The 114,994-nt window shown below is 73.3% G+C and carries 104 protein-coding genes, 2 tRNA genes and 1 pseudogene (2 of these 107 only partly in view); 41 read left to right on the plus strand and 66 right to left on the minus strand.

The window, feature by feature from the left end:
- The 4 genes from HNR68_RS01625 to HNR68_RS01640 all read left to right on the plus strand — a co-directional run.
- On the plus strand, positions 1-238 hold the end of the coding sequence (locus tag HNR68_RS01625) for a 2'-5' RNA ligase family protein (protein WP_179716909.1). 278 nt of this gene lie to the left of the window's left edge; only the last 238 of its 516 coding nucleotides appear in the window; the start codon falls outside the window, past its left edge; its stop codon occupies positions 236-238.
- A 139-nt stretch (positions 239-377) separates the two neighbouring features.
- A complete protein-coding gene (locus tag HNR68_RS01630; RefSeq protein WP_179716911.1) occupies positions 378-1,058 on the plus strand; it encodes an ATP-binding cassette domain-containing protein in 681 nt (226 codons plus the stop codon).
- Positions 1,055-2,995: a YhgE/Pip family protein gene (locus tag HNR68_RS01635; RefSeq protein WP_179716914.1), complete on the plus strand. Its 1,941-nt coding sequence runs from the start codon at positions 1,055-1,057 to the stop codon at positions 2,993-2,995. The genes HNR68_RS01630 and HNR68_RS01635 overlap by 4 nt, the downstream gene beginning before the upstream one ends.
- A gap of 45 nt (positions 2,996-3,040) precedes the next feature.
- Positions 3,041-3,349: an antibiotic biosynthesis monooxygenase family protein gene (locus HNR68_RS01640; protein WP_179716916.1), complete on the plus strand. Its 309-nt coding sequence runs from the start codon at positions 3,041-3,043 to the stop codon at positions 3,347-3,349.
- Positions 3,350-3,388: 39 nt separating this feature from the next.
- On the opposite strand, the gene HNR68_RS01645 is transcribed toward HNR68_RS01640, so the two are convergent.
- The 3 genes from HNR68_RS01645 to HNR68_RS01655 form a co-directional block, all read right to left on the minus strand.
- Positions 3,389-4,378 (minus strand): endonuclease/exonuclease/phosphatase family protein, encoded by a 990-nt coding sequence (locus tag HNR68_RS01645; protein ID WP_179716918.1) that lies wholly within the window; start codon positions 4,376-4,378, stop codon positions 3,389-3,391.
- Between the two features lie 126 nt (positions 4,379-4,504).
- A complete protein-coding gene (locus HNR68_RS01650; protein WP_179716920.1) occupies positions 4,505-5,395 on the minus strand; it encodes a prenyltransferase/squalene oxidase repeat-containing protein in 891 nt (296 codons plus the stop codon).
- Positions 5,392-6,078: a helix-turn-helix domain-containing protein gene (locus HNR68_RS01655; RefSeq protein WP_218888162.1), complete on the minus strand. Its 687-nt coding sequence runs from the start codon at positions 6,076-6,078 to the stop codon at positions 5,392-5,394. The genes HNR68_RS01650 and HNR68_RS01655 overlap by 4 nt, the downstream gene beginning before the upstream one ends.
- A gap of 161 nt (positions 6,079-6,239) precedes the next feature.
- Here HNR68_RS01655 and HNR68_RS01660 point away from each other — a divergent pair, with 161 nt between their 5' ends.
- Positions 6,240-7,049, plus strand: coding sequence for a DedA family protein (locus tag HNR68_RS01660; protein ID WP_343049877.1), 810 nt, complete (start codon positions 6,240-6,242; stop codon positions 7,047-7,049).
- Between the two features lie 171 nt (positions 7,050-7,220).
- On the opposite strand, the gene HNR68_RS01665 is transcribed toward HNR68_RS01660, so the two are convergent.
- From HNR68_RS01665 to HNR68_RS01725, 13 genes are all read right to left on the minus strand, one after another.
- On the minus strand, positions 7,221-9,770 hold the full coding sequence (locus HNR68_RS01665) for an ATP-dependent Clp protease ATP-binding subunit (protein ID WP_179716926.1): 2,550 nt from the start codon (positions 9,768-9,770) through the stop codon (positions 7,221-7,223).
- 246 nt (positions 9,771-10,016) lie between these two features.
- Complete coding sequence (locus HNR68_RS01670; RefSeq protein WP_179716928.1) at positions 10,017-10,874, minus strand: ABC transporter ATP-binding protein; 858 nt, start codon at positions 10,872-10,874, stop codon at positions 10,017-10,019.
- Positions 10,871-11,953, minus strand: a complete 1,083-nt coding sequence (locus HNR68_RS01675; protein ID WP_179716930.1) for an iron chelate uptake ABC transporter family permease subunit — start codon at positions 11,951-11,953, stop codon at positions 10,871-10,873. Before HNR68_RS01675 ends, HNR68_RS01670 begins: the two co-directional genes overlap by 4 nt.
- A complete protein-coding gene (locus HNR68_RS01680; RefSeq protein WP_179716932.1) occupies positions 11,950-13,020 on the minus strand; it encodes an iron chelate uptake ABC transporter family permease subunit in 1,071 nt (356 codons plus the stop codon). The genes HNR68_RS01675 and HNR68_RS01680 overlap by 4 nt, the downstream gene beginning before the upstream one ends.
- Positions 13,021-13,241: 221 nt before the next feature.
- On the minus strand, positions 13,242-13,601 hold the full coding sequence (locus HNR68_RS01685; protein ID WP_179716934.1) for a histone-like nucleoid-structuring protein Lsr2: 360 nt from the start codon (positions 13,599-13,601) through the stop codon (positions 13,242-13,244).
- A 184-nt stretch (positions 13,602-13,785) separates the two neighbouring features.
- Positions 13,786-15,240, minus strand: coding sequence for a lysine--tRNA ligase (gene lysS, locus HNR68_RS01690; protein ID WP_246330579.1), 1,455 nt, complete (start codon positions 15,238-15,240; stop codon positions 13,786-13,788).
- A gap of 144 nt (positions 15,241-15,384) precedes the next feature.
- On the minus strand, positions 15,385-16,188 hold the full coding sequence (locus HNR68_RS01695; protein ID WP_179716938.1) for a type III pantothenate kinase: 804 nt from the start codon (positions 16,186-16,188) through the stop codon (positions 15,385-15,387).
- Positions 16,189-16,209: 21 nt separating this feature from the next.
- Positions 16,210-16,686, minus strand: coding sequence for an aspartate 1-decarboxylase (panD, locus tag HNR68_RS01700; protein WP_179716940.1), 477 nt, complete (start codon positions 16,684-16,686; stop codon positions 16,210-16,212).
- Positions 16,687-16,778: 92 nt separating this feature from the next.
- Positions 16,779-17,657: a pantoate--beta-alanine ligase gene (panC, locus tag HNR68_RS01705; RefSeq protein WP_179716942.1), complete on the minus strand. Its 879-nt coding sequence runs from the start codon at positions 17,655-17,657 to the stop codon at positions 16,779-16,781.
- A gap of 26 nt (positions 17,658-17,683) precedes the next feature.
- Positions 17,684-18,583: a Rossmann-like and DUF2520 domain-containing protein gene (locus HNR68_RS01710; protein WP_179716944.1), complete on the minus strand. Its 900-nt coding sequence runs from the start codon at positions 18,581-18,583 to the stop codon at positions 17,684-17,686.
- Positions 18,584-18,721: 138 nt separating this feature from the next.
- A complete protein-coding gene (locus HNR68_RS01715; RefSeq protein WP_179716946.1) occupies positions 18,722-19,984 on the minus strand; it encodes a PrsW family glutamic-type intramembrane protease in 1,263 nt (420 codons plus the stop codon).
- A 50-nt stretch (positions 19,985-20,034) separates the two neighbouring features.
- The gene (locus HNR68_RS01720; RefSeq protein ID WP_179716948.1) at positions 20,035-20,886 is read right to left on the minus strand and encodes a DUF6779 domain-containing protein; all 852 of its coding nucleotides are present in this window, start codon (positions 20,884-20,886) and stop codon (positions 20,035-20,037) included.
- A gap of 185 nt (positions 20,887-21,071) precedes the next feature.
- Positions 21,072-21,563, minus strand: coding sequence for a DUF3180 family protein (locus HNR68_RS01725; protein ID WP_179716950.1), 492 nt, complete (start codon positions 21,561-21,563; stop codon positions 21,072-21,074).
- A gap of 97 nt (positions 21,564-21,660) precedes the next feature.
- Here HNR68_RS01725 and HNR68_RS01730 point away from each other — a divergent pair, with 97 nt between their 5' ends.
- Positions 21,661-22,602 (plus strand): MerR family transcriptional regulator, encoded by a 942-nt coding sequence (locus HNR68_RS01730; RefSeq protein WP_179716952.1) that lies wholly within the window; start codon positions 21,661-21,663, stop codon positions 22,600-22,602.
- A gap of 320 nt (positions 22,603-22,922) precedes the next feature.
- Here the strand turns inward: HNR68_RS01730 and folK are convergent, their stop codons facing one another.
- The 9 genes from folK to dacB all read right to left on the minus strand — a co-directional run bounded on the left by folK (position 22,923) and on the right by dacB (position 35,699).
- Positions 22,923-23,417 (minus strand): 2-amino-4-hydroxy-6-hydroxymethyldihydropteridine diphosphokinase, encoded by a 495-nt coding sequence (folK, locus tag HNR68_RS01735; RefSeq protein WP_179716954.1) that lies wholly within the window; start codon positions 23,415-23,417, stop codon positions 22,923-22,925.
- Between the two features lie 46 nt (positions 23,418-23,463).
- Positions 23,464-23,853, minus strand: coding sequence for a dihydroneopterin aldolase (folB, locus tag HNR68_RS01740; protein ID WP_179716956.1), 390 nt, complete (start codon positions 23,851-23,853; stop codon positions 23,464-23,466).
- Positions 23,846-24,694, minus strand: coding sequence for a dihydropteroate synthase (gene folP, locus HNR68_RS01745; RefSeq protein ID WP_179716958.1), 849 nt, complete (start codon positions 24,692-24,694; stop codon positions 23,846-23,848). The genes folB and folP overlap by 8 nt, the downstream gene beginning before the upstream one ends.
- Positions 24,694-25,308: a GTP cyclohydrolase I FolE gene (gene folE / locus HNR68_RS01750; protein ID WP_343050437.1), complete on the minus strand. Its 615-nt coding sequence runs from the start codon at positions 25,306-25,308 to the stop codon at positions 24,694-24,696. Before folE ends, folP begins: the two co-directional genes overlap by 1 nt.
- 69 nt (positions 25,309-25,377) lie before the next feature.
- On the minus strand, positions 25,378-27,714 hold the full coding sequence (gene ftsH / locus HNR68_RS01755) for an ATP-dependent zinc metalloprotease FtsH (RefSeq protein WP_179716962.1): 2,337 nt from the start codon (positions 27,712-27,714) through the stop codon (positions 25,378-25,380).
- A gap of 220 nt (positions 27,715-27,934) precedes the next feature.
- The gene (hpt, locus tag HNR68_RS01760) at positions 27,935-28,489 is read right to left on the minus strand and encodes a hypoxanthine phosphoribosyltransferase (RefSeq protein ID WP_179716964.1); all 555 of its coding nucleotides are present in this window, start codon (positions 28,487-28,489) and stop codon (positions 27,935-27,937) included.
- A gap of 68 nt (positions 28,490-28,557) precedes the next feature.
- A complete protein-coding gene (gene tilS, locus HNR68_RS01765) occupies positions 28,558-29,544 on the minus strand; it encodes a tRNA lysidine(34) synthetase TilS (protein ID WP_179716966.1) in 987 nt (328 codons plus the stop codon).
- A 46-nt stretch (positions 29,545-29,590) separates the two neighbouring features.
- Complete coding sequence (locus HNR68_RS01770; RefSeq protein ID WP_179716968.1) at positions 29,591-30,706, minus strand: zinc-dependent metalloprotease; 1,116 nt, start codon at positions 30,704-30,706, stop codon at positions 29,591-29,593.
- Between the two features lie 58 nt (positions 30,707-30,764).
- Positions 30,765-35,699 (minus strand): D-alanyl-D-alanine carboxypeptidase/D-alanyl-D-alanine endopeptidase, encoded by a 4,935-nt coding sequence (gene dacB / locus HNR68_RS27335; RefSeq protein WP_179716971.1) that lies wholly within the window; start codon positions 35,697-35,699, stop codon positions 30,765-30,767.
- 146 nt (positions 35,700-35,845) lie between these two features.
- On the opposite strand from dacB, the gene HNR68_RS01780 reads away from it, so the two are divergent.
- Positions 35,846-36,334 carry an inorganic diphosphatase gene (locus tag HNR68_RS01780; protein WP_179716973.1) on the plus strand — a complete coding sequence of 163 codons (489 nt, stop codon included), beginning with the start codon at positions 35,846-35,848 and terminating at the stop codon, positions 36,332-36,334.
- A gap of 273 nt (positions 36,335-36,607) precedes the next feature.
- On the opposite strand, the gene HNR68_RS01785 is transcribed toward HNR68_RS01780, so the two are convergent.
- The 5 genes from HNR68_RS01785 to HNR68_RS01805 form a co-directional block, all read right to left on the minus strand.
- On the minus strand, positions 36,608-38,221 hold the full coding sequence (locus tag HNR68_RS01785) for an MDR family MFS transporter (protein WP_179716975.1): 1,614 nt from the start codon (positions 38,219-38,221) through the stop codon (positions 36,608-36,610).
- A 147-nt stretch (positions 38,222-38,368) separates the two neighbouring features.
- On the minus strand, positions 38,369-38,521 hold the full coding sequence (locus HNR68_RS01790) for a hypothetical protein (protein WP_179716977.1): 153 nt from the start codon (positions 38,519-38,521) through the stop codon (positions 38,369-38,371).
- A gap of 264 nt (positions 38,522-38,785) precedes the next feature.
- Positions 38,786-39,421 (minus strand): hypothetical protein, encoded by a 636-nt coding sequence (locus HNR68_RS01795; RefSeq protein ID WP_179716979.1) that lies wholly within the window; start codon positions 39,419-39,421, stop codon positions 38,786-38,788.
- 163 nt (positions 39,422-39,584) lie between these two features.
- Positions 39,585-40,397 (minus strand): DUF4231 domain-containing protein, encoded by an 813-nt coding sequence (locus tag HNR68_RS01800; RefSeq protein WP_179716981.1) that lies wholly within the window; start codon positions 40,395-40,397, stop codon positions 39,585-39,587.
- 259 nt (positions 40,398-40,656) lie between these two features.
- Positions 40,657-41,262, minus strand: coding sequence for a M23 family metallopeptidase (locus HNR68_RS01805; RefSeq protein WP_179716983.1), 606 nt, complete (start codon positions 41,260-41,262; stop codon positions 40,657-40,659).
- Between the two features lie 589 nt (positions 41,263-41,851).
- Here HNR68_RS01805 and HNR68_RS01810 point away from each other — a divergent pair.
- Positions 41,852-43,000, plus strand: a complete 1,149-nt coding sequence (locus tag HNR68_RS01810) for a PLP-dependent transferase (protein ID WP_179716985.1) — start codon at positions 41,852-41,854, stop codon at positions 42,998-43,000.
- A 251-nt stretch (positions 43,001-43,251) separates the two neighbouring features.
- Here the strand turns inward: HNR68_RS01810 and HNR68_RS01815 are convergent.
- Positions 43,252-43,748 (minus strand): annotated as a pseudogene (locus tag HNR68_RS01815) (DinB family protein); the annotation flags it as partial.
- A 1,050-nt stretch (positions 43,749-44,798) separates the two neighbouring features.
- Positions 44,799-44,872, minus strand: a tRNA-Thr gene (locus HNR68_RS01820).
- Positions 44,873-45,144: 272 nt separating this feature from the next.
- On the opposite strand from HNR68_RS01820, the gene HNR68_RS01825 reads away from it, so the two are divergent.
- Positions 45,145-46,311 carry a hypothetical protein gene (locus HNR68_RS01825; RefSeq protein WP_343049878.1) on the plus strand — a complete coding sequence of 389 codons (1,167 nt, stop codon included), beginning with the start codon at positions 45,145-45,147 and terminating at the stop codon, positions 46,309-46,311.
- Here the strand turns inward: HNR68_RS01825 and HNR68_RS01830 are convergent.
- From HNR68_RS01830 to HNR68_RS01850, 5 genes are all read right to left on the minus strand, one after another.
- On the minus strand, positions 46,299-47,522 hold the full coding sequence (locus HNR68_RS01830) for a DNA polymerase III subunit delta' (protein ID WP_179716987.1): 1,224 nt from the start codon (positions 47,520-47,522) through the stop codon (positions 46,299-46,301). The genes HNR68_RS01825 and HNR68_RS01830 overlap by 13 nt on opposite strands.
- Before the next feature lie 108 nt (positions 47,523-47,630).
- A complete protein-coding gene (gene topA, locus HNR68_RS01835) occupies positions 47,631-50,456 on the minus strand; it encodes a type I DNA topoisomerase (protein ID WP_179716989.1) in 2,826 nt (941 codons plus the stop codon).
- A gap of 202 nt (positions 50,457-50,658) precedes the next feature.
- Positions 50,659-51,252, minus strand: a complete 594-nt coding sequence (locus tag HNR68_RS01840) for a hypothetical protein (protein ID WP_218888164.1) — start codon at positions 51,250-51,252, stop codon at positions 50,659-50,661.
- Positions 51,253-51,419: 167 nt separating this feature from the next.
- On the minus strand, positions 51,420-52,031 hold the full coding sequence (locus HNR68_RS01845; protein WP_179716993.1) for a hypothetical protein: 612 nt from the start codon (positions 52,029-52,031) through the stop codon (positions 51,420-51,422).
- Between the two features lie 161 nt (positions 52,032-52,192).
- Positions 52,193-54,502, minus strand: coding sequence for a sodium-translocating pyrophosphatase (locus tag HNR68_RS01850; RefSeq protein WP_218888522.1), 2,310 nt, complete (start codon positions 54,500-54,502; stop codon positions 52,193-52,195).
- Between the two features lie 508 nt (positions 54,503-55,010).
- Between HNR68_RS01850 and HNR68_RS01855 the strand changes: the two genes are divergently transcribed.
- On the plus strand, positions 55,011-57,389 hold the full coding sequence (locus tag HNR68_RS01855) for a DEAD/DEAH box helicase (RefSeq protein WP_179716997.1): 2,379 nt from the start codon (positions 55,011-55,013) through the stop codon (positions 57,387-57,389).
- Between the two features lie 97 nt (positions 57,390-57,486).
- On the opposite strand, the gene HNR68_RS01860 is transcribed toward HNR68_RS01855, so the two are convergent.
- The 8 genes from HNR68_RS01860 to ssd form a co-directional block, all read right to left on the minus strand.
- Positions 57,487-58,272, minus strand: coding sequence for a bifunctional DNA primase/polymerase (locus HNR68_RS01860; protein WP_343050438.1), 786 nt, complete (start codon positions 58,270-58,272; stop codon positions 57,487-57,489).
- 167 nt (positions 58,273-58,439) lie between these two features.
- Positions 58,440-58,787, minus strand: a complete 348-nt coding sequence (locus HNR68_RS01865; RefSeq protein WP_343049879.1) for an Rv3654c family TadE-like protein — start codon at positions 58,785-58,787, stop codon at positions 58,440-58,442.
- On the minus strand, positions 58,784-59,167 hold the full coding sequence (locus HNR68_RS01870) for a TadE family type IV pilus minor pilin (RefSeq protein WP_179717001.1): 384 nt from the start codon (positions 59,165-59,167) through the stop codon (positions 58,784-58,786). Before HNR68_RS01870 ends, HNR68_RS01865 begins: the two co-directional genes overlap by 4 nt.
- Entirely contained in the window at positions 59,167-59,376 is a 210-nt protein-coding gene (locus HNR68_RS01875; protein ID WP_179717003.1) for a DUF4244 domain-containing protein, read from the minus strand. Before HNR68_RS01875 ends, HNR68_RS01870 begins: the two co-directional genes overlap by 1 nt.
- 67 nt (positions 59,377-59,443) lie before the next feature.
- Positions 59,444-60,139 carry a type II secretion system F family protein gene (locus HNR68_RS01880; protein ID WP_343049880.1) on the minus strand — a complete coding sequence of 232 codons (696 nt, stop codon included), beginning with the start codon at positions 60,137-60,139 and terminating at the stop codon, positions 59,444-59,446.
- The gene (locus HNR68_RS01885; RefSeq protein WP_179717005.1) at positions 60,136-60,927 is read right to left on the minus strand and encodes a type II secretion system F family protein; all 792 of its coding nucleotides are present in this window, start codon (positions 60,925-60,927) and stop codon (positions 60,136-60,138) included. Before HNR68_RS01885 ends, HNR68_RS01880 begins: the two co-directional genes overlap by 4 nt.
- The gene (locus HNR68_RS01890) at positions 60,921-62,123 is read right to left on the minus strand and encodes a TadA family conjugal transfer-associated ATPase (RefSeq protein ID WP_179717007.1); all 1,203 of its coding nucleotides are present in this window, start codon (positions 62,121-62,123) and stop codon (positions 60,921-60,923) included. The genes HNR68_RS01885 and HNR68_RS01890 overlap by 7 nt, the downstream gene beginning before the upstream one ends.
- 30 nt (positions 62,124-62,153) lie before the next feature.
- On the minus strand, positions 62,154-63,245 hold the full coding sequence (gene ssd, locus HNR68_RS01895) for a septum site-determining protein Ssd (RefSeq protein ID WP_179717009.1): 1,092 nt from the start codon (positions 63,243-63,245) through the stop codon (positions 62,154-62,156).
- Between the two features lie 599 nt (positions 63,246-63,844).
- On the opposite strand from ssd, the gene HNR68_RS01900 reads away from it, so the two are divergent.
- From HNR68_RS01900 to HNR68_RS01915, 4 genes are all read left to right on the plus strand, one after another.
- Positions 63,845-64,684 carry an HAD family hydrolase gene (locus HNR68_RS01900; protein WP_179717011.1) on the plus strand — a complete coding sequence of 280 codons (840 nt, stop codon included), beginning with the start codon at positions 63,845-63,847 and terminating at the stop codon, positions 64,682-64,684.
- A 500-nt stretch (positions 64,685-65,184) separates the two neighbouring features.
- Positions 65,185-66,957 carry a glycoside hydrolase family 3 protein gene (locus HNR68_RS01905; RefSeq protein WP_343049882.1) on the plus strand — a complete coding sequence of 591 codons (1,773 nt, stop codon included), beginning with the start codon at positions 65,185-65,187 and terminating at the stop codon, positions 66,955-66,957.
- Between the two features lie 6 nt (positions 66,958-66,963).
- Positions 66,964-68,217 carry an exo-beta-N-acetylmuramidase NamZ family protein gene (locus tag HNR68_RS01910; RefSeq protein WP_179717013.1) on the plus strand — a complete coding sequence of 418 codons (1,254 nt, stop codon included), beginning with the start codon at positions 66,964-66,966 and terminating at the stop codon, positions 68,215-68,217.
- Between the two features lie 12 nt (positions 68,218-68,229).
- Complete coding sequence (locus tag HNR68_RS01915; protein ID WP_179717015.1) at positions 68,230-69,966, plus strand: serine hydrolase domain-containing protein; 1,737 nt, start codon at positions 68,230-68,232, stop codon at positions 69,964-69,966.
- Positions 69,967-69,969: 3 nt separating this feature from the next.
- On the opposite strand, the gene HNR68_RS01920 is transcribed toward HNR68_RS01915, so the two are convergent.
- A complete protein-coding gene (locus HNR68_RS01920; protein WP_343049883.1) occupies positions 69,970-70,821 on the minus strand; it encodes an MBL fold metallo-hydrolase in 852 nt (283 codons plus the stop codon).
- A gap of 63 nt (positions 70,822-70,884) precedes the next feature.
- Between HNR68_RS01920 and HNR68_RS01925 the strand changes: the two genes are divergently transcribed.
- The 4 genes from HNR68_RS01925 to murQ all read left to right on the plus strand — a co-directional run bounded on the left by HNR68_RS01925 (position 70,885) and on the right by murQ (position 73,880).
- Positions 70,885-71,298, plus strand: a complete 414-nt coding sequence (locus tag HNR68_RS01925; protein WP_179717017.1) for a MarR family transcriptional regulator — start codon at positions 70,885-70,887, stop codon at positions 71,296-71,298.
- Between the two features lie 78 nt (positions 71,299-71,376).
- Positions 71,377-71,769, plus strand: coding sequence for a PPOX class F420-dependent oxidoreductase (locus HNR68_RS01930; RefSeq protein ID WP_179717019.1), 393 nt, complete (start codon positions 71,377-71,379; stop codon positions 71,767-71,769).
- 279 nt (positions 71,770-72,048) lie between these two features.
- On the plus strand, positions 72,049-72,969 hold the full coding sequence (locus HNR68_RS01935; RefSeq protein ID WP_179717022.1) for a MurR/RpiR family transcriptional regulator: 921 nt from the start codon (positions 72,049-72,051) through the stop codon (positions 72,967-72,969).
- Positions 72,969-73,880 (plus strand): N-acetylmuramic acid 6-phosphate etherase, encoded by a 912-nt coding sequence (murQ, locus tag HNR68_RS01940; RefSeq protein ID WP_179717024.1) that lies wholly within the window; start codon positions 72,969-72,971, stop codon positions 73,878-73,880. The genes HNR68_RS01935 and murQ overlap by 1 nt, the downstream gene beginning before the upstream one ends.
- Position 73,881: 1 nt before the next feature.
- Here murQ and HNR68_RS01945 read toward each other — a convergent pair whose 3' ends face one another.
- Both HNR68_RS01945 and HNR68_RS01950 read right to left on the minus strand, forming a co-directional pair.
- Positions 73,882-74,817, minus strand: a complete 936-nt coding sequence (locus HNR68_RS01945; protein WP_179717026.1) for a nucleoside hydrolase — start codon at positions 74,815-74,817, stop codon at positions 73,882-73,884.
- Between the two features lie 65 nt (positions 74,818-74,882).
- Entirely contained in the window at positions 74,883-75,629 is a 747-nt protein-coding gene (locus tag HNR68_RS01950) for a Fic family protein (protein ID WP_179717029.1), read from the minus strand.
- Between the two features lie 215 nt (positions 75,630-75,844).
- On the opposite strand from HNR68_RS01950, the gene acs reads away from it, so the two are divergent.
- The 3 genes from acs to HNR68_RS01965 all read left to right on the plus strand — a co-directional run bounded on the left by acs (position 75,845) and on the right by HNR68_RS01965 (position 79,896).
- The gene (gene acs / locus HNR68_RS01955; protein WP_179717032.1) at positions 75,845-77,827 is read left to right on the plus strand and encodes an acetate--CoA ligase; all 1,983 of its coding nucleotides are present in this window, start codon (positions 75,845-75,847) and stop codon (positions 77,825-77,827) included.
- Positions 77,828-78,066: 239 nt separating this feature from the next.
- Positions 78,067-79,284: a Na+/H+ antiporter NhaA gene (gene nhaA, locus HNR68_RS01960; RefSeq protein WP_343049885.1), complete on the plus strand. Its 1,218-nt coding sequence runs from the start codon at positions 78,067-78,069 to the stop codon at positions 79,282-79,284.
- 114 nt (positions 79,285-79,398) lie between these two features.
- Positions 79,399-79,896, plus strand: coding sequence for a phage holin family protein (locus tag HNR68_RS01965; RefSeq protein WP_179717036.1), 498 nt, complete (start codon positions 79,399-79,401; stop codon positions 79,894-79,896).
- Between the two features lie 33 nt (positions 79,897-79,929).
- Here the strand turns inward: HNR68_RS01965 and HNR68_RS01970 are convergent, their stop codons facing one another.
- Genes HNR68_RS01970 through nth form a run of 4 tightly spaced genes read right to left on the minus strand, consistent with a single transcriptional unit; the run spans position 79,930 to position 83,226 of the window.
- A complete protein-coding gene (locus HNR68_RS01970; RefSeq protein ID WP_179717039.1) occupies positions 79,930-81,114 on the minus strand; it encodes a MarP family serine protease in 1,185 nt (394 codons plus the stop codon).
- A gap of 50 nt (positions 81,115-81,164) precedes the next feature.
- Positions 81,165-81,866 (minus strand): NUDIX hydrolase, encoded by a 702-nt coding sequence (locus HNR68_RS01975; protein ID WP_179717041.1) that lies wholly within the window; start codon positions 81,864-81,866, stop codon positions 81,165-81,167.
- Positions 81,863-82,492 carry a redoxin family protein gene (locus tag HNR68_RS01980; protein ID WP_179717043.1) on the minus strand — a complete coding sequence of 210 codons (630 nt, stop codon included), beginning with the start codon at positions 82,490-82,492 and terminating at the stop codon, positions 81,863-81,865. Before HNR68_RS01980 ends, HNR68_RS01975 begins: the two co-directional genes overlap by 4 nt.
- Positions 82,489-83,226 (minus strand): endonuclease III, encoded by a 738-nt coding sequence (nth, locus tag HNR68_RS01985; protein ID WP_179717045.1) that lies wholly within the window; start codon positions 83,224-83,226, stop codon positions 82,489-82,491. Before nth ends, HNR68_RS01980 begins: the two co-directional genes overlap by 4 nt.
- A gap of 196 nt (positions 83,227-83,422) precedes the next feature.
- On the opposite strand from nth, the gene HNR68_RS01990 reads away from it, so the two are divergent.
- The 3 genes from HNR68_RS01990 (at position 83,423) to HNR68_RS02000 (ending at position 86,273) form a co-directional block, all read left to right on the plus strand.
- Complete coding sequence (locus tag HNR68_RS01990) at positions 83,423-83,677, plus strand: hypothetical protein (protein WP_179724537.1); 255 nt, start codon at positions 83,423-83,425, stop codon at positions 83,675-83,677.
- 96 nt (positions 83,678-83,773) lie between these two features.
- Complete coding sequence (locus HNR68_RS01995; protein ID WP_179717047.1) at positions 83,774-84,448, plus strand: Crp/Fnr family transcriptional regulator; 675 nt, start codon at positions 83,774-83,776, stop codon at positions 84,446-84,448.
- A gap of 592 nt (positions 84,449-85,040) precedes the next feature.
- Positions 85,041-86,273, plus strand: a complete 1,233-nt coding sequence (locus tag HNR68_RS02000; RefSeq protein WP_179717048.1) for an MFS transporter — start codon at positions 85,041-85,043, stop codon at positions 86,271-86,273.
- 6 nt (positions 86,274-86,279) lie between these two features.
- Here HNR68_RS02000 and HNR68_RS02005 read toward each other — a convergent pair whose 3' ends face one another.
- Both HNR68_RS02005 and HNR68_RS02010 read right to left on the minus strand, forming a co-directional pair.
- Positions 86,280-87,068 carry an MBL fold metallo-hydrolase gene (locus HNR68_RS02005; protein WP_179717050.1) on the minus strand — a complete coding sequence of 263 codons (789 nt, stop codon included), beginning with the start codon at positions 87,066-87,068 and terminating at the stop codon, positions 86,280-86,282.
- On the minus strand, positions 87,065-87,895 hold the full coding sequence (locus HNR68_RS02010; protein WP_179717052.1) for an NUDIX hydrolase: 831 nt from the start codon (positions 87,893-87,895) through the stop codon (positions 87,065-87,067). The genes HNR68_RS02005 and HNR68_RS02010 overlap by 4 nt, the downstream gene beginning before the upstream one ends.
- 111 nt (positions 87,896-88,006) lie before the next feature.
- Here HNR68_RS02010 and HNR68_RS02015 point away from each other — a divergent pair, with 111 nt between their 5' ends.
- Entirely contained in the window at positions 88,007-88,894 is an 888-nt protein-coding gene (locus HNR68_RS02015; RefSeq protein WP_425502849.1) for a Gfo/Idh/MocA family protein, read from the plus strand.
- 8 nt (positions 88,895-88,902) lie between these two features.
- On the opposite strand, the gene HNR68_RS02020 is transcribed toward HNR68_RS02015, so the two are convergent.
- The 4 genes from HNR68_RS02020 to sp36 all read right to left on the minus strand — a co-directional run bounded on the left by HNR68_RS02020 (position 88,903) and on the right by sp36 (position 91,618).
- On the minus strand, positions 88,903-89,994 hold the full coding sequence (locus HNR68_RS02020; RefSeq protein WP_343049886.1) for a hypothetical protein: 1,092 nt from the start codon (positions 89,992-89,994) through the stop codon (positions 88,903-88,905).
- Positions 89,995-90,028: 34 nt separating this feature from the next.
- A complete protein-coding gene (locus HNR68_RS02025) occupies positions 90,029-90,607 on the minus strand; it encodes a hypothetical protein (protein ID WP_246330369.1) in 579 nt (192 codons plus the stop codon).
- Positions 90,608-90,999: 392 nt separating this feature from the next.
- A complete protein-coding gene (locus tag HNR68_RS02030; RefSeq protein ID WP_179717058.1) occupies positions 91,000-91,458 on the minus strand; it encodes an Atu1372/SO_1960 family protein in 459 nt (152 codons plus the stop codon).
- A 1-nt stretch (position 91,459) separates the two neighbouring features.
- A complete protein-coding gene (gene sp36 / locus HNR68_RS02035; protein WP_179717060.1) occupies positions 91,460-91,618 on the minus strand; it encodes a Sp36 family protein in 159 nt (52 codons plus the stop codon).
- A 182-nt stretch (positions 91,619-91,800) separates the two neighbouring features.
- Here sp36 and bagA point away from each other — a divergent pair, with 182 nt between their 5' ends.
- Positions 91,801-92,802, plus strand: coding sequence for an ATPase BagA (bagA, locus tag HNR68_RS02040; protein WP_179717063.1), 1,002 nt, complete (start codon positions 91,801-91,803; stop codon positions 92,800-92,802).
- The gene (gene bagB, locus HNR68_RS02045) at positions 92,799-93,938 is read left to right on the plus strand and encodes an ATPase BagB (protein WP_179717065.1); all 1,140 of its coding nucleotides are present in this window, start codon (positions 92,799-92,801) and stop codon (positions 93,936-93,938) included. Before bagA ends, bagB begins: the two co-directional genes overlap by 4 nt.
- A gap of 57 nt (positions 93,939-93,995) precedes the next feature.
- Here the strand turns inward: bagB and HNR68_RS02050 are convergent, their stop codons facing one another.
- A complete protein-coding gene (locus tag HNR68_RS02050) occupies positions 93,996-94,295 on the minus strand; it encodes a WhiB family transcriptional regulator (protein WP_179717067.1) in 300 nt (99 codons plus the stop codon).
- A gap of 243 nt (positions 94,296-94,538) precedes the next feature.
- Here HNR68_RS02050 and HNR68_RS02055 point away from each other — a divergent pair, with 243 nt between their 5' ends.
- Together HNR68_RS02055 and HNR68_RS02060 are read left to right on the plus strand one after the other, a co-directional pair.
- Entirely contained in the window at positions 94,539-96,947 is a 2,409-nt protein-coding gene (locus tag HNR68_RS02055) for a transglycosylase domain-containing protein (protein WP_179717069.1), read from the plus strand.
- A gap of 99 nt (positions 96,948-97,046) precedes the next feature.
- Positions 97,047-97,832 (plus strand): siderophore-interacting protein, encoded by a 786-nt coding sequence (locus HNR68_RS02060; protein WP_343049887.1) that lies wholly within the window; start codon positions 97,047-97,049, stop codon positions 97,830-97,832.
- Between the two features lie 12 nt (positions 97,833-97,844).
- Here HNR68_RS02060 and HNR68_RS02065 read toward each other — a convergent pair whose 3' ends face one another.
- Positions 97,845-98,315, minus strand: coding sequence for a GatB/YqeY domain-containing protein (locus tag HNR68_RS02065; protein WP_179717071.1), 471 nt, complete (start codon positions 98,313-98,315; stop codon positions 97,845-97,847).
- An 80-nt stretch (positions 98,316-98,395) separates the two neighbouring features.
- On the opposite strand from HNR68_RS02065, the gene HNR68_RS02070 reads away from it, so the two are divergent.
- Together HNR68_RS02070 and HNR68_RS02075 are read left to right on the plus strand one after the other, a co-directional pair.
- Positions 98,396-99,358 (plus strand): metallophosphoesterase, encoded by a 963-nt coding sequence (locus tag HNR68_RS02070; protein ID WP_179717073.1) that lies wholly within the window; start codon positions 98,396-98,398, stop codon positions 99,356-99,358.
- Positions 99,359-99,410: 52 nt separating this feature from the next.
- Positions 99,411-99,484, plus strand: a tRNA-Pro gene (locus tag HNR68_RS02075).
- Between the two features lie 808 nt (positions 99,485-100,292).
- On the opposite strand, the gene HNR68_RS02080 is transcribed toward HNR68_RS02075, so the two are convergent.
- Complete coding sequence (locus tag HNR68_RS02080; protein WP_179717075.1) at positions 100,293-100,514, minus strand: hypothetical protein; 222 nt, start codon at positions 100,512-100,514, stop codon at positions 100,293-100,295.
- A gap of 756 nt (positions 100,515-101,270) precedes the next feature.
- On the opposite strand from HNR68_RS02080, the gene HNR68_RS02085 reads away from it, so the two are divergent.
- From HNR68_RS02085 to HNR68_RS02110, 6 genes are all read left to right on the plus strand, one after another.
- Complete coding sequence (locus HNR68_RS02085) at positions 101,271-101,729, plus strand: carboxymuconolactone decarboxylase family protein (protein WP_179717077.1); 459 nt, start codon at positions 101,271-101,273, stop codon at positions 101,727-101,729.
- A 212-nt stretch (positions 101,730-101,941) separates the two neighbouring features.
- The gene (locus tag HNR68_RS02090; protein ID WP_218888166.1) at positions 101,942-102,310 is read left to right on the plus strand and encodes a DUF1203 domain-containing protein; all 369 of its coding nucleotides are present in this window, start codon (positions 101,942-101,944) and stop codon (positions 102,308-102,310) included.
- 176 nt (positions 102,311-102,486) lie between these two features.
- Entirely contained in the window at positions 102,487-103,644 is a 1,158-nt protein-coding gene (locus tag HNR68_RS02095; protein ID WP_179717079.1) for an ABC transporter permease, read from the plus strand.
- Positions 103,641-104,357 (plus strand): ABC transporter ATP-binding protein, encoded by a 717-nt coding sequence (locus tag HNR68_RS02100; protein ID WP_179717081.1) that lies wholly within the window; start codon positions 103,641-103,643, stop codon positions 104,355-104,357. Before HNR68_RS02095 ends, HNR68_RS02100 begins: the two co-directional genes overlap by 4 nt.
- Positions 104,358-104,412: 55 nt before the next feature.
- Positions 104,413-105,003: a TetR/AcrR family transcriptional regulator gene (locus HNR68_RS02105; protein ID WP_179717083.1), complete on the plus strand. Its 591-nt coding sequence runs from the start codon at positions 104,413-104,415 to the stop codon at positions 105,001-105,003.
- A gap of 85 nt (positions 105,004-105,088) precedes the next feature.
- On the plus strand, positions 105,089-106,927 hold the full coding sequence (locus HNR68_RS02110) for a prolyl oligopeptidase family serine peptidase (RefSeq protein ID WP_179717085.1): 1,839 nt from the start codon (positions 105,089-105,091) through the stop codon (positions 106,925-106,927).
- A gap of 31 nt (positions 106,928-106,958) precedes the next feature.
- Here the strand turns inward: HNR68_RS02110 and HNR68_RS02115 are convergent, their stop codons facing one another.
- A complete protein-coding gene (locus HNR68_RS02115; protein ID WP_179717087.1) occupies positions 106,959-107,612 on the minus strand; it encodes a class I SAM-dependent methyltransferase in 654 nt (217 codons plus the stop codon).
- A 56-nt stretch (positions 107,613-107,668) separates the two neighbouring features.
- Entirely contained in the window at positions 107,669-108,181 is a 513-nt protein-coding gene (locus tag HNR68_RS02120; RefSeq protein WP_179717089.1) for a GNAT family N-acetyltransferase, read from the minus strand.
- A gap of 73 nt (positions 108,182-108,254) precedes the next feature.
- Between HNR68_RS02120 and HNR68_RS02125 the strand changes: the two genes are divergently transcribed.
- The 3 genes from HNR68_RS02125 (at position 108,255) to HNR68_RS02135 (ending at position 110,591) form a co-directional block, all read left to right on the plus strand.
- Positions 108,255-108,776, plus strand: coding sequence for a TetR/AcrR family transcriptional regulator (locus HNR68_RS02125; RefSeq protein ID WP_179717091.1), 522 nt, complete (start codon positions 108,255-108,257; stop codon positions 108,774-108,776).
- A gap of 51 nt (positions 108,777-108,827) precedes the next feature.
- Positions 108,828-109,892, plus strand: a complete 1,065-nt coding sequence (locus HNR68_RS02130; RefSeq protein ID WP_179717094.1) for an oxidoreductase — start codon at positions 108,828-108,830, stop codon at positions 109,890-109,892.
- A gap of 165 nt (positions 109,893-110,057) precedes the next feature.
- Complete coding sequence (locus tag HNR68_RS02135) at positions 110,058-110,591, plus strand: DUF3558 family protein (protein WP_179717096.1); 534 nt, start codon at positions 110,058-110,060, stop codon at positions 110,589-110,591.
- Positions 110,592-110,674: 83 nt separating this feature from the next.
- Here HNR68_RS02135 and HNR68_RS02140 read toward each other — a convergent pair whose 3' ends face one another.
- The gene (locus tag HNR68_RS02140) at positions 110,675-111,157 is read right to left on the minus strand and encodes a Dps family protein (protein ID WP_179717098.1); all 483 of its coding nucleotides are present in this window, start codon (positions 111,155-111,157) and stop codon (positions 110,675-110,677) included.
- Positions 111,158-111,284: 127 nt separating this feature from the next.
- A complete protein-coding gene (locus HNR68_RS02145; RefSeq protein ID WP_179717100.1) occupies positions 111,285-111,839 on the minus strand; it encodes an NADPH-dependent FMN reductase in 555 nt (184 codons plus the stop codon).
- Between the two features lie 152 nt (positions 111,840-111,991).
- On the opposite strand from HNR68_RS02145, the gene HNR68_RS02150 reads away from it, so the two are divergent.
- The gene (locus tag HNR68_RS02150; protein ID WP_179717102.1) at positions 111,992-113,062 is read left to right on the plus strand and encodes an alpha/beta hydrolase; all 1,071 of its coding nucleotides are present in this window, start codon (positions 111,992-111,994) and stop codon (positions 113,060-113,062) included.
- A 38-nt stretch (positions 113,063-113,100) separates the two neighbouring features.
- Here HNR68_RS02150 and HNR68_RS02155 read toward each other — a convergent pair whose 3' ends face one another.
- A protein-coding gene (locus HNR68_RS02155) for a helix-turn-helix transcriptional regulator (protein WP_343049888.1) crosses the window boundary here: on the minus strand, positions 113,101-114,994 show its 3' portion. The gene runs 545 nt beyond the window's last position; only the last 1,894 of its 2,439 coding nucleotides appear in the window; its start codon lies off the right edge, out of view; the stop codon is at positions 113,101-113,103.

The raw sequence follows: 114,994 nt of genomic DNA on the forward strand, positions 1-114,994 counted from the left end.
GCTCGCGGTGCACTCCGCGGTGCACGACGCGCTGGCGGGCCGGGTGCAGAACCCGTCGGCCTACCACTTCCCGGGCGCGTGGATCCCGCACTGCACCCTCGCCCAGGGCCTCTCCGACGACCAGCTCGCCGCGGGTTTCCGCGCCCTGCAACCGCCGGACGCGGTGCGCGCGGCGATCAGCGAGGTGGCCGTCCTCGACACCCGCAGCGGAGGCCTCGAGACCGTCCTCGCCCGCTGACGTCACCGGGTGGTGCGTCCCGCTGCGCTGGGCGCGTTCTCGTCAGTCCACCGTGGAGGGTCGGCGCCGACCACGACTTGCCGAGCGCCGGGCGAGCCGCCACTTTTGGATCGGCACCCCGCGCACGGCAGGAGGAGGCATGGACGTCGACGGCGTGAGCATCCTCGCCCGCGGGATCGCGGCCAAGGGGCCGGAAGGCGTCGTGTTCAGCAACCTCGACCTGCAGGTCTCCGCCGGGGCGCTGGCCGTGGTGGCCGGTCCCGGCGGGTCCGGGCGGACCTCGCTGCTGCTCGCGCTGTCCGGCCGCCTCCCGCTCATCACCGGCTACCTGGACGTCTCCGGGTACGTGCTGCCGGAGAGCGCCCGGGTGGTGCGCAAGCTCATCCGCCCGGCCCGGGTGCGACCGGGCTGCGAGCTGGAGCCCAAGCACCGCGTCAAGGAGGCGATCTTCGAGCGGCGCCTGATCAGCCGCGTCTCCGCCGGCGCCGTCGAGGACGCGCTCGACCTGGTCGGCCTCGACCCCGACCGGTCCGCGCTGGTCGGCGACCTGCACCCGGCGGACCAGCTGCTGCTCGCGGTGGCGCTGACGATCGCCGGCGGGCCCGCCGGGATCCTCGTCGACGACGTCGACGTCGGCCTGCCGCTGGCCGCGCAGTCGCGGGTGTGGTCGGCGCTGCACGAGGTGGCCCGGACCGGGACGACGGTGCTGGCCAGCGCCGCGGAGGCCCCCGCCGGTGACGTCGAGATCATCCCCCTCCCCCCGCGCGAGCGGGACTGGTCCACCGACGTGTTCGACCTGCTGGAGGAGGACGCGCCGTGAAAGCCCTCGCGCTGGCCTGGCTGGAGCTGCGGCGCTTCCGCGGCCCCCTGCGCCGCTACGTGCCCCTGGTGCTGGTGCTGGTGCCCCTGCTGTACGGCGCGCTGTACCTGTGGTCGAACTGGGACCCCTACGGCAGGCTGCGCCAGGTCCCGGTGGCGGTGGTCAACGCCGACGTGCCGGTGGACGCCCGCGGCGAGCACCTCGACGCCGGCGAGCAGTTCGTGCAGCAGCTCAAGGCCACCGACACCTTCGACTGGCACTTCGTGGACGCCGGGGAGGCCCGGCGGGGCCTGGAGTCGGGCCGCTACTACTTCACCGTGGAGGTGCCGCCGGACTTCAGCGCCCGGCTGGCCAGCGCGGCCGAACGCACCCCGGAACGCGCGGCGCTGCGCATCGTCAAGGACGACGCCAACGGCTACATCGTCGGCGTCATGGCCGACACGGTGAAGACCGAGCTGCAGAACCAGGTCAACGCCGCCGCGCACGCGACCTACGCCCGCGCGCTCTACGGCGAGCTGGGCCAGGCGCGGGAGAAGCTGCAGACGGCGTCGGAGGCGTCGAAGAAGCTGGTCGACGGCACCGAGCTGCACAAGCAGGGCACCGACGCGCTCACCCGCGGGCTCGGCGGGGTGCGGGACGGCGCCGGCCAGGTCGCGCGCGGCGTGCAGACCGTCTCGGACGCCAGCGCCCAGCTTGACCAGCAGCTGGGCGGCATCACCGACTTCACCGCCGAGCGGCTGCCCGGCGCGGTCAACGCGCTGGTCGACGCCAGCGGCGTCGCGGTCGAGCAGCTGAGCGCGATCGCGGCCACCACCGGGTCGCTCAACCAGCGGGCCGCGGAGGGCCGCACGGCCGTCGAGGAGCTCGGCGCGGCGCGCCCGGAGCTCGCCGAGGACCCCGCCTACCAGCGCGCGGTGGACCTCGCCCGGCAGCTCGCCGAAGCCGCGACGAGCGCGGACGGGTCCGCCCAGGGGGCGTTGACCGCCGCGCAGGACGCCCAGCAGCGGGCGCTGGGGCTGCAGGACGAGGTCGGCCCGCTGCAGGAGCAGGTCCGCGCGATCAGCGGCCCGGCCGACACGCTGCGCGCGGGCGCGGCGGAGCTGTCCGGCGGCAGCGACGGCATCACCCACGGGCTGAGCACGCTGGTCACCAGCAGCGGCGTGCTGCACACCGGGGCCGGGCAGCTCAACGACGGCGCCAAGTCCCTCCAGCAGCTGGTGGACGACACGCTGGGCAAGATCCCGCCGACCAACCCGACCGAGGTCGCCCGCGCCGCCGAGGTGCTGGGCTCGCCGACCGAGATCCACACCGAGAACGTCCACCCCGCCCACGTCTACGGGCGCGGGCTGGCGCCGTTCTTCTTCGCCATCGCGCTGTGGGTGTTCGGGCTGTTCGCCTACCTGCTGCTCAAGCCGGTGAACCAGCGGGCGGTGGCGGACCGGGTCAACGCGTGGACGATCGCGCTGGCCGGGTTCCTGCCCGCGGCCGCGCTGGGCGTGCTCGGCGGGTTGGTGCTGCTCGCGGTGGTCACCTTCGGGCTGGGCCTGGACCCGGTGCACCCGTGGTGGACCGCTGGGCTGGTGTCGCTGGCCGCGCTCGCGTTCGTGGCGGTCGTGCACTTCCTGCGCACCGCGCTGGGCGCGGTCGGTGACCTGCTGTCGCTGGTGCTGCTCATCGTCCAGCTCACCGCCTCCGGCGGGCTGTACCCGATGGAGACCACGCCGGTGCCGTTCCAGGCGGTGCACCCGTTCCTGCCGATGAGCTACCTGGTGCACGGGCTGCGGGTGACGATCTCCGGCGGCGACGTGCAGCGGCTGCTGCAGGACGTCACGGTGCTGTCCGGGACGCTGGTGGTCGTCCTGCTGCTGACCACCCTGGTCGTCCAGCGCCAGCGCACCTGGACGGTGGCCCGCCTGCACCCCCAGGTGGAGCTGTAGCGGCGACCACGCTCCCCCGCGGCCCGGCGCGAGTAGCCTGGCCACATGGCTGTTGTGAAGATCAACGCGATCGAGGTCCCGGAAGGCGCCGGCCCGGAGCTGGAGAAGCGGTTCGCCTCGCGGCACGGCTCGGTGGACGACGCGCCCGGCTTCCTCGGGTTCGAGCTGCTGCGCCCGGTGAAGGGCGACAACCGCTACTTCGTGTACACCAAGTGGGAGTCCGAGGAGGCCTTCCAGGCCTGGGCGAACGGCCCGGCCAAGGCCGCGCACGCCGGTGAGGCGAAGAACCCGGTGGCCACCGGCTCCAGCTTGCTGGAGTTCGAGCTGGTCCAGGAGTCCAAGCCGGAGCGGTGAGCAGGCAGCGGGCGCTCCGCCGGTGCGCGGGGCACCCGCTCAACCGACCACCAGCGTCGCCAGCACCGCGCGGTGGTCGGCGCCCGGCACCGGGAAGACCTCGAAGGCCTGGGGGGTGATCCCCGCCGTGGTGAGGACGTGGTCGAGCACCACCGGCGGCGGGAACCAGCCCGCGGGCCACGTGGCGTCCAGCCCCGCGCCGGTGGCCGCGGCGGCGTCGGTGTAGCCGCGCCCGAGCAGGTCACCGAGGCCGGTGTGGTCGAGCGTCGCGTTGAAGTCGCCCGCCAGCACGCGCGGCGTGCCGGTCAGCGGCACCTGGCCGAGGTCGCCCAGCTCGCGCCGCCACACGTCGTGCGTGTCGCTGCCCATCGGGTACAGCGTGTGCACCGCGACGACCTCGACGGGACGGCTGCCCGGTCGTTCCAGCAGCGCCGACGGCTGGGCCAGCGTCGAGTCCGGCACCAGGTCGAGCTCGCGCAGCGGGTAGCGCGCCGCGATGCCGGAGCCCTCGGCTTTCGGGCCCGCGTGGAACACCCGGTGCGGCAGCTCCGCGGCCAGCCCCGCGGCGTCCAACCGCGCGACCAGCTCCGGGGTGAGCTCCTGCAGGCTGAGCACGTCGACGTCGTGGCGCCGCACCAGGTCCACGACCCGCGCCGCGTCCGCCTGGCCGAAGTAGGCGTTGACCGACAGCACCCGCAGCTCGCCGCCCCGCGCCGGGGGCGCGCTGGACACCGCCCGCGGCGCGACGCCGACCGCGAGCAGCACCGTCACCAGCCCCACCAGCAGGGCCGTCGGCCACTGGCGCAGCAGCAGACCGGCGAGCGCGAGGACCGCCCCCACCAGCACCCCGTACGGCGTCAGCGCCACCAGCGCCACGGTGTAGCGGTCGACGTCCCACCCGAGCAGCGGCAGCGCCGCCCACGCCGCGAACCCGACGCCCACCACGGCCAGCACGACGGAGAGCACCCGTCGACCCCGCCCGCGGGCCCCGGTCTGCTGCTCCGGCTCCTCGACCAACGTCCGAACCACTGCGACCCCCTGTCCGTCCGGTCTCACCCAGCGTGGCAGCGCGCGGTGCGCGGCCTGTCAGCACCCCTGCGGAGCGCGGCTGTGCGAGGCGGCGGAGGAGATCCGGGGCCGAGGGGCCGGTCGCGGTCAGCGCCCGTTCCGCCGCAGCACGGAGACGGCCCGGACCGTGGTGTACCCGCGCCACTCCAGGGCGGCGGCGGGCGAGTGGCTGGTGAAGTCGACCGCCCACCCGCCGTCGGCGAGCTGGCCCTGCTCCAGCCGGTCGAGGTCCGCGGCCACCGCCTCGGGGGCGAGCAGGGCGCGGACCGGGCGGTCCGGTTCGGGCGCGTGGTCGAGGGGGCGGAGCGCCTCGCCCTCCGCACCACCGACGACCGCGAGCACCCCGTCCGGTGGGACGAACTGCGCGAGGTGGTCGAGCAGCTCGCGCGCCTCCGGGTGGGTGTCGGCGGTGGCGTCGAGGAGCTGGAGGGCGAAGGACAGGACGTGCGCGGAGGGGGCGCGGTCGGTCCGGCGGACGGCGTCGAAGCAGTACCAGGTGGCCTTCTCCAGCCACGGGTGCTCGCGGACGGACTCGTCCCAGCGCGCCAGGCGGTGCGCCTGCGCGGCCACGGCGGCGGTGATCTGTAGCGACGACTCCGTCGGGTCCGCCTGGACCCAGAACGGCGCGCACGCCGTGGGGTCGCTGACCGGCAGCGCGAACGGGAGGCCCCCGTCGGGGAGCGTCTCCGCCGCCAGCCAGTCGAGCAGTGCCTCGGTGTGCGGGGCGTGGCGCGCCCGGGCGTCGGCGAGGGCTTCGAAGGCGTGCAGCGCGGCGGCCGGCTGGCTCTCCGGCGCGCGGAGGTCCGGTTCGAGCCCCCACCCGTAGCCGCCGTCGGGGTTGCGGTAGGCGTCGAGCGCGGTGACGACCGCGTGCCGCGCGGCGTCGTCACCGGTGGTGGCGGCCTCGAAGCGCCGCCGGTCGAGGGTGCGCGCGTGCGAGGTCAGGAAGGCCCTCGCCCGTTCCACGTCGATGCTCATGCCCGCACCTCACCACGCGCGGGGGCGGCCTGGCTTGGACGAATCGGCCACGACCCGGTGAGCTCGGCCGGGGTCCGCCCCGCGAGCCGCGTGGTCTCGCGGGTGAAGTGCGCCTGGTCCACGTAGCCCGCGGTCGCGGCGGCCTCGGCCAGCGACAGCCCGGACCGCGCCAGGTGCAGCGCGCGCTGGAAGCGGTGGATCCGCGCGAGCGTCTTCAGGCCGTAGCCGAAGACCCGCGTGCTGACCCTGCGCAACGAGCGTTCCGAGAGGCCGTGGCGCTGCGCCGTCTCGCGCACGCCCAGGCCGTCGCGGGCCGCGCGGTCGAGGGAGGCCGCCAGGCGCAGGGCCGCCCGGTCGGGGTCGGCTCGCGTCCACAGGTCGAGGAAGACCTGCTCCAGGGCACCGGCCGGGTCGTCGTCGAACGAGCGCGCGGGGAGGGCGACGAGCTCGGACAGCGCGACCCGCCGGTCGGTCAGCTCATCGGCGGGCACGCCCAGCAGCGCGTGGGCCACGCCCGGGGGCATGCGCAGGCCCCAGGTCACCTCCTCAGGAGCGGTGTGCACCGCCATCGCCCGGGTGTCGGGTCCCGCGACGACCAAGCGGTGCTGGAACCACATCAGGTCCAGCACCCCGTCCGGGACGACGTGGTGGTGACCGCTGGACCGCACGCGCCACAGCGTCACGCCGGTCCTGGGACCGCGTCGCGCCGCGTAGCTCACCTGCCCCACCTCCCTCCGGTCAGCGTAGGAGCGCCGACGACGGCGTGCGCTAGATCACCGACCGGGTGAAGGGAGTCGCCCGAACGGCTGGAATCATGGAGGAAACGGACGCAACCGTCCCGCTCGTGCTGCGGCAGAGCCACCCCGAGCCCCCGACCCCGGAGCCCGCTCGCATGACCTCGTTGACCTCGGCCGCCACCGCCCCCGAACCGACCGGCTTCACCGGCTGGGCCATCTCGGTGATGGAAGCGCTCGGCGGCCCCGGTGCCGGCACCATCATCGCGCTGGAGAACCTGTTCCCGCCGATCCCCTCGGAGGTCATCCTCCCGCTGGCCGGGTTCACCGCCAGCCAGGGCAGCATGTCGGTGGTCGGCGCGGTGCTGTGGACCACGCTCGGGTCGCTGGTCGGTGCCCTGGCGCTCTACGGCATCGGCGCCACCCTGGGCCGCGAGCGCACCCGCGCCATCGCGGCGAAGCTGCCGCTGGTCAAGCTCTCCGACATCGACCGGACCGAGGCGTGGTTCGCCCAGCACGGCGTCAAGGCGGTCTTCTTCGGCCGCATGATCCCGCTGTTCCGCAGCTTCATCTCGCTGCCCGCCGGGGTCGAGCGGATGCCCCTGGGCACGTTCGCGCTGTTCACCGCCCTGGGCAGCCTGGTCTGGAACACGATCTTCGTGGTGGCGGGCTACCTGCTGGGGGAGAGCTGGTACCTCGTCGAGCAGTACGCGGGCATGTTCTCCAAGGCGGTCCTGGTCGTGGCGGTGGTGGCCGTGGTGGCGTTCGTCGTGGTGCGCCTCCGCGCCCGGGACCGCGAACCCGCGCCCGACGACGTGCCGACGGTGCAGTTCGCGCGCGTCCCCGCCGAGACCCCCACGGTCCAGTTCACCCGCGTCCCCGCCGAGGCCCCCACCGAAGAGATCCGCCGCGTCCGCTGACCTCCACCGTCGTTCCCCCGGCCGGGGCACGCGACTGCCCCCGGAGGTGCAGGTCCGATGCCAACGGAGGCCGCGGACCACCGCGCCGCGGGTGACCGGGAGCGGTGCGACTGTGCCCGGACACGCGGAAGGCCCCGCTCCCGGAGGAGCGGGGCCTTCGCGCGGATCGGGTCAGGACTCGGAGTCCCCGCCCTCCTGCTTGTCGTCGGAGCTCGCCGAGACACCGACCGGCGGGGCGTCCGGGACCAGCGACGGCTTGGTCTCGCCGCGGAACGTGAAGTGCGCCTTGTCGTCCGGGCCTTCGCCGTCCCAGCCCTCGACGTCCACGATCACGATCTGGCCCGGCTGGAGCTCGCCGAACAGGATCTTCTCGGACAGCTTGTCTTCGATCTCCCGCTGGATCGTCCGGCGCAGCGGCCGCGCACCCAGCACCGGGTCGAACCCGCGCTTGGCCAGCAGCTTCTTCGCCTTGTCGGTGAGCTCCAGGGCCATGTCCTTGCCCTTGAGGGCCTTCTCCACCCGGGTCGACAGCAGGTCGACCATCTGGATGATCTCGGCCTCGGTGAGCTGGTGGAAGACGATGACGTCGTCGATCCGGTTGAGGAACTCGGGTCGGAAGTGCTTCTTCATCTCCTCGTGGACCTTGGACTTCATCCGCTCGTAGTTGGACTCAGCCCCCTGGCCACTGGAGAAGCCCAGCCCCACGGCCTTGGAGATGTCCTGCGTGCCGAGGTTCGAGGTGAAGATCAGCACCGTGTTCTTGAAGTCCACCGTGCGGCCCTGGCCGTCGGTGAGACGACCGTCCTCCAACACCTGCAGCAGCGTGTTGTAGATCTCCTGGTGGGCCTTCTCGATCTCGTCGAACAGGACCACGGAGAACGGCTTCCGGCGGACCTTCTCGGTGAGCTGGCCGCCCTCCTCGTAGCCGACGTACCCGGGCGGGGCACCGAACAGCCGCGAGGCGGTGTAGCGGTCGTGGAACTCACCCATGTCGATCTGCACGAGCGCGTCGTCGTCGCCGAACAGGAACTCCGCCAGCGCCTTGGACAGCTCGGTCTTCCCGACACCGGACGGGCCGGCGAAGATGAACGAACCGGACGGGCGCTTCGGGTCCTTCAGGCCCGCACGCGTGCGGCGGATCGCCTGGGAGACGGCCTTGACCGCGTCCTCCTGGCCGATGATCCGCTTGTGCAGCTCCTCCTCCATGCGGAGCAGCCGGGTGGTCTCCTCCTCGGTGAGCTTGAAGACCGGGATGCCGGTCCAGTTCGCCAGCACCTCGGCGATCTGCTCGTCGTCGACCTCGGCGACCACGTCGAGGTCACCGGCCTTCCACTGCTTCTCCCGCTCCTCCTTCTGGCCGAGGAGCTGCTTCTCCTCGTCCCGCAGGCGGGCGGCCCGCTCGAAGTCCTGCGCGTCGATCGCGGACTCCTTCTCGCGGCGGACCTCGGCGATCTTCTCGTCGAACTCGCGCAGGTCCGGCGGCGCGGTCATGCGGCGGATGCGCATCCGGGCCCCGGCCTCGTCGATGAGGTCGATCGCCTTGTCCGGCAGGAAGCGGTCGTTGATGTAGCGGTCGGCCAGGCTCGCCGCGGCCACCAGCGCGGAGTCGGTGATGGACACGCGGTGGTGCGCCTCGTAGCGGTCCCGCAGGCCCTTGAGGATCTCGACGGTGTGCTCCAGCGACGGCTCACCGACCTGGATCGGCTGGAACCGGCGCTCCAGGGCCGGGTCCTTCTCGACGTACTTGCGGTACTCCTCGAGCGTCGTGGCGCCGATGGTCTGCAGCTCGCCGCGGGCCAGCATCGGCTTGAGGATGCTCGCCGCGTCGATCGCGCCCTCGGCGGCACCCGCACCGACCAGGGTGTGGATCTCGTCGATGAACAGGATGATGTCGCCGCGGGTCTTGATCTCCTTGAGGACCTTCTTCAGGCGTTCCTCGAAGTCACCGCGGTAGCGGGAGCCCGCGACCAGCGAGCCCAGGTCCAGGGTGTAGAGCTGCTTGTCCTTCAGCGTCTCGGGCACCTCGCCCTTGACGACCTTCTGGGCCAGGCCCTCCACCACGGCCGTCTTGCCGACGCCCGCCTCGCCGATGAGCACCGGGTTGTTCTTGGTGCGCCGCGAGAGGACCTGCATGATCCGCTCGATCTCCTTCTCCCGGCCGATGACCGGGTCGAGCTTGCCCTCGCGCGCGCTCTGCGTCAGGTTGCGGCCGAACTGGTCCAGCACCAGCGACGACGACGGGGTGCCCTCGCCGCGGCCACCGGCCTCCGCCGGCTCCTTGCCCTGGTAGCCGGACAGCAGCTGCAGGACCTGCTGGCGCACCCGGTTGAGGTCCGCGCCGAGCTTGACCAGCACCTGGGCGGCCACACCCTCGCCCTCGCGGATCAAGCCGAGCAGGATGTGCTCGGTGCCGATGTAGTTGTGGCCGAGCTGCAGCGCCTCCCGCAGCGACAGCTCCAGCACCTTCTTGGCCCGCGGGGTGAACGGGATGTGCCCGCTCGGAGCCTGCTGCCCCTGGCCGATGATCTCCTCGACCTGTTGGCGCACGCCCTCAAGCGCGATACCCAGCGACTCCAGCGCCTTGGCGGCGACACCCTCACCCTCGTGGATCAAGCCCAGGAGAATGTGCTCGGTGCCGATGTAGTTGTGGTTGAGCATCCGGGCCTCTTCCTGGGCCAGGACGACCACCCGCCTCGCGCGGTCGGTGAACCTCTCGAACATTCGCACTCCCTGACTGCTGCGCCGGCGGTCTCGTTGGCGGGACACGGCTCCTGCTTCGCCGATGCCCACGACGGGTTCAGCACTCTTGGGGACCACTGTAGTAGCCCCACCCGGTCGCGGTCCGTGCCCGCTACGGCCTGCTGCCCACATTCTTGTCCGGCTACCCAGACCAACGGGCCGCTGGCCTGCGGGATTCCGGACCCGCACCGATCGGTTGGCCCTTTCCGCTGAGCGCGAACACGACCGCTAGCTGCGCTGATCGTCCTTCTTGACCGCACGTCCACCGATCGGCACCACCATCGGGGTACCCGCCACGGGATCAGCAATCACCCGCGCTTCCAGCCCGAACACACCGGCCAGCAGGGGCTCGGTGAGCACCTCGGCGGGTTCACCCTCGGCGACCACGGCCCCGTCCTTCATCGCCACCAGGCGGTCGGCGTAGCGGGCCGCGAGGTTGAGGTCGTGGAGCACCATCACCACCGTACGACCGCTCTCGTCGTGCAGTCGCCCGATGAGCTCCAGGACGTCCACCTGGTGGGACAGGTCGAGATAGGTGGTCGGCTCGTCCAGCAGCAGCAGGTTCGTGCCCTGGGCCAACGCCATGGACAGCCAGGCGCGCTGCCGCTGGCCGCCGGAGAGCTCGTCCAGGGTGCGGTCGGCCAGGTCGGCGATGCCGGTCATCGCCAGCGCCTCGGCGACCGCGGCCTCGTCGTCGGAGGACCACTGCCGGTACCAGGCCTGGTGCGGGTGCCTGCCGCGCGCGACCAGGTCGGCCACGGTGAGGCCCTCGGGCGCCACCGGCGACTGCGGCAGCAGGCCGAGCACCTTGGCGACCTCCCGGGTGGGCATCTTGTGGATCTGCTTGCCGTCCAGCAGCACGCTGCCGCGCTGCGGCTGCAGCAGGCGCCCGAGGGCGCGCAGCAGGGTGGACTTGCCGCAGCCGTTCGGGCCGATCACCGCGGTGATCGTGCCGTCGACGACGTCGAAGTCCAGGCCGTCGGCGATCACGCGGTCGCCGTAGGCCAGCGTGAGGTCGCTGGCGTGCAGCCGCTGCCGGGAGGCGGTGGCCCCGGCCTTCTCGCTGGACGTGGCGGACGCGGTCATGCGCGGACCTCCCGGTACCGACGGACGAGCAGGTAGATCAGGTACGGGGCGCCGAGCACCGCGGTGACGATGCCGACGGGCAGCTCCAGGCCGCCGAACGCGGTGCGCGAGATGACGTCCGCGCCGACCACCAACGCGGCCCCGAACACCATGGACGCGACCAGCGGCGGGCGCCAGGCGCGCGCCAGCCGCAGCGCGATCTGCGGGGTGGCCAGCGCGACGAACTGGATCGGTCCAGCCGCCGCGGTCGCGATGGACGCCAGCACCACCGCGGCCAGCAGCAGCAGGGCACGGGACAGGTCGACGCGCACGCCGAGCCCGCGCACCGTGTCGTCGTCGAACTGGAGCGCCCCGAGCACGTGCGAGCCCACGAGGGTCAGCGGCACCAGCACGCAGAGCGCGACGGCGGTGGGGACCACGTGCTCCCAGCCGCGCGCGTTGAGGCTGCCGGTCAACCACACCAGCGCCCGGCCCGCCTCGTTGACGTCGCCGACGGTGAGCAGCCAGTAGGTGGCGTTGCCGGCCAGGGCGCTGACCCCGACGCCGACCAGCACCAACCGGTAGGAGTCCACCCCGCCCTGGTGGGCCAGGGCGTAGACCGCGACCCCGGTGAGCAGCCCGCCCAGCAGCGCGACGATCGGCAGGCCCACGTCGGCCAGGGCACCGGCCAGGCTGCCCGCGGTGCCGCCGAGCACGATCACCGTGGTCGCCGCGGTGCCCGCGCCCCAGGTGATGCCGAGCATGTCCGGGCTGGCCAACGGGTTGCGCGCGAGGGTCTGCGTGATCGCGCCGGACAGGCCGAGCGCGGCGCCGACCAGCAGCGCGGTCAGCGACCGGGGCATCCGCAGCTCCCAGACGATGACCTGCTGCGCCCGGTCACCGGCGCCGACGAGCGTCTGCAGCACCTCCTCCGGGCTGATCGGGTACTCGCCGAGGCCGACGTCGGCCACGAAGACGGCCAGCAGCAGCGCCAGGCCGCCGAGCAGCGCCAGCAGTGGGCGCAGGCGCAGCACCCCGGAGAACGGGCCGAGCCGCGCCGGTCGCCGCCCGGCGACCTCCCCTCGCAGCACCTGGGTCACAACCGCACCAACTTCCTGCGGCGCACGAGCGCGATGAAGAACGGGGCGCCGACCATCGCCAGCATCACCCCGACCTGCACCTCGGACGGCCGCGCCACGAGGCGCCCGAGCACGTCGGCCAGCAGCACCAGCGACGCGCCGAGCAGCCCGGAGAACGGCAGCAGCCACCGGTGGTCGGCGCCGGTGAAGAACCGCGCCACGTGCGGCACCACCAGCCCCACGAAGCCGATCGGCCCGCAGATCGCGACCGCGCTGCCCACCAGGACCGCGATCGCGGCGATGCCGGCCCGCCGCGACCACTCCACCCGGTGGCCCAGCGAGCGGGCCACGTCCTCGCCCAGCGACAGCGCGTTGAGCCCGCTGGCGTTGGTCAGCGCCAGCACGATCCCGACCAGCACGAACGGCAGCACCTGCGGGATCACCGCGGGGTCGGTGACCGCGACCGAGCCGACCTTCCAGAACCGGTAGGCGTCCATCGTCTGCTGGTCGGTGAGCACGAGCGCCGAGGTGATGGCCTGCAGCAGGAAGCTGATCGCGGTGCCGGCCAGCGCCAGGGTCACCGGGGTCGGGCCGCCGCGGCCGAGGGACCCGATGGCGAACACCGCGAGCGCGCCCAGCACCGCCCCGGCGAAGCCGAACCAGATGTAGCCGAGCAGCGTCGTGACGCCGAAGGTGTAGATGGCCAGGACGACGGCCAGCGCCGCGCCCTGGGTGATGCCGAGGATGCCGGGGTCGGCGATGGGGTTGCGGGTGTGGCCCTGCATCAGCGCCCCGGCCAGGCCGAGCCCCGCCCCGGCCAGCACGCCGACGACGGTGCGCGGCAGCCGCAGCTCGCGGACGATCAGGTCGTTCTCGCTGCCGCTCGGGGCGACAAGCCCGTGCCACACCTCGGCCAGCGGGATGGTCTTGGCGCCCACCACGACGCTGAGCACGCAGCTGACCAGCAGCACGACCAGCAGGACGGCGATGCCGACGAGCCGTCGGCGGCGGCGCGCGCGCAGCCGGGACCCCCCGGTGGCGGCCTGGTCGGGTGCGCGTGGACCGTCGACGGCCAGGCTGCCACTCACGTCCCACTCCCTCTGCCGGTTCACCCGATCGAAACCGTACTTAGGTTAGGACGACCTAAGCAGACAGCCCAGAGCGGGGCGCGATGGTCAGCATCACACTCCGGACAGCACCGGAGACGACGAGGGGCGTCCGCCCGGCACCCAGCCGGGCGGACGCCCCCGCGCAGCCGACCGGCGCGTCCGTCAGGGACGCTCCGCCGACGTCGAACGAGACGCCTCGTTCAGTTCTTCGCCTTGTGGTACTGCTCCACGATGTCGGCCGGGATCCGCCCGCGGTCCGACACCTTCAGGCCGCGCTTGCGCGCCCATTCCCGAATGGCCTGGTTCTGTTCCCGATCGGCGCTCGTGGAGCCGCCGCCGGAACGGCCACCACCCGAGCCCGGACGCGGCCCCGGCTTCTTCCGCCCGCCCGCCCGGCGGGCGTGGGAGACGTAGTTGGCCAGCGCTTCCCGCAACTCGTTCGCATTCTCGGCGGAGAGGTCGATCTGGTACGAGACGCCGTCCAATCCGAACTCGACGGTTTCGTCCGCCTGGCCGCCGTCCAGATCGTCGACAAGGGTGACAGTGACCTTCTGCGCCATCTTCGAAGTCCTCCCCGGAGAGCAAGAATCTGCCAGAACGGGACAGCACCGAAACCCTGGGAGCGGAACCCCCCGCGAGTACTCCAACAGCCGTCACCGAAACATTCTGCGCTCAGGTTAGCGCAGCAACTCCGGCAATGCACTCACCACGGCCGGAAAATTCGGCGGCGCCGCCCTGATCGGGTCATTCGGGCCGGACCAGCGGGAACAGGATCGTCTCCCGGATACCGAGACCGGTCAACGCCATCAACAACCGGTCGATACCCATTCCGACCCCGCCGGTGGGCGGCATTCCGTACTCGAGCGCACGCAGGAAGTCCTCGTCGATGGGCATGGCCTCGTCGTCCCCGGCCGCCCCGAGCGCCGCCTGCTGCTCCAGCCGGGCGCGCTCCACCACCGGGTCCACCAGCTCCGAGTAGCCGGTGGCCAGCTCGAAGCCGCGGATGTAGAGGTCCCACTTCTCCGCCAGGCCCGGCTGCTCGCGGTGCTGCCGGGTCAGCGGCGAGGTCTCCACCGGGAAATCGCGCACGAAGGTCGGCTCGGTCAAATGGTCCCCGACCAAGTGCTCCCACAGCTCCTCGACGAGCTTTCCGTGCCCGTGCGCCGGATCCACCTGCAATCCGCGCGAGTCGGCGTGCTTGCGCAGCACGTCCACCGGCGTTTCCGGGGTGATCTCCGAATCGAGCGCTTCGGACAGCGACTCGTACATCCGGATGGTCGTCCACTCGCCGGACAGGTCGTACTCGGTTCCGTCGAACCAGGTCACGACCTGCGAGCCGGTGACGTTCTCGGCCGCCTCCTGGATCAACGTCCTGGTCAGCTCGGCCATGTCGTTGTAATCGGCGTAGGCCTGGTAGAACTCCAACATGGCGAACTCCGGGGAGTGGGAAGAATCACTCCCCTCGTTGCGGAAGTTCCTGTTGATCTCGAAAACCTTCTCGATCCCGCCGACCACGCAGCGCTTGAGGTACAACTCCGGCGCGATGCGCAGGAACAGATCGATGTCGAAGGCGTTCGAATGCGTCACGAACGGTCGCGCCGCGGCCCCGCCCTGCAGCGTCTGCAGCATCGGGGTCTCCACCTCGATGAAGCCGCGCCGCTCGAACGAACCCCGCAGCGACCGCTGCACCGCGGCCCGGGTGCGCACCGTCTGCGCGGCCTGCTTGCGCACGATGAGGTCGACGTAGCGCTGCCGGACGCGCATCTCCTCGCCGAGCTCCTTGTGCATGACCGGCAGCGGGCGCAGCGCCTTGGCCGCCATCCGCCACTCGTCGGCCATCACGGACAGCTCGCCGCGGCGGGAGGTGATCACCTCACCGTGCACGAAGACGTGGTCACCGAGGTCGACGTCGCTCTTCCAACTGGCCAGCGCGTCCTCGCCGACCTGCTTGAGGCTGAGCATCGCCTGGAGCTCGGTGCCGTCGCCCGCGCGCAGCGTGGCGAAGCAGAGCTTGCCGGTGTTGCGCAGGAACATCACGCGTCCGGCCACGCCGACGTGCTCACCGGTGGCGGTGTCCGGCTCCAGCCCCTCGTGGGCGGCGCGGACCTCGGCGAGGCTGTGGGTGATCGGCAGGGTCACCGGGTACGGGTCGACTCCGGCCTCGAGCAGGCGCTCCCGCTTCTCCCGCCGGACCCGCATCTGCTCCGGCAGGTCGTCGACGCCGTCATCGCTGGTTGCCGGGGGATTGGAACGGTCCTCAGTCACGGGAACCAAGGGTACGGTTCGGCTCCGGTCACGGGATGAGCAGGGCTCTCCCCGCGCGGCGGTCCGCTCCCGGTCGGCTCAGGCGGCCTTGAAGTTGCGGTCGTAGACCAGGCGGAGGCCCAGCAGGGTGAGGTCGGGGACGTGGTGGGTGATCGTCGTCGACTCCGTCACCACCAGGGGAGCCAGGCCGCCGGTGGCCAGCACCGTGGTGGGGCCGCCGTGGGTGGCCTCCAGCTCCGACACGATGCGGCGGACCAACCCGTCCACCTGCCCGGCGAAGCCGAACAGGATGCCGGACTGCAGGCACTCCACGGTGTTCTTGCCGATCACCGAGCGCGGGCGGACCAGCTCCACCTTGCGCAGCTGCGCGGCGCGAGCGGCCAGCGCGTCCAGCGAGATCTCGATGCCGGGCGCGAACGCCCCGCCCAGGAACTCGCCCTTCGCCGAGATCACGTCGATGTTGGTGGAGGTGCCGAAGTCGACCACCACGCAGTTCGTGACGTGCAGGTGGTGGGCGGCGAGCGTGTTGATCACCCGGTCCGCCCCGACCTCCTTCGGGTTGTCCACCAGCAGCGGGACCCCGGTCCGCACGCCCGGCTCGACCACCACGCGCGGCACGTCGGCCCAGTACCGGCCGAGCATGACGCGCAGCTCGCGCAGCAGCGCCGGCACCGTGGACAGCGCCGAGATGCCGGTGATCCGGTCGGCGTGCTCGCCGAGCAGCCCGCGCATGGTCAGCGCCATCTCGTCGGCGGTCATCCGCGGCTCGGTCCGCATCCGCCAGTCGTGCAGCAGGGTCGCGGCGACGTCGGGGCTGTCCGACTCGTCGTCGTAGAGGCCCAGCACGATGTTGGTGTTCCCGACGTCGATGGCCAGCAGCACCGTTCCAGTCCGTCCTTCCGCTCAGTGCTCGGGCTGCTGCAGCAGGGCGTCGAGCTTCGCCGCGTCGTCGGTCTCGGCGGGCGTGCCCGCGATGACCGCGGCGCTGGTCAGCCCCGACCCCTCCGGCGCGACGCCCGGCTGGTCACCGGCCTCCACGACCTTGTTCTCGGCGTCCACGAAGACCACCTTCGGGCGCACCGACCGCGCCTCCAGCTCGTCCATCACGCCGTAGGACAGCAGGATCACGGTGTCACCGGGCTGGACGAGGTGCGCCGCGGCGCCGTTGACGCCGATCACGCCGGAGCCGCGCTCGCCGGTGATCACGTAGGTCTCCAGGCGGGCGCCGTTGGTGACGTCCACGATCGCCACCTGTTCGCCCTCGAGCAGGTCCGCTGCGTCCATCAGGTCGGCGTCCACCGTCACCGACCCGACGTAGTGCAGGTCCGCCTGGGTCACCGTGGCGCGGTGGATCTTGGACTTCAGCATGGTGCGGAACATCGCAGACCTCCTCCTGCTGGTACCGCAGCTCCTCCGACGTATCTTCCGCGATGCCGCGGCGGCTCCCCGCAGCACCCGCGCGGTTGGCCCGATCAGCGCTGCTCAGGGCCGGCGAGCAGCACCTTGGCGTTGTCGATCAGCCGGGTCGTGCCCACCCGCGCCGCCACCAGCAGCCGCGCCTCGCCCGCGGCCGGTGCCGGCCCGAGCTCGGGGTCCCGCAGCTCCAGGTAGTCGACCTCCACCGACGGTTCGGTGGCCAGCACCTCGCGCGCCGCCGCCAGCACCGCGTCGGCGCCGCCCGCCCCGGCGTGCGTCCCGGCGGCCAGGGCCGCCGAGAGCGCCAGCGCGGCGCGGCGCTGCTCGTCGCTGAGGTAGGCGTTGCGCGAGGACAGCGCCAGCCCGTCGGCCTCCCGGATGGTGGGGATGCCCTGGATGCGCGCGTCCAGGTCGAGGTCGCGGGCCATGCGCCGGATCAGCACCAGCTGCTGGTAGTCCTTCTCGCCGAAGAACGCCAGGTCCGGGCGCACGATGTTGAGCAGCTTGAGCACCACGGTGAGCACGCCGTCGAAGTGGCCCGGCCGGGCGGCGCCCTCGAGCTCGTCGCCGAGCGGTCCGGCGTGGACGGTGACCTGCGGGTCGTCGCCGTACATCTGCTCGACCGACGGCGCGAAGACCAGCTCCACCCCGGCCTCCCGGCACAGCTCGAGGTCCGACTCGAAGCTGCGCGGGTAGCGGTCGAAGTCCTCGTCCGGCCCGAACTGCAGCGGGTTGACGAAGATCGACACGACCACCACGGCGTTGACGTCGCGGCGGGCGCGCTTGATCAGCTCCAGGTGACCGCGGTGCAGCGCGCCCATGGTGGGCACCAGGTGGACCGTGCGCCCGGTGGCCCGCAGCGCGCGGGTCACCCGCGCCAGCTCGGCGGGCTCGCGGTGCACGGTCAGGGCACCGCGCTGGAAGGGTCGGTTCATCACGACTCCCGTGTCCTGCGCCGTGGTCACGACGGCTCTTCCTCCAGTGCTCGGCGGACCTCCGCGGCGCCGTCGGCGCGCAGGACGCCCGTGCGCTCGGCCCGGTCGGCCGTGCGCCTGGCCAGTTCCCGGTACCCGGGGACGACGCCCGGTCCGGCCTCGCGCAGGGCGGCGAGGTGCGCGCGGACCGTGCCGGCGTCGCCGCGCATCACCGGGCCGGTGATCGCGCGGTCGCCGAAGCGCAGCGCGTTGTCCAGCGAGGCGGACAGGATCGGTGCCATCACCCGGTCGGCGTTGGCGACGCCGGCGTCGCGCAGCAGCTCCGCGCACTCGTTGACCAGGGTGATCAGGTGGTTCGCGCCGTGGGTGAGCGCGGCGTGGTAGAGTCGGCGGGACTCCTCGGGCACGCGCACCGGCTCCATCCCGAGCTCCAGCGCCAGCGCTTCCGCCACGCTCCAGCCGGTCTCGTCCTCGGTGGCCGCGGTGACGGCCATGCACGCGTTGCCGAGCCGCTCGACGTCCTCGGCGCGCCCGGTGAAGGTCATCGCCGGGTGCAGCGCCAGTCGGAGCACCCCGCTCTCGGCCGCCGGGCTCAGCGCGGACACGCCGTGCGCGCCCGAGGTGTGCACCAGGATCTGCCCGGGCCGCAACGACCCGGTGGCGACCAGGCCGCGGACCAGCCCGGTGATCGCGTCGTCCGGGACCGCCAGCAGCACCAGGTCGGCCTGCACGGCGACCTCGTCCGGCGGCAGCACCGCGACCCCGGGGAGCAGCTCCTCCGCGCGCCGCAGCGAGGCCTCGGACACCGCGGAGACCGCGACCACCTGGTGCCCAGCCCGCTGCAACGCCGCGCCCAGCACAGCACCCACCCGGCCCGCGGAGACCACTCCCACGCGCAGCCGAGGGCCCGTGCGACCAGCAGACATCGCCACGTCGTCCTCCACACCGGTCCAGTCCCGACCACCGGGTACCGGCCAGCGACGCGAGAGTAGCCCCACCGACCGCCCGGCGACGCCCCCAGGTGGCGAGCGCCACGCGAGCGTCCCACGCCGGGGCGCGCGCGGTCAGTCGCGGGTGCGCTGGCCCTTCGGCAGCGGCCGCTTCATGTTGTGCCGGGTCAGCTCGTTGATCTTGATGCGGGCGGTCTGGATCGCCTGCTGGGTGCCCGCGGCCGAGCGCCGGGCCTGCTTGAGCTCCTCGATCAGCTTCTCCCGGCGGGCCCGGCGGGCCGCGCTCGTGGTGCGCCCCTCGGCCGCCCGGTGCTGCAGGAACGCCAGCTCGGTGACCGCGATCTGGTAGTCCCGCACCGCCTTGGCCGCCTCGGACCCGGCGCTGCGGCGGACCTTGCGCAACCAGCCCTTGCGGCCGGCGAGGGTGGCCAGCATCTCCATCTCGCTGCGCACGATCAGCCCGGCCCGCTCCAGCACCGGCAGCTGCTGGATGACGATCCGCTGCTCGCGCTTGCGCTGCCACACCACCAGCCAGAAGGTGCCCAGGAAGACCGGCACCATGATCAGGAAGTAGACGTTGAGGAACTCCGCCCCGCCCAGCAGCGTCGCCGCGTTCCACACCGCGTGCAGCAGGAACGCCGCCGCGAAGCCGCCGAGCAGGTAGCCCAGCCGCCGCTGCTTGTGGTCGGTGCGCGCGGCCATCCCGATGCCGATGCCGAACATCGCGCTGAACAGCGGGTGCGAGAACGGCGCCAGCACGCCGCGCATGATGAACACCGCCAGCACGCCGCCGGCCGGGCCGCCGAAGCCGTCCACCGAGAACGCCTTGCCGAAGTACAGGATGTTCTCGGTGAACGCGAAGCCCGCCGCGGTCAGCGCCGCGTAGACGATGCCGTCCACCATGCCGTTGAACTCCGACCGGCGCTTGAACCACAGCGCGACCACGAACAGGGCCTTCGCCGCCTCCTCCACCAGCGGGCCCATCACCGCGGTCAGGAAGAACTTCTGGTCGCCCGCGCCGGCCACGGCGTCGGCGAGCTGGAGGACGGTGTCGTTGAGCAGCAGCGAGCAGGCGGTCGCCCCGCCCGCACCCCACAGGAACGCGCCGAGCAGCAGCATCGGCGGTTCCGGCTCCCACCGGTCGATCCAGACGATCGCGGCGAACACCACGCCGACCGGCAGCAGCGCGGCGAGCGCACCGACGAAGGCGGGCAGCGCGCCGACCCGCGACGTGGTGACACCGACCATCACCAGTCCGCAGATCCCGAGCACGATGAGGCCGGCGACCGGCCAACCGACGGCGTGGTGCTTCCGGGTCTGGAGCCTCCGCGCGCCGGACAGGTCGGCGGCGGGCCCCTGGAGATCAGGACTCGACACGGGGAAAACCCTATTGAAGTGCGGACAGCGACGCCCGGACAGTCACCTCGTCAGGCGCGTCGCCGCCGTCGGCGGGGCGTGTCCGGGGCAGCGCCGTAGGCCGCGATCAGGTCGTTGACCGAGGTCCCCTCGCTGTGCGCTCCCGCCGGGTCGGGTGCGGGCGGGTGCTCCGGCGTCGCCTTCGGGGGTTCCGGGGCGCGCTGCGGCGGTTCGTGGTGCACCGCCTCCGGGCGGCGCACGGGGGCCGGACGCGGCGGGTGCGCCTGGGCCGCCCGCGGTGCGAGGCGCGGGTGCGCCTTCGGGCGGTGCTCCGGCTGCTCACCGGACAACCGGCTCATCAGGTCGGTGTTCTGCGCGGCGGGCGGGGACAGCTCCCGGCCCCGCGCGGGCTGGGCGAACGCGTTCGCCACGTTCTGCACCTTCTGGCCGCCCTCGTTCAGCGACCGCACCCGGGTGGACTCCGCGCGCAGCGCGACCCGCTCGAACAGCACGTCGCCGCCGACCACCTGCTCCAGGCTCGACCGCAGCTTCTGCAGTTCCTCCTGCAGGTGCTTCAGCTCGCCGGTGGTCTCCGCAGCCGCCTTCCGACGCGCCTCGGCCTCGGCCTCCAGCTCGAACTCGCGGCGGGCCGCGATCTCCCGCTCCAGCTCCAGCTCGTAGATCCGCTTCCGGTCCTCGACGGCCTTCTCGCCCTGCGCGACCCGGTGGCGCAACCGGGCCACCCCGAAGGCCCCGATCAGCGCCGACCACAGCGCGGCGACCAGGCCCAGCCGCAACAGGCGGGCGTCGTCACTGACCACCAGCACTGCGGTGGCGGCCGCGGCGAGCACGAGCGCGCCGACCCACAGGGCGGTCGAGCCACCAGCGCGGGTTCCGGTCTCGGTACTCCCACGGTCGGACATGCCACCACGGTACCGGGCGTTTATCAGTTCGAGACCTGAAGGCGAGCAACGCGACCCCAGTTTGCCCCTGGTGGCCCACACCGCGCACACCCGAACGGCCGCTCCCCGCCTGCTCTCCGGCGCGGCCGACGCCGAAAACGCTTGCCGCGCAAGGAGGTCCAGCGAGCCCTCACGCGATCGGGCGGTCAGCTCTCGTCTTCGTCGCGGGGCTCGTCCGGCTCGTCCGGGTTGCGCAGGCAGTGCTCCAGCCAGAGGCCCGCCGCGATGAGCGCCGCCGCGCTGACCAACCCGATCACCGACGCGGTGATGTCGGACTGCGCCGCGAGCACGGTCCCCGCGATCGGCAGCAGGTAGGCGCCGAGGCCGATCCACACCCCGGCCATGATCGCGCCCGCCATCGACGAGGCCTTGGCCAGCGCGACCGCGCGCGCCGCCGTCGGCCCGTCCAGCGGCTCGGTGCCCGGCTTGCGCTTCACCCGCGGGCGCACGAGGAGCGCGAGGACCAGGTCCACGACCGCGATGAGCAGCAGCGTCGCCCCGGCCAGCAGCGGCAGCTGCGGCAGGTCACCGTAGCTGACCCGGACCAGCAGGAAGACCACGACCGCCGCGGCCACGCCACCGGTGATCAGCTGGCGGGGCTTGGTGAAGGAGAGGTGCTCTGCTTGTCGCGGTGCCACAGGTCCAGGATCGCACCCGGGTTCGCGGCGGCGAGTTCCGGGCGCGCCGCACGCGGGTCTTGAGTCTCCCCCGACGGGAAGGTCGAAGGTGGTCGACGTGGACGACACCCGCTACACGATCGGCGAACTGGCCCGCCGCACGGGCCTGAGCGTGAAGACGATCCGGTTCTACTCCGACACCGGCGTGGTGCCGCCCACCGACCGCACCGCGGCCGGGTACCGCTTGTACGACGTCACGGCGGTCAGCCGCCTGGAACTGGTGCGCACGCTCCGGGAGCTGGGGGCCGGGCTGGACGAGGTCAAGCGGGTGCTGGCCCGCGAGATGACGCTCGCGCAGCTGGCCGGCACCCACCTGGAGCTGCTGGAGCAGCAGATGCGCGTGCTGCGCACCCGGCGAGCCGTGCTGCGGGCGGTCGTGAAGGCCGACCGTTCGACCGAAGAGGTGAGACTGATGCAGGAACTGGCGACGATGTCCGACGAGGAGCGCAACCGGCTCATCGACGAGTTCTGGGACGAGGTCAGCGCGGACCTGGCGGTGACCCCGGGCTTCACCGAGTGGATGCGCTCGGCGAAGCCGAACCTGCCCGACGACCCGAGCACCGAGCAGCTGCAGGCCTGGATCGAGCTCGCCGAACTGGTGCAGGACCAGGACTTCCGCCGCGCGGTGCGGGCGCTGTACGAGGAGCACGCGCGGCGCCGCGAGGCCGGTGAGCAGATGGTCGGCCCGGAGACCGCGCCGAAGTGGTGGGCGATCACCGACGAGGCGAAGAGCGCTGCCGAGTCGGGTCTGGCGCCGGACGGCCCCGAGGGCGCCGCCCTGGCGGACCGGGTGATGGCGCTGGCCGGCGAGGAGTGGGGGCGGCCGGACTCGCCGGAGTTCCGCCGCGAGATGGCCGACCACTACGCCGAGGGGACCGACGAGCGGATGTCCCGCTACTGGGAACTGCTGGCGATCATGAACGACTGGCCGCGGCACCCGGTCACCACCGAGTCGGCCCGCTGGCTCGCCGAAGCCCTCCGCGCCTCCACCCACTCGTGAGCGCAGAAACCGCCCACAACCGGCTCCTCCACGCACGACCCCACTGAACGGCCCGGGGACCGGTCGTGAGTGCGAAAACCGGCTGGAACCGGCCTCCCCACTCACGACCCCGGTGACCAGGTCAGGGACCGGTCGTGAGTGCAGAAACCGCCCAGAACCGGCATTCGCACTCACAACCACGCTGAGCGGGTCCGATCCGGTCGTGAGTGCAGAAACCGGCTGGAACCGGCCTCCCCACTCACGACTGCGGTGAGCGGGTCGGGGGTGGTCGTGAGTGCGGAGGCCGGTTGGGACCGGTTTTCGCGCTCACGACCGCGGGGTCAGGTGAGGGTGAGGTCGGGGCGGAGGTGGACGTCGGCGATGTCGGCCGGGGGCAGGGCCTCCAGGAGGTCGGCCACCCGGCCGTGGCCGGGGAGCTCGGCGTCGGGGTCGATGGCCAGCCACGGGACGAGCACCGTCGCCCGGCTCGGCGTGCCCGGGTGCGGGAGCAGCAGCTCCGGGTCCTCGCTGCGGACGTCGTCCACGGTGACCACGTCGACGTCCAGGGTGCGCGGGCCCCAGCGCTGCTCGCGCACCCGCTCCGCCTGCTGCTCCAGCCGCTGCCCGCGGCGCAGCCAGCCCCACGCGTCCACGTCCGGGGACTCGACGACGATCACCGCGTTGAGGAAGTCCGGCTGGTCGGTGACGCCCCACGGTGCGGTCTCGTACACCGGCGACGCCGCGACCAGCACGTCGGCGAACCCGGACACGGCGAGCCGGAGGTGGCCGAGCCGGTCCCCGAGGTTGGACCCCAGCGACAGCACCGCCCTGCTCATCTCGCCTCCTCAGCCCGGCCCCACGACGGGGGCTGCCACTTGCGACCTACGCCGGGACCGCCTTGCCGCGGCCACCGCGGCGGGACCGGCGGATGGTCACCGCCACGTCCGCGAACTCCAGCGGGATCGGCGCGTTCGGCTTGTGGATGGTGACCTCGGCGGCGTGCACCCGCTCGTCGGTCATCACGTCGTCGGCGATCTCGCCCGCCACGGCCTCGATGAGGTCCTTCGGCGGCCCGGCCACGATCGCCGCCGCGCGCTCGGCCAGCTCCCCGTAGTGCAGGGTCTTGGCCAGGTCGTCGCTGGTCGCGGCCTCGCCGAGGTCGATCCAGACGGTGATGTCGACGAGGAAGTCCTGGCCGTCGCGCTTCTCGTGGTCGAAGACGCCGTGGTGGCCGCGCACCTTCAGGCCGGTCAGCGTGATCCGGTCAGCCACCGAACTCCCCTCCGCTGCGCCACGCCGCGGTGACCGCGACGGCGTCCAACGACCGCCGCACGTCGTGCACCCGGACTCCCCACGCCCCGCGGTCGGCGGCCAGCGCCGAGACCACCGCGGTGGCCGTCTCGCGCCCGGCGGGCGGGCGCGGGTCGCCCTCGCCGTCGGCCAGCAGCCGGCCGAGGAAGCGCTTGCGCGAGGCGCCGACCAGCACCGGGAAGCCCAGGTCGACGAAGACGTCCAGCCGTTGCAGCAGCTGCCAGTCGTGCCGCCCGGTCTTGGCGAAGCCCAGCCCCGGGTCCAGCACGACGGCGTCCTCCGCGACCCCGGCCCGCAGCGCCACGTCGACCTGCCGCAGCAGCTCGTCGCGCACCTCCGCCACCACGTCGGAGTACGTGGCGAGGCTGTTCATGTCCTTGCTGTGACCGCGCCAGTGCATCAGCACCCACGGCAGCCCGGTGTCGGCGGCCACGTGCACCATGTCCGGGTCGGCCAGCCCGCCGGACACGTCGTTGATCACCGCCGCCCCGGCCTCCGCGGTGGCCGCGGCGACCTTCGCGCGGGTGGTGTCCACGCTGACCGGCACGCCCGCCGCGACGAGCTCGCGGACCACGGGCAGCACCCGGGCGATCTCGGTGCCGGCGTCGACGCGGTCCGCGCCCGGCCGGGTCGACTCCCCGCCGACGTCGATGATGTCCGCGCCCATCCGGTGCATCTCCACGCCGTGCGCGATGGCCGCGTCGCGGTCCAGGTAGCGCCCGCCGTCGGAGAACGAGTCCGGCGTCACGTTCAGCACGCCCATCACCGCGCAGCGCGGCGGGTTCGGCAACCGCGGGTGCATCAGCGTCCCCTGATCAGCGACAACGCCTCGGCGCGCGAGGACGCCGAGCTGCGGAACAGGCCGCGCACGGCCGACGTCGTGGTGGTGGACCCGGCCTTGCGCACCCCGCGCATGCCCATGCACAGGTGCTCGGCCTCGATCACCACGATCACCCCGCGCGGCTCCAGCCGGCGCACCAGGGCGTCGGCGACCTGCGAGGTCAGCCGCTCCTGCACCTGCGGCCGCCGGGCGTACAGGTCGACCAGCCGCGCGAGCTTGGACAGGCCGGTCACCCGGCCCTGCTCGTTCGGGATGTAGCCGACGTGCGCGATGCCGTGGAACGGCAGCAGGTGGTGCTCGCACTGCGAGTACACCGGGATGTCGCGGACCAGGACGAGCTCCTCGTGGGCCTCGTCGAAGGTCTTGTCCAGGACCTCGTCCGGGTTGGTGTAGAGCCCGGCGAACAGCTCGCGGTAGGCGCGGGCGACGCGCGCCGGGGTGTCCCGCAGGCCTTCGCGCTCCGGGTCCTCACCGGCGGCGAGCAGGAGCTCCCGCACCGCGTTCTCGGCGCGCTCCTGGTCGAACTGGGGCACGTGGGGAGAGCCGTCGGGGCGGGCGTCGACTCCCGCCCCGATCGGCTCGTCGACCGGACTGGTCAATTCGTCGTTCCTCCACTGGCTGGGTCGCCCTGCGGCGAACCAGCATCAGCGGCTCTGGTTGCCGCTGCCGTTGTCCTGCGCGGAGTCCGGGCCCTCCGGCCGGTCCTCGGACTGCTGCTCGCCGTGCTCCGGCGTCGTCGGGTGCTCGGCCTGCTGCGGGCCGCGCTCCCAGGACGGCGTCCAGTTGTACTGGCCGCCGGAGTACTGCGAGGAGCCCGACGGCGTGGTCGCCGGGGTCCAGCCGGGCGGGGCGCCGTAGTTCGGCGGCACCGCCTGCGGCGCCTGGCTGGACTGGCCGTACTGGCCGGGCTGCTGCTGCGGCTGCTGGATCTGCACCGTGCCCTGGCCGGCACCGGCGCCGGCCGGCTCCTGCTGGCCGTAGCCCGGCGCAGCGCCGTTCTGGTTGGCCACCGGGGTCGGCGTCGGGGTCGGCTCCTCCTTGACCGGGGGCCACGGCTCGCCGCGCTCCTTGGCCAGCTCACCGGGGGTCTTGATCGGCGGCTTGTCCGACGGCGTGCGCCCACCGAAGTCGTTGAACGCGGTGATCCTGGGCCGCTTCTCCACGCGGGCGAAGATCCGCTCCAGGTCCTTGCGGTTCAGCGTCTCCTTCTCGATGAGCTCCAGCACGAGGTCGTCGAGCACGTCGCGGTAGGTGTTGAGCACCTCCCACGCCTCGGTGTGCGCGGCCTCGATGAGGCGCCGCACCTCCTCGTCGATCTCGTGCGCGACCTCCAGCGAGTAGTTCGGCTGCTGGCCGGCGGTGCGACCGAGGAACGGGTCGCCCTCCTCCTTGCCGTACTTGACCGCGCCGAGGCGGGCGGTCATGCCGTACTCGGTGACCATCGCGCGGGCGATCTTGGTGGCCTGCTCGATGTCGCTGGAGGCGCCGGTGGTCGGCTCGTGGAAGACCAGCTCCTCGGCGGAGCGACCGCCCAGCGCGAACACCAGCCGGGCGATCATCTCCGAGCGGGTCATCATGTCCTTGTCGTCCTCGGGGACGACGAGCGCGTGCCCGCCGGTGCGGCCGCGCGGCAGGATCGTGAGCTTGTAGACCGGCTCCAGGTCGGGCATCGCCCACGCGGCGAGGGCGTGGCCGCCCTCGTGGTAGGCGGTGATCTTCTTGTCCCGCTCCGAGATGATCTTGCTCTTCCGGCGCGGGCCGCCGACCACCCGGTCGACCGCCTCCTCCAGCGCCGCGGCGGTGATCAGCTGGCCGTTCTCGCGCGCGGTGAGCAGCGCGGCCTCGTTGATCACGTTCTCCAGGTCGGCGCCGGAGAAGCCGACGGTGCGCTTGGCCAGGCTCTCCAGGTCGACGTCCTGGGCCAGCGGCTTGCCCTTGGAGTGCACGCCCAGGATCGCGCGGCGGCCGCGCAGGTCGGGCGCGGACACCGGGATCTGCCGGTCGAAGCGGCCCGGGCGCAGCAGCGCCGGGTCGAGGATGTCCGGGCGGTTGGTGGCGGCGATGAGGATGATGCCGCCGCGGGAGTCGAAGCCGTCCATCTCGACCAGCAGCTGGTTGAGGGTCTGCTCCCGCTCGTCGTGCCCGCCGCCGAGGCCGGCGCCGCGCTGGCGGCCGACCGCGTCGATCTCGTCGACGAAGATGATGCACGGCGCGTTCTGCTTGGCCTGCTCGAACAGATCGCGCACGCGGGAGGCGCCGACACCGACGAACATCTCGACGAAGTCGGAACCGGAGATCGAGTAGAACGGCACCCCGGCCTCACCGGCGACCGCGCGCGCCAGCAGCGTCTTGCCGGTGCCGGGTGGGCCGTAGAGCAGCACGCCCTTGGGGATCTTCGCCCCGAGCGCCTGGTAGCGGCCGGGGTTCTGCAGGAAGTCCTTGATCTCGTGCAGCTCCTCGACGGCCTCGTCGGCGCCCGCGACGTCGGCGAACAACGTCTTGGGCATGTCCTTGGTCAGCTGCTTGGCCTTGGACTTGCCGAAGTTCAGGACGCGGTTGCCGCCGCCCTGGACGTTGTTCATCATCCACATCAGCAGCAGCACGAGCAGACCGATGGGCACCAGGTAGAACAGCATCTGCACCCAGAACGAGTCCTGGGAGACCTTGGTGTTCCAGGTCGGCACGTGGGCGTTGCGGATCTCGTCGACCACCTGGTCGGTGGCCCCCGCCGGGTACTGCGCGATCAGCTGGTTGCTGCCGTCGAAGCTCTGGCCGTCGTTCAGGGTCAGGCGGACCCGCTGCTCCTTGTCCTCGATGGTCGCTTCTTTGACCTTGCCCTGAGCGATCTGCTCGAGTGCCTGCGACGTGGAGACCTCGCGGTACGCGCGCGTCTCGTCGAAGAGCACGTTGAAGGACATGATCAGCAGAAATGCGACGAGGATCCACAGCAGCGGATTCCGGAGCAGGCGCTTTCGGTCCATTCACTTGCGGCCGACGGGCGGCCTCGACCCTCCCTGACTGTCACTTCGGGCGACGGCTGTTCGGCAGACACACTTCATCGTCGCCGTCAACCCCTTCAGACCAGCGTACCGGCCGACGTGCGGGCCCGACCACGCCGAGCCCGGCACAGGGCGACCAGCGTATCCGGTCGGCCCGCCGCCATGGGGCTGGAGGGTCGAACCGGACACCGCCCGGGGCACCTCAGACGCCCGAGGTGTAGACCTTGGGGTCCAGCGTGCCGATGTAGGGCAGATCACGGTACCGCTCGGCGTAGTCCAGGCCGTAGCCGACCACGAACTCGTTCGGGATGTCGAAGCCGACGTACTTCACCGGCACCTCGACCTGCACCGCGTCCGGCTTGCGCAGCAGCGTGCACACCTCCAGCGAGGCCGGGTTGCGCGAGCTGAGGTTCTTCAGCAGCCAGGACAGCGTCAGGCCCGAGTCGATGATGTCCTCGACGATGAGCACGTGCCGGTCGGCGATGTCGCGGTCCAGGTCCTTGAGGATGCGCACCACACCGGAGGAGGAGGTCGACGAGCCGTACGAGCTGACCGCCATGAACTCCAGCTGCGCGGGCTGCGGCAAGGCCCGCGCGAAATCGGTCATGAACATGACCGCACCCTTGAGCACACCCACCAGCAAGAGGTCCCCGGCAGCCTGCTGGTAGTCCTCGTCGACCTGCTTGGCCAGCTCGGTGACCTTGTCCTTGATCTGCTGCTCGCTGATGAGCACGGATGCGATGTCGCCGTCGTACACGGCCCGGATTCCCCTCTTCGTCGGATCGGTTTCCCCCCGGGTGCTGCGCGCGCCCCAGCCTCGACAAGTCAGCCGTTCGGCGGCTTGCGACCCGCCGCTTCGACTTGCAGCGTGCCATGCGCGCGGCGGAGCACAAAGTCACCCGGCAACGCCGGGCCGCCCTGCCCGCGCCAGTCCGACAGCAGCGCATCGGCCGCGCGCAGGTGCGCGTCGGTGAGCTCCGGAACGCCCCGCTCGAGCAGCCAGTCCTTCACCACCCGCCGCCGCAGCGCCGCCGGTTTTTCCCGCAGTGCCAAGGCATCCAGCCCTTCCCCGACCTCGACCCGGCGACGTTCCGCCGCAGCCAGCTCGTCCAGCGCGTCGGCGTCCTCCCGCAGCTGCTGGGCAGTCCGGGCCAACGCCTCGTGAACGCCACCTTGCAGCACGTCTTCCATCAGCGGAAGAACTTGTGTGCGCAACCGCACACGGGTGAAGCGCTCGTCGGCGTTGTGCGGGTCCCGCCAGGGTTCGAGGCCGAGCTCGCGGCACGCCGCCTCGGTGGTCGCCCGGCGCACGTCCAGGAACGGCCGGGCCCACGGCGGGTCCAGCGGCCGCATGCCCGCGATCGACCGCGCGCCGGAGCCGCGGCCGAGCCCGAGCAGCACGGTCTCGGCCTGGTCGTCGAGGGTGTGGCCGAGCAGGACCAGGGAGCCGGGCGGCCGGCGTTCGCGCAGCGCCCGGTAGCGCGCGCGACGCGCGGCGGCCTCCAGACCACCGGAGCCCTCGACCCGGACCCGGACCACCTCGGCGTCGGCCCCGAGCGCGGCGAGCTGGTCCGCGGCGCGCGCGGCGACCTCGGCGGAGGTGTCCTGCAGCCCGTGGTCCACCACCAGTCCGCGCAGCTCGACGCCGGTGCGGCGGGCGACGTGCGCGGCGGCCGCGGCGAGCGCCAGGGAGTCGGCGCCGCCGGAGCACGCGACGACCAGCGGAGCGCCCCGGAACGGCGCGGCCTCCGGGGAGCTGAGCAGGCGCCGGACGGCGCTGCGCACAGCACTGACGGCGGGAGGCGGCGGCACCCCGCCATTCTCCCCGCACGCGCACGCGCGGAGGACGGCACCTCGGTCAGCCGTGGACGCGGCGGATCCAGCGGGCGGGGTCGGAGATCTCGGCGCGGGTCGGCAGGTTCTCGGGGGCGGCCCAGACGGCGTTGAAGCCGGTCATGCCCACCTCGTCCACCACGCGGCGGGTGAACGCCGCGCCCTGCGCGTACTGCCGGATCTTGGCGTCCACGCCCAGCAGGCTGCGGAGCAGGCGGTCGAGCAGGCCGCCGCCCTTGCGGCGCTCGGTGAAGCGGCTGCGGATCGTCGCCACGCTCGGCACCACCTGCGGGCCCACCGCGTCCATCACGTGGTCGGCGTGGCCCTCCAGCAGGGTGGAGATCGCGATGATCCGGTCCAGCGCGTGCCGTTGCTCGGGCGTCTGCAGCAGCTCGATCACGCCGAGCACGCCGGGGCTGGAGTCCTCGGAGCGGGACCGGGCCTCGCGCAGCACGGCGGGGAACCGGCCCAGCAGCTCACCGGTGGTGCCCTCCATCTCCGACAGGAGGACGCCGAGGCTCTCGGTGAAGTGCTCGCGCAGCCACGGCACCGCGTTGAACTGCAGGCGGTGGGTGGACTCGTGCAGGCACACCCACATCGCGAAGTCCTCGGCGGGCACGCCCAGGGAGCGCTGCGCCGCGACGATGTTCGGCGCCACCAGCAGCAGGCGACCGCGCTGGCCGGCGACCCCGGAGTCGCCGTACGGGTCGAACTGGCCCAGCACCTTGCCCCCGAGGTAGGCGAGCACGAGCCCGGCCTGCACCCCGGCGCCGCGCGCGGTGAGCCCGCCGAAGAGGTCGTCGACGCGCTGCGTCCGGGCGTCCGCCGAGGTCAGCGCGGCCTCGGTCAGGGCAGCGAGGCCGTCGGCCGCGCCGCGCACCCAGGACGGCCGGTCCACGACGTCGCCCGCGATGATCGGCAGGTCCTGGCCGAGGCCGGTGAGCTCTCGGACGTGGGTCTCGGCTTCGACGCTGAACTGCCGCAGGGCGCGGACCGCCTGCTCGGCCTCGGCGCGTGGCACGTCGGGACCCGGCTTCATCAGCCGGACGGCGGTGGCGACGGCGATGTTCCAGTCCAGCGCCCGATGCTCCCCGGCCGTGCCCCGGACCGGGGCCGGCAGGGTGGAAGGTCGGGCGTTCACACGAACGACCGTACCCGCTGCCCCCCGCCCTGTCTCTGCGCTCGTCCCGCTGGACCGGTCAGCGGCAGCCGCAGCCGCGCAGGGCTTCGGTGACCGCGTCCAGCGCCTTGCGGCCCTCCTCCGCCGAGCTCGGGCCGTTCGACATCAGCGCGAACACCAGCAACCGGCCGTCCTTCGTCACGACCGTGCCCGCGAGGCTGTTGACGCCGTCCAGGGTGCCGGTCTTGGCCCGGACCCAGCCGCGGCCCGCGTTGTCGTCGTAGCGGTCCTGCAGGCTGCCGGTCCCGCCGGCCACCGGCAGGCCGGTGAGCAGCCCGCGCAGCTTGGCCGCGTCCGGCTCCAGCCCGCCCTCCGGGCTGGCCGGGGTGGAGCCCTTGCTCAGCAGCTGGGCGAGCAGCTTCGGGGTGGCCCGGTCGTCCACGGACAACCCGCTGCCGTCGGACATGGTGGTCCCGGTGAGGTCGAAGCCGTGCTTGGCCAGCACGCCGCGGACCGCCTTCCACGACCCCGCGAAGGACGGGTCCCCGCCGGTGGCGATGGCGACCTCGCGCGCGAGGACCTCGGCGAGCATGTTGTCCGAGTGCAGCATCGCGGTGTCCACCATCTGCTGCACCGTCGGCCCCTGGACCTGGCCCAGCACCTGCGCGCCCGGCGGCGCGGTGCCCTTCGAGACGTGCGTGGCGCCGAGCCCGGCGGCGAGCCGCTGCGCGGCCTGCAGCGCCGGTTCGGTGGTCCGCGGGCTGTAGTCGACCTTCGGGTCGTTCCGGCCGCCGTTGAGCATGACCGGCTCCATCGGCGCCATCATCCCGGCGCCGACGTCCGACGGCAGCCAGCCCGGCGCGAGGGTCGGCCCGGTGTACCGGCTGGTGTCGACCTGCACCGAGGTGACGGTCCCGCCGGTCGCGGCCCGCACCTGGGCGACCAGGTCGTCGAACCGGGCGGCCCCCGGGTACACCGACTCCTCGCCGGGCGGCAGCGTGGACAGCGTCACGTCGCCGCCACCGACCAGGACCACGCTGCCCGGCTCGCGACCGCGCACCACCTTGGTGGTCAGCCGGTGGTCGTGGTCGAGCACCAGCAGCGCGGCGCTCATCGCGAGCAGCTTGCCGGTCGAGGCCGGGACCAGCGGTTGCGTGGCGCCCTGCTCCCACAGCACCTCGCCGGTCCGCGGGTCCTGCACGATCCCGGCGAGGGTGCCCAGCGCGGGGTTGCTGAGCGGCCCGGCGAGGGCCGCGTCGAGCCCGGCCCGGGTGGGTTGCGGCGCGTTCGGGGCCAGCGGCTTGATCGCCGGGGTGAGCCGGACGGGCGGCGGCGGGTCGGCGACCTGCGCCTGCACGATCGCGTCGACCAGCTTCGGCCCGAGGCCGATGCCCGCGCCGAGCAGCACCACGACCACCGCCGCGAGCGCGACGAGCGACGTGCGGCTGCGCTTCGGCGGCGCGGGCCGGTCGGTGCCCGGCGGGATGTGCTGCGGCTCCGCCCGCTCCGGGGCGGCGAACCGCCCCGGTGGGGCGCCGGCCGGCTCGATGCGCTGGGGCTGCGCCCGCGTCGTGGTGAGCCCGGCGAAGTCCTCCGGGGAGGCGGTGGGCGGGCCGGAGCGCCGCGGCGGCGCGCCCTGGTCCGCCGGAGTGCCCAGCCCGGCGAAGTCGGCCGGGGACGCGGCGGGCGGGGGCGCGTCCTGGCCCGTCGGGGACGCCGGCGGAGCGCCCAGCCCCGCGAAGTCCGCCGGAGCGGCCGGGGCGGTCATCCCCACGAAGTCGGCGGCGGTCGCCGGGCGCGGGCCGTCGAAGTCCGGGCGCGCGAACTGCTGGGTCTCCTCGGCGGGCTCGGTCGGCGGCACCACCGGGATCTGCTGCGTCGCCGGCCCCGAGTCGGTGTCCGGTCCGGAGCCGGTGGCGGCCCGGAGCTCGGAGAGGTCGATCCGGGTGGTCTTCTCGACCTCCTCCTCAGCAGGCACCTCCTGCCGGGTGGCCTCGACCGCCTGCTCCGCGGGGTCCGCCGGGATCCGCGGGATCTGCTGGGTGGCGTCGATCCGCTGCTCCGGCAGCACGGCACCGTCGCCCGCCGGCGGCACGTCGGTGATCGGCCGGAACTGCTGCGTCTGCTCCACCGCGGTCGGCGGCGGAGCCACCTGCCCCTCGGGCGCGGACGGCTGCGCACCGGCGGTCTCCGGCGCGTCCTCGGCTGCCGGGGCACCACCGTCGTCCGCGCGCTCGGCGGCGGGCTCCTCAGCCGCGGTCGGCTCGGCGGCGGTCGGCTCGGTCGAGGTGGGCTCGGCAGCGGGCGCCGGCTCCGCCGAGGTGGGCTTCTCAGCCGGGGTCGACTCCGCTGCGGTTCGCTCCGGGGTGGGCTCCCCCGCGGCCCGCTCGGCCGGAGTCGGCGCGGCCGGTGCTGGCTCCCCCTCGGCGGTCGGCTCCGCCTCGGCCGCCTCAGTGGGGGTCGGCTCAGCGGGGGCCGACTCGACCGAGCTGGACTCGGCCGAGGCCTGCTCCTCCGCGGCGGGAGCCGTCTCGCCCTCGGCCGGCGTCGGCTCGGTCCTGATGGGCTTGGTCGGTGCTGCCTCACCCTTGGCCGGCTCGGCTGGGGTCGGCCGCGCCTCGACCGGCTCGGTCGCCGCCGACTCAGCCGCAGTCCGCTCGGCCGGAGCGGACTCGGGCTGGGTGGGTCCAGCCTGCGCCGACTCAGCCGGAGCCGGCCCGGCCTGGCTCGGCTCGACCTGGGGCGGCTCGGTCGGTGCCTCACCCGGTCCGGCTGGAGCCTCGGCCTGGGCCGCTCCGGCCGGAGCTGACCGCCCCTCGACCGAGGACGGATCCTCCTCGACCTGGGGCGACTCGGCCGAGGCTCGCTCGACCTGGGGCGACTCAGCCGGGCTCGGCTCGGCGGACGGCTGCGGCGCGGGCTGCTCGCCGCTCGGCGCCGCCTGCTCCTCCGGCGCGGCCGCTCCGGCCGGGGTCTCCTGCTCAGCGGCGTCGGCAGCGCTCGACTCCGGCGCAGCCTGCTGCTCCTCGGAAGCGCTGGGAGCAGGGGCCTGCTCAGCGGGTCCCGCTTCCGCCGACCGATCCGCCTCGTCGGCGGCCTGCGCAGCTGCACTGGCAGGCGCGGCGGAGGGCTCGTCCTCGCCCTCCGAGCTGTCGGAGGCCCGCTCGGCTCCGACCTGTCCGTCGCCGTGGTCGTCGCCCTGCGCCGGAGCCTGGTCGCGGTCCTGCTCCGCACCGGCGGCCTGGTCCTGCGCTGCTCCGGAGGCCCGGTCCTCGGCGGCCCCCTCCTCGTCGGCCCGGGTCAGGCGCTGCTGCGCAGCAGGGTCGCGGTCGACGGTGCCCCGTGCGGACGCCCCGGTCTCCGCAGCCTCCGCGGGCGCGCTGGGCGTCCCGCCTCCGGAGCTCTCCGCCCCGTCCCGCTCGACCGAGCCTCCCGAGGCCGCAGACCCGTCGGCTCGCGCACCAGCGGCGTCACCGTCCTGCGCGGCGGCAGCCGCACCGCCGCCACCAGCGACGGCAGCACCTCCGCCCTGGTCACCCGGGGCTTCCCCAGCCCCGGCCTGCGGCTGCGCGCCAGGGCCACCGCTGGTGCCAGCCGCGCGCTCCCCGACAGGCTCGCTCGACGGGGCCTCCGTCCCGGAGCGAGCCGGGGCCTGGTCTCCAGAGCCGGAGCCGCTGCCCGCCCCAGCCTCGCGCTCGTCGGCCTGGCTGCTCGACGCAGCCTCGGCCCCGGAGGCAGCCTGCGCCTGCGCGCCGGAACCGGCGTCACCGCTGGTGCCAGTCGGGCGCTCCTCGGCCTGGCCGCTCGACGCAGCCTCGGCTCCGGCCCGTGCCTGCGCGCCGGAGCGGGAGTCGCCGCCGGCCCCAGCCGCGCGCTCTCCTCCCTGACCAGCGGCGGTCTCGGGCTCGGACGCGGCCTGCGCCTGCCCGTCGGAACGGGAGTCGCTGCCGGCCGCAGCCGCGCGCTCCGCTCCCTGGTCGTCCGATCCGGCTTCGCTGCTCGACCCGGCCGCGTGACCTCCGGCCTGACCTTCGTCCGCCGACGCGGTGTCGGGCTCGTTCGCGGCGGCCGCCTGCTCGGTGTCCGAGGTCGTCCGCTGGTCCTCCTGGCTGCCGCTGCTCGCGGACGTCGAGGGTTCGCCCTGGTCGGCAGCACTGTCGGCGGCCTCGCCTGCCGCCGCGCCACCGTCCTGCGCGGACTCCGGCGCAGCGCTCTCCGCCGGGTCGGCAGTGCCGTCTGCGGTCCCGCTCCCAGCAGCCGCCGGAGCGCTGCCGCCCTCCGCTGCTGAGCCGCCGTCGTTGGTGCCCGCCGCAGCCGAGGCCTCGGCTGCGCGTGCGTCCACCTCGGCCGCGCCGGCCTCCGTCGACGCGGAGTCCCGGGCCGCAGTGCCCGCACCGGAAGCCGGGCCCCCAGCGGCCTTCTTGGCCGGGGCCGAGCTCCCCTCGGCCGCGACCGCACCTCCAGCGGAGCTCTCGGCCGGGTCCTCCCCAGCACTCCCGGCCGGGGGTGTCTCCGCGGCACCGTCCTCGGCCGGGGCCGAGCCGGCGGCCTCGCCGACTTCGGACGACACGGCGTCGGCCCCCGCCTGACCGTCCCCGGCCGGGGCCGAGTCCTGCACCAGGCTGCCCGCGACGCGCTTCGAGGCGCTGGCGCCGCTGCCCTGCTCCGCGCGGTCGGCGGTCTGCGACCGGGCCGTCTCCGCGTCCCCGGCGCCGTCGCTGTGCGCCTCCGGGTCGCGCAGCGCGCCCGACACGCGCTTCGTCACCGAGCCCGTGCGCGCGGTCCCCGCGCCGTCGACCGCACCGGGCTGCGCAGCGCTGTCCTCCGTCGCTGCGTCGGCGTCCGCGGTGCGGTCGGTCTCGGGTGGGGTGGCGTCCGATGCCTCCGGGGCGGGGGCGTCCGCAGGCCGGTTCGGTGCCGACGCAGCGGTCCGGCTGGCGCTCTCGCTGTCCGGCGACACCGCCCGAGCGCCGGTTTCGACCACCTCACCCCGGTTGTTCTGGGGTTCGGGCACGTGCTCCTCCTCGACAGATCGCCAGCCTGCCAGATTGCGAGCTCCCGCACTGCGGTGGGGCTCGGTGCGCTGCCGTGGTCCACACTAGACGTGGCCGCGCGCCGGAGCGGGCGGCTGCATCCGACGCAAGACGAGTGAGGAACCGCGTGGACTTCGACGTCACGATCGAGATCCCCAAGGGGAACCGGAACAAGTACGAGGTGGACCACGAGACGGGGCGCATCCGTCTCGACCGGACGCTGTTCACCGCCACCCAGTACCCGGCCGACTACGGGTTCATCGAGGACACCCTCGGCGAGGACGGCGACCCGTTGGACGCGCTGGTGCTGGTCCAGGAGCCGACCTTCCCCGGCTGCCTGATCAAGTCGCGGGCCATCGGCATGTTCCGGATGCGGGACGAGAAGGGCGGCGACGACAAGGTCATCTGCGTGCCCTCGGACGACCCGCGGCAGGAGCACCTGCGCGACATCCACCACCTCGCCGAGTTCTACAAGCTCGAGATCCAGCACTTCTTCGAGGTGTACAAGGACTTGGAGCCCGGCAAGAGCGTGGAGGGTGCGACGTGGGTCGGCCGCACCGAGGCCGAAGCGGAGATCGAGCGCTCGTACCAGCGGGCCAAGGAGCAGGGCCACTGACGCCCAGCACCGAGAGCGAGCCCTCCCCGCGACCGCGCGAGGGAGGGCTTTGTCTTCCCCCAGCGCCCAGTTGTCCACAGACTTGGGGACAACTGGGCGTTCCTGTGGACAACCCTGTGGACAGCACCACGGGCCGGTGGGTGCGCGGCAGCGGCTGGACCACCGCCGCGCCCCACCCACGCCCGGCCGGCGGACGACAGCTCCTGGACCGCCGCTGGTGCCGAGAGTCCTGCCTGCGACCGGGTGCGCCCCGGGTGACGCGCCTGCCCCGGGTCAGTCGAGGCGGACGTTGCGGAGCAGCCAGGTCAGCGCGAAGGCGACCACCATCACGCAGCCCCCGGTGATGAACACGGTGCTCATCGAGTCCGCGAAGCCCTCCAGGACCGGGTGGGCCAGGCGCGGGTCCAGGTGGTGCAGGAACGACGTGTCGTTGAGGTCCATCGGCTGCCCGTCGCGCACCGCCTCCAGGTAGGGCCGGGTCACCGGGTCGTTGCGCACCGCCGGGTCCTTGAGCGCCGCGAGGAACTCCGGCGAGGACGCCGCCGCGCGCATCGCGGTCCCGATGTTGTCGCCGACCGTGCTGAACAGGATGGACAGCAGGGTCGCCGCGCCCACCGTGCCGCCGGTCTGCCGGAACAGGTTCACCGACCCGGTCGCCACGCCCAGGTCGCCCTGGGAGGCGTCGGTCTGCACCACCAGGGTCAGGGTCTGCATGAGCATGCCGAGGCCGGCGCCCATCACGAACGTGATCAGCCCCAGCGTGACCAGCGAGCTGTCCACCCCGATCCGGCTCAGCAGGAACAGCGAGACCGCCATCAGCGCCGTGCCGATGATGGGGAACGGCTTCAGCCGACCGGTGCGGGCGACCACCTTGCCCACCATGCCGCTGGTCGAGCCGATCCCGAGGGACATCGGCAGCAGCATCAGGCCCGCCTGCGTCGGGTCCAGGCCCTTGACGATCTGCAGGTACAGCGGCACGGTCGTCAGCCCGCCGAACATGCCGATGCCGACCAGGAAGTTGAGCGTGTTGCCCAGCCGGAACGACGGCAGGCGGAACAGCCGCAGCGGCAGCAGCGCCTCCGCCCCCATCCGGCGCTCGGCGAGCAGGAACAGCACCAGGCCCAGTGCCCCGATGCCGTACATGGTCAGCGACAGCGTCGAGCCCCAGCCCCACTCGCGGCCCTGCTCGGCCACGGTCAGCAGCGGCACGAGCGTCACGACCAGCGCCGCCGCGCCCAGGTAGTCGACGCGGTGCTGCACCCGCTCGCTGACGACGTTGAGCACCTTCGCCACGACGGCGACCGCGACCAGCCCGAACGGCAGGTTCACCAGGAACACCCAGCGCCAGCCGTCGACGCCCAGGAAGGTGTCCATGCCCGCGAACAGCCCGCCGATCACCGGGCCGATCACGCTGGCGATGCCGAACACCGCCATGAAGTAGCCCTGGTAGCGGCCGCGCTCCCGGGGCGGGACCATGTCCGAGACGATCGTCAGGCCCAGCGACATCAGACCGCCGGCGCCGAGGCCCTGCACCGCGCGGAAGGCGGCGAGCTGGTAGATCGAGCCGGCCAGGCCGCACAGCAGCGACCCGGCCAGGAACAGCGAGATGGCGGTCAGGTACAGCGGTTTCCGGCCGTAGATGTCCGAGAGCTTGCCGTACAGCGGCGTCGAGATGGTCGACGTGATCAGGTACGCGGTGGTGATCCACGCCTGCGCGGTCTGCCCGTGCAGCTCGTCGGCGATGACCCGGATCGCGGAGCTGACGATGGTCTGGTCGAGGGCGCCCAGGAACAGCCCCATCAGGAGACCGACCAGCACGGTCATGATCTGGCGCTGGCTGAGCGCGGGCTCGTCTGCCCGCGTCGTCTGCACAGCCTCTTCCGACATTGCTTCTCCTCGCGTGGAGCTGGTGCACGAGCCCGGTGGTGCGCCGTTCTCCCCAGGAACCGTTGCAGCGGCGCAACTACTGCACGGGGACAACATCCATCCCTCGATCGGGCGGGGCAACGCGAGGGTGCTGTGCGCTGGGACACGTCATCGGCGCCGGTCAGGCCGCGGGCGCTGCTGGGCGAACCAGGCGAGCTCGGCCCGCGCGCGGGACACCGCCCGGCGCCGGAGCGCGTACCGCCGCACGCCGGGAGCGGCGAGCGCCGCACCGGTCACAGCGATGAGGACCGACCACAGCATCACGTCTCCTCCCTCCGCGAGAGGGAGAGCACACGGCTACCCGGCCGATGATGTCCACCGGGAGCACTGCACCCGTTCGGCCCAGTGCGATCACCCGTCCAGCGCAGCAGTGGTGCACGCGTCCGACCCCCGGACACGAGGATGGCCCCCGCGGTGTCACGGGGGCCATCGAGCCTGTCGTTCGGGGGCGCTGCCGGCGAGCGCTGCGGGGCACCCTCGGGCGGGGTGCGGCGGAGGCGGACGGCGTGCGGTCCGCCGCGGGGATCACCCGCCGAGCGGGCTGTGGGTGAGCAGGTCGTTGGCGGTGTCCAGCACGTCGGTCGGGGTCGCGGCCTCGCCGACAGGCAGGCCCTGGGTCAGGCCACCGGCCACGTCGGTGCTGCCGCCGGAGATGCCCAGCGGGCCATCGGTGCGGCCCAGCGTGGTGCTGTCGACGACGCCGTTGACCGTCTCGCCGACCAGGTCGACGTCGTGCGCGGGCAGGGTCGTGGGCTGGGGCTGCAGGTCGTCCAGGACCGGCGCGACACCGGTGGGCACCAGCTCCTCGGCGGCGTCCCCGGCGGCGGGCAGGACCTGCCCGACCGGGGCCACCTCGCGGACCACGCCGGTGGTGTCGACGTGCGTGCCGCCGACGGTGTCGAGCGCGTCGGTGGCGAGGCCGCTGACGCGGTCGCCGCTGCGACCGGTGAGGTGCTCCTCCAGCAGGACCACGTCGCCCACGGTCCGCTTCGCGGACTCCAGCGCGCCCGCTGCGTGGTACGCGGCCTGCGCGAGGGCGCTGTCCGCGGGCACATCGGTGGGCAGCTGCGGGGTCTCAGCGGCGTTCGCGGTGGCGGCGAAGCCGGCGGCACCGGCGCCGCCGACCAGCACAGCGGCCGCAGCCGTCAGGGTGCGCTTCATCGCAATGCTCCTCTCTGCACAGGCGGACTTCCTGTGCCGCGGCGGAGATTACGGAAGGATCACTCACCACTGTTCAGCGATCACCATGGTGGGAAATGTCGACGTTCAGTGACCGAATTCCGCGCCACGCCAATCACTTCCGGGCGACACGTCCCTCGCGCGACTACTGGCCGAGGGTGTCGATCACTGCCGTCGGCAACCGCCGCGCCTGCTCGGCCCGCAGCGCGTCCACCGCGTCGGCGAACTCCGCGTACGCCTCGCGCTCGTCGTCGAACCGCCGGTAGCGCCCGACCCGCAGCTCCACGGACTCGTACTCCCGCTCCAGGGCGTCCGCGGTGCGCTGCAGCTCGTGCGCGCGGTCCCGGTACTTCGCGTACCCCGCGAACGCCGCGGCCACCGCGACCAGCAGGCTCAGCACCACCGCGGGCCAGCGGGCGTCCACGACGGACACCGCGATCGCGGTGACCACCGCGGTCACCGCCGAGCCGCCGATGACCACCGTCTGCAGGGCGTTGTCCTTCCACCGGTCGCGGCGGGCCTCGTCGCGGTAGCGCTCGACGAGGTCCGGCAGCTGCGCCCGGTAGCGCTTGCGCGCCCCCAGCAGGTCCCCGTTCCCCAGTTCGTCCAGCAGGTGCTCGCGATACCCGTGCTCCAGCGCACGCAGTTCTGACTCCACCGCGCGGACCTTAAAGTGCTGGCCGTACAACAGCTTCGCCGACACGGCGGTGGAAGCGACCGCCAGCACGAAGATCACTCCGACAGGTATCGCGAGCCCCCATAACGCCAGCGAGAGCGCTCCCAGCCCGAGCAGCAGCAGGTTGCCCGGGACCGCCCACAGCAACCGCAACCGCTGGACCAGGCGGGCTCGGTAGAGCTGTTCAGAGCGTTCCGCGATCCGTCGTTCGCAGGTCTCCGGCCGGTTGCTCCCGGCCAGCACTCCGCCGCCGACGATCCCAGCCGTGTCCACTCGCTCCATCACTATCCTTCCAGCGCGTCGAGTGCGATCGAAGTAGCTCCCGGAGCACGACGACAATCGGCCAGGAGGGTGATGGCCCGCTCGGCTGCGCGACCCACGTCCTGCTGCGCCGAGTGATCGCCGCTGGTTCACCAGGTCGATCGCCGCGTGGTACTCCGCAGTGACAACAGCGGGTGGCGCGATCGCCGGCGGCGCGACCAGCTCCGGGCCTGACACTGTGGCAGCGCTGGGCGCGGGACGGTTCACCGGGTCCGGGGAGTCAGTCGACGAGTTCCGCGGACCGTTCGGCGTAGAACTGCACCGGGTCGACCGCTTCTCCGGAGACCTCGATCTGGAAGTGCAAGTGGGGGCCGGTGGATTCGCCGCGATCGCCCATCGTCGCGATCAGCTGTCCCGCGCGCACGTACTGGCCGACGCTGACGAACCCGTCGTCGATGTGGCCGTAGGTGGAAATGACGTCGCGCGGGTGCCGGATCCGGATCCACAGGCCGTACCCGCTGGCCGGTCCGAAATCGATGACGACTCCGTGCGACGCGGCTCGGATCGGGGTGCCCACGTCGTTGGCCACGTCGACGCCGCGGTGCACGGTCCCCCACCGCACGCCGAAACCGCTGCTGATCTCGCCCTCGGTCGGCGCGACCCACTCCGCGGCCCGCGCCGGGGCCGGCTCCGGGGTCGGCGTGGGGACCGGCGGCGGGGCCGGCGCGGCCCGCGGAGCAGCGACGTCGACGACGGAGCGGGCTGCGGGGGCGGGGTGCTCGGGACGCGCCGTGGTGGCGGCGGACAGATCGGCGCCCGCCCAGGCGAGGCTGGTCGCGACGAGGACGGCGAGACCGCCCAGCGCGGTCTTGCATCGAATTGCCATCAGATTTCCACTCCTCCCGCCTCCCGCCGCGGTGGACGGGTGGCCGGGCTGAATTCCGCAGGAGCGCCGCATTCCATTCGGCACGGCGCGTGCGCGGCTCGAAGCGATTCCAACCGAGCCCTTTCGCCGGTGCATTCCGGAATTGGTCCGATGGAATGAGCGGAACGGAATTCACGAAACCCCGCCGGAGTACTCGCGAAATCCGCCACACGGAATCGCGACGATCACGGAGAGTCCACAGTGGTCACGATTCTCGGTGAACCGAGACGGCGGGCGACGTGAATCCCCCTCCGTTCCTCACGGAGGGTGCTGCCCCTCCGATGCGCCGCCGATTCACCCCTCCGCTCCGCCGAAACTCACCCGTTCGAGCGATCTCTCGGGCGTCCCCGGGCGAGGCGAGAGCATCCCCCGGCCAACATCACTCGGACGAGGGGCCCGTCCGGGGCACGGCTACCGCGCGCGACCACCTGCTGCCCACCCCGCGCCCTGGGGCACGACCTCGCAGGTCGCGCCCCAGGGCCGTGCTCGTGCGCGGGTGGTCGCCGACTTAGGGTGGCGGCGGAATCGGTGACGCGGACGGGAGGTCGCGGTGGGCGGATCGCGGATCGAGACGGTGGCGGTGCACGGCGGTGAACGGCGACCGGGCCCGGAGGGCTCCGTGGTCTACCCCATCTACCAGAGCACCGTCTACTCGGTGCCGCCCGGGACCGAGTACCACGACCTCAGCTACATCCGGCTGAACTCCACGCCGTCGCAGACCTACCTGTACGACAAGCTCGCCGCGCTGGAGGGGACCGACGCGGCGCTGGCGACCACGTCCGGCATGGCCGCGATCTCCACGGCCCTGCACAGCGTGCTGCGTTCCGGCGACCACCTGCTCGCCGGCCACTGCCTCTACGGCGGCACGCACGACTTCCTCACCGAGCACGCCGCCGACTTCGGGTGGGAGGTCACCTTCATCGACCCGCAGCGCCCGGACACCTGGGAGGCCCGGCCGAACACGAAGGCGGTCCTGGTGGAGAGCATCGCCAACCCGCTCATGCGGGTCACCAGGCTCCGCGAGGTCGTCGAGTTCGCCCGGCGCCACGGCCTGGTCAGCCTGATCGACAACACCTTCGCCACGCCGGTGAACTTCCGCCCCGCCGAGGCCGGCTTCGACCTGGTGCTGCACAGCGCGACGAAGTACCTCAACGGGCACTCCGACATCGTCGCGGGCGTCATCGCGGGCCGCGCTGAGCTGGTGGAACGCGCCCGGACCACGGCCAACCACTTCGGCGGCAGCCTCGACCCGCACGCCGGCTTCCTGCTGGCGCGCGGGCTGAAGACGCTGGCGCTGCGCGTCCGCGCGCAGAACGCCAACGCCCAGGCCCTGGCCGAGTTCCTCGCCGCCCACCCGGGGGTCGTGGAGGTGAACTACCCGGGGCTGGCCTCGCACCCGGACCACGCGCACGCCGCCGAGCTGTTCACCGGGTTCGGCGGGATGCTCAGCATCCGGCTCGCGGGCGGCGAGGCCGCGGCCCGGGCGCTCATCGACGCGGTCCGGCTCCCCTTCAGCGCACCGAGCCTCGGCGGGGTGGAGTCGCTCATCACCCGCCCGGCCGCGACCTCGCACGCGGGCATGAGCAGGGCGGACCGCGAGGCCCTCGGCATCACCGACGACCTGGTGCGCATCAGCGTCGGCGTGGAGAACCCCGAGGACCTCGTCGAGGACTTCGCCCAGGCCCTGGCCACGCTCTGACCGGCTTCGGCCTCAGGCGGACGGGGGCGCTCGGCCGGCGGCGAGCGCGGCCAGCACCAGCACGGCCCCCAGCACGGCCGCCGCGGGCGGGGCGAGTGCGCCCGCCGAGCGAGATCGCGGTGCCGAACACCGTGACGAACAGCGCGGACACCGCCTCACGCGGGGCGCTGCCCTGGTCTGCGCCGCGCTCGTGGCTCACGTGCCGGCGGTGGGCGCCGTCGCCGCGACGGTCTGCGGGTCCTGAGGCCGCACACCCCGACGGTGCCGTCGATGGCTTCGCGGAGGAAGTCGGCGTGCCCGTTGTGGCGGGCGTACTCGATGATCACGTGGAGCACCACCGCGCGCAGCGAGGTGTCCTGCCCCCACCGGGCACTGTGGACGGTCATGTCCAGCGAGTCCGCTGCGCGGTCGATCCGCCGCGCGTGCTCGACCTCGGCCTGCCAGGCCGCGAACGCCTCCGCGCGGCCCTCGGGTCGTGGGCCCGGTGGAAGTCGCCGTCGTCCGACCAGACCAGCGGGAGGTCCTCGCCGGCGATGGTGCACCGGAACCACGCCCGCTCCACCTCGGCCATGTGCCGGACCAGGCCGAGCAGCGACAACGTCGACGGCGGGCAGGACCGCCGGCGCAACGCGTCGTCGTCCAGGACCGCGCACGTCATCGCCAGCGTGGCGCGGCGGAACTCCAGGTGGCCCCGCAGCACCTCCCGCTCGGTGCCGACGGTCGGCGGCGCGATCCGCTCCCCGACGATCCCCTGCCGTTCCACCGGGTGCACCCGGTGCTCGTCGTCGTGGTCGAGCGGCGGCGCGAGCGGTTCCCGGGCCGCGCACGGTGGAACGCCGGGGTCCTCCACCGTCCGGGGCCGGTTCAGCGAGGACGCAGTGCTGCGTCGCTCAGGCGGCCCGGCGGGCCGGCGCGGTCGCGCAGGGCTCCCGCCGGGGGTCGCGGTGCTTCGTGGTGGAGCGGATCGGGCGGGTCCCGGCGCGGCGCGAGATGCGGACGCCGGCTGTCGGAGCGGGTCGTCGAGCGATGCCGTCGTGGTGCATGGGTGCCTCGCTGGGTTGTGGGCGGGCGCCCCCGACAGTCGCCCGCCGCCGCGTGTCCCGGTGGCCGTGTAACCCACCTGGACGAGTACGAAGATCTTAACTGGGAAATCTGTGAGCGCCAGTGCTTTCTGCGACGACCGGGGCCGATCGGACGCGCGGGCGCCCAGGACGGTTCGCCGAGTCGGCCGATTCCCCGCAGCGCCCGCCCTTCGTAGACTGCGACGTCGGTCCTCCACCGACCCGCGACGTGGGGACGGCGGCCTGCCGGAGCCCGGCAGGCCCCTCCCCGAGCGCGCTCCCGGGGACACGAGCAGTCCTGGACCCCGAACGCCGGCAGTCCGCAGGTGCCGGCCCGGCAGGCCGAGGCCGCGGGTCCCTTCTGCGCACTGCCCCCGGTGCTCTCCTGGTCGCGTGAACCGGAGAACGCCGTGAGCCGCGCCGCGCCACCTCGCGCGAGCACGGTCTCGGGGCGCACCCGCTTCGCCACCTCCATCATCATCGGCCGTCTTGTTGTCGATCCCTCAGCACGGACGGCCTCGCCGTGCCCGCAGCGCGGGTGATGGTCAGGGGCCCAGGCGCACCGCGCGGCACAGCTGACGAGGGTCTCGACCGGAACTCGGTCACACTGCCCACGCGTGGCTGCCCGCGGGTGTGCCTCGGTGCGGTCGCAGTCGTGGGGGAACGACGGGGGACCCGAGCACCTGGAGACGACGAAGGCCCCGGTCCACGCGAGGGGGACCGGGGCCTTCCGGCGGAGCCGCCTGAGGGAATCGAACCCTCGACCTACGCATTACGAGTGCGTCGCTCTGGCCGACTGAGCTAAGGCGGCAGTGCGCGGTCAAGTGTAGCGGGCCCGCCCCGGGCGCTTCGCACGACCCCCGGGTGCCGCGGGCTCGGGCGTCACCCCCGAGCCCGGCGTGTCGTTGAGACGGCAGTGATGCTCGCCACAGGAGGTCCGATGCGCGCTGTTCGCCGGGTCGGGGTGTGCACCACCGTGTCGTTGGTCGTGGCCGGCCTCTCGCTGCCCGGGGCCGTCGCGCAGGGCTCACCGCGACCACCCCGATCCCCGCACCGGTCGACCCGAGCCAGCCTCCCGCGTCGGTGCCGATCCCGACGCCCGGGCCGGTCGTGGCCGGCGCCGGGACCATGGTCGGCATCGTGCGGGTCCTGCCGGGCACCGTCCCCGCCGACTCGATCTACGAGGACCCGGAGTTCGAGGACCAGCTGCCGAAGCAGTCCGTGGCCGAGGCCGGGTTGGGCCGGGCCGTCGCGCAGGCCAACTCCACCGCCTTCTTCGCGCACGAGCGGGCGATCGCCGAGGCCTCGCCCGCCGGGGTGGCGCTGTTCGGGAAGCTGCCACAGCTGCCGGTCGGGGTGGCGCAGGCCGCGCTGCCGGACCGGCCCGAGCCGGTGAGCACCCGCATCCAGCCGCCCAGTTCCCCGGCCGACCAGCTGGTCCGGCTCAGCGGGCTGGAGGGCACCGCCCACGCGCGCTGGGACCGGTACGCCGGACCGTGCGTGTCACCGATCGCCGACGCCCGGTACTCGCTCGGCAGCGCCTCCGCCGGCACCGCGCTCCCGGGCCGGCCGCTCGACGGCGGCCCGCTGCTGCAGGTGCCGGGCACCGCGCAGGCGCACTCCAGCGTGCGGCTCGTCGACGTGCCGGGCCAGGCCACCGAGGCCGTGCGGTCCACGTCGGACCTCTCGCTGGCCGGCGTCCGGCTCTTCGCCGGGACCCCGCACGAGGTCGCGGTCGACGTGGTCGGCACACCGCGGCTGACCGCGACCGCCACCGGCGACCCCGCGACGTCCACAGTGGAGCACGAGGCGCCGGTGCTGCGGGTCTCGCGCGGCGGTCAGGAGATCGGCGTGCTCGACCCGGCGCACCCGCGCCTGGACGTCCCGCTGCCCGCGCTCGACGCCGGGGTGCTGCGGCTGGCGCTCGGCGAGCTGGAGCAGCACGTGGCCGGCACCGAGGTCCGCGCCCAGGCGCGGCTGTTCGACCTCCAGGTCCTGCGGGGGCACGCGGTCGGCCTGCCGACCTCGCTGGTGCAGGCGTCCTTCGGCGAGCAAGCCGTCCAGGCCAGCGCACCCGAGGGCGGCGTGGACTGCACGACCGCACCCGCACCGGCGGCGCTGGCCGCCGCACCGCCGACGACGCCCCTGCCGCCCAGCAGCTCCGGCGTGGATCCGGCGCTCTGGACCAGCGCCGCGCTGCTGCTCCTGGGCGGCACCCTCGCCGTGCTGAGCAGGCGTCAGCCGGTGTAGAGGGTGGCCAGCATCGCCTCCACCGCGATGATCGGCTTCACGTTCTGGGTCAGCGCGACCCGGCACTCCAGCACCGCCTCGAGCCGGCGCAGCGCCGACTCCGAGGTCCACTCCTCCGCGGCCTTCCGGATCGACCGCTCGAAGTCCGGGTGGTTCAGCGGCGCGGACGAGCCCGCCCGGGTGACCAGGACGTCCCGGTAGAAGCCCGCCAGGTCGACCAGCGCCAGGTCGAGCGCGTCGCGCTGGGAGCGGGTGGCGCGCGACTTCTGCCGCTTCTCCAGCTCCTTCAGCGCCGCGTTGGCACCCCGGGTGGCCGCGGCCGTGCCCTTGCCGGTGCCGCCCGCGCCCATCGCGGTCTTGAGCTCTTCCTTCTCCGCCTCGTTGCGCTCCTCGTTCGCCGTGACCGCCTCGGTCTCGGCCAGCTTCACCAGGCCCGTCGCCGCGGTGAAGACGTCCGAGAACCGGCGCAGGCCCAGCGGGATGCGCAGCACCGACTCGCGCCGCTCGCGCGCCTCCTCGTCGGTGGCCAGCCGCCGCGCGCGGCCGATGTGCCCGCCGCACACCGAGGCCGCCCACCGCGCCAGCTCGGGCTCCACGCCGTCGCGCTCCTGCAGGACCTCGGCGATGGCGTCCGCCAGCGGGGTGCGCAGCTGCACCACGCGGCAGCGGGAACGGATGGTGACCGACACGTCCTCCGGGTGGTCCGACGGCGCGCAGAGCAGGAACACCGTGCGCGGCGGCGGCTCCTCCACCGCCTTGAGCAGCGCGTTCGACGCGCCCTCGGTGAGGCGGTCGGAGTCCTCGACGAGCACGATGCGCCAGTCGCCGGTGGTCGGCCGGCGGGCCGCCGCCTGCACCAGCGACCGCATCTCCGCGACCGAGATCGACAGGCCCTCCGGCACCACCAGGCGCACGTCGGCGTGGGTGCCGTGCAGGACGGTGCGGCAGGCCGTGCAGGTCCCGCAGCCCGCCACCTCGGGGTCGGTGCACTGCAGGGCCGCGGCGAAGGCGCGCGCCGCGATCGAGCGCCCGGAGCCGGGCGGGCCGGTGAACAGCCAGGCGTGCGTCATGGCCCCCGGCGGGACCGGTTCGCCCCGCACCTGGCTCCGGGCCGCGCGCACCGCCGCGTGCAGCGTGCGCACCGCCTCGGGCTGTCCGACGACCTCCGCCCACACCCCGGTGTGCGGCTGCTCCGGAGCGTCGGTCCGCATCGCGTGGCCTCCCGTGGGTCGTGAGTGCGTGAGCCGGTTGGAGGCGGCTTCCGCGCTCACGACTCTACGGGGCCGCCACGACGCCGGACGGGGGCCTCAGCGCGGCGCTCACGACGACTTCGACGAGGAACTGGCCTTCTTCTTGGTCGTCGTGCTCGTGGACTTCTTGGCCGCCGCGGTCTTCGTGCTGGTGGACTTCTTCGCGGTGCTGGTCGACTTCTTCGTCGAGGCCTTCTTCTTGGCCGGGGCCTTGGCCCGGCGCTCCGCGAGCAGCTCCACCGCGCGGTCCATGGTCAGCGACTCCACGTCGTCGCCCTTGCGCAGCGACGCGTTGGTCTCGCCGTCGGTGACGTACGGACCGAACCGCCCGTCCTTGATCACCACCGGCTTGCCGGTGTCCGGTGCCTCCCCGAGCTCCCGCAGCGGTGCCGCGGCCGCCCGCCGCCCGCGCTGCTTGGGCTGCTCGTAGATCTTCAGCGCTTCCTCGAGGGTGATCGAGAAGATCTGCTCCTCGGTCTCCAGCGACCGCGAGTCCGTGCCCTTCTTCAGGTACGGGCCGTAGCGGCCGTTCTGCGCGGTGATCTCGGTGCCGGTCTCCGGGTCGGTGCCCACCACGCGCGGCAGCGACAGCAGCTTCAGCGCGTCCTCGAGGGTGACGGTGTCCAGCGACATCGACTTGAACAGGCTGCCGGTGCGCGGCTTGCCCTTGCTGCCCTCGGGCAGGACCTCGGTGACGTACGGGCCGAACCGGCCCTCCTTGGCGACGATCTCGTGCCCCGTCTCCGGGTCGGTCCCCAGGCTGCGGCCCTCCATCGGAGTGGCGAAGAGCTTCTCCGCGATCTCCATGGTCAGCTCGTCCGGCGGCAGGTCGTCGGGCAGGTTCGCCCGCTGCGACGAGCCGTCCTCCAGGGTCCGCTCCAGGTAGGGCCCGTAGCGGCCGACGCGCACGTAGACGGTGCGGCCCTGGTCGTCGGTGAACATCGGGATCGAGTTGATCTCGCGCGGGTCGATCTCCTCGACGCCCGAGCCGACCAGCTTCTTGAGCCCGCCGGCGCGGCCGATCGAGTGGTCCGGGCCCACGTCACCGCCGAAGTAGAAGCCGTTCAGCCAGCTGGTGCGCTGCTCGCGCCCCTCGGCGATCCGGTCGAGCTCGTCCTCCAGCGTCGCGGTGAAGTCGTAGTCCACCAGCCGCTCGAAGTGCTTCTCCAGCAGCCCGACCACGGCGAAGGCGATCCACGACGGGACCAGGGCCGAGCCCTTCTTCCACACGTAGCCGCGCTCCTGCACGGTGCTGATGATCGAGGCGTAGGTCGACGGGCGGCCGATGCCCAGCTCCTCCATCGTCTTGACCAGGCTCGCCTCGGTGAAGCGCGGCGGCGGGTTGGTGCGGTGCCCGTCGGGCTGCAGCTCCGGCGCAGTGACCGGCTGGTCCTCCACCAGCTGCGGCAGCCGGGACTCGGCGTCGTCGGCGACCCCACCGGCCTCCGAGTCGACCGCCTCGACGTAGGCCTTGAGGAAGCCGGGGAAGGTGATGGTGCGACCGGACGCGGCGAACGTGCACTCCTCGCCGCTGGCCGCGGTGCCGGTGATGCGCACCGACAGCGTGGTGCCCTTGGCGTCGGCCATCTGCGAGGCGATGGTGCGCTGCCAGATCAGCTCGTACAGCTTGAACCCGTCGACGTCGTTGCCGAGCTCGGCCGCGACCGCGCCCGGGGTGCGGAAGCTCTCGCCCGCCGGGCGGATCGCCTCGTGCGCCTCCTGCGCGTTCTTGACCTTGCGGGTGTACTGGCGCGGCTGCGGCGACAGGTACTGCTCGCCGTAGAGGTCGCGGGCCTGGTTGCGGGCCGCCGCGATCGCCGTCTCGGACAGCGTCGTGGAGTCGGTCCGCATGTAGGTGATGTAGCCGTTCTCGTACAGCCGCTGCGCCGTGCGCATCGTGCGGTCCGCCGAGAAGCGCAGCTTGCGGCTGGCCTCCTGCTGCAGCGTGGAGGTCATGAACGGCGCGTAGGGCTTGCGCGTGTACGGCTTCTCCTCGGCGCTGGTGACGCGCAGCTGCACGTCGGTCAGCGCGGAGGCCAGCGCGCGGGCCTCGTCCTCGGACAGCACCCGCGCGTCGGCGTTCTTCAGCTGCCCGTCCGGGCCGAAGTCGCGCCCGGTGGCCAGCTTCGCGCCGTCCACCGCGACCAGGCGGGCGCCGAAGCGGCGCGGCGAGGCGTCCGGGCCGGCGTCCATCGTCGCCGAGATGTCCCAGTAGTCGGCAGGCACGAACTTGATCCGCTCGCGCTCGCGCTCGACCACGATCCGGGTCGCCACGGACTGCACGCGGCCCGCCGAGAGCTTCGGCATGACCTTCTTCCACAGCACCGGGCTGACCTCGTAGCCGTACAACCGGTCCAGGATGCGGCGGGTCTCCTGCGCGTCGACCAGGGCGTGGTCCAGGTCGCGCGGGTTGGCGGCGGCCGCCTGGATGGCCGACTCGGTGATCTCGTGGAACACCATCCGGCGCACCGGCACCTTCGGCTTGAGCGTCTCCAGCAGGTGCCAGGCGATCGCTTCGCCCTCGCGGTCACCGTCGGTGGCGAGGTAGAGCTCGTCGGCCTGCTTGAGCGCGTCCTTCAGCTCGGTGACGGTCGCCTTCTTGTCGGCGGAGACCAGGTAGAGCGGCTCGAAGTCGTTCTCGACGTCCACGCCCAGACGTGCCCAGGCCTGCCCCTTGTACTTCTCCGGCACGTCCTTGGCGTTCTTGGGCAGGTCGCGGATGTGGCCACGGGAGGACTCGACGATGAAGCCCGAGCCCAGGAACGAGGCGATCTTCTTGGCCTTCGCAGGCGACTCGACGATCACCAGGCGCCGACCCGCGGAGCCAGCCCCGTTGGAGGACCCCGAAGCCCGGCTGGCCCCGCCAGCCTTCTTCGTCCGTGTCGACCCAGCCACGCTTACCTGCTCTCTTCTCCCGGAAGCATCCTTCGCTACCCGACAAGTTCCTCAGTGTGCCCCGTGCGCAGTTCTGTGCGCCGCCCGGGAATGCACAGGGTTGCACACAACACGCCCAAGCACGTCGACGTCTCGCCCTGGGAACGTATCGGGTGACCGCGGTGTTCCGTTGCGTGACCTGGCGTGATGTGCATCAAAGCGGTCACGACACGAGCGGCCACGTTCGCTCGATCGCACCATCGGGCGTGGGGCCGACCAGCTCCGCGAGCCGGGCCAGACGGCGGCGCCCGGTGACGCGCAGCGCCGGGCCACCGGCGCGCGGTCCGACCGCCTTGGTCGGCAGTCCGCAGCCGAGCAGCGCCGCGGCCAGCGGCGCGTGCGTGCCGGGGGCGTGCGGGTCGAGCCCGAGGCGGTAGCCGCCGGGCTCGGCGGAGCCCGCGGTCAGCGCCCAGATCCGCAGGGCGGCGCCGTCCGGGACGTACCCGGGCGGGACGGACTTGACCGCACCCCGCAGCCACGTCGCGGCGAGGCCGGTGAGGTCGGCGCGGAACGCCGTGCGGACCAGCGGGTGCCCTTCGTCGGAGCGGCCGAGCTGGGCGTCCACCCCGCGCTCGGCGCAGGCCTCGACCAGCGCGCGGGCGCGCCACTCGGCGTCGACCACGACCGACAGCCGGGCAGCGGTGCCGCGACCGAAGCCGACCGCCTGTCCCGGCCCGCACAGCATGCCCGCCAGGTCGGCGATGGCGGGTTCCCGCGCCTCGGCCGAGTAGAAGGACAGCTGGTCCACGGCCCGCATGCTAGAACAGCCGTTCGAGCTCCGCCAAGCTTTCCACTCGTTCGAGCGAGCAGCGCCCACGGTGAGGAGGCGTGACGGGCACCTGTCGCCAGCGGGGTCGGCGCAAGGTGCCCGTCACGCGCTCAGGTCCCGGTACCCGCCCGCACGGGGGCGGGGCGCACCCCGGATCAGCGGGGTGGTTGTTGCTGCGGGGGCTGCGGGGGCTCGAAGAACGACGCGCACTCGGGGGCCTGGTGGACCGCCGCGTTCAGCTCCTGGTTCTGCTCCAACTGCGCGAGCTCGTCCTGCAGCTCGAGCTGACCGCCCTTGTCCAGCTCCTGCTGGACCGCGGTCATGCCGTCCTGGAAGCGCTGCTTGTCGGTCGGGTCGACCTGCTCGGCCTTCTCCCGCGCCCCGCGCAGCACGTCGCCGATCTGCGTGAAGCTCTGCTGGAACCCGGCGCCGAGCTGCTCAGCGCCCTCGACCGGCGGGGCGCCCAGGTCCTGCAGGCCGCGCGCCGTGTCGTCGGCGGAGCGCGCGGCGGCGTCGATGCGCTCGATCACCGACTCCTTCATCGCCGCGGTGTTGCTCCGGTCGACCGCCGGCAGGTTCTCCTGGCTCTCGCTGAACCCGGTGACCAGGTCGCACATCCCGCCGGCCCAGGCGACCGCCTCGGCGCTCGGCGCGGGCGGCTTCGGGGCGGGTTGCGGCGCGGCACCCTGGCCACCGCCCCCGGCACACCCGGCCAGCACGAGCGGGACGGCAGCCAGCGCCGCGAGGGACGTCGGACGGAAGTTCATGCGCACTCCTCGCACGGTTGCCTTCGGCGTGCGCCCCGACTCTCCCGCACGGCTCCCGCCGTCCCACAACCCGGGGTCCACCCCGCGCCGAAGCCCCAGCGCACGACGGAGGGCGCCTCCCCCGAGGGGGAAGACGCCCTCCGTGCGGACCGGCGCGCGCGTCAGGACGGAGCGCCGTTGATCGCCTTGTCGTCGGACGGGGACGACTCCGCGATCGCCGTCGAGCGGCGCTTGGAGATCACCACCGCGGCGACGATGACCGCGACCGCCACCACCGCGATGCCGATGCGCACCGCGGGGTTCGTGCCCGTCCCGACGGTGAAGGCCACCACGGCCGGCGCGATCAGCACCGACACCAGGTTCATCACCTTCAGCAGCGGGTTGATGGCCGGGCCCGCGGTGTCCTTGAACGGGTCACCGACGGTGTCACCGATGACCGTGGCGGCGTGCGCCTCGGAGCCCTTGCCGCCGTGGTGGCCGTCCTCGACCAGCTTCTTCGAGTTGTCCCACGCGCCACCCGAGTTGGCCAGGAAGATGGCCATCAGGGTGCCGGTGGCGATGGCACCGGCGAGGTAGCCGGCCAGCGGGCCGACGCCGAGGCCGAAGCCGACCGCGATCGGCGCCATCACCGCGAGCAGACCGGGGGTGGCCAGCTCGCGCAGCGAGTCGCGGGTGCAGATGTCGACCACCCGGCCGTACTCGGGGCGCTCCGAGCCGTCCATGATCCCGGGCTTGTCCTTGAACTGCCGGCGCACCTCGTAGACCACGGCGCCCGCGGCGCGGGAGACCGCGTTGATCGCCAGCCCGGAGAACAGGAACACCACGGAACCGCCGATGATCACGCCGACCAGCACGTCCGGCGCGTAGACGAAGAACTCCGTGGAGCTGAGCTCGCCCGCCACGTCCGCCAGCGCCGCGCCGATCGCGTCGGTGTAGGAGCCGAACAGCGCGGTCGCGGCCAGCACCGCGGTGGCGATCGCGATGCCCTTGGTGATCGCCTTGGTGGTGTTGCCGACCGCGTCGAGCTCGGTGAGGATCTGCGCGCCCTCGCCCTCGACGTCGCCGGACATCTCCGCGATGCCCTGGGCGTTGTCGCTGACCGGGCCGAAGGTGTCCATCGCGACGATCACGCCGACGGTGGTGAGCAGACCGCACCCGGCCAGGGCGATGGCGAACAGCGCCACCGGCAGCGACCCGGACAGCAGGAACGCGCCGAACACCGCCGCGCCGATGATCAGCGCGGTGAAGACGGCGGACTCGAAGCCGACCGACATGCCGGAGAGGATCACCGTCGCCGCACCGGTCAGCGACGACTTGCCGACGTCGCGCACCGGGCGGTGCTCGGTGCCGGTGAAGTACCCGGTCAGCTTGAGGATGACCACCGCCAGCAGGATGCCGATGACCACCGCGACCAGCGCGATGACCGCCGGGTTGCCGCTGGTGCCCTGCAGGGCGGGCGGCACCCCGGTGAGGTCGGAGAACGAGCTCGGCAGGTACAGCAGCGCGGCGACCGCGCACAGCACCGCCGAGATGCCCGCCGAGATGTAGAACGACCGGTTGATCGCCACGAGCGCGTTCTCCCCGGCGCGGGCCTTGGTGATGTAGACGCCGATCACCGCGGTGAGCACGCCGATGGCGGGCACGATCAGCGGGAACAGCAGGCCGTGCAGGCCGAACGCGGCGGTGCCGAGGATCAGCGAGGCCACCAGGGTCACCGCGTAGGACTCGAACAGGTCGGCCGCCATGCCGGCGCAGTCGCCGACGTTGTCACCCACGTTGTCGGCGATGGTGGCGGCGTTGCGCGGGTCGTCCTCGGGGATGTTCTGCTCGACCTTGCCGACCAGGTCGGCACCCACGTCGGCGGCCTTGGTGAAGATGCCGCCACCGACACGCATGAACATGGCCAGCAGGGCGGCGCCGAAGCCGAAGCCCTCCAGCACGCGCGGCGCGCCCCCGGCGTAGACCAGCACCACCAGCGCGGCGCCGAACAGGCCGAGGCCGACCGTGGTCATGCCGACCACGCCACCGGTGCGGAACGCGACGCGCATCGCCTTCTCGCGCCCCGAACCGGCTTCGCGGGCGGCCGCCGCGACGCGCACGTTGGCGCGGGTGGACAGCCACATGCCGAGGTAGCCGATGGCGGCGGAGAACGCGGCGCCGAACAGGAAGAAGATCGAGCGCCCGATCTGTTCGCCGACGGTCTCGGCGGGCAGCGCGAACAGCAGCAGGAACACGATGACCGCGAAGATCGCCAGGGTGCGGAACTGCCGGTTCAGGTAGGCCGAGGCGCCCTCCTGCACGCCCTTGGCGATGTCCTGCATCGCGGTGGTGCCCTGGCCTGCGGACAGCACCTCCCTGATCAGGACGTATCCGAAGGCCAACGCGGCCAGGGCGATCACCATGACCACGCCGACGACTGCGTAGTCGGCGCCGCCGAGTTCGATCCCGGTGACTTGTTGGGCGAGGTCCATCCGGGTGTGCGAGCTCGGTGGTGCAGCGCCCTGGGCCCAGCCGTGCTGGACCGGGGTGAGCAGGGACATCCGTCCTCCTGGGTTGTGCTCGGTTCAGCACCGGAGGCGGGCTCTCCGACCGGCTCCGGTGCGCGGTATGCGGCCCCGCCCGGTACGGCCCGTGATCGTGCGCTGGCCGTCCGTGGCGACGTCGTGGCTCGGGAGTCTATTCAGGCCTCAAGTGGCTTACCTCACGGTGTGATACGCACCTCTCTCCGACGTGGGAATTCGTTACGGGTTGATCGATTCACCACGGTGCTTGATCACCCGAACGGGCCGATCTTGATTTGGACCGATCGGGTGACATGAGGTATAGGCGCGTGCCCGCAGGATCCACTCGGCTCCGCCAGTCGTCAGCGGACCACCGGCCCCGCCGCCGGAGAACCATCCGATCGTGGGATACCGACACAGCTGCGCGGAACCGGAACTCGTGCGCAGCGATCGAATCGCCCTGTGCGAGGCTCGCGATGTGGGCGCAGCGGAACAGGACAAGGGCACGCGGCTGCTGGACCGCGTGCTGGCCGGGGTCCCGGCCGGTGAATCACCCGTCCGCCACGTCGCGCAGCTGCCGAACCGCCCGGCCCGCACCGCCGACTGGCCCGAGTGGGTGCCCGAGCGCCTGGTGGACGCCCTCCGGGAGCGCGGCGCCGAGCGGCCGTGGGTGCACCAGGTCGACGGAGCGGAAGCCGTGCGGGCCGGCGAGCACGTGGTCGTCGCGACCGGCACGGCGTCGGGCAAGTCGCTGGTCTACCAGCTGCCGGTGCTGACCCGGCTGCTGGAGCACCCCCGCGCGACCGCCCTCTACCTGGCGCCCACCAAGGCGCTGGGCGCCGACCAGCTGCGCACCGTCGAGGAGCTCGGCCTCAAGGAGGTCCGCGCGGCCGCCTTCGACGGCGACACCCCGCAGGTGGAGCGGGACTGGGTCCGCGCGCACGGGCGGTGGGTGTTCACCAACCCGGACATGCTGCACTACGGGATCCTGCCCGGGCACAGCCGGTGGGCCCGGTTCTTCCGGCAGCTCACGCACGTCGTGGTGGACGAGTGCCACACCTACCGCGGGGTGTTCGGCTCGCACGTCGCGCTGCTGCTGCGCCGGCTGCGCCGGGTCGCGCAGCACTACGGCGCGGACCCGGTGTTCGTGCTCGCCTCCGCCACCGTGTCCGCCCCCGAGGCGCTGGCCGAACGCCTCACCGGCACGCCCTGCCGCGCCATCACCGACGACGGCTCGCCGCGCGGGGCGCGGACCATCGCGCTCTGGGAACCTCCGCTGCTGGAGGAGGTCAGCGGCGAGAACGGCGCGCCGGTGCGCCGGGCGGCGGGCACCGAGGCCGCGCGGATCATGACGGACCTGGTCATCGAGGACGCCCGGACGCTGGCGTTCATCCAGTCCCGGCGCGGCGTCGAGCTGGCCGCGCTCACCGCGCAGCGCGCTCTGTCCGACGTGGACGGATCGCTGTCCGGCAAGGTCGCCCCCTACCGCGGCGGGTACCTGCCCGAGGAGCGGCGCGAGCTGGAGCGCTCGCTGCTCACCGGCGAACTGCGCGCGGTGGCCACCACCAACGCGCTGGAGCTGGGCGTGGACATCTCCGGGCTGGACGCCGTCGTGGTCGCCGGCTACCCGGGCACGCTGGCCTCGTTCTGGCAGCAGGCCGGCCGCGCCGGGCGGGACGGCGAGGGGGCGCTGGTGGTGTTCGTGGCCCGGGACGACCCGCTGGACACCTACCTGGTGCACCACCCGCCCGCGATGCTCGACCGGCCGGTCGAGGCGACCGTGCTCGACCCGACCAACCCGTACGTGCTCGAACCGCACCTGGCCTGCGCCGCCGCGGAGCTGCCGCTCGACGAGGAGTCGTTCGAGGTCTTCGGCGGTGACGCGGCGCGGCAGGCGGTGCAGGCGCTCACCGCGGAGGGAGTGCTGCGCAAGCGACCGCACGGCTGGTTCTGGACCTCCCGCGAACGCCCGCACCGCACCGTCGAGCTGCGCGGCGCCGGTGGTCACCCGGTCGCCGTGGTGGAGGGCGACTCCGGTCGGATGCTGGGCACCGTGGACCCGGACTCCGCCTGCGCCACCGTGCACCCGGGGGCGGTGTACCTGCACCGCGGCGAGTCCTTCGTGGTGGACGAACTGGACCTGGAGACCGGGATCGCGCTGGTGCACGAGGAGAGCCCGGACTGGACGACCTCGCCGCGCTCCGTCGTGGACATCTCGGTGCTGCGGACGATCGAGCGGTGGGACACCGGGCGAGGGGTGACGGTCTGCCTCGGCGAGGTGGAGGTGACCTCGCAGGTCGTCGGCTACCTCCGGAAGCGCCCGTCCGGCCAGGTGCTCAACCAGGTGGCGCTGGACCTGCCGGCGCAGACCCTGCTGACCCGCGCGGTCTGGTACACGGTCAGCGACGAACTGCTGGTGGGCAGCGCACCGGGGGGCGCCGGGCTGGAACCGGCGCGCATCCCCGGTGCGCTGCATGCCGCCGAGCACGCGGCGATCGGCCTGCTACCGCTGTTCGCGACCTGCGATCGTTGGGACATCGGCGGGGTGTCCACCGCGATGCACGCCGACACCGGGGAGGCAACGGTGTTCGTGCACGACGGGCATCCGGGAGGGGCCGGATTCGCCGATCGCGGTCATGCCGCATTGGTCCCGTGGTTGGCCGCAACGCGGGAAGCCATCGCTTCCTGCGAGTGCCCGGCTGGGTGCCCGTCCTGCGTTCAGTCGCCCAAGTGCGGGAACGGCAACGAACCGCTGGACAAGGCGGGGGCGGTGGCTGTGCTCGACGCGGTGTCGACCGTGCTCGGGGGAAGCACCGGTGGACCGGCTGGGCTCCACGACCGGTCACGGCAGGCCTGAGCACCGGAGGGGACGGGGTGTGCTCGGCCGGGTCCGGTCGTGTCGGGGGAGCCTGGTGCGCGGGCCGATCCACCCGGCGCCAGCACGGTCGACAGGTTCACTTGCCTGCCGCGACGAGTTCCGCCACGTCTGCGTTGTTGTCAAGCTCCTCGCGACCCGCGCGGATCGCGTCCTGCACGAAGTCCGGGGTGGGCAGCTGCCAGGCGCAGACCTCCGGCTTGACCCGCCAGTGCACCGCACCGCCCGGGTAGGCCGAGGGCGGCATGGGCACCCAGCTCCCCTGACCGTGCACGCGGATCCCCGGCACGTCGGCCAGGTCCGCGGCGAGCTCGCCGCCACTGGCCATGAGGAAGTACCAGCGACCCGCCGGGGTCGCCACGATCGGCACCGGGAAGCCCAGGGCGCGCAGCACCGAGGCAGCGGCGCGGCCGAGGACCGCGTCGACCTCGAGCGCGTCGACGGTGTGCCCGGTGGCGATCAGCAAGCTGTACGGGTGTTCGGCCCACCAGGCCGTGACCTCGTCCGGGTTGGTCCCCAGCCGCGTCTGCCAGTCGCGGTGCACCGGCATCGGGCCGCGCTCCTGGCGACCGTGCCGACCGATCCACCTGTCACCGTCGGGATGGGTTCCGGGAAGCACCGGCCAACCACGCGACGCGAATCCGATCGCCTGCACGCGCAGTTCGATCCGGCTGCTCGTCAACCCGGCCGGGTGGGCCGGGACGCCGCGGAAGGCGCCTTGCCACCTCTCCGCAGACCATTGCATCTGTTCCGCCTCCTTGCTCCACAGTGGGCGGTGGACCGGCGGTCTCGGGGGAACCACCTGTTCTCGACCTCGTTGTCGAAGAACCTTCGGTCTTCCGCTCACACCACCAATCAACGGCATGCCACCCCGATGAGTACAGCCCCCGTCGGCGACCGGTCGCTCAGCCGCGACGAACGTCCCTCGGCGCAACACCACCGCTGAAAGATCACCCGGCTGAGCGGCTCTCGGAGCGCGGTCGCCACGGAGGTCGCCGACCGTTCGTCGACCGTTCGTCGCCGCGGGACCGATCAGTCGCCGACCGGTCCCGCGTGCGCTCGTGCGCTGGCCTTCTGTCCCGGCAGCAGGCTGATCGGGAGATCAGCTTCCACGGTCACGCGGGCGTTCCACCCCTCGAGCCTGCAGTCGGTGACCGCCGTCCGCATGCCGTCGGCCACCTCCGTCGCGCGTGCGCACGCCGGCCCGGTCCCGCGCACGGCGTGCGCGGCCGCGGCCAGCGCCGCGAGGTCGGCCGCGCCTTCCGCGCGGTGCCGGGCGACGGTGGCCGCGCCGAGCTGGAGGACGAGCACGAGCAGCGCGAGCAGTGCCAGCGCCACGACCGCGGACGCCGCCGTGGCCGCGCCCCGGTCCCCGTTCACCGCACCTCCTGCCCGTCGACGCCCGGCTCCAGCACCGCGACCGCCCGCGCGTGCAACCAGCGCCCGGGCAGCTGCGCGGGGAGCGGCACGCTGACCTCGGTGCGGACGACGTCGCCGTCCACCTGCACCGCCAGTGCCGCGCCGGACGGCGCGAGCCGGCCGACCACCTCGTCGACGCGGGCCCGCTCGCCGCGCGCCACCAGCCGCGCGGCCGCCACCGCCGCGTCCGTGCAGCGGAGGTGGTCGACCAGCGCCCCGGTACCGGCGAGAGCGAGCGCGAACACGGCGATCACCGAGCAGATGCCCAGCGCGGCTTCGACCGTCACCGCCCCGCGGTCGGGTTCCTCCGCGGGGCGCGGCGCCGTTCGCGTCACGGGCATCAGAGACCACCGCTGTCCAGGCTGCGTTCGATGAGCCCGGCGAGCGCCTCCTTGATGGTGCCGCCAGTGACGATCTCGAACAGCAGCGAGGCGAACGCGACCGCCGCGACCGTGCCCATGGCGTACTCCGCGGTCGTCATCCCGCCATCACCGCGCAACAACGCGCGGAGCCGCTGGACCGTGAGCACCCACGTGTTCCGTTCCGCCATCTCTCTTCCCTCCACAGTGGATCGTTCGTGATTCCTGTTCGGACACCCGGGGTCCGTCCGCGTGTCTTCAGAGAACGGTCAGCCGCTGCAGCGCACCCAGGACCACGGGCGCCACCCCGAGGCACAGGAACGCGGGCAGGAAGCACAGGCCCAGCGGGCCGGCCATCCACACCGCGATCCGTTGCGCCCGCGCCTCGGCCTGCTCGGCGACCGTGCTGCGGGCGCGCTCGGCGAGCTCCGAGGCGACCTCGGCCAGGCCTTGACCGGTGCGCGCGGTCCGCCGCGCGGCGCGGGCCAGCTCGGCGGTGTCCGGATTGGACAGTGCCGGTTCCCAGCTGGTCACCGCGTCCGAACCGAGCGCGAGGTGGTCGGCGACCTCGCGCAGGGTCCGCCGCGCGGCTCCGGCCAGTTCCTCGGCCACCGCCTGCACGACGACCGGGACCGGCAGTCCCGCCCGCATGCCGGCGGCGAGCAGGTCCCACCCGGCGGCCAGCACCAGCGGATCGGTGCGCTCGCGCCGCCGTGCCGCCAGCACCGACCACCGACGCGCGGCGATCGCGGCTGCCACGCCGACCAGCACGCCGGCCACCGGCCCGAACAGCTGCACGGCGACCGATCCGGCGGCCAACGGCAGTGCCCAGGCGGTGACGGGAGGTCGCCGCCGCCGGGGCGGCGGGCGCAGCGACCGCAACCGCGCCCGCCCGGAAGCGACGGGGAAGACGAGCACCGCCACGGCCGCGAGCACCGGCGCGACCGCGCTCACGACTGCACCGCCTCGGTCAGCCGCAGCGTCCAGCTCGCCCCGGCCGCCAGCAGGCCCGCTCCGACCAGCACCAGCAGCTGCCCGACCAGCCCGTCGTCGAGCACCGCGAGCGGTGCCGACCCGATGGCCTCCCCGAACAGCAGGCCGCAGACCGGCAGTCCGGTGAGCACCGCCGCCGTCGAGCGCGGACCGGCCAGCTTCGCCTCGACACCGCGGCGGAAGGCGGTGCGCCGCTCGACGTCGCGGCGCACCGCGTCGAGCAGGTCGGCCAGCGCGACGCCGTGCCGCTCCGCCAGCGCCCACGCCCTGGACATCCGCTCCAGGGGTGCGCGCAGCTCGACGAGGTCGTGGCCGCGCAGGACGGCCGCCACGTCACCGCCGAGCCGGACGGTGGCCGCCATGTCCCGGAAGACCCCGGCGACCGCGGCACCGGCTTCGGCCGCCGCGCCCTCCGCCGCCGCGGCCGGGTGCGCCCCGGCGCGCAGCTGGGCCACCAGCAGCCGCAGGCCGGCGGTGAGTTCGTCGGCCCGCGCGAGCCGGGCCCGCCGCTCCCGCGCAGCCCGCCAGTGGTGGCCACCGAGCGCCGCCAACCCGGCCCCGGCGAGCGAGCCCGCCGGACCGGCGACGAGGAACCCGACCACCGCCGCCACCGGCACCACGAGCAGCCGCGCGCGGCGCACCGGCCCGAACGCGGGTCGCGCGGGCCGCGGGCGGAGGCGGTCGCGGGCACGGACCTCCGGCCAGCACAGCGCCGCGGCGGCCGCGGACACCAGCGCGGGGATCAGCACGGCAACGCACCTCCCCGAGCGGCCAGCAGCGCGGCCAGGTCGTCCCGGCCCGCCGCCCACCCGTCGTCGCACTGCCACGCCGGGACGACCTCGACCCGCTCGCCGACGCGCCGCAGCACGCCGATCCCGGCCAGGTGCCGTCCCCGCTGGGCGCTGCGCCGGACGTGCAGCACGACCTGCACCGCGGCGGCGAGCTGGCTGTGCAGCGCGCTGCGCGACAGGCCGCCCACCGCCGCCAGCGCTTCCAACCGGGCGGGCACTTCCCGCGGCGAGTTGGCGTGCAGCGTCCCGCCACCCCCGTCGTGGCCGGTGTTCAACGCCGCCAGCAGCTCCCGGACCTCTGCCCCGCGCACCTCGCCGACGACCAGCCGGTCCGGGCGCATCCGCAGGGCCTGCCGCACCAGGTCGCGGACCTGGATCTCGCCCACTCCCTCGACGTTCGGCGGCCGGGTGAGCAGCCGGACCACGTGCGGGTGCCTCGGGTGCAGCTCGGCCGCCTCCTCGACGCAGACGATCCGCTCCGACTCGGCGACCTCGCCGAGCATCGCCGCCAGCAGCGTGGTCTTGCCGCTGGCCGTGCCCCCGACCACCAGGAACGCCAGCCGCGCGGCGACGATCGCGCGCAGCACCGCGGCGGTCGGCCCGTCGAAGGCCCCCGAGGCCTGCAGGGCGGCGAGGTCGTGCGCGGCGGGGCGGAGGACGCGCAGCGAGATGCAGGTCCCGCCGCCCGCCACCGGCGGCAGCACGGCGTGCAACCGCACCGCGCCGGAGGCGCTGCCCTGCGGCAGCCAGGCGTCCACCCACGGTTGGGCGTCGTCGAGCCGCCGGCCGGTGGACATCGCGAGGCGCTGCGCCAGCCGCCGCACCGCGTCCTCGTCGGGGAAGCGCACCGCCGCCCGCCGCAGGCCGTCACCGCGGTCCACCCAGACCTCGTCCGGCGCGTTCACCAGCACGTCGCAGACCTCCGGGTCGCGCAGCAGCGGTTCGAGCACCCCGGCGCCGCGGAACTCCTGCTGCACCAAGCGGAGCGCGGCCAGCACGTCGGCGTCGGCGACCAGGCCGCCGGACTCCTCGCGGACCGCGGAGGCGACGGCGTCGGAGGTCAGCGCGGCACCGCTACCGACCAAGCGGTTGCGGACCCGCGCCAGCAGCTCGCGGTCCACCGCGTCGCACCCCGGGGCTCCGCTCGCAGGCATCGGGCTCACCTCTCCTCCTCAGACGACGACTCAGCGAGCAGCGGGGACAGCGGGGTCGATCCGGGCCAGCTCGGCCAGCACGCGCTGCGCCGCCTTCGCCACCGGGCCGCGGCGCCGCAGCCGGGCCGCCAGCCCGCCGCGGTCGAGGAGGGCCGGGAGCTGCGGCTCGGCCCGCACCGCGGCCAGCACCTCGGCACCGACCGCCCGCGCCACGTCGGCGGTGCGGAGCCCGCCGGGCGCGGGACCGCGCACCACCAGGCGGACCGGTCCCGCCGCGTGGTCGGCGACCGTGGCCACCACCCGCTCGGCCGCGGCGACCGCGCGGACCTCCGCGGGGACGACGACCACCGCGAGGTCGGCCTCCCGCAGCGCCGCGGTGGCCGGGTCGGGCAGCGCTCGCGGCACGTCGCACACCACGACGTCACCGGCGCGCCGACCGGCCGCCAGCACCGCGCGCACGCCTTCCGGCGTCAGCCCGCTGGACGGACCGTCGCGGTCGCAGGACAGCACCGCGACGGCACCGGAGCCGACCCGGCGTTCGGGCAGCGCCTCGTGCAGCGCGCTCGCACCGAGCCGACCGGCGCCGACGGCCAGTCCTGACCAGCGCAGCCCCTCGTCGGCCTCGGTGCCCACCGCGAGGTCGACACCGCCGCCCAACGGGTCGCAGTCGACCAGCAGCGCCCGCGCACCACCGCGGGCCGCCAGCACCGCGGCGGCGGTGGCGAGCACGGAGGCCCCGGCGCCGCCGCAGCCGCCGAGCACCGCGAGGACCCGCCCGTCCCGCGCCGGAGCGTCCGCGACGTCGGCCAGCAGCTCGATCAGCGCGGTCTCGTCGGCGGGCAGCGCGATCACCTGCTCCGCACCGACCTCGAACGCGGTCCGCCACAGCTCCGGGGTCGGGTCGCGGCAGAGCACGACGACCCCGGGTCTTCGCGGCAACCCCTCGGCCGCGCCCTCGGCGGCGGCCGCAGCGTCGAGCAGCACCACCGGCGCCGCGCGCCAGGCGGGTGCGGACACCGCGTGGGCTCGCGCGAGGTCTCCCCCGGCCGCGGCGGCCAGCCGAGCGGCCTCGTCGGCCAGGTCGGCGTCTCGGGCGACGAGGAGCGGACGTGCAGCAGCCATGACGGGACCGTCCTTCCAGCGGGTTCGGAATCGAGAGCGGAGCACCGAACGGCTCGCTCGACGAGACCACCGTGGACCGGGAGCCGAACGCCGCCAAGGAGGTTTCCGGAATCTGTGGACAAACCACGTCACTGTGGACGACTACGCCCACACGAAAGAGTTGGAGCGAATTCGAGTCCGCCCGCACACATCAGGGGAATTCGGTTCGGCAGACGGGGAGGAACACCCGGCGCGCGATCGGACCTCCGCGGCCGGGCGGCGGCACCGAGGAACGCCGGACCACCGGTCGTGGGAAGGGGACGACCCCCGCCAGGGGGGAGGGACGGGGGTCGTCGTCAGTTCAGCTCCGGGGGGTCGAGCTGAACCTGTCCGGCCGCGCCGGACTGCACCACTGTATCCCGGAGATCGCCCGCAATGCCCCCCGTCCATTTGAGGGAACGTTATTGCGCTCAGTGCGCGCTACGAGGTAGTGGCATTCTTTCGAGTCAAGCAAGTTTTCCCACTAGTCGGAAATTCCCAGGCAGAATTGCACGCAGCGTGAACGAACACTGGTCTGATCCAGTGCACACGCACAGCCGCCGCGGCCCACGACGGCTCGTATGCTGTGCGGCGTGACAGAGCCCGCGAACCCCGCGCCCCGCACCGGACACCGGGTGGCGGCGTTCTTCGACCTGGACAAGACGATCATCGCCAAGTCGAGCACGCTCGCCTTCAGCCGGCCGTTCTTCCAGGAGGGGCTGATCAACCGGCGGGCCGTGCTGAAGAGCGCGTACGCCCAGTTCGTGTTCATGCTGGCCGGCGCCGACAGCGACCAGATGGACCGGATGCGCGCGCACATCACCTCGCTGTGCACCGGGTGGGACGTCGAGCAGGTCAACGCGATCGTCGAGGAGACCCTGCACGACATCGTCGACCCGCTGGTCTACAAGGAAGCCACCCAGCTCATCGCCGAGCACAAGGAGCAGGGCCACGACATCGTCGTGCTGTCCGCCTCCGGCCAGGAGGTCGTCGCCCCGATCGCGAAGCTGCTCGGCGCCGACCACTGGTCGGGCACCCGGATGGTGGTGGCCGACGGCCGCTACACCGGCGAGGTCGAGTTCTACTGCTCGGCGGAGAACAAGGCGGTCGCCGCCCGCGACCTGGCCGAGGAGCACGGCTACGACCTGTCCCAGTGCCACGCCTACTCGGACTCGATCTCCGACCTGCCGCTGCTGGAAGCCGTCGGGCACCCCACCGTGATCAACCCGGACCGCGCGCTGCGCAAGGAGGCGGTGCAGCGCGGCTGGCCGTCGCTGGCCTTCGACCACCCGGTGTCGCTGCGCGCCCGGATCCCCACCCCCTCCCGCGCGGCGGTCACCGCGGCCGGGGTCGGGACGGCCGCGGTCGCCGCGGCCGGTGCCGCGTGGTGGGGGCTGCGCGCCTGGCGGCGCCGACGCTGAGCCGACGTGGCGTTTCCGCTGGTCGGACAGCACGGCCGGGGCGTCCGGGCCCACCGGCCAGAACCCTTGCAGTGACGGGCGTCACCGTCTACAAATGGAGGTGCGGACCCTGGTCGGCCAGGGACGTTACGGAGGAGAAGTAGCGTCCACCCTGATCAGGCTCCGCGCGCGAGGCCCGGAGCACCCACGCGTTGCCGCACACAAGGCTGGTCGTTCCACGGGGTTGCGTACCGGGACGCCGGACGCCTAGCCCAGACGTTACGACATGAGTGCACGCTTGGTAACCCGAGCGCTCGCGCGAGGGCGGCGCCCGCCGATCCGTTCGGCGGGCGCCGCCGTACGTCCGCACCCGCGCGCGGACCGCCTCCGCGGTGGCATCTTCCGCCCACGCCGGTCAACAGCGTTGACCCGCCGTAGTGATGTGAGTAACTTCCGAGATCGTCCGATTTCGTGGTGAACTTCTACCGCTTGGCGAAGATCCGCCCCGCAGGGAGGCGACCGTGTCCCCGAAGACCCGCACGCGCCGCGCCGCGACCGCGCTCAGCGCCCTCGCCGTCGGGGCGGTGGCGATCACCGCGACCGGTGGCGCCTCCGGACCGCAGCGGCCCGCCGACATCCTCCAGGACATGACGCTGGAGGAGAAGGTGGGGCAGCTCTTCGTCACCTACGCCTACGGTCGCACCGCCGACACCGCGCACCCGAAGAACCAGGAGGAGTTCGGGGTCGACACGCCCGCGCAGGTGGTGCAGAAGTACCACCTCGGCGGCATCATCCACTTCACCTGGACCGACAGCCTCCACGACCCGGTGCAGATCGCCGAGCTGTCCAACGGCCTGCAGGAGGCCGCGGTCGACTCCGGCGCCGGGGTGCCGCTGCTGATCTCCACCGACCAGGAGCAGGGCCAGGTCACCCGCATCGGCGAGCCCGCGACCCAGTTCCCCGGCAACATGGCGCTCGGCGCCGGCCGCAGCCCCGAGGACGCCGAGCGCGCCGCCGCGATCACCGGCCAGGAGCTGCGCGCGATGGGGCTGAACCTGGACTTCGCGCCCAGCGGCGACGTCAACGTCAACCCGTCGAACCCGGTGATCGGGGTCCGCTCCTTCTCCTCCGACCCGGCGCTGGCCGCGCAGCTCACCGCCGCGCAGGTCCGCGGCTACGAGGACTCCGCCGGGCCCGGCGAGACGGTGTCGGGCTCGGTCAAGCACTTCCCCGGGCACGGCGACACCAACCAGGACAGCCACACCTCGCTGCCGGTGATCGAGCACGACCGGCAGCAGTGGGAGCAGCTGGACGCCCCGCCGTTCCGGGAGGCCATCGGCGCCGGGACCGACGCGGTGATGAGCGCGCACATCGTGGTGCCGAAGCTGGACGACTCCGGTGAGCCCTCGACGCTGTCGCCGAACGTGCTCACCGGGATGCTCCGCGACGAGCTCGGCTTCCAGGGCGTCATCATCACCGACTCGCTGCAGATGGAAGGCGTGCGGCAGGAGCACCCGGACGCCGAGATCCCGGTGCTGGCGCTCAAGGCCGGGGCGGACCTGCTGCTCATGCCGAAGGACCTGCAGACCGCCATCGACGGGGTGATCGGGGCGGTGCGCAGCGGTGAGCTCAGCGAGCAGCGCATCGACGAGAGCGTGCAGCGGGTCCTGGCGCTGAAGGCCGCGCGGGGCGTGCTGGACGACCCGTTCGTCGACGTCTCCCGGGTGGACCAGGTCGTCGGCTCGCAGGAGCACCGCGACGCCGCGCAGGCGATCACCGACCGCACCACGACGCTGCTGCGCAACGACGGCGTGCTGCCGCTGCAGCCACCGGCCCGGATGTTCGTCACCGGGGCCGGGGACGAGGCCACCGCCGCGCTGGCCGAGCGGATCGGCGCGCGCGGGCCGCAGACCTCGGCGCTGGACACCGGCCTGCAGCCCACACCGGAGCAGATCGCCCAGGCCGTCGAGCAGGCGCAGCAGCACGACGTCACCGTGGTGCTCACCAACGCCGCGTGGAACGAGGACAACGCCGCGCAGCGAGACCTGGTCCGCGCCCTGCAGGAGACCGGCAAGCCGGTCGTCGCGGTCGCCGTCCGCGACCCCTACGACGCGGCCCACGTCGACGTGCCCGCCTGGATCGCCACCTACTCGGACAAGCCGGTGGCGATGGAGTCGCTGGCCAAGGTGCTCTTCGGCGAGACCACCCCGGTGGGCAAGCTGCCGGTCCCGGTGCCGGACCCGAACCGCCCGGGCACCGACGCCTACCCCTTCGGCCACGGCCTGGGCTGGTGAGGCCGCGTGGCTGAGTTCCGGCTCAACCGGCGCAGCCTGCTCACCGCGGCCGCGCTGGGGGCCCCTGCCGCCGCGGTGGCCTCCGCCTGCTCCGCGCCGCAGCAGGCGGACCTCGGCTTCGAGGTCCGCACCGGCGCGGACGTGCTCGCCGGGCGGGACTTCGACGACGTCCGGGGCCGGCGCATCGGGGTGGTGACCAACCCGACCGGCGTGCTGTCGTCGCTGGAGCACGTCGTCGACGCCATGCAGGCCAGCGGGGCGGTCGACGTCGTCGCAGTCTTCGGGCCCGAGCACGGGTTCCGCGGCACCTCGCAGGCGGGCGGGTCGGAGGGCGACCACCGCGACCCGCGCACCGGGCTGCCGGTGTACGACGCGTACGGGGCGGACGCGGCGAAGCTGGCGGAGATGTTCCGCAAGGCGCGCGTCGAGCAGGTGGTCTTCGACATCGCCGACGTGGGCGCCCGCTTCTACACCTACATCTGGACGATGTACACCGCGATGCAGGCCGCGCAGCAGGTCGGGGCCGGTTTCCTGGTGCTGGACCGGCCGAACCCGATCGGCGGGCTGGTCGCCGGGCCGCGGCTGGACCCGCGGTTCGCCTCCGGCGTCGGGGTGCTGCCGATCGTGCAGCAGCACGGGATGACCGTCGGCGAGCTGGCGCGGATGTTCGACCGCGTGTACTTGCCGGAACCGCTGCCGCAGCTCAACGTGGTGCGGGTGGAGGGCTGGAAGGGGCGTGCGGCGGACACCGGACTGCCTTGGGTGCCGCCCAGCCCGAACATGCCGACCCAGGACACCGCCAAGCTGTACCCCGGGACCGGCCTGTTCGAGGGCACGGTGCTCTCCGAGGGCCGCGGCACCACCCGGCCGTTCGAGATCATCGGGGCGCCGGGCATCGACTGGCGGTGGGCCGAGGACCTCAACGCGGCCGAGCTGCCCGGGGTGCGCTTCCGCGAGACCGCCTTCGTGCCGACCTTCTCCAAGCACGCGAACACCCTCTGCGGCGGGGTGCAGGTGCACCGGACCGGCGACGACGTCGACCCGATCCGCACCGCGGTCACCATGATCGTCACCGCGCGGCGCCGCTACCCGCAGGTGTTCGGCTGGCGACCCGACGACATGATCGACAAGCTGTCCGGCTCCGACCGGTTGCGCACGATGGTCGACCGCGGTGCCGACGCGGCCGAGATCGTCGATTCGTGGCAGGACGACGTCACCGACTTCCGACGACAACGCGAACCGCACCTGCTGTACCGCTGAGGGGGAAGCAGAATGGGCAGGACGATCTTGGCGGCCGTGGCGCTGCTGTCGGTCACCGCGCTGACCGGTTCCGCGACCGCGTCTCCCGAGGAGGCCGGCGGGCGCTTCGACCGCCCGCAGCAGGACTTCGCCCCCGCCTGGACCGTGCTGCGCGACGGCACCCCCGAAGAGGTGGGGCTCGACCCGGCCCCGATCGACGCGGCGCTGGAGCAGGTCGCGGCGTGGGTGGAGCGGACGCCGGACCTGGAGCACCCGATGTACGCGGGTGCGGTGAGCCTGCTGGTGCACGACGGCGTGGTGGTGCGGCGCGAGGCGGTCGGCGACGAGGTCCGCTACACCGACCGCGAGGGCACCGAACTGCCCGTCGAGCAGCGGGAGCCGGTGCGCACCGACACGATCTTCGACGTCGCCTCCGTCAGCAAGCTGTTCACCTCGATCGCGGCGCTGCAGCTGGTCGACGACGGCGAGCTGGACCTGGACGCCCCGGTGGCCCAGTACCTGCCCGAGTTCGGCGTCAACGGCAAGCAGGACATCACCGTCGAGCAGCTGCTCACGCACACCTCCGGCCTGCAGGCCCAGGCGCAGCTGTGGGAGCTGCCGCCGGAGCAGCGGATCCCGTGGATCATGCAGCTGACCCCGGAGCACGCGCCCGGCACGCACTACACCTACTCCGACCCGAACATGATCACGCTCGGCCTGGTGGTCGAGCGCCTCGCCGGGGAGCCGCTGGACCGGGTGGTGGCCGAGCGGATCACCGGGCCGCTGGGCATGCGCGACACCGGCTACAACCCGCCCGCCGACGAGCTGCACCGCATCGCGGCCACGGAGTTCCAGGTCGACCCGCCGCGCGGCATGGTGCGCGGCCAGGTGCACGACGAGAACGCCTGGTCGCTGGGCGGTGTCGCGGGGCAGGCCGGCGTCTTCTCCACCGCCGACGACCTGGCGACGCTGGGCCAGGCGCTGCTCAACGGCGGCACCTACGCGGGCAACCGCATCCTGTCCGAGGACAGCGTGCGGCGGATGCTGACCGACTACAACGACGCCTTCCCCGGCCACGCGCACGGCCTCGGCTTCGAGCTCGACCAGCGCTGGTACATGGCCGGGCTCAGCGCCCCGCACACCGCCGGGCACACCGGGTTCACCGGGACGTCGCTGGTGATCGACCCGCTGTCGCGGTCGGTCGCGGTGCTGCTGACCAACCGGGTGCACCCGTCGCGCGAGTGGGGGTCGAACAACCGGGCCCGGCAGGCGCTGGCCCAGGGCTTGGCGCAGGCGCTCGCGGTGCGGCCGGAGTTCGGCTCGCAGTCCTGGTACACCGACCGCGCGGGCACGTTGACCACCGACCCGCTGGGACCGGTCGCCGGACCGGTGCAGGTCTCGTTCAGCGCGTTCGTGGACACCCAGCGGGACAGCGACGGGACCGACCCGCTGCTGCTGGAGTCCAGCGTGGACGGCGGGGACTGGCGTCCGGTCCCGGTCTCGGCCGAGGGGCCCGGGGCGCCGGAGGACGACCAGCAGGAGCTGGCCGGGGCCGGGCACCGCAGTTGGTGGGAGGTCAGCGGGTCCGTCGAGGCGGAGCCGGGCCAGCGAGTGCAGCTGCGGTGGCGGTACGCGCCGGACGAGCAGTACGCCGGGCGCGGGGTGAACGTGGACGGCATCCTGGCCGCCGACCGGGACGCGACCCTGCTGGACGGCGAGCTCCAGGCCGACCGCCTGCACGCCGAGGGCTGGACCCAGACCGACCGCTGACCGTCACGGCAGCGGCTGCCAGCGGGTGGTCCCGGAGCCGGTGACCGCGCGCCCGAACTGGACGTCGGCGAAGTGCACGCCGAACCCGGTCGTGGCCGGTCGCTGGAGCTCGCGCACGAGGTCCCGACGGGTGCGGACCGCCTCCTCCCGGTCGACGTCGGCCCACACCGGCCAGCCGGGTTCGGCGATCTGCACCGCGCTGTGCAGCGCGTCGCCGAAGGCGATGAGCCGCTGCCCGCCCGAGGTGATCACGTAGCTCGCGTGGCCCGGGGTGTGGCCGGCGGAGTACCGCACCCGCACGCCCGGGAAGACCTCCTGGCCGTCGCGGACGGTGTCGAGCTGGGCCTCCAGCCCGGCGAGCACCGCGTCGGTGACGTCCGCGGCGCGCTGGTCGCGGCGCTGCCACTCCGGCTCCGCCACCAGCACCCGCGCGGTGGTGAAGACGCCCTCGTGCACCCAGCCGATGTGGTCGGTGTGCAGGTGGGTGATCGCGACCGCTTCGACGTCCTCCGGGGAGCGGCCCAGCGCCGCCAGGTCCTCCAGCAGCGCACCGCCACGGGTGGCGCCCACGGCCGGGTTCGCCGGGTCGTCGGGCCGGCTGCTCGGCCCGAACCCGGCGTCGACCAGCAGCGCGCGCGAGCCGCGCTCGACGAGCAGTCCCCCGATGCTGGCGACCAGCTGCCCCGTGCCGTCGAGGTGCTGGGCGCGGTCGCGCCAGTCGTCGTCCGTCGTCCCCGGGAACCAGCCGCGGGGCTTGAGCCCCACGACGCCGTCCGGGACGTAGCTGACCCGCAGGTCGCCCAGCTCGATCGACCGGAGACCGGCCACCGCGTTCCACCGCTGCTGCTCGTCCACGCCGAAGAACTTACAACTAGAAATGTTCGAATTGCAACAGCTCCAACTTGGTACTCTCGTCGCGTGGAACAGGCGGCCGACACCCGCGAGCTCTGCAGCCTGATCAGCGAACTCGCGCACACCATCGAGGACCACGTGCGCCGCTGCGTTGCGGACAGCGACCTCACCGCGTCCCAGGCGATCGCCCTGCGCGAGCTGACCGAACCGCTGAGCATGCGCGCGCTCGCCGAGCGCATGCACTGCGCGACCTCGAACGTCACCTTCGTCGTGGACCGCCTGGAGGGGCAGGGGCTGGTCACCCGCCGACCGCACCCGACCGACCGCCGCGCGAAGCTGATCGCGCTGACCGGCGAGGGCGAGCGGCAACGGGCGCAGCTCATCGAGCGGTTCGCGGTGGACACCCCGCTGGGCGGGCTCACCCCGGACGAGCAGCAAGCCCTGCACCGGCTCCTGCGGCGCGCCCTGGCCCGGCGCTGATCGGGGGTCGCCGAGTCGCGGCGACGACGGCCGACGGGCAGTGTCGAAGAGCCACCGCACCCGTCGGAAGGAGTCGAGATGTCGGTGATCCCGCAGGACCGCGAGGAGATCCTGCGCAAGCGGGCGTTCGGGCACGTGGCCACCATCGGCCCGAAGGGCGAGCCGCAGTGCAACCCGGTGTGGATCGACTGGGACGGCCGGTACCTGAAGTTCAGCCAGACCAAGACGCGGCAGAAGTACCGCAACCTGCAGCGTGAGCCGCGGCTGTCCGTCTCGGTGCACGACCCGGACGAGCCGCACCGCTACCTCGAGGTGCGCGGTCGGGTCGCCAAGATCGAGGAGGACCAGGACAACCGGTTCATCAACCAGATGTCCCAGAAGTACCTCGGGGAGGCCGAGTACCCGTGGCCGCAGCCCGGGGAGGAGCGGGTGGTCGTCTTCGTCGAGCCGGAGCACGTCACCCAGCAGTGACCGCGGGACCGACCGCCACCCGGACCGCCGCGCCGGGTGGCGGTCACGTGCGGACGTCACCACAGGGGTGAGCACGTGAGCCGCTCACGAACAGCTGTGCCCCGCGGGCCGCTCGGAGCGGATGTGGAGACCACGCTCCGCAGCGAGTAAACCTGACTATGGCCCCTTCCGGGCGGTCGGCGACGCGTGCAACCTGGGGGTGGACCCGGCCCGTCCTCACGTCGGAAACCCAGAAGAGGGCCATTGACCCCTACGAGCAACGGTTAGTAAGTTTCCCACATGGCCACTGACGACAGGTCCCACGAATCGGGCGAGGCGAGCCCCCTCGTCAAGATTCGTTCGTTGTTGCCCGGACTCGCCCGAGCCGAGCAACGGGTGGCCAACATCGTCCTCGCCGACCCGGCCTCGATCTCGCGGCGCAGCATCACCGAGGTCGCCGAGGCCGCCGGCACCAGCGAGACCACGGTGACCCGGTTCTGCAAGGCCATCGGCGTGGGCGGCTACCCGGACCTGCGCATCGCCCTGGCCGCCGACACCGCGCGCACCTCCACCCGCGACCGCGAGCTGGGCAGCGACATCGCGCCCGACGACGGCCTCGCGGAGATCATCGAGAAGGTCGGCTACGCCGACGCCAAGGCGGTCGAGGAGACCGCCGAGCAGCTCGACGCCGCGGTCCTGCAGCCCCTCGTCGAGGACGTGGCGCAGGCCCGCCGCATCGACGTCTACGGGGTCGGGGCCAGCGCGTTCGTCGCCCTCGACCTCCAGCAGAAGCTGCACCGCATCGGCCTGACCTGCTTCGCCTGGTCCGACACGCACAACGCGCTGACCTCGGCCGCGGTGCTGCGCGAGGGCGACGTCGCGATCGGCATCTCGCACACCGGCGCCACCGCCGAGACCGTCGAAGCGCTGCGCGAGGCGCGGCGGCGCGGGGCGACGACGGCCGCGCTGACCAACTTCGCCCGCTCGCCGATCACCGAGGTCGCCGACCACGTGCTGACCACCGCGGTCCGCGAGACCACCTACCGGTCCGGGGCCATGGCCAGCCGCATCGGCCAGCTCACCGTGATCGACTGCTTGTTCATCGGCGTCGCACAGCGCCACCTGGAGCAGACCCGGGCCGCGCTGGAAGCCACCTACGAAGCGGTGGGCGGCCATCGCCTCGAGAGCCGACCGGACCGCCGGCGGCAGAGGGAGGCGTGATGAGCCAGGACCGCGCTGTGCGGGTGGATGCTCCGACCGAGCGCAACAACCCGCGGACGCGGGACATCGACCTGCTGCCGACGCTGGACATCCTGCACGTGCTCAACGGCGAGGACCGGACGGTCCCGGTCGCGGTCGGCCGGGTGCTGCCGGAGCTGGCGCGCGCGGTGGACATGGCGGTGGACGCGCTGCGCGCGGGCGGCCGGGTGCACTACGTGGGCGCGGGGACGTCCGGCCGGCTCGCCGTGCTCGACGCGGCCGAGCTGATCCCGACCTTCAACGTGCCGCCGGACTGGATCGTCGCGCACCAGGCGGGCGGGGCCGCGGCGTTCCAGCGCGCCGTGGAGAACGCCGAGGACGACGTCGACGCCGGGGCCGCCGAGATCCGCGAGAGCGCCTCGTCCGACGACCTGGTGCTGGGCCTGGCGGCCTCCGGCCGCACCCCGTACGTGCTGGGCGCGCTGGCCGCGGCCCAGGAGCTCGGCGCCAGGACCGCGCTGGTCACCTCGAACCCGGACGTCGGGCAGGTGCCCGCGGACGTGGTGATCGCGGTGGACACCGGCCCGGAGCCGATCAGCGGGTCCACCCGGATGAAGGCGGGCACCGCGCAGAAGCTGGTGCTCACCTCGTTCTCCACCGCGGTGATGATCCGGATGGGCCGCACCTACTCGAACCTGATGGTCAGCATGCTGGCCACCAACGCGAAGCTGCGCGGCCGCACGATCAGCATCCTGCAGGAGGCCACCGACGCCTCCGAGGAGGAGTGCGAGGCGGCGCTGACGGCCGCCGACGGCGACCTGAAGACGGCGCTGGTGCACCTGCTGACCGGCGCCGACGTGGAGAGCTCGGCGGCCGCGCTGGCCGTCGCCGACGGCCACGTCCGGGAAGCCCTCCGCGCCCTCGGCGGGTGAGTCAGCCCGGCAGGCCCGCGGCGACGGCGCGGAAGGCGTCGCCGACCAGGCGCCAGAAGCCGTCGGTGTCCAGCCGGGTCGGGACGAGCGCGTTCTGCCTCTCGGCCGGGGCGCGGAAGTCGGTGACCGTCATGCCGGACGTGAAGCGGCCCTGCGTCTCCACCTCGACGCGGGCCGGGACCGCCTCGAACAGGCCGGGGTCGATCACGTAGGCCACCGCGCACGCGTCGTGGATCGCCGGGCCCTCGTCCTGGTAGTTGGCGTGGCCCCCGTAGAAGTCCAGGCAGGGCGTGAGCAGCTCCGCCTCCAGCCGGCCGAGACCGCGGAACCCGGCCCGCACCTCGGCGGTCGCGCGGGCCTGGTGGGTGAGGTCGAGGCCGACCATGACCGTCCGCCAGGGCGCGCCGAACACCACCGCGGCGGCCTCGGGGTCGGCGGAGACGTTGAACTCGGCGGCCGGGGTCGTGTTGCCCCGCGTGTAGGACCCGCCCATGACCACGAACTCGCGCGCCCACTCGGCGACGCGCGGTTCCTTGCGCAGGGCCAGCGCGATGTTGGTCAGCGGCCCGACCGCGGTCAGGCTGACCTCGCCGGGCGAGGCGGCCAGGGTGTCGATGATGAAGTCGACCGCGTGCCGCCCGCTGAGCTCCGACTTCGGCTCCGGCAGCACCACGCCGCCGAGGCCGGAGCTGCCGTGCACGTCCCGGGCGGTCCGCGGCTCGCGCACCAGCGGCCGCCCGGCACCCCGCGCGACCGGCGCGTCCATGCCGTAGTAGTCCCGCAGGCACAGGGCGTTGCGCGTGGTGTGCTCGAGATCGACGTTGCCGCCGACGGTGGTCACCCCCACGACGTCGAGCTCCGGGCTGCCGTGCGCCAGGGCCAGCGCCAGCGCGTCGTCGATGCCCGGGTCGCAGTCGATCAGGATCTTCTTCACCACGTCCTCGTCCTCCGCTCGACCGCAGTCCGCTCCCCCGGCTGCGGTCCGTCTCGGGTGTGCGGCGGTCAGCCTTCCTGGACCGCGTCGGCGATGGACCGGGCCTCGCGGGCGCCCGCCTCCAGCGCCCGGCAGCAGTGCACGATCCACTCCGCGACCTTCTCCGGGTCCCCGGTGGCGAACCCGAGCGCCCGCTCCGCGTACTCCTCCTGCCGCCGGAAGTACGCCACCTCCGGCACCACCAGGCCCTTCGGGTCCAGCCCGCTGCCGATCACGCTCAGCCGCGCGGCCGCGCGCGCGATCACGCCGTCGACCTGGCCGAACGGGCTCAGCGCGAGCAGCTCGCCGTGCACGACGGCGGCCAGCACCGGCCCCGGGCCCTGCGCCTGCGGGTCGGTGACGATCTCGGCGAGCAGGTCCAGCCGCTCGGCGATCTCCGGGTCCGCCTGCGGGCGGCCGAGCTGCTCCGGGTCGTCGACCAGGTCCGCGGCGGCGAGCACGTGCATCCGGGCCAGCGCCTGCCGCGGCGCGCGCTGCCAGGTCGGCAGCAGCGCGCCCATCGCCTCGGCGATCCGCAGCGACCCGGCCAGCAGCGGGTCGGTGACCTCGCCGGACTCGGGGATCTCCGTGGCGCCCCCGGCGATGGCCGCGGACGCGCGGGCGGCGCGCACCGACGCCTCCGCAGCGGTGGTCGGCCAGCCGCGGCGGTTGGCGGGGTGCCGGTGGACCTCGTCGATGGCCGCACGGGCGGCGGCCACGGCGTCGGCCACCCCCTCCAGCTCGGCCAGCGGGGCCAGCGATGGCGTGTCACTCACGCCCGGAGACGCTACCGGGCGGGTGTGCCCCCACCAGCGCCGCCGGATGCGAGGTGTGCCACAGTGGACATGCCACACGCCCTGAGTAGCGCTTCGGTTTCGGACCGTATGCCGGATTGGTCTGAACCATTTGCGCCATCCCTCTGTTGCAGTGAGTCCGATCGCATTACGGTGCGACCTAGCACTGCTACCCACGACCACGGAGGTTCTCGGCGATGAGCCAGCCCGAAGGGCAGCACAACGAGCTCAGCAACCTGCTGAACGAGAGCAGGACGTTCCCGCCTTCGGAGGAGTTCGCCGCGCAGGCGAACGCGTCTGCCGAGCTGTACGAGAAGGCGGATGCCGATCGGGAGGCGTTCTGGGCCGAGCAGGCCTCCCAGTTGCACTGGGAGACCGAGTGGGACCAGGTCCTGGACTGGTCCGGGGCGCCGTTCGCGAAGTGGTTCGTGGGCGGCCGGTTGAACGTGGCCTACAACTGCGTGGACCGGCACGTCGAAGCCGGCAACGGCGACCGGGTGGCGATCCACTGGGAGGGCGAGCCGGGGGACTCGCGGCGCATCACCTACGCCGAGCTGCAGCGGGAGGTGTGCCGGACCGCCAACGCGCTCGCTTCGCTGGGTGTGGGTGCGGGTGACCGGGTGGCGATCTACCTGCCGATGCTGCCGGAGGCGGTGTTCGCGATGCTGGCGTGCGCCCGGTTGGGTGCGATGCACAGCGTCGTCTTCGGCGGGTTCTCCGCGGAGGCGCTGCGCTCCCGGGTCAACGACGCCCAGGCCAAGGTGGTCATCACCTCCGACGGGCAGTACCGGCGCGGCAAGGCGCTGCCGCTGAAGGCCAACGTGGACGAGGCGGTCAAGGAGACCCCGAGCGTGGAGCACGTGATCGTGGTCCGCCGCACCGGCGGTGAGGTCTCCTGGGACGACTCCCGCGACAAGTGGTGGCACGACGTGGTGGAGGGCAAGCCGGAGACGCACACGCCGGAGGCCTTCGACTCCGAGCACCCGCTGTTCATCCTCTACACCTCGGGCACCACCGGCAAGCCCAAGGGCATCCTGCACACCTCCGGCGGGTACCTGACCCAGGCCGCCTACACCCACCGCACCGTGTTCGACCTCAAGCCCGAGAGCGACGTCTACTGGTGCACCGCTGACATCGGCTGGGTGACCGGCCACACCTACATCGTCTACGGGCCGCTGGCCAACGGCGCCACGCAGGTGATCTACGAGGGCACGCCGAACACCCCGCACGAGGGCCGCCACTGGGAGGTCGTGGCCAAGTACGGCGTCACGATCTACTACACCGCGCCGACCACGATCCGCACCTTCATGAAGTGGGGTGCGGAGATCCCCGCCCGCTACGACCTGTCCAGCCTGCGGGTGCTGGGCAGCGTGGGTGAGCCGATCAACCCCGAGGCCTGGATCTGGTACCGCAAGCACATCGGTGGCGACCGCACGCCGATCGTCGACACCTGGTGGCAGACCGAGACCGGCGCGATCATGATCTCGCCGCTGCCCGGTGTCACCTCCACCAAGCCGGGCTCGGCGCAGCGGCCGCTGCCGGGCATCTCGGCGAAGGTCGTCAACGAGGCCGGCGAGCAGGTGCCCCACGGCAGCGGCGGGCTGCTGGTGCTGGACAAGCCCTGGCCGTCGATGCTGCGCGGTATCTGGGGCGACGACGACCGCTACCGCGAGACCTACTGGTCGAAGTTCGCCGACCTCGGCTACTACTTCGCCGGTGACGGCGCCAAGTACGACGACGACGGCGACATCTGGCTGCTGGGCCGGGTCGACGACGTCATGAACGTCTCCGGGCACCGCATCTCCACCACCGAGGTCGAGTCCGCCCTGGTGTCGCACCCCAACGTCGCCGAGGCCGCGGTGGTCGGCGCCTCCGACCCCACCACCGGGCAGGGCATCGTCGCGTTCGTGATCCTGCGCGGCGGCGTCGACGACGCCGCTTCCGGCGAGGCCGCCCTCAAGGAGCTGCGCGAGCACGTCTCCCGCGAGATCGGCCCGATCGCCAAACCCCGCCAGATCATGGTCGTGCCCGAACTGCCCAAGACCCGATCCGGCAAGATCATGCGGCGCCTGCTCCGCGACGTCGCCGAGAACCGCGAGATCGGCGACGTCACCACGCTGGCCGACTCCAGCGTCATGGACCTCATCTCCAAAGGCCTGAAGAGCAGCAGCGACGACTGATCGCACCGTGTCCGCACAGGGGCGTCCTCCCGCGCGGGGGGCGCCCCTGCCGCTGTCAAGGCGAACGTGAAAAACCCAGCACGGATCGGCGCGAACAGCCTCCCTGACCTGCGACGACGCTCCGCGCGGGCGGTTCGCGCACGATGGCGGTGCGCCGATCGGGTGTTAGGGTCATCGCCAGGTGTGCCGGGAAGTCTGGTCGGCGATGCAAGTCCGTGCTGTCCGCGATCGGAGCCCACGTGTCCTCAGCCGACCACCACGACTCGCCCGCCAAGCCGTTCGACTTCGGCGCCTACCTGCGCACCGAGACCGTCGGCGGACTGGTGCTGCTGGCCGCCACCGCGCTCGCGCTGCTGCTGGCCAACTCCCCGCTGTCGGAGTTCTACCGGGCGGTCCGCGACTTCGAGCTGGGGCCGGAAGCGCTGCACCTGCACCTGAGCGTCGGCGAGTGGGCCAAGGACGGCCTGCTGGCGATCTTCTTCTTCGTCGCCGGGCTGGAGCTCAAGCGCGAGCTCGTCCTCGGTGAGCTGTCCGACCGCAAGCGCGCGGTGCTGCCCGTGATCGCCGCGCTCGGCGGCATGGTGGTCCCCGCCGTGCTCGCCTTCGCCATCGGCCACGGCACGCCCGGCGCGCACGCGGCCTGGGCCATCCCCATGGCCACCGACATCGCCTTCGCGCTGGGCGTGCTGGCGGTGACCGGGTCCTGGATGCCCACCGCCGCCCGGATCTTCCTGCTCAGCCTCGCCGTGGTCGACGACCTGGGCGCGATCGTGGTGATCGCGGTGGTGTTCACCGGTGGCCTGGACGTGCTCGCACTGCTCGCCGCCGTCCTGCTGTGCGCGGCGTACTGGTACCTGCAGCACAAGCGGGTCACCAGCCCGCTGCTGTACCTGCCGCTGGCGGTGGCGCTGTGGGTCGCGGTGCACACCAGCGGCATCCACGCCACCATCGCCGGGGTGGCGCTCGGCCTGCTCACCCGCGTCCACCGCGACCCCAACGAGGAGGCCTCGCCCTCGGAGCGCCTGGAGCACCGCCTGCAGCCCTGGTCGGCCGGGCTGGTCGTACCGGTGTTCGCGTTCTTCGCGGCCGGGGTGCCGGTGGACGGCGAGGCGCTGGCGGCCATCGGCGGGGACCGGATCGCGATCGGAGTCATCGTCGGTCTCGTGGCCGGCAAGCTGATCGGCATCTTCGGCAGCTCGTTCCTCGCGGTGAAGCTGGGGGTCGGGGCGAAGCCGACCGCGGTGCGCTGGAGCGACATGGCGTCGCTGGCGGTGCTCGGCGGCGTCGGGTTCACGGTGAGCCTGCTCATCGCCGACCTGTCGCTGGACGGGGCCGCGGCCGAGCGGGCCAAGGCCGCGGTGCTGATCGCCTCCGCGATCGCCTCGCTGGTCGCCTCCGCGACCCTGTACTGGCAGGGCCGCAAGAACCGGAACGCCACCGCGGACGCCGACTCCTGACCGAGACCCCGCCGCCGTGCGCTGGGCCACCCGCCCGGGCGAGGCGCCTCGCGAAGTCACTCACGGGTAACGCATCGCGAGTCGGCGGGTGGGCCCCTGATCGCGCGTGGCACGATGGGGCACGTGAACAGCGCCCAGAAGAGCACCAACGGCAGCCGTGACGGTGCGGGGTGGACCGCGGTCACGTCCATCCCGCTGTCCGAAGAGGGCACTGCTCCGGACGGGCAGTCCATCGGTTCCTTGGTCCGCGACGCCACGACGCACCTGTCCACTCTGGTCAGGTCCGAGGTGGAACTGGCCAAGACCGAGCTCGCCGGCGAGGTGAAGAAGGCTGTCAAGGGCAGCGTCTACTTCGTCCTCGCGCTGACCGTGCTCGCCTTCAGCATGTTCTTCCTGTTCTTCACGCTGGCCGAGGGCCTGGCCCAGCTCGGCCTGTGGCGGTGGGCCTCGTTCGGCATCGTGTTCCTGCTGATGCTGGTGGTCGCCGGTCTGTTCGCTCTCCTCGGCTACCGCCGGGTGCGCAAGATCCGCGCCCCGAAGCGGACCATCGACTCCCTCAAGGAGACCTCCCAGCTCACCAAGCGCCACAAGGACGAGACCGCCTCGGCGTGAGGTGACGCGCCCCCACCGGGGCGCAGGCCCCGGTCAGCTGGTGCAGCTGCCGGTGGAGACCGGGGTCGTCAGGCGGGGCGCCGCCGCCACCTCGTCGGCCACCTCGGCCGCGGTCAGCGCGAAGCCCGTCTCCGGGTCGTCGACCGCCGCGCCGAACACCACGCCGACCACCTTGCCGCTGGGGTCGATGAGCGGCCCCCCGGAGTTGCCGCTCTGCACCTTGCCGCGCACCGTGTACACGTCGCGGACCACGGTCTGCGCCTCGTAGATGTCCGGCCCGCGCAGCCGGATCCGCTCCCGGACGCGTCCCTCCGAGGCCGTGTAGGGCCCGTCCAGCGGGTAGCCCAGGGCGATCACGTCGCTGCCCGGCCCCACCTCGCCGTCCACGAACGTCATCGCGTCGGCGTCCAGGTCCGGCACCGCCAGGATCGCGATGTCCGTGTCCGGCTCGTACAGCACCACGTCGGCGTCGAACTGGCCGCGCCCGATCTCGATCGCCACCCGCTCGGTGCCCGCGACGACGTGCGCGTTGGTCATCACCCGGTGTGGCGCGACCACGAACCCGGTGCCCTCCAGGGCCCGCGCGCAGGAGGTCGCGCGGCCGCGGACCTTGACCACGCTCGTCCGGGCTTCGCGCACCGCCGGGCTGCCCGCCAGCGACGGGTCCGGGGGCGCGATCTCGGCGACCGGCGTCTGCGAGAACGGCTCCAGGGCCTGCGGGAAGCCGGAGACGCCGAGCATCTCGCGCAGGTCGTTCGGCAGCTGCCGCGCCGAGTCGGGCATCACCGAGTTCACCGTGCTGAGCACCTGCGACCGGCTGATCGCAGCCGCCAGCCCGGGCAGCGCGGACGCCGAGGTGAACGGCAACGCCACCAGCCACGCCACCACCAGCACCGCCGCGAACTGCAGCACCGAGCCGAGCGCGTTGTCGACGCCGGTCAGCCGGCGGGAGGTGATGCGGTCCCGCAGCTCGCGCCCGGCCCACATGCCGAAGGTCTCGCCGAAGGCGACCAGCAGCACCACGATCCCGACCCCGAAGCCGAGCCGGGCGACCGGGCTGTCCAGCCGGTCCAGCACCAGCGGCGCCACCTTGAGGCCGACCACGGCCCCGACGAACACGCCGAGGAACGAGAAGAACGCGGTGACCAGGCCGCTCCGCGCGCCCGACACTGCGGCGAGCAGTGCCAACAGCACCACCAGCAGGTCGACCCAGTTCACCCGCTCACCCTTCCACCCCGGCGATCAGACCGCACCACGGTCTCAGATGGTCAACTCCGCCCGAAACCGATGTCCTCGGCTTCCTCCGCAGCCCGCCACGCCTCGTCCAGTTCCCGCACGTCAGCGCGGTTCCAGCGGCGTGACCACCCAGCCAGGTCGAGCAGGCCGGACAGCAGCCCGGCGGTGAAGCCCCACACCAGCATCCCGGGCACCAGGAAGGCCGGGCCGGCGTGCCGCCCGGTCAGCTGCACCCGCAGCCGGTTGGCCGGGTCGGTCAGCCAGGAGATCGGCACCCGGGCCACCGCGGCGGTCTCCCCGGGGTCGACCGGTGCCACCGGCGAGGGCTCGACCCAGTGCGCGAGCACCGGGGTCACCCGGAAGCCGGAGTGCGGGACGTGCAGCTCGGGCAGGGTCACCAGCGGACGGACGCCCTCCGGCCGCAGCCCCACCTCCTCGACGGCCTCGCGGAGCGCGGCGTCGACCGGTCCACGATCGACATCGTCGAGGGAGCCGCCGGGGAAGGCAACCTGGCCCGGGTGCGAGTTCAGCCCGTCCGCGCGGCGCAGGAGCAGCACGTCCGGGCCGCTCTCGCCCTCGCCGAAGAGGACGAGCACGGCGGCGGGCCGGGCGTCGGCCGGCGGGTCGGCCCGCGGCCAGCCGAAGTGTCCCGGGTCGAGCTCGGCGGCGCGCTCGACCAGCGGCCGCAGCCATCCGGGCAGGTCAGCGGGGTCGACGAGCAGCTTCGAGCTCATGGCGCCCCCAAGGTGCGCTCGACGGCGGCCCGGACCTCGTCCGGCGTCTCGAACGCGACCGGCGGGTCGACGCGACGGAGCTCACCGGACCCGGTCACCACGTAGCTGATGGGGAGCACCGCGGGAGCGCCCAGCGCGGCGCGGACGCGGTTGTCGCCGTCGTGCACGGTGGGGAAGTGAACGCCGAGTTCGGTGAGCAGGTCAAGGCCGTCGGCGGGATCGCTGTCCACCTGCAACCCGATCACCCGGATCGCGCCCGGCTGCTGGGCGTAGGCCTGCAGCGCCGGCAGCTCGGTGCGGCACGGCCCGCACCAGGTGGCCCACACGTTGACCAGCGTCGGCCGGCCGGCCACGGCCGCGCCCACGTCGACCGGCCTGCCGTCGGCCTGGCAGGTGCCGGTGACCCCGGCGAGCTGTGGCACGGTCCCGGGCCCCACCGGGCAGGGTTCGAGCGCCGCGGCGGCCCGCACGGCCGGGTCCACGGGCGCGGCCGCGGGCTGCGGCTCCGGCGCGGGCGCGGTCCGCTGCTCGGCGTCGCGCGGCCAGAGCGCGACCACGCCCAGCACCGCGAGCACGAGGACGACGAGGGTCCAGCGGATCTCGGTCCGGTAGGCGCGCAGGTTCACGCCAGCGGCTCCTTGGCCGCGGCCTGCTCGACGGTGCGCTCCGGGACCTCCTCGACCACCCCGGCCAGCTCCAGCAGCCGCGGCGCCTCCGGGCCGCGGACCAGCTTCGCCGCGGCGGCGGGTTCGGTCGGGCCCAGCCCGTACGACGGGCAGTCCTTGGCCAGCAGGCAGGCACCGCAGGCGGGCTTGCGGGAGTGGCACACGCGGCGACCGTGGAAGATCACCCGGTGCGAGAGCATGGTCCACTCCTTGCGCGGGATGAGCTCGCCGACCGCGCGTTCGACCTTGACCGGGTCCTGCTCCTCGGTCCAGCCCCAGCGGCGGACCAGGCGCCCGAAGTGGGTGTCCACCGTGATGCCCGGCACACCGAAGGCGTTGCCCAAGATCACGTTGGCCGTCTTGCGGCCGATGCCGGGCAGCTCGACCAGCTCCTCGAGCGTCCGCGGCACCTCACCGCCGTGCTTGTCCACGAGCGCCGCGCCCAGGCCCATCAGCGACGCCGCCTTGTTCCGGTAGAAGCCGGTGGAGCGGATCATCTCCTCCAGCTCGGTGCGGTCGGCGCCCGCGTAGTCGGCGGCCGTCGGGTACTTCGCGAACAGCGCCGGGGTGACCTCGTTGACCCGCTTGTCGGTGCACTGCGCGGACAGGATGGTCGCGACGGCGAGCTCGAGCGGGGTGCCGAAGTCCAGCTCGCAGTGCGCGTCCGGGTAGGCTTCGGTCAGGGCTCGCACCATCCGGCGAGCTCGCCTCACCAGGCCGAGCCGGGTTTCACCACCCGCGCGAGGCCTGGGCTTCTTGGTTCGAGCCAGATCCGACACCCCACCAGACTACGGATCGGGCTGACGCGGACGGTGCCCGTACCGGCTCGCCACCGTCAACCGGACCCCGGTTGCACCCTGCTCGACGGCATGCGTGAGGATGGGAATCATGGTGGCTGCCTGGTTCGTCATCGTCGTGCCGCTGGTGATCATGTTCTTCACGCTCTTCATGGAGCGCGTGGAGGCCCGCCTGCGGCACGTGGCGGTGCAGGAGAACGAGGTGGAAGAGCTGCTGGAGAACGCTCGCCCCGACGAGGTGCGGGCGCTGTTCCGGCAAGGTATTGGACGAGCGCTGGAGTTGTTCCAGCTTCGCAGGGTGGGACGCGCCGGTAGGCTGCGTACTCGCCGTTCGCGTGACCAGATTTAGAATTGCTGGTAGTGATCGGCGGCACACCGCCAGACGCGCGCACGCCGCGGGTCCGGCACCACAGCAAGCCGCCGCGTCTCAACATGGAGGGACGAGGTGGACGAGACCCTGGCCCGGGCCGGCATCTTCCAAGGAGTGGAGCCGGCCGCGGCGGAGGCCCTGGCACAGTCGTTGGAACCCGTGGAGTTCCCGCGCGGTCACGTGATCTTCGCCGAGGGCGAGCCGGGTGACCGGCTCTACATCATCCAGTCCGGCAAGGTGAAGCTCGGACGCAAGTCCCCAGACGGCAGGGAGAACCTGCTGGCGATCATGGGGCCGTCGGACATGTTCGGCGAGCTGTCCATCTTCGACCCCGGGCCGCGGACGTCGACGGCGACCACGGTCACCGAGGTCCGCGCGTTGAGCATGGACCGCTCGGCGCTGCGGCAGTGGATCAGCACCCGACCGGAGATCGCCGAGCAGCTGCTCCGCGTGGTGGCCCGTCGCTTGCGGCGCACCAACGGCATGCTGGCGGACTTGATCTTCACCGACGTTCCGGGCCGCGTCGCCAAGGCGCTGCTGCAGCTCGCGCAGCGCTTCGGCAGCCAGGAGGCGGGCCTGCTGCGGGTCACCCACGACCTGACGCAGGAGGAGATCGCGCAGTACGTCGGCGCGTCGCGGGAGACCGTGAACAAGGCGCTGGCGGACTTCGCGCACCGCGGCTGGCTGCGGCTCGAGGGCAAGAGCGTGCTCATCCTCGACCCGGAGCGGCTCGCTCGACGCGCCCGCTGAACAGCGCTGCTACGCGCGTGAACTGACGCGCGTCGGCCGACGGGTCCGGGAACGGTTCCCGGGTTCGTCAGTCGACGCGCGTTCTTTCGCGTCTGGGCGGCGGCGCTCCTCGCCACCGCTCGCGCCTGGTGGACGTGGGTCACCTGGGGCTGGCGGGGCGAGGTGGACGCGCGTCGGCCGGGTCATCGCTCCGGTGACGACAGCGGCCGACTGCCACAGATGTGTGGAGAGGCTGGGCGCCGCCCCCGACGCGGCGCGCCAGCCCCTCCACAGTGTGCGTGGTTGATCCCCCGACGACCAACCACGCTCCCCCGATCCTCCGGTGCGTCGGCCCCGAATCCTCAACACCGGAGGAATGCCTCTTCTCGACGATGCTGCACGACGGGCGTCGCCAGCAAGACCCTCTCACCTACCAGGACGCAGCCCCCCAGGGCTGGGTTGCAGAGTTCACCCGTACCGGGTAACTCGCCCTCCAGTGTGCCTCGGGGAACGGGGCTGTGGGCAAGGCCGAAAGTCCCCATTCTTCGCTGGTGAGCGGGATTACCCACCGGGTGTTTGGTACTGGAGTACCACTATCGGGATACTGGATCGCGTGTCGTCCTCCGCGTCGCTCTCCGACTACCGAACGGCCCTGACCGCGCCCGGCGCCCGAGGACCGGTCATCACCTCGCTGCTCGGCCGCCTGCCGATCGCCATGATCGGTCTCGCCCTCATGCTCTACGTGCAGCGCGAGACCGGGTCGTTCGCGGCCGCCGGGCTGGTCTCGGCGGGTGCGCTGGTCGGCGTCGCGTGCGGTTCGGTCGTGCAGGGCCGGGTCATGGACCGGGTCGGGCCGACGAAGCCGCTGCTGGTCATGTCCGCGGTGTTCGCGGCGCTGGTGGCCGCCGGGGTCGTGGTCATCGAGCTGCACGCCCCGGTGGCGCTGATGACCGCGCTCGCGGTCCTGGTGGGCGCCAGCCAGCCGATGGTGGGGCCGGCCTCCCGGGCCCTGTGGGCGCAGCTGCTGCCGCCCGGCCCGGCGCGGGACGCCGCGTACTCGTACGAGGCCATCAGCATGGAGACCTTCTTCATCCTCGGTCCGGGCCTGGCCGGCCTGCTGGTGGCCATGCCGTGGCCGGGCACCGGGCTCGTGGCCGGCGCGGCGTGCATGGTGCTCGGCAGCGTCGGTTTCGCCTCGACCCGCGCCGCCCGCGCCCAGCGGCCGGAACCGGCGCGCGGCGGCGGCAGCCTGCTCGGCGCGCTCGCCAGCCCGGGCATGCGCACGGTGGCGCTGGCCGCGCTGGGCTTCGGCGCCCTGATCGGCTTCATCGAGGTCGGCGTGCCCGCCGCCGCGGTCGGCGCCGGCCACCCCACCGCCGGTGGCCTGCTGCTGAGCGTGCTGTCGGTGAGCTCGGTGGTCGTGGGCATCGCCTACGGCGTGCGCCCCTGGCCGCGCCCGATGCACCTGCGCCTGCCCGCGCTGCTGTTCGGGTTCGCCGCGCTGATCACCCTGCTGGCCCTGCCGGGCACGCTGTGGGGCCTGTGCCTCGCGCTGCTGGTGGTGGGCAGCCTGATCACCCCGCAGTCCACGGCGCACTCGATGGCCATCGAGATCGCCGCCCCCGAGGGCACCGCGACGGAGGCGTTCGGCTGGGTGGTCACCTCGGTGACGCTCGGCGCGGCCCTCGGCCAGTCGGTCAGCGGCCAGCTGGTCGAGCTCAGCGGCCCGCCGGCGTCCTTCCTCACCGCGAGCGCGGTGGGCGTCGTCCTCGCCGCCGTCCTCTGGCTGCGCCGCAGCACCCTCCTCCCCCGCACCCGCGAGGACCTCTCCCTCGCCGGCAGGTGACGCGCGTCAGGCGGTCTCGCGGAGGTAGGTGAGCTGGGCCTGGACCGTGAGGTCGGCGGCGGGCCAGACCGAGCGGTCCACGTCGGCGTAGACCACCTCCACCACCTGGCGCGGGGTGGCGTCGGGGCCGAGGTCGGCCAGGGCCGCGCGGACCTGGTCGAGGCGCTGGTGGCGGTGCTGGAGGTAGTGCTCGGCGACCGTGCGGGCGTCCGGGAGGTCGGGGCCGTGGCCGGGGAGCACCCGCAGGCCCTCGGGGAGGTCGGCCAGGCGGCGCAGCGACTCCAGGTAGGAGCCCAGGTGGCCGTCCGGGTGGGCGACCACCGTCGTCCCGCGGCCCAGGACGCTGTCGCCGGTGAACACCGCCGGCTCGTCGCCGTCGACGACGAAGCAGACCGAGTCCGCGGTGTGGCCGGGCGTGGCCAGCACCCGCAGCTCGACGCCGCCCGCCTCGACGACCTCACCGTCCCGGAGCGGTTCCCCGTCCCGGCACAGGGCCGGGTCCAGCGCGCGCACCGGGGCGCCGGTGAGCTCCACGAACCGCGCGACGCCGTCGGTGTGGTCGGGGTGGTGGTGGGTCAGCAGCACCAGCGACACCGGGCCGTGGTCGGCCACCCGCCGCAGGTGGTCGGCGTCCTCCGGGCCCGGGTCGATCACCACGCGGCCCGCCGCGCCGGGCTCACCCACCACCCAGGTGTTGGTGCCCTCCAGGGTCATCGGCGACGGGTTGTGCGCCAGCAGCACCGACGCGTACCGGGTCACCGGGCGCAGCGTCCCGTGGGCGGGGTGCTCGGTCATCTCGCCTCCTCGAAACCGGGTTCTCCGGGGAGCAGCACGTGCCAGCGCTCGCCGCGCCGCACCAGCTTCGGGATGATCTTCTGCAGCGTCCGCTCGGCCGCGACCGCGCTCGCCGCGCTGTCGTGCTCGGCGAGCTCCTCCAGCGTCACGCGGGTCGGCGGGAGCAGGTGGGTGCGGCCCTCCGCGAAGTCCTCCAGCGCCCGCTGCGGCGTCGACCAGTACGCGTGGGACGCCTCGGACGTGCTGCCGTCGGCCTGCTGACCGGTGGGCATCGCGGCGAGGAAGAAGCGCGTGTCGTAGCGGCGCGGCTCCTGCTCCGGGGTCACCCAGTGCGCCCACGGGCGCAGCAGGTCCGCGCGCAGCACCAGGTCCGCACCGGCCAGGAACTCCGCCAGCGACAGGTCGCGGGCGACGAGCCCCGCGCGGGCCTCCGTGTAGCGGCTGGTGTCGCCGACGACGGTCGTCGGGTCCGGTCCGGCGAGCAGCACACCGGACTCCTCGAAGGTCTCGCGCACGGCCGCGCACACCAGCGCCCGCGCCACCTCCGGGGAACAGCCGAACCGCTCGGCCCACCACTCCGGCCCGGGCCCGTGCCAGGCCACCGAGTGGTCCGCGTCGCGCGGGTCGACCCCGCCGCCCGGGAAGACGGTCATGCCCCCGGCGAAGGCCATCCCCTTCACCCGGCGTTGCAGGAACACCTCGGGGCCCGCGGAACCGTCCCGGACGAGCACCACGGTCGCCGCGTCCTTGGGGACGACCGGGCCGCCCTCGGGCGTCCTGGGCTCGAACCCCGCCGGCAGGGAACGCCCTCCAGGGTTGACCACCATGCCGGACACCCTATGCCGGAAAGCCGCGATGTCCACCAGATCGTGTTGTGCAGCTCGCGCCGCACCCCCCGACTGCCGTAGCGGGCCCGGGTCATCGGCACCATGGGCGGCATGGACGGAGCACTGCGGGTCGGCCTGGTCGGAGCGGGGCCGTGGGCGCACCGGGTGCACGCCCCCGGGCTGCGGGAGCACCCGGGCACCCGGTTGGCGGCGGTGTGGGCGCGGCGGCCCGAGGCGGCCGAGGCCCTCGCCGCGGAGCACGGCGCGGACGCCGCGGGCAGCGTCGACGAGCTGCTCGACGCCGTCGACGCGGTGGCGTTCGCGGTGCCGCCGTCAGTGCAGGCCGAGCTGGCTCCGCGCGCGGCCCGCGCGGGCAAGCACCTGGTCCTGGAGAAGCCGCTGGCGGCCGACCCGGCGGGCGCCGAGGGGATCGTCCAGGCGGTGAGCGAGTCTGGGGTCGCGGCGCTGGTGGTGCTCACCCGGCGCTTCGCGCCGGAGGTGCGGCACTGGCTGGCCGAGCTGCGGGAGCTCGGCGGCTGGCAGGGCGGCACCGGGCGCTGGCTGGCCGGTGGGCTGCTGGCGGGCGACTACGCGGCCTCGCCGTGGCGGCAGGAGGACGACGGCGCGCTCGTCGACGCGGGCCCGCACGCGATCGACCTGCTCGACGCCGCGCTCGGCGAGATCGAGCAGGTGCTCTTCGCGCGCCGCGACGCCCACGGGCTGTGGCAGCTGGTGTTCGGCCACCGGGGCGGCGCGACCAGCACGCTCACCCTCTCGCTGCGGGTGCCGGTGCAGCCGTCGCTGGTGGACTTCGCGGTGTACGGCGAGCACGGCTGCGCGCCGCTGGGCAGCCGCCGCACCGCGGCGCGCGAGTGCTACGCGAACCTGCTCGACGACCTGCTGGCGATGGTGCGCGACGGGCGGACCGGCCACCCGTGCGACGTGCGCCGGGGCCTGCACCTGCAGCGGGTGCTCGCCGACGTGCTCAAGGCCCGCTGAGCGCGGGGTCAGGAGCGCTGCTGCTGCGGGGCGTAGGCCTGGTTGGTGGCCGGGGTCGCGCCGATCGGCGGGAAGCCGCCCGTGCCGCCCGGCATGGTCGAGGTCCAGCTCTCCTCGCCGCCCTTCGCCCCGTTCTGGCGGCGCGGCGGGCCGGACCGGTCCTGCTCGCGCTGGGCCAGCTCCTCGTGCAGCTTCCGCAGCAGGTTGCGCTCCCGGTCGGTCAGCTTCGCGTCGACCGCCGCGGGCACGCGCATGCCCGCGCCCTCGGTGGTGGTGGCCTCGGCGCGCGGGGCGAGCGCGGGTTCGGCCGCCGGGGCCTCCTCGCGCTGCGGCTCCGCGCCGTGCCGCCGCTCCTCCTCCTCGACGCGCGGCTCCGCGGCGGGCGCCGGCGGCGCGGCGGCGGTTTGCGGTTCGCGCTGCTCCGCCGCGGGGCTCGGGGCGGGACGCTGCTCGGCGGCCGCGCGCGGCTCCTCCTCGGGCCGCTCCCGCTCCTGCTCGGCCTGGTCCAGGTGCACGCGGTGGGCCGCGGCGAGGGCGTCACGGTGGTACTCGGGCAGCTCGGCGCCGCTGTCGAAGACCTCCACCGAGCAGTGCAGGCCCGCACGGCGCAGGGCCTCGATGAGCTGGTAGGCGATCGCCGAGGTGGAGCCGTCGGCGCCGACCTCGGCGAGCAGGACGCGGTGCGGCACCGCGCCGTAGCTCGCGCCCGCCGGGGTGGCCCGGGCCGCGCACCACAGGCCGCGCAGGCCGTGGAGCCGGCCGGTGATCGGGGCCAGCGCCTCGACCAGGTCGGTGTCGAGCTGCTCGGGCTCGCCGAAGCGGTGCTCCTCGACGGGCACCGCGTCCACCACCTGCAGCCGGTCGGCGAGGGCCTGCGCGGAGCGGGTCTCGTCGAGCACCCGGCGCAGGTGGTACTGCTCGGTCGAGTTCACCGGGATGCGACCGGCGATCAGGCAGCCGGTGAGGTACTCCGCCGCGGCGGCCGGGAGCCCCTCGCCCAGCAGTTCGCGGGCCGCGTTGATCCCGTCGTCGTCCACCCGCCCGGCCATGGCCAGCAGGAGGTTGTGCAGCCGGTCCTCCGGTCCGGCTCCCTCAGCCACGTGCACCACGTTGCCTCCTTCGGATGTCGGCCGTTCAGCCACGACGACCGGCGAGTTCTTCGGCCCCCGCGCACACCAGCACCGATTCGTCGAGCGCAGCGCGGTGGTAGTCGGTCGGTTCCAGCTCGGGCGGCAGCACTTCCACGCAGGGTTCGAGCTCACCGAGCGCGCGCAGCACGCGCTGGACCTCCCCGGTGAGGCCGATGACGTCGGCGGAGGCGGTCACCAGCACCACCAGCTTCGACCCGGAACCCCCGGTGCTCCGCCAGCTGTGCCGGACCTCGCGGACGCCCGGGCGGCCGCGCAGCGTGGCGCCGAGCACGAGCAGCGCGGAGTCGGCGACGCCGTCGCGGACGCCTTCCGCGCTGAACGAGTGCCGCGGGACCGCGGCGGGGTCGGCGGGCAGGACCGAGCCGACCACCGCGGGGTCGGCGCCCAGCGGGGACAGGGCTTCGGACAGCAGCCGGTGCTCGGCGTCGTCGAGGCCGATCCGCTCGCGCACGAGGATCCCCGGGAGCACCTGCGCGACCACCTCCGCCGCGTCCCCGGCGAGCCAGTCGCGGAAGCGCCACAGGTGCCGGTCGGGCAACCGGTCGGCGAGTCGCAGCAGCAACTCGTGACACCGCAGCTCGTTCTCACGCACCGCCAACGTGGGCCCCTCCCAGCCTCGTCCCGTCGATGCGGGTGTCGTCTGCCGCCCCCGGCTCCAGTTACACCCGTCCAGGTGAACCTTGGTCGCACTGGCTCGATCAATCAAGCCCCCGCACGACCGTTTCGCAACACACTGGAATTGATTGCCCCCCAATTGGGCTAACCGGTTCCGACTAGCTCAATCATGGGGGTGATCGCAGCGTACTGGTCATCCCGGTGCGTTCGCGTCCCAGCTGCCGAAAAGAAGGCACAGATCACGCGACGTGGTCCGACGGAAACGCGGCGTCACCCGGGAACGGGCGACGCCGCGTCGTTCTTGGGAACACCGCCGGGGTCCGATCCCGGCGACTCGCCCTATTCGACCTCGACGACCAATTCGACCTCGACCGGCACGCCCAGCGGCAGCTCGGCCACGCCCACCGCCGACCGCGCGTGCTTGCCGGCCTCGCCGAAGATCTCGCCGAGCACCTCCGAGGCACCGTTGACCACCGCGGGCTGGCCGGTGAAGCCCTCGGCCGAGGCCACGAACCCGACGACCTTGACGACGCGGACCACCGAGTCGATCCCGACCAGGGCGTCCACCGCCGCCAGCGCGTTCAGCGCGCAGATCCGGGCGTACTGCTTGGCCTCCTCGCCGCTGATCTCGGCGCCGACCTTGCCGGTGGCGGCGACCTCTCCGGCCACCATCGGCACCTGACCCGCGGTGAAGACCAACGAACCGCTGCGCACCGCGGGCACGTAGTCCGCGACGGGCGTCACCACCTCCGGCAGCGGGATGCCCAGCTCCGCCAGGCGGTCCGTCCAGCGCCCCACGTCAGGCCTCCTTCGGACGCTTCATGTAAGCGACCATCTGCTCACCGGTCGGACCGGGCAGCACGGCCACCAGCTCCCAGCCGTCCTCGCCCCACTGGTCGAGGATCTGCTTGGTCGCGTGGCTCAACAGCGGCACGGTCGCGTACTCCCACTTCTGCATGCGGGCAGCTTAAGACGTGTCCCCACGTCCGCGTGCGGGCGACTCACGCCGCCCACCCACTCCCGCACGCGGGCAGCTCAAGCCGTGTCCCCACGCCCGCGCGCGGGCGACCGGCGCCCCCCCGACCTGCTTCAGGGTGCGACCCGGAGACACCGCGCCGCCCCGCGACCTAGGCTGATCGTGTGACCGACTGGAACGGGGAACTGAACCAGGCCCGATTGCACGTGGTCAGCGGCAAGGGCGGTACGGGGAAGACCACCGTGGCCGCCGCGCTCGCGCTCGCCCTCGCGACCGGCGGTCACAAGGTGCTGCTGATCGAGGTCGAGGGGCGCCAGGGCATCGCGCAGCTCTTCGACACCGCACCGCTGCCCTACTCCGAGGAGTGGATCGCCGCGGCGCCCGGCGGCGGCGAGCTCCGCGCGCTGGCCATCGACGCCGAGGCGGCGCTCATGGAGTACCTGTCGATGTTCTACAACCTCGGCTTCGCCGGGCGCACGCTGCGCAAGATGGGCGCCATCGAGTTCGCCACCACCCTCGCGCCGGGCCTGCGCGACGTGCTGTTCACCGGCAAGATCAAGGAGTGCGTCGGCCGCACCGACGAGCGCGGCCGCTACGTCTACGACGCGGTGGTGGTCGACGCCCCGCCGACCGGGCGCGTGGTCAAGTTCCTCGACGTCACCCGGGCCATGGCCGACCTGGCCAAGGTCGGCCCCATCCGCGAGCACAGCGAAGGCGTGGTGCGGCTGCTGCACTCCAGCGACACCGTGGTGCACCTGGTGACGCTGCTGGAGGAGCTGCCGGTGCGGGAGACGCTGGAAGCGGTCGCCGAGCTCGACGCCGCCGACCTGCGCCCGGGCTGCGTGATCTGCAACCGGGTGCGCCCCGCCCGCCTGCCCGCCGACGTCGTCGCGGCCGCCGCCGAGGGCCGCGTCGACGCCGAGGAGGTGCGCACCGGGCTGCACGCCGCGGGGCTGCCCCTGGACGACGACGAGCTGGACGGGCTGGTGCACGAGACCATCGAGCACGCGGTCCAGGTCCGCGCCGAGGAGAACGCCCGCCGCCGGCTCGCCGAGACCGACCTGCCCACCGTCGGGCTGCCCGAACTGACCGCGGGGATCGACGTCGCCGAGCTCTACGAGCTGGCCGAGGTCCTCACCGAACACGGCATCCGGAGCCCCCGATGAGCGAACCGCACCGCCCCGCCCAGGTCGACGTCGACGCCCTGCTGGACGACCCGGGCACCCGCGTCATCGTCTGCTGCGGGTCCGGGGGCGTGGGCAAGACGACGACCGCCGCGGCGCTGGCCGTGCGCGCCGCCGAGCGCGGCCGCAAGACCGCCGTGCTCACCATCGACCCGGCGCGGCGGCTCGCCCAGGCGCTCGGCCTGCGCGAGCTCGGCAACCAACCGAAGCAGGTGGTGGTGGAGGGCTTCGAACCGGCCGGCGACCTCAACGCGATGATGCTGGACATGCGCCGCACCTTCGACGACATGGTGCTCGCGCACGCCGGCCGGGAACGCGCCGAGCAGATCCTGAACAACCCCTTCTACCAGACGATCTCCACATCCTTCTCCGGCACGCAGGAGTACATGGCGATGGAGAAGCTGGGGCAGCTGTCCGCCTCCGGGCAGTGGGACCTCATCGTGGTGGACACCCCGCCGAGCCGGTCGGCGCTGGACTTCCTGGACGCCCCGCAGCGGCTGTCCACCGTGCTGGACGGGCGGCTGATCAAGATGCTGTCCAGCCCGGCGCGGGCCGGCGGCAAGGGCCTGCGCAAGATCGTGGGCGCCGGGTTCGGCATCTTCGCCAAGGCCGTCTCGACGATCATCGGCGGCCAGCTGCTGGCCGACGCGGCCCGGTTCGTGCAGGCCTTCGACTCGACCTTCGGCGGGTTCCGGGAGCGCGCCGAGCACACCTACCAGCTGCTGCGCTCCCCCGGCACGGCGTTCTTGGTGGTCGCCGCGCCCGAGCCGGACGCGCTGCGGGAGGCCACCTACTTCGTGGAGCGGCTGGCCGGCGAGCGGATGCCGCTGGCCGGTCTGGTGGCCAACCGGACCCACCCGGTGTTCACCGGGCTGGCCGGGGCGCGCGCCACCGCGGTGGCCGAGGAGATCGAGGCCACGGGCGAGGCGCCGATGGCCGCCGCCGCGCTGCGGGTGCACGCCGACCGCGTCGCGGTGGCCGAGCGGGAGAAGCGGTTGCTGGCCCGGTTCACCCGCGCGCACCCGGAAGTGGCGATGGTCGGTGTTCCCGCGCTGCCGACCGACGTGCACGACCTGGCGGGCCTGCAGGAGATCGGTCGGCGACTGGCAGGTGAATGACAGGGAAAGGGCCGGGCGATCCGCGGTGGCGAATTGCCCGGCCCCAACCCGAATGGACTAGCTCACCTGGTACTCGTCGAAATCGACGTATTCGCGCCGGGCCGCTTCCAGCAATTCCCGCCAGCTGCGGACATCGGGACGACGGCGCAGCAACGCACGCCGCTCCCGCTCCGTCATTCCGCCCCACACGCCGAATTCGATCTTGTTGTCGAGCGCCTCGGAGAGGCACTCGGTGCGCACCGGGCAGCCGAAGCAGATCATTCGCGCCTTGCGCTGCTCGGCTCCCCGGACGAACAATTGGTCCGGGTTCTGGTCACGGCAAGCCGCGTTGACCCGCCAGTCCCCCTGCTCGAACATAGAGTTCCCCCAGCTCCTCACTGGATCGTCGGCGACCTGTTTCGTCCGGAGCCCCCCGGCACCGGATGCCGCGGCAGTGGATCGGCCGCAGCAGTGCTGTCGCTGGACGTAGACGGACTGTAGAGGCAGTCGGTTCCACAACCAAACAAGGGTTGTCGCTCCGTTATCTTTCGAACTCATCACATCGGGCGGATCTCGCCCGTGACAGACCGTCACGAAGCCGTTCCGACTTAGGCTGGCGAAGTGCGTGCTCGGGACGGCTTCTTGAAGCTCTTCGGCCTGTGTGTGCTGGCTGGCGTCCTGGTCGCCGGTCTGCTGTTCCCGGTGGTGGGGTCACTCGGCGTGGTCTCCAACCGCGCCAGCGACGCGGTGAACAGCATCTCGGCCGACCTGATGACCAAGGAACCTCCCCTTGTGACGACCGTCACAGACAAGGACGGCCGGCCGATCGCGTACCTGTTCGAGCAGAACCGCACCCCGGCCGCCCCGGACCAGATCGCCGACACCATGAAGGCCGCCATCGTGGCCATCGAGGACCGGCGCTTCTTCGACCACCAGGGCGTCGACTGGGCGGGCACCGTGCGGGCCGCGGTCACCAACCAGGTCTCCGGCTCGATCGCCCAGGGCGGCTCCACCCTCACCCAGCAGTACGTGAAGAACTACCTGGTGCACGTCGTCGCCGCCGGGGACCCGGTCAAGCAGCACAAGGCCATCGAGCAGACCCCGGCGCGCAAGCTCCGCGAGATCCGCATCGCCCTCCAGCTGGAGAAGCAGCTCAGCAAGGAGGAGATCCTCACCCGCTACCTCAACGTGGTGCCCTACGGCAACCAGGCCTACGGCATCGCGGCCGCCGCGCGCACCTACTTCGACACCACCCCGGACCAGCTGACCATCGCGCAGGCCGCGCTGCTGGCGGGCATGGTGAACAGCCCCAGCGCGCTGGACCCGGAGGACAGCCCCGAGGAGGCGCTGAAGCGCCGCAACCTGGTGATCCAGGCGATGGAGGACCAGCACCGGATCACCCCGGAAGCCGCGGAGGAGGCGCGCAACTCGCCGCTCGGCCTCAAGCTCCCCCTGCGGGGCATCCCCAACGGCTGCGTCGGCGCCGGGCCGTCCGACGGGTTCTTCTGCAAGTACGTCGTCGACTACCTGGAGCGAGCCGGGTTCACCGAGGAGCAGCTCCGCACCGGCGGCTACACGATCCGCACCACGCTGGACAAGCACGCCACGGACGCCGCGAAGGCCGCCGCCGAGAAGGGCGTGCCGAAGACCACCAAGGGCATCGCCAACGTGATGAGCGTGGTGGAACCCGGCAAGGAGAAGCACCGGGTGCGGGCGCTGGTGGCCAACCGGGACTTCGGCCTGGACGCCGCGAAGGGCCAGACCGCCTACGCGCTGCCCAGCGGGGTGGTCAAGTTCGGCGCCGGGTCGGTCTACAAGGTGTTCACCGCGGCCGCCGCGCTGGAGAAGGGGATGGGCATCTACAACACCATCCAGTCCCCGGCCAGCTACACCTCGTCGGTCTACAAGAACGGCACCCGGCCCTACACCGTGGGCAACGCCGAAGGCGTCGCAGCGGGGCCGCGGACCCTGCAGATGGCCCTGGCGACCTCGCCGAACACCGCGTTCGTCGCGCTGCAGGAGCGCGTCGGGCTGGACCAGACGGTGGACATGGCGGTGCGGCTCGGCATGCGGCAGACCCTGCTGAACCACACCGCGTCCGGCGACCCGCTGGCCCCCGGCGGCGCCAACGGCCGCTCGCAGGCCGACGAGGTCAAGCAGCGCAACATCGGCGCGTTCACCCTCGGGTACGCGCCGACCAGCCCGCTGGAGCTGAGCAACGTCGCCGCCACGATCATGAGCGGCGGCACGTGGTGCCCGCCCACGCCGATCGAGCAGGTCCTGGACCGCAACGGCAACCCGGTGTCGATCACCGAGGACCCGTGCGAGCAGGCCGTCGACGAGGGCCTGGCGAACGCGCTGGCGGTCGGCATGAGCAGGGACGACCAGCCCGGCGGCACCGCCGCCGCGGCCGCGGCCGGGGCCGGCTGGACCCGACCGCTGGCGGCCAAGACCGGGACCACCGAGGCGCACCAGTCCGCCGGGTTCATCGGCGCCACCCCGCAGTACGCCGGGGCGGTGCTGACCTTCAGCGACGGCCCCTCGCCGCAGGGCATCTGCGACAGCGACCCGCCGCGGCTGTGCGGGGTCAACGGCGGCAACATCTACGGCGGCAAGGTCCCCGCGCGGACCTTCTTCGACGCGATGGGGCCCATCCACGAGGGCCTGCCGGTCCTGCCGCTGCCGCCCACCACCGATCGGTACGAGAACGGCGGCGACGAGTTCCAGGTGCCCAACGTGGTCGGCATGACCTCGAAGCGGGCCACCGAGACGCTGGAGAAGGCGGGGTACCAGGTCCAGGAGCGCTCGGTGAACAGCCAGCGCAAGCGGGGCTTGGTGGTCAGCCAGACACCGCGCGGCTTCGCCCTGCCGGGCGAGACGGTGACGATCTCGGTGAGCACCGGCTACGTGCCGCCGCCCTCACCGGAGCGGCCGCCGCCCCCGCCGCCACCGAAGCCGGGGCCGCCGCCCGACCGCCCGGTGGAACGGCCGGACGTGCCGGGCCTGCCGCCGGACGTCTTCCCACCGTGACCGACCAGTGCGGGCGCTCCGCCGAGCGGGGCGCCCGCACTGCTGTCCCGGGCGGTGCCGGGGACGGGCGCGCGACCGGGGGTTCTTAGACTCGGTTGCGTGACGAAGACGCAGGTGAGCACCCGACGTGCGCGATCCCGGTACCGGCAGCTGGAGGTGCGCGCGGCAGAACGGATCACGCCGCGCATGGTGCGGATCACCCTCGGCGGCGAGGAGCTCGCCGACTTCGTCAGCAACGGCAGCGACCAGCGGATCAAGCTGTGCCTGCCGCAGCCCGGCCAGCCGGTGCCGCTCGGCCGGACCCGCGCCGAGGTGTTCGCGCTGCCCCGCGAGCAGCAGCCCCGGCAGCGCACCTACACCGTCCGCTGGTTCGACGCCGAACGGCGGGAGCTGGCCATCGACTTCGTGGTGCACGACCACGACGGCCCGGGCAGCACCTGGGCGGCGCAGGCGGCACCGGGCGACCAGATCGTGACGGTGGGCCCGAGCCCCGCCTACCAGCCGCAGCCCGACGCCGACCCGCTGGTGCTGGTCGGCGACGAGACCGCGCTGCCCGCCATGTCGGCGATCGTCGAGGAGCTGCCCGCCGAGGCGGTGGTGCGGGTGTTCGCCGAGGTCGCCGACGCCGCGGAGGAGCAGCCGATCAGCTCGGCCGCCCAGGTGGACTGGCAGTGGCTGCACCGCGACGGCGTCCCCGCCGAGCAGAGCAGGCTGCTCGTCGACGCGGTGCGCTCCGCGGACCTCGGCCCGAACCCGCACGTGTGGATCGGCGCGGAGGCCGACGTGGTGCACGAGCTCCGCGAGCACTGCCAGCGCGAGCTCGGGCTGGAGCGCCGCCGCCTCTACGCGCTCGCCTACTGGCGGCACAACAGCGCCGGCGACTGACGGCCGGGGAGCTCAGCCGGCGAGCTCGGCCTTGACCAGCGCGGCGACCTTGCCGCCCTCCGCGCGGCCCGCGACCTTGGCGTTGGCCGTCTTCATGACCTGGCCCATCTGCTTCATGCCGGGGCGCTCGCCGAGCTCCGCCTCGACCTCGCCGACGGCCTCCTTGACCAGCTGCGCCAGTTCGTCGTCGCCCAGCGGCTTCGGCAGGTAGCGGCGCAGCACCTCCGCCTCGGCCTCCTCAGCCTGGGCCTGCTCCTCGCGCCCGGCCCCGCGGAACGCCTCGGCAGCCTCGTCGCGCTTCTTGGCCTCCTTGCTCAACACGCGCTGCACCTCGTCGTCGGTGAGTTCGCGCGCCTGCTTGCCGGCCACCTCCTCCTTGCCGATCGCGGCCAGCGCCATGCGCAGCACGCCGGTGACGACGGTGTCGCGGTCCTTCATCGCGGCGGAGAGGTCCGCCCGCAGCTTGTCCTTGAGCTCGGCCATGCCAGTGATTGTCCCCGGCGGCCGCTGGGGCGGGGCACGCGGTCCGTCGCGGGGAGCGTGGTCGACGTAGGGTTGGTGGGGTGAACAAGTTCGGGCGAATTTTGCTCAGCGCGGGCGCTCTGGGCGCCGCGACGGTCACCTACTCGGCCGCGATCGAACGGCGGCACTGGACGCTGCGCCAGGTCTCGTTGCCGGTGCTCGACGCGGGCGCCGCCCCGCTGCGGGTGCTGCACGTCTCCGACCTGCACATGACGCCGAACCAGCGGTCCAAGCAGCGATGGGTGTCCGAGCTGGTCGACCTGGACCCGGACCTGGTGGTCAACACCGGCGACAACCTCGCGCACCCGCAGGCGGTGCCGGCGGCGCTGCGCGCGATGGGGCCGCTGCTGGACCGGCCGGGCGTGTTCGTCTTCGGCAGCAACGACTACTACGGACCGACCGCGAAGAACCCGGCCCGCTACCTCCTGCCGTCGTCGAAGACCAAGCGCATCCACGGCGACCCGCTGCCGTGGCGGGACCTGCGCGCCGCCCTCACCGAGCGCGGCTGGCTGGACGCGACGCACCGCCGCCACCTGCTCGAGGTCGCCGGGGTGCGCATCCACGTCGCCGGGGTGGACGACCCGCACCTGCACCTGGACCGCTACGACCAGATCGCCGGCCCGCTGCCGGAGGACGTGCAGCTGCGCCTCGGCGTGACGCACTCCCCGGAGCCGCGGGTGCTGGACAGCTTCGCCGAGGACGGCTACGACCTGGTGCTGGCGGGGCACACGCACGGCGGCCAGCTGCGGCTGCCGGGCTACGGCGCCCTGGTGACCAACTGCGAGCTGGACCGGGGCCGGGCGCGCGGCGCCTCCACCTGGGGTGAGCGGATGCACCTGCACGTCTCGGCCGGGCTGGGCACCTCGCCGTACGCCCCGGTGCGGTTCGCCTGCCCGCCGGAGGCGACCTTGCTGACACTGCTGCCCCGCTCCGAGGACGAGGCCCTGACCAGCGAGAACGCCGAAAGGGAGACCCCGTTCGGAAGCGGCGGAGGCGTCCGGTAGAGTATTCGCCAGCGGACGGGGCGAGAACCCGAGAGGTCCCGCCGCTGGAGATCGGGGTGTGGCGCAGCTTGGGAGCGCGCTTCGTTCGGGTCGAAGAGGTCGTGGGTTCAAATCCCGCCACCCCGACAGGCGAGAGGGCCTGGTCAGGACTTCACACGAGGTTCTGACCAGGCCCTTTCTTCATGCCCTGGACTGCGGCTTGGGAGAGATCCGGGAGAAGATCGTGCACCCGCCCTCTCACCGGCCGCGTCCGCGGGCCTGCAGCAGCCGACGTCTACCGGGCGAGCTGGGCGACACGGTGGCCAGTCGGGCATCCAGGGCCGCTTCCCAGCAGCGGTCAAGTCGCGCATGAGGCGGGCACGCATCTCTCTCGAGGTTGACCTCGATTGACTCCTGGAGCCTCTGCAGTGCGCCGGCTGTGGCTGGCTCTGCCTGTGGCTGGGGGTCGTGAGTGCGTGAACCGGCTGGAGCCGGTCCTGGCACTCACGACCGTTGTGCGGCCTGGTTGAGGAGGTCGACCACTTCGGTGCCTGGGACCGGGTGGGTTCCGCGTAGCGCTCGGCGGCACTTCGGAGGTCCGTGTTGGTCGACGCGGAAAGCTCGCGGACGACGAGCACGCCGAGCGGCGCGTCCCGCGCCCGAGCCACCTCGAAGGAGACCGGAACACCGCCCGCGGCAGTCCCAGCACCACCGGGGCTTCGTCGCGCAGGTACGGCAGCTGCTCAGCCAGCCGCCGCCCCTCCCTACGACCACCGAACGGCATGCCCCCACTCCCAGCTCCCCGTCTGGAACCCGGGCACCGCAGCCGCAGCCGCGGAAGACCGACGCGAGCACCCCGATACGACACCCCTCAAGCACACACCGCTCGCACCCCGAAACCGCAGGTCACCGGCCTATCACGTGGATGTGAGATCAGAACGAGCCGTGCGGGCGATCACCAACCGGATCCGCTCGCGACGATCTTTGAAACCGCAGGCCAGCACACCTGGAAATCTTGTGCACCGTCACCGGCCATCAGCGCCGGTCCCCATTGAGGCCCGTGCAGCACGAGCGTCGCCACGCCCTCGTCGGTGCCGCTGCCACCGGCCTTCGGCGCCGGTCCCCATTGAGGCGTTCGCAGCGCCTGCTCATGCTCCGCGGACAAGTCGACTGTCACCGGCCATCAGCGCCGGTCCCCATTGAGGCTCGGACAGGTGCGCTACCACGGGACCCCCTGGAGGTTGCGGCTGTCACCGGCCATCAGCGCGGTCCCCATTGAGGCTGTAGTCGTTGGGGGCGAGCCAAGCTTCCTGCTCCTGCCCCTGTCACCGGCCATCAGCGCCGGTCTCCATTGCGGCTCGCCCAACGGTTGTCGAAGCCGATGGACGTTGCCTTCGACTCTCGCCGACCACCAGCTCCGGTCCTCGCCCTCGAGGGCGTCACCCGACCAGGGCGCTGGCGGTGGCCGAGGAAGGCTGAGCGAGGGTGGTGAGGACGCTGGTCGTGACGTTGAGGGCGGCGTGGGCGTCAACGGCCGAGAGCCTCTCTCCATGCTCGGGTTCCCGGGGCGGGCTTACGCTGGACGTGCACCTCGCAGGAGGTGCGACCTGGGTGACCGACACGTCCACGCCGTCGTGTCCGGTGACGAGTGGGAGCAGCGGCACTCCCACGACGGCGAGCCGCCCGGTCCCCGCGGGTGCCGGGGGTCGCGCGCTCGGACCGCCCCTCCTCGTGAGGACCTGCCATGCGAGCCATCACCGTGCGGGACCGTGACGCCGGTGTCGCCGGGCTGTCCCTGACGGACCTGCCCCACCCCCACGCAGCGGAGAACGACGTCGTCGCGCGCGTGCACGCCGCGGGCTTCACCCGCGGGGAACTCACCCCACCACCGCGACCTCGGGATCCCGCGGGCCGCCGACGAACCGGAGGAACCATGACGAACGCGCAGCGCGTCAACGTCGGCAAGCAGCACCCGGCCGCCTACAAGGCACTCATCGCGCTGTCCAGGGAGGCGGAGGAGGCCGCCACCAGGGCCGGCCTCGACCCGCTCCTGGTCGAGCTGGTGAAGATCCGCACGTCCCAGATCAACGGCTGTGCGTTCTGCCTGCGCATGCACACCCGCGACGCCCTGCAGAAGGGGGAGAGCCCGGACCGCATCGCGGTGCTGCCGGGCTGGGAGGAGGCAGGCTGCTTCTCGGAGACCGATCGCGCCGCCCTCCGCCTGGCCGAGGCGATCACGCGGGTGTCGGACGGGCACGTCAGCGACGCGGACCACGGCGCAGCCGCAGCAGCGCTCACCGCGGACCAGCTCTCGGCAGTCACCTGGCTGGCCACGGTGATGAACGCCTTCAACCGCATCGCGATCACCAGCCGCTTCCCCGTCGGCGACTGACTCCGCGGTGGCCTCGGCTCCAGCGGCCGTTCTCGGGCTGCTGGTGCCGGGCTGCTGCGACGTCGGTTTCCCGCCAGCTCCGGGGCCGCCGCCGGCCGACGATCGGGACATGACCTTCCGCGTGTCACCGATTGGCCCCGGCGTGCTGGACGAGCTGCGCGTGTCGGACGACGCCGGGCGGGAACCCCAGGTCCGCACCGAGGAGGACGGGCGTGGCGCACCGTTGCGCTGCTGCCTGCGGCGGAGCCGCCCTGGGTGAGCGGATCGCGCTGGTCTCCTACGCGCCGCTGCGCCGCTGGGCCCGGGACCCCGGCGCCCACGACGAGGTGGGGCCGGTCTTCGTCCACGCCGCGCCGTGCGCGGGGCCGGCGTCCTCGGACTGGCCGGAGGAGGTGCGCGGGACCCGGCGGGTGCTGCGTGCCCACGACCGCGACGGCCGCGCCCTCGGCGGCTGCCTGCTCGACGGCCGGACGGACCTCTCCGAGCGCACCGCCGGCGACCTCCTGCTCGACCCCGCGGTCGCCCTGGCGCACGTCCGGGCCGTCGAGCACGGCTGCTTCCTGTTCGAGGTCCGGCGCTGAGCCACCCGCCGTGGTCGACCGGCCTCCGAGCTTCTTGCCGACAGGGTGTCGGGAACGACACAGTTCGCTTTGACCGATTTCGTGATTAGCTGGGGGCGAGTTTTCCCGACAGGCCGTCGGCATGATGCCGACACGATGACGGCATCATGCGGCGGCACAACGACCCAAGGACGTACATGTTCCTCGCCCTACGCGAACTCGTGTTCGCCCGCGGCAGATTCCTGCTCATGGGGATCGTCGTGGGCTTGATCGCAGTGCTCACGGTGATCCTGTCCGGACTGTCCTCCGGGCTCGTCAACGACGGCGTGTCCGGCCTGAAGAACCTCCCGGTGACCGCCTTCGCCTTCGACGAGGGCACCAAGACCGACAACGCGTTCTCGCGGTCGGTGGTCGACGAGCGACAGCTCGAGCAGTGGAAGCAGCAGGACGGCGTCCAGGACGCCGCCCTCCTCGGCTCCACCATCGTCAACGGCGTCGTCGGGGGTGACAAGCAGGTCGACCTGACCCTGTTCGGCGTGGAGCCGGACTCGTTCCTCGCGCCGGCCACCAGCCAAGGACAGGGGCTCGGCGCCCTCGACGGGATCGTGGTCTCGGAAACCGCCCGCGACGAAGGGGGCGAACTCGGCGACACGGTCGTGCTCGACCGGGTCGACACCGAGCTGCGCGTCGTCGGGTTCACCGAGGGCCAGGCCACCTTCGGTCACGTCGACATCGCCTACCTGCCGCTGGACACCTGGCGCCTGATCGCCTCGGGGCAGGCGCTCCCCGGCGCTCCCACCCAGGAGCAGGTCGACGCGGTGGAGAGCACCACCGCCAGCGCGATCGCGCTGCAGTCCGCCGGCGGTGCCCCGCTCGAGGAGTCGGGCATCGACGTCGCGAAGGGCGACGCCGCGGCGGGCACCGTCACCAGCTCCCTGACCGAGTCGTTCAACGCCTCGCCGGGCTACGCGGCCGAGACGATGACCTTGGACATGATCCAGGTCTTCCTGTACCTCATCTGCGCCATGGTCATCGGTGCCTTCTTCACCGTGTGGACCGTGCAGCGCCAGCACGAACTGGCGGTGCTCCGGGCCCTCGGCGCACCGACGGGCTTCGTGCTGCGGGACGCGCTCCTCCAGGCGCTGATCCTGCTGGTCACCACGACGCTCGTCGGCGTGGGCGCCGGCGTCGGGCTGGGCGCCCTCATGCCCGCCGGGATGCCGTTCGAACTCGAAGCGGCGCCGATCGCCGTCGCGTCCGCCCTGACGATCCTGCTCGGCCTCGTCGGAGCCACGCTGGCCGTTCTGCGCATCACGTCGATCGACCCGCTGAAAGCCCTGGGAAGCCAACGATGAAGTCGAGCACCCGCCACGACGCTCCTGCCGCGCGGACCGGGACCACCTCCACGGGCTTGACGCTGCGGAACGTCAGCCTGCGCCTGGGCGACGGCGACCGCGAGGTGACCGCCCTGGACGACGTCTCCTTGCAGGTCGACCGCGGTGAGTTCGTGGCCGTCGTCGGCCCCTCGGGCGCCGGCAAGTCGAGCCTGCTCGCCGTCGCCGGCGCACTGTCCACCCCGGACACCGGATCGGTGCTCGTGGACGGCGTCGACCTCGGTTCGCTGTCGCCGCGGCGCCGCACGCGCTTCCGGCTCCAGCAGCTGGGTTTCGTCTTCCAGTCCGGCAACCTCGTCCCGGCGTTGACGGCCGCCGACCAGCTCCGCCTGGTGCGCAAGCTCAGCGGCGCCCGCGGCCCCTTCGACCCGACCGAACTGCTGCGAGCGGTGGGCATGGACCACCGCGCCGACCGCCGCCCCCACCAGCTCTCGGGTGGTGAGCGCCAACGTGTCGGGATCGCGCGGGCCCTGGTCAACCGGCCCTCACTGCTGCTGGTCGACGAACCGACCTCCGCGCTCGACCGCCAGCGCAGCCAGGAGATCGTCGCGCTGCTCCGACAGGAGACGGTCGATTCGAACGTTGCTACAGTGATGGTGACCCACGACCACTCCGTCCTGCACCACTGCGACCGTGTCCTGGAGATGGAGGACGGACGCCTGTCTTCACACTGACGCGGACACTCCCCCGGCCTGCCGGCCGGGGGAGTTCCCATCGAGAGCACTGGACATGCCCAAGATCAGCGCCGCCACCGTGGCCCAGCACCGAGACGAACAGATCCGTGCCATCTTGGACGCGTCCATCGAGCTGATGCGGGAGGACGGGGCCCTCCCCGGCATGGGGCGGATCGCGTCCCGCGCGGGCTTGGCCCGGTCCAGCATCTACCAGTACTTCCCCTCCCGCCGCGAGCTGCTGATCGCCATCACCGAGGACATGACCCCGCGTTGGCTGGCGCGGGTGACCGGGTCCATGGACCGGCACACGGCTCCGGCGGAGCGGATCCTCGCCTACCTGGAGGCCAACGTCGAGCTCGTGGCCTCCGGGGACCACGCCGCGGGCGACGCGCTCGCCGCCGAGCCGGGGATCCAGGAGTTCGTGCAGAACCACGCCCAGGCGCTGCACGAGCGGTTGCTCGAACCGCTGGTCCACGAGCTCGAACGACTCGGCGTGGACGACGCCGAGCACTACGCCGTCTTCCTCAACGCGCAGCTGCACACCGCGACGGGCCTGCTGGCCCAGGGCCTCCCCGCGGCGCGCGTGTGGGAACTCCTCCGCTCCATCACCGAACCCTTCCTGCGCAGCCACGAGGAGCGCGACTGACGCCGCGACCGGCCGGCCCCGGCCCCCTCCGGCGCCGAGCGCGCCGGTTCCGCAGGTGACGGGGGCATCGGGCAGTATCGGGGAGGTGAGCACCTACCCCGAGGCGAAGATCCCCGAGAAGCTGTTCGACGACCCCGAGCGGGAGGCCCGGTGGCGGGCCCGCTTCAGCGCGCCGCGCGTGTCGCTGCCGGACTGGGCGCGGGACGCGCCGCAGCGCAGCCTGTACGTGTCGAACTCCAGCGGCACCTGGGAGCTCTACGCGTGGGACCGCGACACCGGAGAGCACCGCCAGGTCACCGACCGCCCGAACGGCACGTTCCACGGCACGCTGTCCCCGGACGGCGAGCGGATCTGGTGGTTCGACGACACCGACGGCGACGAGTTCGGCAGCTGGCGGGTGGAGCCGTTCCGCGGCGGTGGTGAGGCGCGGACCGCGCTGCCGGGCACGCACCCCGGCTACCCGGCCGGCCTCGAGCTCGGCCGGTCGGTGATCGGCATGGGGATGTCCACCGACGACGGCGTGACGGTCTGGGTGGTGCGCGACGGCGGCGAGCCGGAGGTGCTCTACCAGCACGAGCAGGACGGCGGCCTGGCCGCGATGTCCTGGGACGAGTCGATGCTGGCCATCTCGCACTCCGAGCACGGCGACAGCCGCCACCCGGCGCTGCGGGTGCTGCGCGTCGACGGCTCCGTGGTCGCGGAGAAGTGGGACGGCCCGGGCAAGGGGCTGGACGCGCTGGAGTTCGCGCCGGTCACCGGTGACCCCCGGCTGCTGGTGCTGCACGAGCGCCGCGGCAAGGAGGAGCTGCTGGTCTGGGACGTCGTGGCGGACACCGAGACCGAGATCGAGCTCGACCTGCCCGGCGAGGTCTCCGCGGAGTGGTACCCGGACGGCACGGCGCTGCTGATCGCGCACACCCACCACGCGCGGACCACGATGCACCGCTACGACCTGGCCTCCGGGACGCTCACCGCGCTGGACACGCCCCCGGGCACCGTGGTGGGCACCTCCGTGCGGCCGGACCACTCCGTGGAGTACGTGTGGTCGTCGTCGGCGACGCCGTCGCTGGTGCGCACGGTGTCCGCCGACGGCGAGGACCGGGTCCTGCTGACCCCGCCCGGTGAGCGGGCGCCGGGCTCGGAGGCCGTCACCGACGTGTTCGTCGACGTGCCGTACGGGCCGAACGACGCGGTGCACGCCCTGGTGGCCCGCCCGGCGGGCGCCGGGGACGAGCCGCTGCCCACGGTGTTCCACCTGCACGGTGGCCCGCACGCGGCGGACGAGGACCGGTTCTCGGCCTACCGCGCGGCCTGGCTGGACGCCGGGTTCGCCGTGGTGGAGATCAACTACCGCGGGTCCACCGGGTACGGCTCGGCCTGGCGCGACGCCATCCAGGGGCGCCCCGGGCTGACCGAGCTGGAGGACGTCGCGCGGGTGCACGACTGGGCCGTCGAGACCGGCCTGACCACCCCGGCGCGGAGCGTCGTCGCGGGCGCCTCCTGGGGCGGGTACCTGACGCTGCTGGCGCTGGGCACGCAGCCGGAGCGCTGGGCGGGCGGTGTCGCCGGGGTCCCGGTGGCCGACTACGTCACCGCCTACGCCGACGAGATGGAGCCGCTGCGGGCCTTCGACCGGGCGCTGTTCGGCGGGTCCCCGGAGGACGTGCCCGACGTGTACGAGAAGTCCTCCCCGCTGACCTACGTGGACCAGGTGCGGGCACCGGTGCTGGTGCTGGCCGGGGACAACGACCCGCGCTGCCCGATCCAGCAGATCCTCAACTACCTGGACCGGCTGGCGCAGCGGGACGTGCCGTTCGAGTTCTACCGCTACGACGCCGGCCACGGGTCGCTGGTGGTGGCCGAGACGCTGCGCCAGGTCGCCGCGGAGATCCACTTCGCGCGGCGCGCCGTCGGGCTGGGCTGAGACCGGGGCGAGCGGCGGTGCCCACCGCCGCTCACCCGCCGCCCACCCAACGCGTGGCGGCGCGCAGCCACCCCGGCTCCCGCTGGTGCGGCTGGTCGGCGTGGGTGGCGATGCCCAGCACCAGCGGGACGCGGACGTGCTCGGCGGGCCAGAACCAGTCGGCCAGGCGCACCACCAGCCCGGCCAGCTGCACCTGGAGCAGCACCTCGACGTTGAGCCGGCAGCGCCGGGTCCCCCGCAGGATCTCCTGCGCCCCGTCCTGGGCCCGCCCGACCACGCCGGGCGCCCGGGTGTGCTCGAGGAACAGCAGCTGGCCGGCGGGGCGCAGGACCCGGCCGACCTCCAGCAGCACCGCGCGCGGGTCCGCCGCGCAGCACAGCGAGAAGCGCTGGACGACCACGTCGAAGACGTCGTCCGGGAAGGGCAGCCGCGCCGGGTCCGCCTCGACCGGGCCCAGGTCGGTGCGCGCGCAGCGCACGTCGCGCGGCGCGCCGACCAGCGCCAGGGACCGGACGTGGCGGTAGCCGAGCACGTCGTCCGCTGCGCACGCGCCGATGTCGAGCACCTGGCCGGCCGCGCGCGTGCCGGTCAGGGCCCGGAACCGGTGGAGCATCTCGATCGGCGTGGACACGCCGGCCCGCTGGTAGTGGCAGCGGACGCGCACCGCGTGGGCCTGCTGCGCCATGCCCGCAGCGTGCGCGGCGCAGCCGGCGCCCACCAGGGGATTCCGGCCCGGCGCCGTCAGCGCAGGTCGAGCCGGTACTGGAGCTCCTCGAGCTGCTGCCCCCACTGCCGGACCGGCCGCCGCTCGACGCAGCGGAACCCGGCGTCGAGGTACAGGTGGGCCGCCGCCTCCAGCTGGCCGACCGTCCAGAGCCGGACCTGCTGGAAGCCGCGCTCGCGGGCGTGGTCCAGCAGCTCCCGCACCAGCCGGCGGCCGACGCCGCGGCCGCGCACCCCGGGGTCGACCAGGAACCACCGCAGCTGGGCGACCCCCGAGCCCTCGTCGGTGAGCGCGACGGTGCCCACCACCTCGCCGTCGCGTTCGGCGAGCCAGAGCCGCCCCGGGTCGGTGCCCGGCTCGTCGCGGGCCGCCCCCAGCGCGGCGGCGAAGTCGGCCAGGCCGCGCGCCACGTGGGCCTCGAAGCGCTCGTCGAAGCGGTGCTCGCGGGCGTAGGACCGGCCGTGCATGGCCAGCACGGTGCCCAGGTCGCCCGGCCTCGGACCCGTCCGGACGGTGATCTCGGGAGCCATCGCGCTCTCCAGGGGGGGGGTGAAACAGTCGTTTCACCCGTAGGCTAGCAGCCCGGAGCGGGAGAGAGCGACGATGACCGAGGACGGACGCCGGGCGGAACTGCTCGCGAAGCTGCTGGAGTACTCCGCCGCGCACGGCCTGTCGGAGGTGTCGCTGCGCCCGCTGGCCGCCGCGGTCGGCTCCAGCCCGCGCATGCTGCTGTACTTCTTCGGCTCCAAGGAAGGCCTGGTGCGCGAGGTGCACCGGTACGCGCGCTCCGAGCAGCTCCGGCTGCTGGCCGACACGCTCGAGCACTGCCGGGACCGCACCGAGGCGCTGCGCGCCCTGTGGCGCTGGCTCAGCGACCCGGCGCACCACGACGTGATCCGGTTCTTCTTCGAGAGCTACGCGCGCTCGCTGCAGGGCGGCGCGTGGGAGGGCTTCGGCGAGGCCAGCGTCCGCGAGTGGCTGCCGCCCCTGCAGCGCGTCCTCGGGTCCGAGACCGAGGCCACCCTCCTGCTCGCCGCGCTGCGCGGACTGGTCCTCGACCTGCTGGCCACCGGGGACGCCGAGCGGGTGGACCGCGCGTTCGAGGCGCTGCTCGCCAGCGTGTGAGATGGCAGGCACCGCGGAATATCCCGTTCCGCGCGGTTGTCGGTGCTGGGCGTGAGCCATCTCTTCGAACCGATCAAGCTTCGTGACCTCGTCATCCGCAACCGCGCCTGGGTCTCGCCGATGTGCCAGTACTCGGCGACCGACGGCGTGCCCAACGACTGGCACTTCGTGCACCTCGGCCAGTTCGCCACCGGCGGCGCCGGGCTGATCATCGCCGAGGCGACCGCCGTGGTCCCGGAGGGCCGGATCAGCCCCGGCGACACCGGCCTGTGGAACGACGAGCAGGTCGCGGCCTGGCAGCGGATCAACGACTTCGCGCACCAGCAGGGCGCGGCGACCGGTGTGCAGCTCGCGCACGCCGGCCGCAAGGCCTCCACCTCCGCGCCGTGGGAGGGCGGGCACTCGCTGTCCCCGTCCGAGGGCGGCTGGCAGACGGTCAGCTCGACCAACGAGGCCTTCGGCGACCTCGCCGCGCCGCGCGCCTTGACCGAGGCCGAGGTGGCCGAGCTGCCCGGCCGGTTCGCGGCCGCCGCCCGGCGCGCGGAGCAGGCCGGCTTCGACGTGGTCGAGCTGCACTTCGCGCACGGCTACCTGGCGCACCAGTTCTACTCGCCGCTGGTCAACGACCGCACCGACCGCTACGGCGGCGACTTCGACAACCGGGTCCGGGTGCTGCTGGAGATCACCGAGGCGGTGCGCGAGGCGTGGCCCGCGGACCGGCCGCTGTTCGTGCGGATCTCGGCGACCGACTGGGTCGAGGGCGGCTGGACCGGCGAGGACTCGGTGCGGCTGTCCCGGCTGCTCGCCGAGCGCGGCGTGGACCTGGTGGACGTGTCGACCGGCGGCGCGGTGCCGAAGGCGGACATCCCGGTCCGCGCCGGGTACCAGGTGCGCTTCGCCCGCCAGGTGCGCACCGAGGCGGACGTGCCGACCGGCGCGGTCGGCCTGATCACCTCGCCCGAGCAGGCCGAGGAGATCGTCGCCTCGGGGTCGGCGGACGCGGTCCTGCTCGGCCGCGAGCTGCTGCGCGACCCGCACTGGCCGCTGCACGCCGCCGACCGCCTGCACGCGGACAACATCTGGCCCAAGCAGTACGAGCGCGCCCGCCGCGGGTGAGCCGCGGGCGGCAGGGACGCCCGAGCGCGGAGTCCCTGCCGCCCGTCCGGTGGAACCGGCCCCACCGGGAGGAGACGCGCCGGGCGTTCCGCGCCGCAGATCGCCCCGACCCGGCCGCAGCTCGCGTAACCTCGCCGCAGGACCTCCTCCGACCTGAAGATGGGCATGCGTACAACACCAGTCACAGCGGCCGCGGCGTTGACCATCACCGGCCTGCTGCTCGCCGGGTGCGGCACCTCGAGCAGCGACGCGTCCCAGGCGTTGGACGGACCGCTCGTCGGCCCGTCGTTGGCCGGGTTCGACCCCTGCTCAGCGTTGTCCCAGAGCGACCTGCAGCACGTCGGCGTCACCGAGCCCGGCGAGCCGGTCGACGAGGACGGCGAGGTCGGCTGCGAGTTCCGCGGTGACGACGACTTCCTGCTGCGGATCACCAAGGCGGAGACGACCGACCTGGACGCCTGGAGCCAGCGGCGCGGCGAGTTCAGCGGCTTCGAGTCGAACCAGGTCGGCAGCCGCCCCGGGCTCCGCGCGGTGCCCGTCGGGTCCCCGGAGTCCACCTGGTGCCGGCAGATCGTGGCGGCGGGTACCGGCACGGTGTCGGTGGAGATCAAGTACAACGCCGAGACCGGCCCGGCCGGCGCGGAGACCTGCGCCAAGGCCATCGAGATCGCCCAGGTCCTGGAGCCCACCCTCCCCTGACGGCTGCGGGCGCCGCGCGGGCGCGCCACGGCGACCGCCCGTGGCACGGGCGGTCGTCGAGCGCTGTCACCAGCCCTGGACGGCTAGGACGCCAGCTTGGCCTCCCACATCCAGTGCTGCTTCTCCAGCTCCCTGGCGATGTCGATGAACAGGTCCTGGGTGACCTGGTCGGTCTTGTCGGACTCGTCGATGCGGACGCGCAGGCGGCGCACCACCTCGAGCAGCGCCTGGGTGATCGCCTCGGTGACCTCCCGGTCACTCCGCCAGTCGCCCTCGAACTTGGACAGGCCGGAGTTCTCCGCCACGGTCCGCGCGCGGCCGTCCGGCGACACGCCGAGGGCCGAGGCGCGTTCGGCGACGTCGTCGGCGAAGCCGCGGGCGACGGTGACCAGTTCGTCGAGGTGCAGGTGCACGTCGCGGAAGAAGCGGCCGACGACGTTCCAGTGCGCCTGCTTGGCCACCAGGTGCAGGTCGATCAGGTCGACCAGGGTCGCCTGCAGCATCTTGCCGGTGGTGTCCTGGTCCTGGTCGTTGAGCGGGCTGGTGATCGGAGCCTTGTGGGCCATGGGACGTGCAACCTCCTCGGACGCGCGAGTTGCCTCCACCCGAGGGTGCTGCCTCGCGGGACTCGGCGCACGTCGAGCGGTTGCGCAGCGTGAGGGAACCGGCGACCCCGCGCGATCACGCCCGGTGTCAGGACCGGCTGGCGAACTCCACGACCTGGCGGCCGATGGTGCGCAGCACGGTGGCGACCTTGTCGTCGCCGCACTCCCCGCCGGGCTCGAAGTGCGTCTCGGCGGAGTTCACCGCACCGCCGAGCGGGGTCGGCCAGCCGCGCAGCGCGTGCACCACGGAGCGCAGCGCCTGCAGCGTGGTGACGGTGGCCTGCCAGCCGTGGGCGATGCCGATGCACCCGACCGCCCGGCCGTCCAGGTAGGGACGGGCGTCGCCGCGCAGGTCCTCCACGTAGTCCAGGGCGTTCTTGACCAGCCCCGAGACCGTGCCGTGGTAGCCGGGCGAGGCGATGATGACGCCGTCCGCGCTGCGCAGCGCGTCCACCAGCTCCAGCGCGGAGTCGGTGCGCTCGGCCACCTGCGGGTCGTAGAACGGCAGGGCCAGGCTGGCGCCGGTGACCGCGTGGACCTTGGCGCCGGCTTCCCGAGCGCCGGCCAGCGCGGCGTGCAGCGCGCGCTCGGACTGCGAGTCCGGCCGCACCGACCCGCCGATCCCCACCACGGTCACCGTCATGCGTCGATCCTTCCACCTGGGTGTCGTGCCTGTCCCGCCCGCGACGCTACGACCTCCAGTCCGGTCGAGGTCAACGAGCGGCGGCCCGAGGAGCTGCTACCTGCGGGTAACCTCTATCACGCCCTGCTAGCTCCCCTGGAAGGTCCATGCCCATGCCCAAGGTCCTCGAACTGGTGCAGCCGACGCTGGAGGCCGCGGCGGTCCGCGGCATCTTCGCACTCCCCCGGTCCGTGCGGCGGCTCATCGCCGGCGCACCGATCCGCCTGGACGGCCAGGAACTCGCGCTCGACGCCCAACTGCTGCTCAAGCTGCAGCAGCTGCGCGGGCAGGACGGGCTCGCGGCGGCCACGCCGGAGCTGGCCCGCGCGGGCATGCGCCAAGCCACCCACCTCACCTCGGGCGACCCGGTCCGCGGCGTGGTGGTCGCCGACCGGCAGGTCCCGACCGCCCACGGCGAGCTGGCCGCCCGCCTGTACCGGCCGCGCGAGCTCACCGGCAGCAGCCCGCTGCTGGTGTACTACCACGGCGGCGGCTGGGTCATCGGCGACCTGGACACCCACGACGACCTGTGCCGCTTCCTGGCCAAGCACGCCGGCGTCCGGGTGCTGTCGGTCGACTACCGGCTCGCCCCGGAGCACCCGTTCCCGGCCGCGTTCGACGACAGCCTCGACGCCTACCGGTGGGCCGTCGACAACGCCGACGAGCTGGGCACCAGCCGCGACGCGGTCGCGGTCGGCGGGGACAGCGCGGGCGGCAACCTGGCCGCCTCGGTGGCGATCGCCGCGACCCGCTCCGACGACCTGACCGCCCCGGTGTTCCAGCTGCTGGTCTACCCCGCGGTGGACGCCACGACGCGCCGCCGCTCGCGGGAGCTGTTCGGCAACGGCTTCCTGCTCACCGACCAGGACATGACCTGGTTCATGGACCACTACCAGCCCGACGAGTCCCTGCGCTCCGACCCGCGGCTGTCGGTGCTGCTGACCGAGGACCTCAGCGGGCTGCCCGCGGCCTGCGTGGTCACGGCCGGGTTCGACCCGCTGCGCGACGAGGGCGAGGCGTACGCCGCGCGCCTGGCCGAGGCCGGGGTATCGGTGGTCAGCCGCCGGTTCTCCGACCTGATCCACGGCTTCGCCAACATGCGCAGCGTCGGCGACCGCTTCGAGGAGGCGCTGTTCGAGATCGTCGGCGCGCTCCGGGCGGGCCTGTCCCTGCAGAAGGTGTGACCCGGCGGCGGGGGCGTGGCCGGCCCGCGCCCCCGCCGTCAGCGGTCGGAGCCGAGGAGCTCGCGCAGGCGGTCGAGCAGGTCCTGCCTGGTCGTGGCGCCGAGGCGCTGCTTGATGCGGCTGATGTGGTGCTCCACCGTCTTCGCCGAGATGAACAGGCGCTTGCCGACCTGCTTGTAGGTCAGGCCCGCCAGCACCAGCTCGGCGACCTCCTTCTCCCGCTCGCTGAGCACGCCGCCGTCGCCGCCGCCCACCGCGCGCGGCCGCGGCGGCTTGCCCTGCAGCGCCCGCGCGCACTCCAGCAGCCCCAGCATCGCGCGCCGGTCGGCGGTGCGGATGGCCGCCTGCCCGGCCAGCCGCGCCCCGTCCCAGGCGAGCCCGGCCGCGTGCAGGGCGCGGGCGGTCTTCTCCACCTCGTCCTGGTCCACCTGCCCGCCGAGGATCCCCAGCCACACGCGCGCCGCGTCGGCCATCGCCGCCGCCAGCGGGTTGTGGTGGGCCATGGCGCCCAGCTCCGCCGCCCGCTGCTGCGCGGTGCCCAGCTCGTCCAGCACGATCGAGGCCTGCAGCCGCTTCCAGGTCAGCATCGAGGTCCACAGCGGCGGGTTGCCCAGGCCCTCGAGCAACGCCAGCGCCTCGGTGAGGTACGGGTCGATCCAGTCCAGGTCGCGCAGGCGCGCGGCCATGACCACCAGCTCACCGAGCGGCAGCAGCGCGAACAGGTCCACCGAGTGCTCGGCGATGACCTGGCGGGCCTGCCCGCGCGCGGCGGCGAGCGCGGCCATGTCGTTGTCCCGGCTGGCGATGCCGGCCTCGAGCGCGGTCGCCAGCAGCCGGTCCCGGGCCGTCAGCGCCCCCGTCGGCAGCTTCGCCCGCGCGGCCACCGTGTCGCCCCGCACCAGCGGCAACCACGCCGACAGCAGGCGGTGCCGGTTGCGCAGCAGCGGGCCCCCGGTGCCGGTGGCCACCGCGCGCTCCAGCGTGGACGCGGCCACGTCGAGCTCGCCGCAGTGCAGGGCGACCAGCGCCGCCAGCGACGCCGGCGAGTCCGGCAGCACCACGCCGCGCCCCACCGGTTCCGACAGCGACGCCGCCCGCACCAGCGTGGACAGCGCGTTGGAGGCCGACCCGGTGACCGACTCCCGCACCCCGCTGGCCAGCTGCGCGGCGGCGCCGGTCATGGACGTCGGCGGGCCGGCGTCGTCGGAGGAGTCCAGCAGCGCGTCGGCGTCGGCCAGCCGCCCGACCCCGATCAGGCCGACCGCCGCGAACGCCCGGTCGCCGGGCCAGCGCAGCCGCCCGACCGACCAGCGGCACATCTCCGCGGAGCGCTCCAGCAGCCCGCGCTGCGCCAGCACGCTCGCCGCGACCTGCACGCCGAGCTCCCGGTCCGGCACCGCGGAGTCCACCACCACCTGGTCGGCCAGCCGCAGCGCCTCGTCCAGCTGCCCCGCCACGGCGGCGGCCCGCGCGCGCCGGGCGGCCACGGACGCGGGCGGCGCCCCGGCCGACACCGCGGCGTCGAACAGGCGCGGCGCCAGTTCCGGCGCGTCCAGCAGGGCTTCCTCGCCGGCCTGCTCGAACGCCTTGGCCAGCGTCGCCTCCGGCAGCCGCGCGATCTCGGCGCCGAGCAGCGGGGCCACCAGCGGCAGCACCGGCCCGCCGCGGGACAGCTGGGTCTCGACCAGGCGGCGGGTCACCTGCAGCCGCCGCTCCCACGGCGTCAGCCGCAGCACGGCCGCGCGCACGATCGGCAGCAGCACGTCGTCGGCCGCCACCAGGCCGCTGGCGCGCACCGCCAGCAGCGCGGCGCCGATCTCGGCGGTGTCCAGGTCGAGCAGCGACGCCAGCAGGTCCGGGTGCGGGGTCGCGCCGACCGCCATCGCCGTCACGCACGCCCGCCCGGCGTCGCCGAGCTGGTCGAAGTCGTGC

Origin of the sequence: Saccharopolyspora hordei, assembly GCF_013410345.1 — a bacterium.
Lineage (GTDB): Bacteria > Actinomycetota > Actinomycetes > Mycobacteriales > Pseudonocardiaceae > Saccharopolyspora > Saccharopolyspora hordei.

Coding starts and splice junctions, on each gene's coding strand:
- HNR68_RS01630 (WP_179716911.1), top strand. CDS start 378: ATGGACGTCGACGGCGTGAGCATCCTCGCCCGCGGGATCGCGGCCAAG.
- HNR68_RS01640 (WP_179716916.1), top strand. CDS start 3,041: ATGGCTGTTGTGAAGATCAACGCGATCGAGGTCCCGGAAGGCGCCGGC.
- HNR68_RS01650 (WP_179716920.1), bottom strand. CDS start 5,395: ATGAGCATCGACGTGGAACGGGCGAGGGCCTTCCTGACCTCGCACGCG.
- HNR68_RS01665 (WP_179716926.1), bottom strand. CDS start 9,770: ATGTTCGAGAGGTTCACCGACCGCGCGAGGCGGGTGGTCGTCCTGGCC.
- HNR68_RS01670 (WP_179716928.1), bottom strand. CDS start 10,874: ATGACCGCGTCCGCCACGTCCAGCGAGAAGGCCGGGGCCACCGCCTCC.
- HNR68_RS01685 (WP_179716934.1), bottom strand. CDS start 13,601: ATGGCGCAGAAGGTCACTGTCACCCTTGTCGACGATCTGGACGGCGGC.
- lysS (WP_246330579.1), bottom strand. CDS start 15,240: ATGCGGGTCCGGCGGGAGAAGCGGGAGCGCCTGCTCGAGGCCGGAGTC.
- panD (WP_179716940.1), bottom strand. CDS start 16,686: ATGTTCCGCACCATGCTGAAGTCCAAGATCCACCGCGCCACGGTGACC.
- panC (WP_179716942.1), bottom strand. CDS start 17,657: ATGAACCGACCCTTCCAGCGCGGTGCCCTGACCGTGCACCGCGAGCCC.
- HNR68_RS01710 (WP_179716944.1), bottom strand. CDS start 18,583: ATGTCTGCTGGTCGCACGGGCCCTCGGCTGCGCGTGGGAGTGGTCTCC.
- HNR68_RS01720 (WP_179716948.1), bottom strand. CDS start 20,886: ATGTCCGACCGTGGGAGTACCGAGACCGGAACCCGCGCTGGTGGCTCG.
- folK (WP_179716954.1), bottom strand. CDS start 23,417: ATGAGCAGGGCGGTGCTGTCGCTGGGGTCCAACCTCGGGGACCGGCTC.
- folP (WP_179716958.1), bottom strand. CDS start 24,694: ATGCACCCGCGGTTGCCGAACCCGCCGCGCTGCGCGGTGATGGGCGTG.
- ftsH (WP_179716962.1), bottom strand. CDS start 27,714: ATGGACCGAAAGCGCCTGCTCCGGAATCCGCTGCTGTGGATCCTCGTC.
- HNR68_RS01785 (WP_179716975.1), bottom strand. CDS start 38,221: ATGTCGGAAGAGGCTGTGCAGACGACGCGGGCAGACGAGCCCGCGCTC.
- HNR68_RS01790 (WP_179716977.1), bottom strand. CDS start 38,521: ATGCTGTGGTCGGTCCTCATCGCTGTGACCGGTGCGGCGCTCGCCGCT.
- HNR68_RS01795 (WP_179716979.1), bottom strand. CDS start 39,421: ATGAAGCGCACCCTGACGGCTGCGGCCGCTGTGCTGGTCGGCGGCGCC.
- HNR68_RS01800 (WP_179716981.1), bottom strand. CDS start 40,397: ATGGAGCGAGTGGACACGGCTGGGATCGTCGGCGGCGGAGTGCTGGCC.
- HNR68_RS01805 (WP_179716983.1), bottom strand. CDS start 41,262: ATGGCAATTCGATGCAAGACCGCGCTGGGCGGTCTCGCCGTCCTCGTC.
- HNR68_RS01830 (WP_179716987.1), bottom strand. CDS start 47,522: ATGCGGACCGACGCTCCGGAGCAGCCGCACACCGGGGTGTGGGCGGAG.
- HNR68_RS01840 (WP_218888164.1), bottom strand. CDS start 51,252: ATGCGGGCCGTGGACCAGCTGTCCTTCTACTCGGCCGAGGCGCGGGAA.
- HNR68_RS01845 (WP_179716993.1), bottom strand. CDS start 52,031: ATGAACTTCCGTCCGACGTCCCTCGCGGCGCTGGCTGCCGTCCCGCTC.
- HNR68_RS01850 (WP_218888522.1), bottom strand. CDS start 54,502: ATGGACCTCGCCCAACAAGTCACCGGGATCGAACTCGGCGGCGCCGAC.
- HNR68_RS01860 (WP_343050438.1), bottom strand. CDS start 58,272: ATGCCGTTGATTGGTGGTGTGAGCGGAAGACCGAAGGTTCTTCGACAA.
- HNR68_RS01870 (WP_179717001.1), bottom strand. CDS start 59,167: ATGCCCGTGACGCGAACGGCGCCGCGCCCCGCGGAGGAACCCGACCGC.
- HNR68_RS01875 (WP_179717003.1), bottom strand. CDS start 59,376: ATGGCGGAACGGAACACGTGGGTGCTCACGGTCCAGCGGCTCCGCGCG.
- HNR68_RS01890 (WP_179717007.1), bottom strand. CDS start 62,123: ATGCCTGCGAGCGGAGCCCCGGGGTGCGACGCGGTGGACCGCGAGCTG.
- ssd (WP_179717009.1), bottom strand. CDS start 63,245: ATGGCTGCTGCACGTCCGCTCCTCGTCGCCCGAGACGCCGACCTGGCC.
- HNR68_RS01900 (WP_179717011.1), top strand. CDS start 63,845: ATGCTGTGCGGCGTGACAGAGCCCGCGAACCCCGCGCCCCGCACCGGA.
- HNR68_RS01915 (WP_179717015.1), top strand. CDS start 68,230: ATGGGCAGGACGATCTTGGCGGCCGTGGCGCTGCTGTCGGTCACCGCG.
- HNR68_RS01930 (WP_179717019.1), top strand. CDS start 71,377: ATGTCGGTGATCCCGCAGGACCGCGAGGAGATCCTGCGCAAGCGGGCG.
- HNR68_RS01935 (WP_179717022.1), top strand. CDS start 72,049: ATGGCCACTGACGACAGGTCCCACGAATCGGGCGAGGCGAGCCCCCTC.
- murQ (WP_179717024.1), top strand. CDS start 72,969: ATGAGCCAGGACCGCGCTGTGCGGGTGGATGCTCCGACCGAGCGCAAC.
- acs (WP_179717032.1), top strand. CDS start 75,845: ATGAGCCAGCCCGAAGGGCAGCACAACGAGCTCAGCAACCTGCTGAAC.
- HNR68_RS01965 (WP_179717036.1), top strand. CDS start 79,399: ATGGGGCACGTGAACAGCGCCCAGAAGAGCACCAACGGCAGCCGTGAC.
- HNR68_RS01975 (WP_179717041.1), bottom strand. CDS start 81,866: ATGAGCTCGAAGCTGCTCGTCGACCCCGCTGACCTGCCCGGATGGCTG.
- nth (WP_179717045.1), bottom strand. CDS start 83,226: ATGGTGCGAGCCCTGACCGAAGCCTACCCGGACGCGCACTGCGAGCTG.
- HNR68_RS02005 (WP_179717050.1), bottom strand. CDS start 87,068: ATGACCGAGCACCCCGCCCACGGGACGCTGCGCCCGGTGACCCGGTAC.
- HNR68_RS02010 (WP_179717052.1), bottom strand. CDS start 87,895: ATGGTGGTCAACCCTGGAGGGCGTTCCCTGCCGGCGGGGTTCGAGCCC.
- HNR68_RS02015 (WP_425502849.1), top strand. CDS start 88,007: ATGGACGGAGCACTGCGGGTCGGCCTGGTCGGAGCGGGGCCGTGGGCG.
- sp36 (WP_179717060.1), bottom strand. CDS start 91,618: ATGCAGAAGTGGGAGTACGCGACCGTGCCGCTGTTGAGCCACGCGACC.
- bagB (WP_179717065.1), top strand. CDS start 92,799: ATGAGCGAACCGCACCGCCCCGCCCAGGTCGACGTCGACGCCCTGCTG.
- HNR68_RS02050 (WP_179717067.1), bottom strand. CDS start 94,295: ATGTTCGAGCAGGGGGACTGGCGGGTCAACGCGGCTTGCCGTGACCAG.
- HNR68_RS02065 (WP_179717071.1), bottom strand. CDS start 98,315: ATGGCCGAGCTCAAGGACAAGCTGCGGGCGGACCTCTCCGCCGCGATG.
- HNR68_RS02085 (WP_179717077.1), top strand. CDS start 101,271: ATGACGAACGCGCAGCGCGTCAACGTCGGCAAGCAGCACCCGGCCGCC.
- HNR68_RS02095 (WP_179717079.1), top strand. CDS start 102,487: ATGTTCCTCGCCCTACGCGAACTCGTGTTCGCCCGCGGCAGATTCCTG.
- HNR68_RS02100 (WP_179717081.1), top strand. CDS start 103,641: ATGAAGTCGAGCACCCGCCACGACGCTCCTGCCGCGCGGACCGGGACC.
- HNR68_RS02105 (WP_179717083.1), top strand. CDS start 104,413: ATGCCCAAGATCAGCGCCGCCACCGTGGCCCAGCACCGAGACGAACAG.
- HNR68_RS02115 (WP_179717087.1), bottom strand. CDS start 107,612: ATGGCGCAGCAGGCCCACGCGGTGCGCGTCCGCTGCCACTACCAGCGG.
- HNR68_RS02120 (WP_179717089.1), bottom strand. CDS start 108,181: ATGGCTCCCGAGATCACCGTCCGGACGGGTCCGAGGCCGGGCGACCTG.
- HNR68_RS02125 (WP_179717091.1), top strand. CDS start 108,255: ATGACCGAGGACGGACGCCGGGCGGAACTGCTCGCGAAGCTGCTGGAG.
- HNR68_RS02135 (WP_179717096.1), top strand. CDS start 110,058: ATGCGTACAACACCAGTCACAGCGGCCGCGGCGTTGACCATCACCGGC.
- HNR68_RS02140 (WP_179717098.1), bottom strand. CDS start 111,157: ATGGCCCACAAGGCTCCGATCACCAGCCCGCTCAACGACCAGGACCAG.
- HNR68_RS02145 (WP_179717100.1), bottom strand. CDS start 111,839: ATGACGGTGACCGTGGTGGGGATCGGCGGGTCGGTGCGGCCGGACTCG.
- HNR68_RS02150 (WP_179717102.1), top strand. CDS start 111,992: ATGCCCAAGGTCCTCGAACTGGTGCAGCCGACGCTGGAGGCCGCGGCG.